89 protein-coding genes and 1 riboswitch (2 of these 90 cut by a window edge) are annotated in these 115,343 nt (G+C 63.5%); of the genes, 48 read left to right on the top strand and 41 right to left on the bottom strand.

All coding sequences use genetic code 11. The annotated features are described in order from the left end of the window. The 15 genes from KI243_RS15310 to KI243_RS15385 form a co-directional block, all read left to right on the top strand. On the top strand, nucleotides 1-547 hold the 3' portion of the coding sequence (locus KI243_RS15310; protein ID WP_017127314.1) for an alkane 1-monooxygenase. It extends 731 nt beyond the left edge of the window; 547 of the gene's 1,278 nt are visible here — the last part of the coding sequence; the start codon falls outside the window, past its left edge; its stop codon occupies nucleotides 545-547. A gap of 147 nt (nucleotides 548-694) precedes the next feature. Then, nucleotides 695-1,186 carry an alkane oxidation protein activator PraA gene (gene praA, locus KI243_RS15315; protein WP_017127313.1) on the top strand — a complete coding sequence of 164 codons (492 nt, stop codon included), beginning with the start codon at nucleotides 695-697 and terminating at the stop codon, nucleotides 1,184-1,186. 143 nt (nucleotides 1,187-1,329) lie between these two features. Beyond that, nucleotides 1,330-1,854, top strand: a complete 525-nt coding sequence (gene praB / locus KI243_RS32885) for an alkane oxidation protein activator PraB (protein ID WP_244861870.1) — start codon at nucleotides 1,330-1,332, stop codon at nucleotides 1,852-1,854. Nucleotides 1,855-1,969: 115 nt separating this feature from the next. Next, a complete protein-coding gene (locus KI243_RS15330) occupies nucleotides 1,970-3,412 on the top strand; it encodes an outer membrane protein transport protein (RefSeq protein WP_177107278.1) in 1,443 nt (480 codons plus the stop codon). 275 nt (nucleotides 3,413-3,687) lie between these two features. After that, nucleotides 3,688-6,237: an acyl-CoA dehydrogenase gene (locus KI243_RS15335; RefSeq protein ID WP_212811100.1), complete on the top strand. Its 2,550-nt coding sequence runs from the start codon at nucleotides 3,688-3,690 to the stop codon at nucleotides 6,235-6,237. A 30-nt stretch (nucleotides 6,238-6,267) separates the two neighbouring features. Further along, nucleotides 6,268-7,620, top strand: a complete 1,353-nt coding sequence (locus tag KI243_RS15340; RefSeq protein WP_177107276.1) for a 3-oxoacyl-ACP reductase — start codon at nucleotides 6,268-6,270, stop codon at nucleotides 7,618-7,620. A gap of 3 nt (nucleotides 7,621-7,623) precedes the next feature. Next, on the top strand, nucleotides 7,624-8,532 hold the full coding sequence (locus tag KI243_RS15345) for a MaoC/PaaZ C-terminal domain-containing protein (protein WP_212811101.1): 909 nt from the start codon (nucleotides 7,624-7,626) through the stop codon (nucleotides 8,530-8,532). Continuing rightward, entirely contained in the window at nucleotides 8,529-9,827 is a 1,299-nt protein-coding gene (locus tag KI243_RS15350; protein WP_212811102.1) for an acetyl-CoA C-acetyltransferase, read from the top strand. The genes KI243_RS15345 and KI243_RS15350 overlap by 4 nt, the downstream gene beginning before the upstream one ends. A gap of 23 nt (nucleotides 9,828-9,850) precedes the next feature. Next, nucleotides 9,851-11,557 (top strand): AMP-binding protein, encoded by a 1,707-nt coding sequence (locus tag KI243_RS15355; protein ID WP_212811103.1) that lies wholly within the window; start codon nucleotides 9,851-9,853, stop codon nucleotides 11,555-11,557. Between the two features lie 227 nt (nucleotides 11,558-11,784). Further along, nucleotides 11,785-11,967, top strand: a complete 183-nt coding sequence (locus KI243_RS15360) for a hypothetical protein (protein WP_017127305.1) — start codon at nucleotides 11,785-11,787, stop codon at nucleotides 11,965-11,967. A 70-nt stretch (nucleotides 11,968-12,037) separates the two neighbouring features. Continuing rightward, the gene (locus KI243_RS15365) at nucleotides 12,038-12,976 is read left to right on the top strand and encodes a sugar ABC transporter substrate-binding protein (RefSeq protein WP_017127304.1); all 939 of its coding nucleotides are present in this window, start codon (nucleotides 12,038-12,040) and stop codon (nucleotides 12,974-12,976) included. A 75-nt stretch (nucleotides 12,977-13,051) separates the two neighbouring features. Beyond that, complete coding sequence (locus tag KI243_RS15370) at nucleotides 13,052-14,623, top strand: sugar ABC transporter ATP-binding protein (RefSeq protein WP_017127303.1); 1,572 nt, start codon at nucleotides 13,052-13,054, stop codon at nucleotides 14,621-14,623. A 60-nt stretch (nucleotides 14,624-14,683) separates the two neighbouring features. Further along, on the top strand, nucleotides 14,684-15,721 hold the full coding sequence (locus tag KI243_RS15375) for an ABC transporter permease (RefSeq protein WP_178990168.1): 1,038 nt from the start codon (nucleotides 14,684-14,686) through the stop codon (nucleotides 15,719-15,721). Between the two features lie 442 nt (nucleotides 15,722-16,163). Then, nucleotides 16,164-16,568, top strand: a complete 405-nt coding sequence (locus tag KI243_RS15380; RefSeq protein ID WP_017127301.1) for a TraR/DksA family transcriptional regulator — start codon at nucleotides 16,164-16,166, stop codon at nucleotides 16,566-16,568. Nucleotides 16,569-16,758: 190 nt separating this feature from the next. Continuing rightward, nucleotides 16,759-18,384 carry a methyl-accepting chemotaxis protein gene (locus KI243_RS15385; protein WP_017127300.1) on the top strand — a complete coding sequence of 542 codons (1,626 nt, stop codon included), beginning with the start codon at nucleotides 16,759-16,761 and terminating at the stop codon, nucleotides 18,382-18,384. A 79-nt stretch (nucleotides 18,385-18,463) separates the two neighbouring features. Here the strand turns inward: KI243_RS15385 and KI243_RS15390 are convergent, their stop codons facing one another. Further along, nucleotides 18,464-18,877 (bottom strand): hypothetical protein, encoded by a 414-nt coding sequence (locus KI243_RS15390; RefSeq protein ID WP_017127299.1) that lies wholly within the window; start codon nucleotides 18,875-18,877, stop codon nucleotides 18,464-18,466. Between the two features lie 79 nt (nucleotides 18,878-18,956). Next, complete coding sequence (locus KI243_RS15395) at nucleotides 18,957-19,187, bottom strand: hypothetical protein (protein ID WP_017127298.1); 231 nt, start codon at nucleotides 19,185-19,187, stop codon at nucleotides 18,957-18,959. A gap of 629 nt (nucleotides 19,188-19,816) precedes the next feature. On the opposite strand from KI243_RS15395, the gene KI243_RS15400 reads away from it, so the two are divergent. Further along, nucleotides 19,817-20,263, top strand: a complete 447-nt coding sequence (locus KI243_RS15400) for a hypothetical protein (RefSeq protein ID WP_042935967.1) — start codon at nucleotides 19,817-19,819, stop codon at nucleotides 20,261-20,263. Nucleotides 20,264-20,429: 166 nt separating this feature from the next. Further along, nucleotides 20,430-21,446, top strand: a complete 1,017-nt coding sequence (locus KI243_RS15405) for an ABC transporter substrate-binding protein (RefSeq protein WP_017127296.1) — start codon at nucleotides 20,430-20,432, stop codon at nucleotides 21,444-21,446. Nucleotides 21,447-21,540: 94 nt separating this feature from the next. Here KI243_RS15405 and KI243_RS15410 read toward each other — a convergent pair whose 3' ends face one another. From KI243_RS15410 to KI243_RS15440, 7 genes are all read right to left on the bottom strand, one after another. Then, nucleotides 21,541-23,673, bottom strand: coding sequence for a TonB-dependent receptor (locus KI243_RS15410; RefSeq protein ID WP_017127295.1), 2,133 nt, complete (start codon nucleotides 23,671-23,673; stop codon nucleotides 21,541-21,543). 95 nt (nucleotides 23,674-23,768) lie between these two features. After that, entirely contained in the window at nucleotides 23,769-24,155 is a 387-nt protein-coding gene (locus KI243_RS15415) for a DUF2946 domain-containing protein (RefSeq protein WP_017127294.1), read from the bottom strand. A 113-nt stretch (nucleotides 24,156-24,268) separates the two neighbouring features. Beyond that, on the bottom strand, nucleotides 24,269-25,384 hold the full coding sequence (locus tag KI243_RS15420) for a Gfo/Idh/MocA family oxidoreductase (protein WP_017127293.1): 1,116 nt from the start codon (nucleotides 25,382-25,384) through the stop codon (nucleotides 24,269-24,271). Nucleotides 25,385-25,568: 184 nt separating this feature from the next. Continuing rightward, nucleotides 25,569-26,336, bottom strand: a complete 768-nt coding sequence (locus KI243_RS15425) for an SDR family oxidoreductase (protein WP_178990164.1) — start codon at nucleotides 26,334-26,336, stop codon at nucleotides 25,569-25,571. Nucleotides 26,337-26,361: 25 nt separating this feature from the next. Continuing rightward, nucleotides 26,362-27,429: a phosphotransferase family protein gene (locus tag KI243_RS15430; RefSeq protein ID WP_017127291.1), complete on the bottom strand. Its 1,068-nt coding sequence runs from the start codon at nucleotides 27,427-27,429 to the stop codon at nucleotides 26,362-26,364. 212 nt (nucleotides 27,430-27,641) lie between these two features. Continuing rightward, complete coding sequence (locus KI243_RS15435; RefSeq protein WP_178990162.1) at nucleotides 27,642-28,541, bottom strand: proline iminopeptidase-family hydrolase; 900 nt, start codon at nucleotides 28,539-28,541, stop codon at nucleotides 27,642-27,644. A gap of 90 nt (nucleotides 28,542-28,631) precedes the next feature. Continuing rightward, nucleotides 28,632-29,396 carry a LuxR family transcriptional regulator gene (locus KI243_RS15440; protein ID WP_017127289.1) on the bottom strand — a complete coding sequence of 255 codons (765 nt, stop codon included), beginning with the start codon at nucleotides 29,394-29,396 and terminating at the stop codon, nucleotides 28,632-28,634. A 170-nt stretch (nucleotides 29,397-29,566) separates the two neighbouring features. Between KI243_RS15440 and KI243_RS15445 the strand changes: the two genes are divergently transcribed. Genes KI243_RS15445 through KI243_RS15470 form a run of 6 tightly spaced genes read left to right on the top strand, consistent with a single transcriptional unit; the run spans nucleotide 29,567 to nucleotide 35,789 of the window. Beyond that, nucleotides 29,567-30,460: a proline iminopeptidase-family hydrolase gene (locus KI243_RS15445; protein ID WP_017127288.1), complete on the top strand. Its 894-nt coding sequence runs from the start codon at nucleotides 29,567-29,569 to the stop codon at nucleotides 30,458-30,460. Then, nucleotides 30,457-31,404: an ABC transporter permease gene (locus KI243_RS15450; RefSeq protein ID WP_017127287.1), complete on the top strand. Its 948-nt coding sequence runs from the start codon at nucleotides 30,457-30,459 to the stop codon at nucleotides 31,402-31,404. Before KI243_RS15445 ends, KI243_RS15450 begins: the two co-directional genes overlap by 4 nt. Then, nucleotides 31,401-32,258: an ABC transporter permease gene (locus KI243_RS15455; RefSeq protein WP_017127286.1), complete on the top strand. Its 858-nt coding sequence runs from the start codon at nucleotides 31,401-31,403 to the stop codon at nucleotides 32,256-32,258. The genes KI243_RS15450 and KI243_RS15455 overlap by 4 nt, the downstream gene beginning before the upstream one ends. Further along, the gene (locus tag KI243_RS15460; protein ID WP_212811104.1) at nucleotides 32,255-33,247 is read left to right on the top strand and encodes an ABC transporter ATP-binding protein; all 993 of its coding nucleotides are present in this window, start codon (nucleotides 32,255-32,257) and stop codon (nucleotides 33,245-33,247) included. The genes KI243_RS15455 and KI243_RS15460 overlap by 4 nt, the downstream gene beginning before the upstream one ends. Then, on the top strand, nucleotides 33,244-34,257 hold the full coding sequence (locus KI243_RS15465; RefSeq protein WP_212811105.1) for an ABC transporter ATP-binding protein: 1,014 nt from the start codon (nucleotides 33,244-33,246) through the stop codon (nucleotides 34,255-34,257). Before KI243_RS15460 ends, KI243_RS15465 begins: the two co-directional genes overlap by 4 nt. Further along, entirely contained in the window at nucleotides 34,254-35,789 is a 1,536-nt protein-coding gene (locus tag KI243_RS15470; RefSeq protein ID WP_042935826.1) for an ABC transporter substrate-binding protein, read from the top strand. Before KI243_RS15465 ends, KI243_RS15470 begins: the two co-directional genes overlap by 4 nt. Nucleotides 35,790-35,910: 121 nt before the next feature. On the opposite strand, the gene KI243_RS15475 is transcribed toward KI243_RS15470, so the two are convergent. Next, nucleotides 35,911-36,225: an SCP2 sterol-binding domain-containing protein gene (locus KI243_RS15475; protein WP_019409572.1), complete on the bottom strand. Its 315-nt coding sequence runs from the start codon at nucleotides 36,223-36,225 to the stop codon at nucleotides 35,911-35,913. A 57-nt stretch (nucleotides 36,226-36,282) separates the two neighbouring features. Beyond that, nucleotides 36,283-36,993 carry a histidine phosphatase family protein gene (locus KI243_RS15480; protein WP_017127281.1) on the bottom strand — a complete coding sequence of 237 codons (711 nt, stop codon included), beginning with the start codon at nucleotides 36,991-36,993 and terminating at the stop codon, nucleotides 36,283-36,285. 206 nt (nucleotides 36,994-37,199) lie between these two features. Between KI243_RS15480 and sohB the strand changes: the two genes are divergently transcribed. Beyond that, on the top strand, nucleotides 37,200-38,222 hold the full coding sequence (gene sohB / locus KI243_RS15485; protein WP_017127280.1) for a protease SohB: 1,023 nt from the start codon (nucleotides 37,200-37,202) through the stop codon (nucleotides 38,220-38,222). Nucleotides 38,223-38,347: 125 nt separating this feature from the next. Then, nucleotides 38,348-43,198, top strand: coding sequence for an NEL-type E3 ubiquitin ligase domain-containing protein (locus tag KI243_RS15490; RefSeq protein WP_244861871.1), 4,851 nt, complete (start codon nucleotides 38,348-38,350; stop codon nucleotides 43,196-43,198). 42 nt (nucleotides 43,199-43,240) lie between these two features. Here the strand turns inward: KI243_RS15490 and KI243_RS15495 are convergent, their stop codons facing one another. After that, entirely contained in the window at nucleotides 43,241-43,735 is a 495-nt protein-coding gene (locus KI243_RS15495) for a DUF934 domain-containing protein (RefSeq protein WP_017127278.1), read from the bottom strand. Continuing rightward, a complete protein-coding gene (locus KI243_RS15500) occupies nucleotides 43,719-45,377 on the bottom strand; it encodes a nitrite/sulfite reductase (RefSeq protein WP_177107858.1) in 1,659 nt (552 codons plus the stop codon). Before KI243_RS15500 ends, KI243_RS15495 begins: the two co-directional genes overlap by 17 nt. A gap of 680 nt (nucleotides 45,378-46,057) precedes the next feature. Here KI243_RS15500 and KI243_RS15505 point away from each other — a divergent pair. Continuing rightward, nucleotides 46,058-47,131 carry an ABC transporter substrate-binding protein gene (locus KI243_RS15505; protein WP_212811107.1) on the top strand — a complete coding sequence of 358 codons (1,074 nt, stop codon included), beginning with the start codon at nucleotides 46,058-46,060 and terminating at the stop codon, nucleotides 47,129-47,131. A gap of 49 nt (nucleotides 47,132-47,180) precedes the next feature. Here the strand turns inward: KI243_RS15505 and KI243_RS15510 are convergent, their stop codons facing one another. Both KI243_RS15510 and metH read right to left on the bottom strand, forming a co-directional pair. Further along, entirely contained in the window at nucleotides 47,181-47,399 is a 219-nt protein-coding gene (locus KI243_RS15510; protein WP_177082342.1) for a DUF2970 domain-containing protein, read from the bottom strand. Between the two features lie 53 nt (nucleotides 47,400-47,452). Then, nucleotides 47,453-51,163 (bottom strand): methionine synthase, encoded by a 3,711-nt coding sequence (gene metH / locus KI243_RS15515; RefSeq protein WP_212811108.1) that lies wholly within the window; start codon nucleotides 51,161-51,163, stop codon nucleotides 47,453-47,455. Nucleotides 51,164-51,315: 152 nt separating this feature from the next. Here metH and KI243_RS15520 point away from each other — a divergent pair, with 152 nt between their 5' ends. Then, nucleotides 51,316-53,607 (top strand): fatty acid cis/trans isomerase, encoded by a 2,292-nt coding sequence (locus KI243_RS15520; protein ID WP_177117882.1) that lies wholly within the window; start codon nucleotides 51,316-51,318, stop codon nucleotides 53,605-53,607. Between the two features lie 133 nt (nucleotides 53,608-53,740). Beyond that, nucleotides 53,741-54,325: a Fe-S biogenesis protein NfuA gene (nfuA, locus tag KI243_RS15525; RefSeq protein WP_017127271.1), complete on the top strand. Its 585-nt coding sequence runs from the start codon at nucleotides 53,741-53,743 to the stop codon at nucleotides 54,323-54,325. Nucleotides 54,326-54,535: 210 nt separating this feature from the next. Here the strand turns inward: nfuA and KI243_RS15530 are convergent, their stop codons facing one another. The 6 genes from KI243_RS15530 to KI243_RS15555 all read right to left on the bottom strand — a co-directional run bounded on the left by KI243_RS15530 (nucleotide 54,536) and on the right by KI243_RS15555 (nucleotide 57,952). Continuing rightward, nucleotides 54,536-54,964: an NUDIX hydrolase gene (locus tag KI243_RS15530; RefSeq protein ID WP_177107863.1), complete on the bottom strand. Its 429-nt coding sequence runs from the start codon at nucleotides 54,962-54,964 to the stop codon at nucleotides 54,536-54,538. A gap of 17 nt (nucleotides 54,965-54,981) precedes the next feature. Continuing rightward, entirely contained in the window at nucleotides 54,982-55,728 is a 747-nt protein-coding gene (gene cobM / locus KI243_RS15535) for a precorrin-4 C(11)-methyltransferase (RefSeq protein ID WP_177107864.1), read from the bottom strand. A 63-nt stretch (nucleotides 55,729-55,791) separates the two neighbouring features. Beyond that, nucleotides 55,792-56,217, bottom strand: coding sequence for a cobalamin biosynthesis protein (locus KI243_RS15540; RefSeq protein ID WP_212811109.1), 426 nt, complete (start codon nucleotides 56,215-56,217; stop codon nucleotides 55,792-55,794). Next, on the bottom strand, nucleotides 56,214-56,915 hold the full coding sequence (locus tag KI243_RS15545; protein WP_177107866.1) for a CbtA family protein: 702 nt from the start codon (nucleotides 56,913-56,915) through the stop codon (nucleotides 56,214-56,216). Before KI243_RS15545 ends, KI243_RS15540 begins: the two co-directional genes overlap by 4 nt. Before the next feature lie 41 nt (nucleotides 56,916-56,956). After that, nucleotides 56,957-57,142, bottom strand: coding sequence for a CbtB-domain containing protein (locus KI243_RS15550; protein ID WP_212811110.1), 186 nt, complete (start codon nucleotides 57,140-57,142; stop codon nucleotides 56,957-56,959). Between the two features lie 97 nt (nucleotides 57,143-57,239). Continuing rightward, nucleotides 57,240-57,465: riboswitch (cobalamin riboswitch) on the bottom strand. A 127-nt stretch (nucleotides 57,466-57,592) separates the two neighbouring features. Next, entirely contained in the window at nucleotides 57,593-57,952 is a 360-nt protein-coding gene (locus tag KI243_RS15555; protein ID WP_177083183.1) for a response regulator, read from the bottom strand. Between the two features lie 257 nt (nucleotides 57,953-58,209). On the opposite strand from KI243_RS15555, the gene KI243_RS15560 reads away from it, so the two are divergent. The 5 genes from KI243_RS15560 to KI243_RS15580 all read left to right on the top strand — a co-directional run bounded on the left by KI243_RS15560 (nucleotide 58,210) and on the right by KI243_RS15580 (nucleotide 64,748). Next, nucleotides 58,210-61,701, top strand: coding sequence for a response regulator (locus KI243_RS15560; RefSeq protein WP_177107867.1), 3,492 nt, complete (start codon nucleotides 58,210-58,212; stop codon nucleotides 61,699-61,701). Continuing rightward, nucleotides 61,701-62,516, top strand: coding sequence for a protein-glutamate O-methyltransferase CheR (locus KI243_RS15565; protein ID WP_017127263.1), 816 nt, complete (start codon nucleotides 61,701-61,703; stop codon nucleotides 62,514-62,516). Before KI243_RS15560 ends, KI243_RS15565 begins: the two co-directional genes overlap by 1 nt. Then, a complete protein-coding gene (locus KI243_RS15570) occupies nucleotides 62,513-63,118 on the top strand; it encodes a chemotaxis protein CheB (protein ID WP_212811111.1) in 606 nt (201 codons plus the stop codon). The genes KI243_RS15565 and KI243_RS15570 overlap by 4 nt, the downstream gene beginning before the upstream one ends. Continuing rightward, nucleotides 63,112-64,305 carry a hybrid sensor histidine kinase/response regulator gene (locus tag KI243_RS15575; protein ID WP_212811112.1) on the top strand — a complete coding sequence of 398 codons (1,194 nt, stop codon included), beginning with the start codon at nucleotides 63,112-63,114 and terminating at the stop codon, nucleotides 64,303-64,305. Before KI243_RS15570 ends, KI243_RS15575 begins: the two co-directional genes overlap by 7 nt. A 65-nt stretch (nucleotides 64,306-64,370) precedes the next feature. Then, nucleotides 64,371-64,748: a response regulator gene (locus KI243_RS15580; protein ID WP_017127260.1), complete on the top strand. Its 378-nt coding sequence runs from the start codon at nucleotides 64,371-64,373 to the stop codon at nucleotides 64,746-64,748. Nucleotides 64,749-64,769: 21 nt separating this feature from the next. Here KI243_RS15580 and KI243_RS15585 read toward each other — a convergent pair whose 3' ends face one another. The 10 genes from KI243_RS15585 to mexE all read right to left on the bottom strand — a co-directional run bounded on the left by KI243_RS15585 (nucleotide 64,770) and on the right by mexE (nucleotide 80,297). Next, a complete protein-coding gene (locus KI243_RS15585; protein WP_177107870.1) occupies nucleotides 64,770-66,443 on the bottom strand; it encodes an ATP-binding protein in 1,674 nt (557 codons plus the stop codon). After that, nucleotides 66,440-67,942 (bottom strand): ATPase domain-containing protein, encoded by a 1,503-nt coding sequence (locus tag KI243_RS15590; protein WP_177107871.1) that lies wholly within the window; start codon nucleotides 67,940-67,942, stop codon nucleotides 66,440-66,442. The genes KI243_RS15585 and KI243_RS15590 overlap by 4 nt, the downstream gene beginning before the upstream one ends. A gap of 112 nt (nucleotides 67,943-68,054) precedes the next feature. Further along, a complete protein-coding gene (locus tag KI243_RS15595) occupies nucleotides 68,055-69,110 on the bottom strand; it encodes a HEAT repeat domain-containing protein (RefSeq protein ID WP_177107872.1) in 1,056 nt (351 codons plus the stop codon). A 76-nt stretch (nucleotides 69,111-69,186) separates the two neighbouring features. Further along, nucleotides 69,187-70,086: a bestrophin family protein gene (locus tag KI243_RS15600; protein WP_212811113.1), complete on the bottom strand. Its 900-nt coding sequence runs from the start codon at nucleotides 70,084-70,086 to the stop codon at nucleotides 69,187-69,189. A gap of 115 nt (nucleotides 70,087-70,201) precedes the next feature. Continuing rightward, nucleotides 70,202-72,307, bottom strand: coding sequence for an EAL domain-containing protein (locus tag KI243_RS15605; protein ID WP_177107874.1), 2,106 nt, complete (start codon nucleotides 72,305-72,307; stop codon nucleotides 70,202-70,204). 186 nt (nucleotides 72,308-72,493) lie between these two features. After that, a complete protein-coding gene (locus KI243_RS15610) occupies nucleotides 72,494-72,862 on the bottom strand; it encodes a hypothetical protein (RefSeq protein WP_177082367.1) in 369 nt (122 codons plus the stop codon). A gap of 59 nt (nucleotides 72,863-72,921) precedes the next feature. Further along, nucleotides 72,922-74,190 carry an HAF family protein gene (locus KI243_RS15615; RefSeq protein ID WP_212811114.1) on the bottom strand — a complete coding sequence of 423 codons (1,269 nt, stop codon included), beginning with the start codon at nucleotides 74,188-74,190 and terminating at the stop codon, nucleotides 72,922-72,924. A 237-nt stretch (nucleotides 74,191-74,427) separates the two neighbouring features. Further along, the gene (locus KI243_RS15620; protein WP_177082371.1) at nucleotides 74,428-75,852 is read right to left on the bottom strand and encodes a TolC family protein; all 1,425 of its coding nucleotides are present in this window, start codon (nucleotides 75,850-75,852) and stop codon (nucleotides 74,428-74,430) included. After that, the gene (locus KI243_RS15625; protein WP_212811115.1) at nucleotides 75,849-79,028 is read right to left on the bottom strand and encodes an efflux RND transporter permease subunit; all 3,180 of its coding nucleotides are present in this window, start codon (nucleotides 79,026-79,028) and stop codon (nucleotides 75,849-75,851) included. The genes KI243_RS15620 and KI243_RS15625 overlap by 4 nt, the downstream gene beginning before the upstream one ends. Nucleotides 79,029-79,040: 12 nt before the next feature. Then, nucleotides 79,041-80,297 carry a multidrug efflux RND transporter periplasmic adaptor subunit MexE gene (gene mexE / locus KI243_RS15630; protein ID WP_177082375.1) on the bottom strand — a complete coding sequence of 419 codons (1,257 nt, stop codon included), beginning with the start codon at nucleotides 80,295-80,297 and terminating at the stop codon, nucleotides 79,041-79,043. A 403-nt stretch (nucleotides 80,298-80,700) separates the two neighbouring features. Between mexE and gltS the strand changes: the two genes are divergently transcribed. Continuing rightward, nucleotides 80,701-81,918 (top strand): sodium/glutamate symporter, encoded by a 1,218-nt coding sequence (gene gltS / locus KI243_RS15635; protein ID WP_212811116.1) that lies wholly within the window; start codon nucleotides 80,701-80,703, stop codon nucleotides 81,916-81,918. Nucleotides 81,919-81,927: 9 nt separating this feature from the next. Here the strand turns inward: gltS and KI243_RS15640 are convergent, their stop codons facing one another. Both KI243_RS15640 and KI243_RS15645 read right to left on the bottom strand, forming a co-directional pair. Further along, on the bottom strand, nucleotides 81,928-82,551 hold the full coding sequence (locus KI243_RS15640) for an HAD family phosphatase (RefSeq protein ID WP_212811117.1): 624 nt from the start codon (nucleotides 82,549-82,551) through the stop codon (nucleotides 81,928-81,930). A 33-nt stretch (nucleotides 82,552-82,584) separates the two neighbouring features. Then, on the bottom strand, nucleotides 82,585-83,499 hold the full coding sequence (locus KI243_RS15645; protein WP_017127249.1) for a LysR family transcriptional regulator: 915 nt from the start codon (nucleotides 83,497-83,499) through the stop codon (nucleotides 82,585-82,587). 312 nt (nucleotides 83,500-83,811) lie between these two features. On the opposite strand from KI243_RS15645, the gene KI243_RS15650 reads away from it, so the two are divergent. From KI243_RS15650 to KI243_RS15670, 5 genes are all read left to right on the top strand, one after another. Beyond that, nucleotides 83,812-84,834 carry a zinc-dependent alcohol dehydrogenase family protein gene (locus tag KI243_RS15650; RefSeq protein ID WP_017127248.1) on the top strand — a complete coding sequence of 341 codons (1,023 nt, stop codon included), beginning with the start codon at nucleotides 83,812-83,814 and terminating at the stop codon, nucleotides 84,832-84,834. 599 nt (nucleotides 84,835-85,433) lie between these two features. Next, a complete protein-coding gene (locus KI243_RS15655) occupies nucleotides 85,434-86,924 on the top strand; it encodes a hypothetical protein (protein WP_212811118.1) in 1,491 nt (496 codons plus the stop codon). A 128-nt stretch (nucleotides 86,925-87,052) separates the two neighbouring features. Next, nucleotides 87,053-88,402, top strand: a complete 1,350-nt coding sequence (locus KI243_RS15660; protein ID WP_244861898.1) for a PLP-dependent aminotransferase family protein — start codon at nucleotides 87,053-87,055, stop codon at nucleotides 88,400-88,402. A gap of 105 nt (nucleotides 88,403-88,507) precedes the next feature. Further along, complete coding sequence (locus tag KI243_RS15665; RefSeq protein WP_212811120.1) at nucleotides 88,508-90,160, top strand: VRR-NUC domain-containing protein; 1,653 nt, start codon at nucleotides 88,508-88,510, stop codon at nucleotides 90,158-90,160. After that, on the top strand, nucleotides 90,157-92,406 hold the full coding sequence (locus KI243_RS15670; RefSeq protein ID WP_212811121.1) for an ATP-dependent DNA helicase: 2,250 nt from the start codon (nucleotides 90,157-90,159) through the stop codon (nucleotides 92,404-92,406). Before KI243_RS15665 ends, KI243_RS15670 begins: the two co-directional genes overlap by 4 nt. Here the strand turns inward: KI243_RS15670 and KI243_RS15675 are convergent. From KI243_RS15675 to KI243_RS33080, 8 genes are all read right to left on the bottom strand, one after another. Beyond that, on the bottom strand, nucleotides 92,383-93,495 hold the full coding sequence (locus KI243_RS15675; RefSeq protein ID WP_244861899.1) for a 1-deoxy-D-xylulose-5-phosphate reductoisomerase: 1,113 nt from the start codon (nucleotides 93,493-93,495) through the stop codon (nucleotides 92,383-92,385). The genes KI243_RS15670 and KI243_RS15675 overlap by 24 nt on opposite strands. Beyond that, nucleotides 93,377-94,525: a hypothetical protein gene (locus KI243_RS32890; protein WP_244861872.1), complete on the bottom strand. Its 1,149-nt coding sequence runs from the start codon at nucleotides 94,523-94,525 to the stop codon at nucleotides 93,377-93,379. The genes KI243_RS15675 and KI243_RS32890 overlap by 119 nt, the downstream gene beginning before the upstream one ends. Before the next feature lie 26 nt (nucleotides 94,526-94,551). Next, nucleotides 94,552-95,835, bottom strand: coding sequence for a flavodoxin-dependent (E)-4-hydroxy-3-methylbut-2-enyl-diphosphate synthase (gene ispG, locus KI243_RS15680; RefSeq protein WP_212811122.1), 1,284 nt, complete (start codon nucleotides 95,833-95,835; stop codon nucleotides 94,552-94,554). Beyond that, nucleotides 95,832-96,821 (bottom strand): hypothetical protein, encoded by a 990-nt coding sequence (locus KI243_RS15685; protein WP_212811123.1) that lies wholly within the window; start codon nucleotides 96,819-96,821, stop codon nucleotides 95,832-95,834. The genes ispG and KI243_RS15685 overlap by 4 nt, the downstream gene beginning before the upstream one ends. A 23-nt stretch (nucleotides 96,822-96,844) precedes the next feature. Then, nucleotides 96,845-97,777: a 4-hydroxy-3-methylbut-2-enyl diphosphate reductase gene (gene ispH, locus KI243_RS15690; RefSeq protein ID WP_212811124.1), complete on the bottom strand. Its 933-nt coding sequence runs from the start codon at nucleotides 97,775-97,777 to the stop codon at nucleotides 96,845-96,847. After that, the gene (gene dxs, locus KI243_RS15695; RefSeq protein WP_177082400.1) at nucleotides 97,774-99,693 is read right to left on the bottom strand and encodes a 1-deoxy-D-xylulose-5-phosphate synthase; all 1,920 of its coding nucleotides are present in this window, start codon (nucleotides 99,691-99,693) and stop codon (nucleotides 97,774-97,776) included. The genes ispH and dxs overlap by 4 nt, the downstream gene beginning before the upstream one ends. Before the next feature lie 106 nt (nucleotides 99,694-99,799). Continuing rightward, the gene (gene idi, locus KI243_RS15700; protein WP_017127237.1) at nucleotides 99,800-100,366 is read right to left on the bottom strand and encodes an isopentenyl-diphosphate Delta-isomerase; all 567 of its coding nucleotides are present in this window, start codon (nucleotides 100,364-100,366) and stop codon (nucleotides 99,800-99,802) included. An 88-nt stretch (nucleotides 100,367-100,454) separates the two neighbouring features. Then, entirely contained in the window at nucleotides 100,455-100,583 is a 129-nt protein-coding gene (locus tag KI243_RS33080) for a hypothetical protein (protein ID WP_256260468.1), read from the bottom strand. Nucleotides 100,584-100,671: 88 nt separating this feature from the next. Here KI243_RS33080 and KI243_RS15705 point away from each other — a divergent pair, with 88 nt between their 5' ends. The 9 genes from KI243_RS15705 to KI243_RS15745 form a co-directional block, all read left to right on the top strand. Beyond that, complete coding sequence (locus KI243_RS15705) at nucleotides 100,672-101,793, top strand: efflux RND transporter periplasmic adaptor subunit (protein WP_244861873.1); 1,122 nt, start codon at nucleotides 100,672-100,674, stop codon at nucleotides 101,791-101,793. Nucleotides 101,794-101,803: 10 nt separating this feature from the next. Then, entirely contained in the window at nucleotides 101,804-104,869 is a 3,066-nt protein-coding gene (locus tag KI243_RS15710; protein WP_212811125.1) for an efflux RND transporter permease subunit, read from the top strand. Nucleotides 104,870-104,874: 5 nt separating this feature from the next. Next, on the top strand, nucleotides 104,875-107,994 hold the full coding sequence (locus tag KI243_RS15715) for an efflux RND transporter permease subunit (protein WP_212811126.1): 3,120 nt from the start codon (nucleotides 104,875-104,877) through the stop codon (nucleotides 107,992-107,994). Between the two features lie 3 nt (nucleotides 107,995-107,997). Then, complete coding sequence (locus KI243_RS15720; RefSeq protein ID WP_244861874.1) at nucleotides 107,998-109,425, top strand: efflux transporter outer membrane subunit; 1,428 nt, start codon at nucleotides 107,998-108,000, stop codon at nucleotides 109,423-109,425. A gap of 74 nt (nucleotides 109,426-109,499) precedes the next feature. Beyond that, nucleotides 109,500-110,702 (top strand): DUF3142 domain-containing protein, encoded by a 1,203-nt coding sequence (locus KI243_RS15725; protein ID WP_177118659.1) that lies wholly within the window; start codon nucleotides 109,500-109,502, stop codon nucleotides 110,700-110,702. Next, nucleotides 110,689-112,836, top strand: a complete 2,148-nt coding sequence (locus KI243_RS15730; RefSeq protein WP_212811127.1) for a hypothetical protein — start codon at nucleotides 110,689-110,691, stop codon at nucleotides 112,834-112,836. The genes KI243_RS15725 and KI243_RS15730 overlap by 14 nt, the downstream gene beginning before the upstream one ends. A gap of 73 nt (nucleotides 112,837-112,909) precedes the next feature. After that, entirely contained in the window at nucleotides 112,910-113,140 is a 231-nt protein-coding gene (locus KI243_RS15735) for a DUF465 domain-containing protein (RefSeq protein WP_017127230.1), read from the top strand. A 459-nt stretch (nucleotides 113,141-113,599) separates the two neighbouring features. Continuing rightward, nucleotides 113,600-114,583: a purine nucleoside permease gene (locus KI243_RS15740; RefSeq protein ID WP_177082410.1), complete on the top strand. Its 984-nt coding sequence runs from the start codon at nucleotides 113,600-113,602 to the stop codon at nucleotides 114,581-114,583. 266 nt (nucleotides 114,584-114,849) lie between these two features. Continuing rightward, on the top strand, nucleotides 114,850-115,343 hold the 5' portion of the coding sequence (locus tag KI243_RS15745; RefSeq protein WP_343054675.1) for a tyrosine-type recombinase/integrase. 352 nt of this gene lie beyond the right edge of the window; only the first 494 of its 846 coding nucleotides appear in the window; its start codon is at nucleotides 114,850-114,852; its stop codon lies off the right edge, out of view.

A 115,343-nucleotide genomic window follows, 5' to 3' on the forward strand; every position in this document is an offset into this window, starting at 1 on the left:
ACGCGAGCGCCTGCACAAGCAGGGCCTGCCGACCCTGCATTGGAAAAACACCGTGCTGACGGCCTGGTTGTTCAGTGTGGTGCTGTGGGGCGGGTTGATTGTCTGGCTGGGTGCGACGGTGATTCCGTTCCTGGTGATCCAGGGCATCTACGGGTTCTCGTTACTTGAAGTGGTGAACTATGTCGAACATTACGGCCTGTTGCGCCAGAAGTTGCCCAACGGTCGTTACGAACGCTGTTCGCCACGGCACTCCTGGAACAGTAACCGTATCGTCACCAACATCTTCCTGTTCCAGTTGCAGCGACACTCCGATCACCATGCTTATCCGACCCGCAGTTATCAGGCGCTGCGCCATTTCGATGAGTCGCCGCAACTGCCTTACGGCTACGCCAGCATGATTGTCTGGGCCTACGTGCCATTCCTGTGGCGGCGGCTGATGGATCATCGGGTGCTGAAGCATTACTCGGGAGATGTTCGCCTGGCCAACCTGCAACCGTCGAAACGCAAGCAGTTGCTCCAGCAGTACGGTAGTCGTCACACCGATTGAGTTGCACCGTTGCACCGCATGCCCACGAATAAAAGTGCGCATGACGGGGACCGGCACGCCGATTTTTACCGATGCCGGTCTTGCCAAGAGCCGTTGAAATGGAAAGTTGACCCATAAAAACAATAAGTAACGAGAAGGACGTCAACCATGCAGAAAGTTCTGTTAACCGTTCGGATAGTTGCCGCGCTCCTGGGGTTGTCCCAGGTGGCGCCGGCGTTTGCCGCGGCGCGTATCGAACCGGCCAATAGCGAGTTCACCGCCAAGGGCCCCATCAGTTTTGCCAAGAGCATCATCAATGCCGATTGCACCATCGAGGTCAGTGGCCGGATCAGCGCCGACGGCAGCTATGTCAGTGTCGAGAAGGTGGGATTCGACGGCGGCCTGAAGTGCGGTCAGGTCGAGGCCACTCATCTGCCCTGGAAGCTGATCGCCAAGGATGAAACCAGCGGGGCGATGTCGGGCATCCAGGTCACGGTGCACGCGCCCCTGGTGGGCGGCGATTGCGGGCCGACCACGGCCGAAGGCACCTGGAGCAACAGCACCGGAAAACTCCAGGCGGCCAATGTCGCGCTGGACGGTGGCTGCACCATCAAGACGGTTTCGATCCAGATGCCGCCGACCTTCCGGGTCGTGCCCTGAGTCGCGGCTGTTCAAGCAGGACAAGGAATCATGAAAGTTTGGCTGGAAAGGGAAGCTCGGTCGCAGTTGAGGTACTCCGTGTCGTCTCAAAAGGCCATTAACCCCGGCGAAATGAATCGCCATACATGTGAGGAAAAACAACAATGAAAGGCATCAAAACTCTCGTGTCTGCAACCGCCATCGCTGTCTGCTTGGGCGCGGCATCCATGGCAAACGCGGCAACTATCGTCAGCAGCAATTCGGATGGTTCGTTCAGCGCCACCGGCTCGATCACGGTGAAATCGCCTTCGTCGTTCCAGGCGCCAGTGACCTGCCCAGTGACCGCCAGCGGTACCGTTTCGGGTGGCGTCGCCACGATCACCTCCTTCAGCACCACGGCTGGCGGTGGTCTGTGCGCACTGCCCAACTTCAAGAATCTCCCATCCCCAGGCTGGGTAATCACCGCTTCCACCACCACTACCGGCACCATCAGCAATGTGGGCTACACCATCACGTCGATTCCTTCGACCAACTGCGGTCCGAGCACCATCAACGTGGCCTGGGCACCTGCGGCAGCACCTGCCACCTCCGGTGGTGTGTTGAGCACCCCTTCGGCCCAGGCTCTGAGCGGCAGTTGCACCGTGACCACGCTGTCGGTCAGCGCACCAGCGATTTCCATTACGCCTTGAGGCGCGCTCTCCGTTAAGGGCTGATCACCCGCTGAAAGACGGGCGCCTTGCAAAAGGCGCCCGTTTAGAACAAACGCCGCGGTGGCGCGTGGTAGATAATAATAAGGAGTGGGGCATGAATAATAAGAAACAACAATTGCAAGTTGCTATCGGGTTGGCGTTGCTGGGTGGATTGATGTCGACCGGATCGGTGCAGGCGGGTGGTTTCCAGACCCCGACTTACGGTGCCCCTGGCTGGGGGCGGGCCTTTGGTGGTGGCTCGCTGTTCAAGAATGATCCGTCGGCAGCCTTCAACAACCCGGCAGCGATGGCGTTTATCGATCAGACGGTTGTGCAGCAGACCGTGGATTACGCTCGCATCAATATCAAATACAAAGGCACGGCCAAGGACTATGCAGGCCAGCCTACCTCCGACACGATTTTCGACCCGAATACCGGGGCACCCACCTCTACTGAAAGAACCGGTAATGGTGGTGAGGCAGGGTTCACTGCCTGGTTACCGACCGGTTTTCTGGTAATGCCGGTCAACGACCGCATCAGTTTCGGCTTGAGCCAGGTTGTACCCCAAGGGATGAAAAGTACCTGGGACCAGGACTGGAAAGGCCGCGATTTCGCGGTTGATACCAAAATCGAAACCGTTGGGTTGACCGGATCTCTCTCGTTCAAAGTCAACGACCAGTTTTCCCTGGGCGGTGGCATCATCGTCCAGCACAGCAGTGGCTTTGTCAGCCAGAACGTCGACCTCCTGGCGGCTGCTGCGCTCTCTCCAAACTTTGGTGGAGCACAACTTCCAGCCGGTGTCGGGACTTCCCTGATACGGGTGAAGGTCGACAATACTTCGGTCGGTTGGTTTACCGGGGTGGTCTGGAAACCGACTGAAATGGACACCGTCGGCCTGAACTATCATGCCAAGATCAAAAACAAGATGGAGGGGAAATACAATATCTATGCGGATGAGGGTTCGAGGGCGCTCATGACCCAGCCCTTCGGTCCCGATGGCCAGACCCTGGTCGAGTTTGCCTATCCGGGGCTTAAGCTGTTTCCCGATGGTGCCAACGCTTCCACCCAGTTGGATATTCCCGCCACCGCGGCACTCGATTGGGTACATCAGTTCACTGATCGCTTCACCCTGGGGGTCAGCGCCAACTGGACGGAGTGGTCATCCTTCAAGAACCTGACGCTGAAGTCCGACGGCAACACCATCGTCGCCATTCCTTACAACTACAAGAATGCCTGGATGCTCTCGCTGGGCGGTGACTACAAGCTCACCGACGATTTCACCGTGCGAGCCGGGGTCGCGCGTGACCAGACGCCAACCCGCAACTCGACCCGTGACCCGCGCATTCCCGATGGCGACCGCTGGTTTGCCTCGCTGGGCTTCGGCTATGACATCAGGGCCATTCCGGGGCTGAGCATTGACGGCGCCTACTCCCGGCAGTTCGTCGAACAGGTCAAGCTCAAGACCGTCAACCAGGACCGCCTTGGCGGTGCGAGCCTGGATGGCAAGGTCGACAGCAAAGGTGAAGTGGTCAGTCTGTCGGCGACCTACCGCTTCTAACGATAGGCTGGCGTGCTTGCACGCCTTGCACCGCGGTGATGTCGGGGGCTTCTGGTTGTCCTTCCGGGCATCGCCGCCGTAGGGCATCAACGTTTTTCTACCCACTTTCCTTTTCCTGAGGCTGACGTTGTTCAGCCTAATTTTTTGCCTTAGATGTAAATAAATATTTAAAAATAAAATTTGAAACGAGTTTCTTTCATTTGTAAGGTGGTCTTCGAGGAGGGGGCAATCCCGCTCTCGTTGGTTGTCTCGCATGCATTAAGGAGAGGTATTCCATGATGGTCTGGTTATTGGCAGGGCTCGTTGTCATCCTCGTACTCGCGTACCGGCAAGCTGCTGCACTGTTCTGGCTGGGTGCAGGGCTGCTCTGGCTGGCGGGCGGTTATCTGTTCAACGTGGTCGGGCCGCTGGGGGCGCTGGTGACTGCGATCCTGGTGCTGTTGCCGGCGTTGCTCCTGGCCATCAAACCCTTGCGCCGATACTTGCTCACTCGCAGGGCCCTGGTGCTGTTCCGTCGGATCATGCCGGCCATGTCCGACACCGAGCGCGCGGCCATCGAGTCGGGTACCGTCTGGTGGGACGCCGAACTGTTCAGCGGCAAGCCGCGCTGGGAGCGGCTGTTGCAGGCCGCTCCGGCCAGCCTGAGCCAGGAGGAACAAGCGTTCCTCGATAACGAAGTCGAAACCCTCTGCGACATGGCCAACGACTGGGAAACCACCCAGGTCTGGCAGGACCTGTCGCCCCAGGCCTGGCAATACACCCGGGAGGCCGGTTTCCTCGGCATGATCATTCCCCGGCAATACGGCGGCAAGGGGTTCTCCCACTATGCCCATTCCCAGGTGGTGATGAAGCTGTCGACCCGCTGCTCGGCCGCGGCGATTTCGGTGATGGTGCCCAACTCCCTGGGGCCGGCCGAACTCTTGCTGCACTACGGCACCGAGGCCCAGCGCGAGCACTACCTGCCGCGCCTGGCGCGGGGCGAGGACATTCCCTGTTTCGCCCTGACCAGCCCTTATGCCGGCTCCGACGCCGGGGCCATTCCCGATGTCGGCGTGGTCTGCAAGGGGCTGTTCGAAGGCGAGGAAGTGCTGGGGTTCCGCGTCACCTGGGACAAGCGCTATATCACCCTGGGCCCGATCGCCACCGTGCTCGGCCTGGCGTTCCGCGCCGAAGACCCCGAGGGCCTGCTGGGCCGCAAGGGCAGCCTGGGCATCACCTGTGCCTTGATTCCCACCCGCCATGAAGGCGTGCAGACCGGACGCCGGCACTGGCCGCTCAACGCGGTGTTCCAGAACGGCCCGACCCAGGGCAAGGATGTGTTCATCCCCCTGGACTGGGTAATCGGCGGGCGCGACCAGGTCGGCAACGGCTGGCGCATGCTGATGGAGTGCCTGGCGGCCGGACGGGCGATCTCGTTGCCATCGGCCAACGTCGGCCTGGCCAAGGTCGCCGTGCGCGGCACCACGGCCTATGCGGCGATGCGCAAGCAGTTCGGCCTGCCCATCGGCAAGTTCGAAGGCGTCCAGGCGCCCCTGGCCCGCATGGCCGGGCACCTCTATGCCTGTGATGCGGTGCGCAAGGTTTCCGTGGCGTCCCTGGACGCCGGGGAAAAGCCCTCGGTGATCTCGGCCATCGCCAAGTACCATGTCACCGAGCGGGCTCGGGCGGTGGTCAACGACGGCATGGATATCGTCGCCGGCAAGGGCATCTGCATGGGTCCGAACAATTTCCTCGCGCGGGCCTATCAGCAAAGCCCGATCGCCATCACCGTGGAAGGGGCGAATATCATGACCCGCTGCCTGATCATCTTCGGGCAGGGACTGATTCGTTGCCATCCCTATGTGTTCCGCGAAATGGAAGCCGCGCGCGAGCCTGGGCGCGCCGGACTGGAAGCCTTCGACAGGGCGATGTTCGGACATATCGGCTTTGTCGTGGCCAACACCGTGCGCGCGGCGGTGCATGGCCTGACCGGCGGACGCCTGCTCAAGGCTCCCGTCGGCACCGACAAGGCCCTGGCGTCCTACTACCGGCAGATCAACCGGCTGTCGGTGGTGCTGGCCCTGGCTTCCGACATTTCCATGGGCGTGCTCGGCGGTGCCCTGAAACGCAAGGAAAGCATCACCGGTCGGCTCGGCGACATCCTCTCGCAACTGTATATCCTGTCCTGCGTGCTCAAGCGTTTCGAAGATGACGGGCGTCCCCAGGCGGATCTGCCGCTGGTGCACTGGGCGGCCCAGGACGCCTTGCTGCGGGCCCATGAAGCTCTCGACGAAGTCCTCGACAACTACCCGTCGAAAGCCGCCGCGCGGGTGATTCGGGGCCTGGGCTTTCCCTTTGGCATCGCGTTGCGCAAGCCGTCCGACCGCCTGCTCGGGGAAGTCGCCGACCTGGTCCAGGTCCCCGGCGCAACCCGCGACCGGCTGCTGGCCGACTCCTATATCCCGCACCCGGACATCGACAAGCTGGCCTATGGCGAGCTGGCGTTCCGGCTGCTGCCGCAAGTGGAGCTGATCGAGGCGCGGCTCAAGCCGGCGATCCGCCAGGGCGAGATCGCGCCGCTGCCGATTTCCCGCGAAGCCTTTGTGGCCTGGCGGGCCAAGGCCCTGGAGCTGCAATTGATCAGCGCGGAAGAGGACCAGTTGCTCGGGCGTTATGTCGAGTACGGCGACCACGCGATCCAGGTCGACGATTTTCCGCAGGACTTCGGCCTGCTGGAAGCCTTGCAGCGGCGCCACGCGCACCTCGACCAAGCCGGCAAGCCCGCGACCAGGCGGCGTCCGCCAGTCAGCGTGGACACCGTTGTCGCCGACGACAGTGCGTATTGATCCTTCTCTGGCCTCTAGCGGAATTCTTTCATGTCTGACGGTTACCTTTCCTTTGTCAATTCATCCTGGGGCCGACGCCTGGCCCAGTCGGTCGGCTTGCCGCAACCACTGCCGCTGCAGCGCTACCGTCAGGGGCAGGCGGGCAACAGCCTCAATCCGCTGGTGCTGGCTGCCGCGCCCCAGGGGCGGCTGCTCGGCGAGTTGCAGCGGATCTTCGCCGCCACCGAGACCGTGGTGGCCGCGGCGGCGAGTATCGATGCGCCGTCCACGGTCAAGGTCCAGGGCCTGGTGTTCGATGCCAGCGGCCTCGCCGATATCGCGCAACTGGACGAGTTGTACCGGTTCTTCCATGCCAACGTACGGCGCCTGAGCCACCACGGGCGGGTGCTGGTGCTGGGGACCGCGCCGGAACACTGCAAGGAGCTGGCCCAGGCCGTGGCCCAGCGGGCGCTGGAGGGCTTTGTGCGCTCCCTCGGCAAGGAACTGCGGCGGGCGATCACGGCCCAGTTGCTGTACGTGGAGCCCGGTGCCGAAACGGAAATGGACAGCAGCCTGCGCTTCTTCCTGTCACGGCGCTCCGCTTATGTCTCCGGGCAGGTGGTGCGGATTGTCGAACCGGTGGATGTGCCCAGGGCCATCGACTGGGATCGGCCGCTGACGGGGCGCCGGGCGCTGGTCACCGGCGCCTGCCGCGGCATCGGCCTGGCCATCGCCCAGGTACTGGCCGCCGACGGGGCCGAGGTGATCTGCCTGGATATCCCCGCGGTGGAGGCCGAGTTGCAGCAAGTCGCCGGTTCGCTCCAGGGCAGTGCGCTGCCGCTGGATATCACCGCACCCCAGGCCGTCGAGCGCTTGCTGGCCTTTGTCGGCGAGCAGGGTGCGTTCGATATCGTCGTGCATAACGCCGGCATCACCCAGGACAAGACCCTGGCCAAGATGACCGAGGCCGCCTGGCGCAAGGTCATGGCGGTCAACCTTGAGGCGCCGTTGCGGCTGAGCACGGCGTTGCTCGAAGGCCAGGGGCTCAAGCCCGGCGGGCGGATCGTCTGCGTCTCGTCGATTTCCGGGATCGCCGGCAACCTGGGACAAAGCAACTATGCGACGTCCAAGGCCGGGGTCATCGGCCTGGTGCAGAGCCTGGCACCGTTGGCGGCGCGCCAGCAGGTAACGGTCAACGGCGTGGCACCGGGGTTTATCGAAACCCAGATGACCGCGAAGATCCCCTTGCTGATTCGCGAGGCGGGCCGGCGGATGAATTCGCTGGCCCAGGGCGGGCAGGCCGAGGACGTGGCACAGACCATCGCCTGGCTGGCCCATCCGGCGTCCGGCGGAATCAACGCCCAGGTGGTCCGTGTCTGCGGGCAAAGTCTGTTGGGGGCCTGAGCGATGAACCCGGATTCGACTATTCGTATCATCGAGCCGCCGCCTTCCACCACCCGGCTTCTGTGGCGTGGGCTGCGCAGCTTGCGCAAACCCAAGGCCGAGGCACTGCCACGCTTGCCGACGGAGCGGCTGGTGCGTCCCGCGGTGGAACTGCGGGCGGCGGACATCGAGCGTTATGCCCGGGCCTGTGGCTTTCGCCGTGAGCACGGGGTGCCGCTGTCGTTCGTGCATACCCTGGCGTTTCCCTTGCACCTGTTGTTGCTGACCAGCCCGGCCTTTCCCTGGCCGGCCAGCGGCATGGTGCACCTGGCCAACCGGATCCGCCAATACCGCCGGCTGGAAGAGGGCCAGGCCCTGCGCCTGCAGGTGCACTGTGAGCGTTGGGTGGCGCATCCCAAGGGCCAGGCGCTGCTGATCGTGACCCAGGCCCATGGTGCCGGCAGCCTGGTCTGGGAAAGCGAGAGCCTGTATCTGCGTCGTGGGGTGGCCGCACCGGTCGGCGAGCCCTGGCAAGGCGCGGCGGAACTGCTCGAACCGGCGCTGCTGCGTACCCAGCGCTGGTCCTTGCCGACGGACCTGGGGCGACGGTTCGCGCGGGTCTCGGGGGATCACAACCCGATCCATACGTCCTGGCCGGGGGCGCGCCTGTTCGGTTTCAAACGACCGATTGCCCATGGCATGTGGACCCTGGGCCGGGCCCTGGCGGCACAGCAGCCACCCTACGCACTGGCGGCGGCGGAGCTCGATTGCGAGTTCAAGCTGCCGATTTTCCTGCCCGGCAGTGCGACCCTGTGGCAGGCGCCAGCCGCGGGTGCCCGCCACACATTCGAAGTGCGCACGGCGGCGGGGGACAAGCCGCATATGCGCGGCGTGCTGATCCACGGCGCTCGAACCGAAGGAACCTGTTCATGAGTGAGTACAGCTTCAATCCGGCCCCGGCACGCCGGGTGGCCATTCTCGGCGGAAACCGCATTCCCTTCGCCCGCTCCAATACGGTCTACGCCCATGACAGCAACCAGGACCTGCTGGTGGCCGCCCTGCAGGGCCTGGTGGACCGCTACGGCCTGCATGACCAGCGCCTGGGGGAGTTCGCCGCCGGTGCGGTGATCAAGCATTCACGCGACTTCAACCTGGTCCGCGAGACCTTGCTGTCCACCACCTTGTCGCCGCAGACGCCTGCCTATGACATCCAGCAGGCCTGTGGCACCGGCCTCGAAGCGGCGCTGCTGGTGGCCAACAAGATTGCCCTGGGGCAGATCGAGGTGGGGATCGCCGGGGGCGCCGACACCACCTCGGACGCGCCCATCGGGATCAACGAGTCGCTGCGTCGGATCCTCCTCGAGGCTAATCGCCACAAGGGTGTCGCGGGCAAGCTGCGCAGCCTGCTCGGCGTGCGTCCTTCCATGTTCTTCAAGCCACTGCTGCCACGCAATGGCGAACCGCGCACGGGCTTGTCCATGGGCGAGCACTGCGAGGAAATGGCCAAGCGCTGGCAGATCAGGCGTCTGGCCCAGGATGAGCTGGCCCTCAACAGTCACCGGTTGTTGCACGCAGCCTACCAGCGCGGTTTTTTCGACGACCTCATCACTCCCTATCGCGGACTCCGGCGCGACAACAACCTGCGGGCCGATGCCAGCCTGGAAAAACTGGCGGGGCTGGGGCCGGCGTATGACCGGCGCAATGGCACCCTGACCGCCGGCAACTCGACACCGTTGACCGATGGCGCCTCGGTGGTGCTGCTGGCCAGCGAGGAATGGGCGGCGGCGCACAATCTGCCGGTGCTGGCCTATCTGCGCACCGGTGAAACGGCGGCGGTGAATTTTGTCGATGGCAGCGAAGGGCTGCTGATGGCGCCGGCCTACGCCGTGCCCAGGATGCTGGCCCGCGAAGGGCTGGGCCTGCAGGACTTCGATTTCTATGAAATCCACGAGGCCTTTGCCGCGCAGGTGCTGTGCACGCTCAAGGCCTGGGAAGACCCGGACTATTGCCGCGAGCGCCTCGGGCTGGACGCGCCGCTGGGGGCCATCGAGCGCAACAGGCTCAATGTCAATGGCGGCTCGCTGGGTTGCGGGCATCCATTCGCCGCCACTGGCGCACGGCTGCTGGCCAGCCTGGCCAAGGCCATCGCCGAAAAGGGCGGGGGCCGTGGGCTGATTTCCGTGTGTGCCGCCGGCGGGTTGGGCGTGACCGCCATTGTCGAAAAATAAAACAACAACAAGGAGAGACTGCCATGAGTGTCGCGAACCTGCCTGCCATCGAACGTGTCTGGTTGAGCGCCTACCATCCCGGCGTGCCGGCGGATGTCGAGGCCGAGATCGACCGCTACCCGTCGCTGCGCGAGGTGTTTCTCGAACACGTGGAGAAGTACCGCCAACGGGTGGCCTACGTCAGTATCGGCACCGAAATGGGCTATGACGAGTGGGAGCGACAGGTCTTTGCCTTTGCCGGCTGGCTGCAATCGCGGGGTGTGCAGAAGGGCGACCGCGTGGCGCTGATGATGCCCAACTGCCTGCAATACCCGATCTGCCTGTTCGGCACCCTGCTGGTCGGCGCGGTGGTGGTCAACGTCAACCCGCTGTACACCGCCCATGAACTCAAGCACCTGCTCAAGGACAGCGGTGCCGAGACCGTGGTCATCTTCGAGAACTTTGCCCATACCCTGGAACAGGCCATGGCGGGCAGCGCGCTGAAGAACATCGTGGTGGCGGCGATCGGCGACCTGGTGGGGACACTCAAGGGCGCGGCGCTGAATTTCGTCCTGCGCCATGTGCAGAAGCAGGTGCCGCGCTTCCACCTGCCGGGCTCGATCCGTTTCCCGGCGATGATGAAACAGGCGAGGAACCTGAAGGCCAGGGATGTCGCGCTGGCCCACGATGATATCGCCTTCCTGCAATACACCGGCGGCACCACAGGCGATGCCAAGGGGGCAATGCTGACCCACCGCAACATCCTCGCCAACCTGATGCAGGCCAAGGCCTGGGTGGGCGACCAGCTGGACGAGAACCAGCAGGAAACCAACGTGACCCTGTTGCCGCTGTACCACGTGCTGTCGCTGACGGTGAACTGCCTGATGTTCATGTGCCTGGGCGGGCGCAATATCCTGATCGCCAACCCGCGGGACGTGAAGCGCGTGCAGATGATCCTGCGCAAGGAGAAGTTCAGCGGGATCGTCGGGGTCAACACCTTGTTCAACGGACTGCTGGAAAACGAGGAGTTCCGTAGACGGGATTTTTCCGACCTGAAGCTGGCGATCGCCGGCGGGATGGCCACCCATACGGCGGTGGCACGGCGCTGGAAGGAAGTGACCGGGGTGCCGATCATCGAGGGCTACGGGCTGACGGAGTGCTCACCGGTGGTGAGCATCAGCCCCATCGATATCAAGCGCATGCGCGAGGGCGATTTCAGCGGGACCATCGGCGTACCGTTGCCTTCGACCTGGGTGCGGTTCGCCCGTGAGGACGGTTCGCTGGCGGCAATCGGCGAGGAGGGCGAGTTGCAGGTGCGCGGGCCGCAGGTCATGAAAGGCTACTGGAAGCGCCCGGAAGAGACCGCGAAGGTGCTGGACGCCGCGGGCTGGTTGTCGACCGGGGATATCGGGGTGATGAACGAGCAGGGATTTATCCGCCTGGTGGATCGCAAGAAGGACATGATCCTGGTGTCCGGTTTCAACGTTTACCCGAACGAGATCGAGGATGTGGTGGCCCTGCATCCCGGCGTAGCGGAAGTGGCGGCGATCGGCGTGCCGGACCAGGTGACCGGGGAGCGGGTGAAGATCTTTGTCGTGCGCAAGGATCCGGGGCTGACGGAGATGCAGCTGCTGGCGCATTGCCGGGAGTACCTGACCGGGTACAAGGTGCCGAGGATTGTCGAGTTCCGCGTCGAGGAACTGCCCAAGACCACCGTGGGCAAGGTATTGCGCCGGGCCTTGCGGGAGTAGGCAGGTTTTCGCACAGCCCCTCGTTCTTGATCAAGGCGCCCTGGACCGGCGCCTTTGTTTTTTCGTTTATCCCTCCCGGTTCTTGCAGAATAAATAATTCTAAAATCTGTTGATATGGAAATTATTTTCCAATAAAGTCGTTTCCAGGTTGCCGACTTACCGTGCCGCGACGATTCTGCTCCTTGAATACAGCGCGCACGGACCAACAAAAACAACAGGTGCCGTCGATGAAAACCTTCACTCCTGCGCTCCGTGTTTCACGTGCATCGCTTCACCCGCAACGCGACCTGCCTCGCGCCCGCATTCCCGTTTTCCTTCTCTCGATCTTCAAGCTGCTGTGCGTTGAACGCAAGGGCGTCGTCGTGTGCTGCATCGGCGGTGCGCCGATCGTGCGCCTGCCGGCGGCCTGATGCCCTGCAATAGAGTGCTCTGAAAGGCTTCGCCCATAAAACCAACAAGAATTGTGGAGACAGAATATTCATGAACACCAAGATCCGTTTCGCTTCGCTGGCGTTTTCGCTGTCACTGCCCCTGATGTTCGCCAGTGGCGCGGCCATGGCCGACCTGAAGATCGGTGTCAGCATGTCGCAGTTCGACGACACCTGGCTGACCTACCTGCGCGAGAACATGGACAAGAAGGCCAAGTCGATGCCCGATGGCGTCAAGTTGCAGTTCGAAGACGCCCGCAGCGACGTGGTCAAGCAGTTGAGCCAGGTGGAAAGCTTCATCAGCCAGAAGGTCGACGCCATTGTCGTCAACCCGGTGGATACCGCCGCCACGAAGAAAATCACCGAGGCCGCGGTCAAGGCCGGTATCCCGCTGGTCTACGTCAACCGCCGTCCCGATGACCTGAACCTGCCCAAGGGCGTGGTCACCGTCGCTTCCAACGACCTCGAGGCCGGCCAGATGCAGATGCAGTACCTGGCCGACAAGCTGGGCGGCAAGGGCGATATCGTGATCCTGCTGGGCGACCTGGCCAACAATTCCACCACCAACCGCACCAAGGGCGTCAAGGAGGTCCTGGCCAAGTACCCGAACATCAAGATCGACCAGGAGCAGACCGGCACCTGGTTGCGCGACAAGGGCATGACCCTGACCAATGACTGGCTGACCCAGGGCCGCAAGTTCGATGCGGTGGTCGCCAACAACGATGAAATGGCCATCGGCGCGTCCATGGCTTTGAACCAGGCCGGGGTGAAGAAGGGCACTGTGCTGATCGCCGGGGTCGATGGCACGCCGGATGGCTTGCGGGCCGTGGAGAAAGGCGATATGACCGTCTCGGTATTCCAGGATGCCAAGGGCCAGGCCGATGGTTCCATCGACACCGCGGTGAAGATGATCAAGAAGGAGCCGGTCGAAGCCGCGGTCTGGGTACCGTACAAGTTGATCACCCCGCAGAACGTCAAGGATTTCAAATAGGCTGCGCTCCAATAACAACAAGCCGGCAGGGTGCCGATGGCGCCTTGCCCACCCCGAGCCGAGGAGTACCCGACCATGCTCGCCAGCGCGACTGCTGCGTCCACGCCACAGGCGTCCCTTGCGTCCTCCGTCGACACGCGCCTTGCCGACTCGCCCTACCTGCTGGAAGTGGTCAACGTCAGCAAGGGCTTTCCCGGTGTGATTGCCCTGTCCAATGTACAACTGCGGGTCCGTCCGGGCTCGGTCCTGGCGCTGATGGGCGAGAACGGCGCCGGCAAATCGACCCTGATGAAGATCATCGCCGGCATCTACCAGCCGGACGCCGGCGAGCTCCGCCTGCGGGGCAAGCCGGTGACCTTCGACAGCCCCCTGGCGGCGTTGCAGTCGGGAATTGCGATGATCCACCAGGAACTCAACCTGATGCCGCACATGAGCATCGCCGAGAACATCTGGATCGGTCGCGAGCAGCTCAACGGTTTCCACATGATCGATCACCGCGAGATGCACCGTTGCACTGCGCGGCTGCTCGAACGCTTGCGAATCAACCTCCACCCCGAGGAACTGGTGGGCAACCTGAGTATCGCCGAACGGCAGATGGTCGAGATCGCCAAGGCGGTGTCCTACGATTCGGATGTGCTGATCATGGATGAGCCCACCTCGGCCATCACCGAGAAGGAGGTCGCGCACCTGTTCTCGATCATCGCCGACCTCAAGGCCCAGGGTAAGGGCATCGTCTATATCACCCACAAGATGAACGAAGTCTTCAGCATCGCCGATGAAGTCGCGGTGTTTCGCGACGGCCAGTACATCGGCCTGCAACGGGCCGACAGCATGGATGGCGACAGCCTGATCTCGATGATGGTCGGGCGTGAGTTGAACCAGCTGTTCCCGGTTCGCGAGAAGCCCATCGGCGACTTGCTGCTGTCGGTGCGGGACCTGCGCCTGGACGGGGTCTTCCAGGGCGTGTCGTTCGACCTGCATGCCGGGGAAATCCTCGGGATCGCCGGGCTCATGGGCTCGGGACGGACCAATGTCGCGGAAACCCTGTTCGGCATCACCCCGGCCAGCGGCGGCGAGATCCGCCTGGACGGCAAGCCGCTGCGGGTCAGCGATCCGCACCTGGCGATCGAGAAGGGCTTTGCGCTGTTGACCGAGGACCGCAAGCTCAGCGGCCTGTTTCCCTGCCTGTCGGTACTGGAGAACATGGAAATGGCCGTGCTGCCGCACTACGTCGGCAACGGTTTCATCCAGCAGAAGGCCCTGCGCGCCCTGTGCGAGGACATGTGCAAGAAGCTGCGGGTCAAGACCCCGTCCCTGGAGCAGTGCATCGATACCCTATCCGGCGGCAACCAGCAGAAGGCCTTGCTCGCCCGCTGGCTGATGACCAACCCGCGGCTGCTGATCCTCGATGAGCCGACCCGTGGCATCGATGTCGGGGCCAAGGCCGAGATCTATCGCCTGATCGCCTACCTCGCCAGCGAAGGCATGGCGGTGATCATGATTTCTTCGGAACTGCCGGAAGTGCTGGGCATGAGCGACCGGGTGATGGTCATGCACGAAGGCGACCTGATGGGCACCCTGGACCGCGGCGAGGCCACGTCGGAGCGCGTGATGCAACTGGCGTCGGGGATCCCGGCGGTTCACTGACTATATCAAGGCGGGCGCCGCGTGCCGGCGCCTGTCGGTGGCAAGAGAGGATAAGCGGTCATGAGTGCAGTCCTGGAAAACAAACCGGCGGACAACAAGCCCGCCCTGGCACCGATCAAGCATCGTCGACGGTTGCCGACCGAATTGAGCATCTTCCTGGTGCTGATCGGTATCGGCCTGGTCTTCGAGCTGTTCGGCTGGATCGTTCGCGACCAGAGCTTCCTGATGAATTCCCAGCGCCTGGTGCTGATGATCCTGCAAGTGTCGGTGATCGGCCTGCTGGCCATCGGCGTGACCCAGGTCATCATCACCACTGGCATCGACCTGTCGTCCGGCTCGGTGCTGGCGTTGTCGGCGATGATTGCCGCCAGCCTGGCGCAGACCTCGGACTTTTCCCGGGCGGTGTTTCCTTCGCTGACCGACCTGCCGGTGTGGATACCGGTGGTGGCCGGGCTGGGGGTCGGGCTGCTGGCGGGGGCGATCAACGGCAGCATCATCGCCGTGACCGGGATCCCGCCCTTTATCGCGACCCTCGGCATGATGGTCTCGGCCCGTGGCCTGGCTCGCTACTACACCGAAGGGCAGCCGGTGAGCATGCTCTCGGACTCCTACACGGCGATCGGTCACGGGGCGATGCCGGTGATCATCTTCCTGGTGGTGGCGGTGATCTTCCATGTCGCCCTGCGCTACACCAAGTACGGCAAGTACACCTACGCCATCGGTGGCAACATGCAGGCGGCCCGCACCTCGGGGATCAACGTCAAGCGTCACTTGGTGATCGTCTACAGCATTGCCGGGCTGCTCGCCGGGCTGGCCGGCGTGGTGGCTTCGGCGCGGGCGGCGACCGGGCAGGCGGGGATGGGCATGTCCTATGAGCTGGACGCGATCGCGGCGGCGGTCATCGGCGGCACCAGCCTGGCCGGCGGGGTCGGGCGCATTACCGGCACGGTGATCGGTGCACTGATCCTCGGGGTCATGGCCAGCGGTTTTACCTTTGTCGGGGTCGATGCCTATATCCAGGACATCATCAAGGGCCTGATCATCGTCATCGCCGTGGTCATCGACCAATACCGCAACAAGCGCAAGCTCAAGCGCTGAGTCCTCAAGGAGAGGTTGGGGGAGAGGGGGCGGGAGAGGCGACCTTGTGGGAGTGGGCTTGCCCACGAAGGGGCCCGAGAGGCCTCCGAAAGCTTCGGGGGCAAGCCCCCTCCCACAAGGCTCAATATGGCGTTGCGGACGGTCCCATTCCCTCCGGTTTTGCCGTTTGTCCCCTGAATGCGGGCACAGAACGGAATTTCTTGTTATAAACACACTCCGATACGCGCCCATGGGAAGGGCGCCAGGGCGCTTGCCCGGGGCTATCGGACGATTTTGCTGTCATTTCAGTTGCTGACTCGATAACTCGGCCTTAGACTGCCGCCCCTCGTAAATTGAGTGCCGGGTGGCGCTTGGAATGGACGGCGCCTTTCTGTGCATCCCCTCAGGTGTGCAGGACGCTCCCTAATTCGCCTTAATGCACGTATTTTCTATAGAGAAATCAATGACAAAGGAAAAGTTGCTGGCCATGCCGGCGGACGACTACATGAACGCCGAGCAACTGGCTTTCTTCACCGAGCTGCTGCAGGCAATGAAAGTCGAAACCCACGAGCGTATCGAGCAGAACCGTATTGCCATCGAAAGCCTCGATACTCCGGCAGACCCGGCCGACGCCGCGTCCGTTGAAGAAGAGCGCACCTGGCTGGTGAATGCGATTGACCGCGACCAGCGCATGCTGCCGCAACTGGAACAGGCCCTGGACCGCATTCGCGAAGACTCCTTCGGCTGGTGTGACGACAGTGGCGATCCGATCGGCCTCAAGCGCCTGTTGATCAGCCCGACCACCAAGTACTGCATCGAAGCCCAAGAGCGCCACGAGCAGATCGACAAGCACCAGCGCCAGGCCTGATCCTGCCCTTGTCGATGGATCGGTCCCACGCCCCGCGTGGGGCCGATCGTTGAACCTCTCCTGATATCCCCCCCGTGTGCCCCCGGCCTTCTCGATCTCCTGCCGATTACAACTAACGGACCATGGCTAATGGCCTTGTAGTGGCGTTTAATGCAGGAAAACAACTAGAAGCTGAAAGTGGGTAACGCACATGTCTGGAGAAGGAATTCTGTCCGGGGTCTCGGCGCAATCGGAAGCGCAGTCGCAGTCCCCCTCGCGTTGGTTGATACCGCTGATACAAAGTGTCGGGCTGGCGTTGCTGCTGGCGGCCATGAGCTATGCCGGCTGGCCCCTGGTCGCCTGCCTGCCGCTGGCGCTGCTGCTGGTCTGGCTGCCACGGTTCAAGGTGCGCCAGGCGCCGGTTGCCGCCGGCCCCGACAACAGCGCGTTGAGCGAGCTGACCCGGGATCTGTCCTACGCGACCAGTCATAACGCCTTGTCCGCCGCCGGGGTGGCCTTTGCGGTCAAGCAACTGGCCGGCAAGCTGCAGTCGCAACTCGGCGCCGCGGCGCAGATCGTCAGCAGCGCCGAAGTGATGATCGACACCGAACAAGCCACTTCGCTGCTCAGCCAGCAAGCGCTCGGCTCTGCCAGCGAAGCGCGCCAGAGCAGTGCCGAAGGTCACGCGGTGCTGTCGGAGTCGATCAGCCGCATGCACCAGCTCAGCCAGCGCGCCAGCGCCAGCCGGGAGCTGATCGAAGCCCTGAGCCTGCGCAGCGAGGAAATCCAGCGAGTGACCCTGGTGATCCAGGCGATCGCCAGCCAGACCAACCTGCTGGCACTCAATGCCGCCATCGAGGCCGCGCGCGCCGGGGAACATGGCCGTGGCTTTGCCGTGGTCGCCGATGAGGTCCGTGGCCTGGCCGGCCGTACCGCGACAGCCACCGACGAGGTCGGGGTGATGGTCGCCGATATCCAGCAACGCACCGCCCAGGTGGTGGAGCAGATCCGGCAACTGTCCATGGACCTCGACGGCGGCGTCGAGCAGGTCGAACATACCGGCCAGCACCTGGAAAATATTGCCCGCCTGGCGGCCGGTGTCGAAAGCCAGGTCAGCGAAATCGCCCGTGGCGCGCAGAACAATCGCGAGCAACTGGGCAGCCTGTTTACCGCGGTGGAGCAGATGCGCAGCGACCTGGCGGTCAGCGACCAGCAGACCCGCAGCCTCGCCGAAGCGGCCGTGCAGATGGAAGGGCAGGCGGAAACCATCAGCGAGCGCCTGGCCGAAGTCGGCCTGGACGACTATCACCAGCGTGTCTATGACCTGGCTCGCGAAGGCGCCGGGCAGATCGCCGCGCGCTTCGAGGCGGATATCGAACAGAACCGGGTCAGTCTCGACGATCTGTTCGACCGCAACTATCAGGCGATCGCCAACACCTCGCCGCCGAAATTCCAGACCCGCTTCGACCGCTACACCGACCAGGTGCTGCCGGCGATCCAGGAGCCGCTGCTGAGCCGTCACGAGGGCCTGGTGTTTGCCATTGCCTGCACGCCCCAGGGGTACGTGCCCACCCACAACCAGGCGTTTTCCCAGCCGTTGACGGGTGATGTGGCGAAGGACACCCTGCAGAACCGCACCAAGCGCAAGTTCGATGACCGCACCGGCATTCGCTGTGGCAGCCACCAGCAACCGGTGCTGTTGCAGACCTATACCCGCGATACCGGCGAACTGATGCATGACCTGTCGGTGCCGATCATGGTCAAGGGCCGGCACTGGGGTGGCCTGCGCCTGGGCTACAAGCCGGAAAGCGCACCCCAGGGCGCACGCCGGCGCTGATGGGCGGCGTCCGGGCATTGGATCAGGCATTGGACCGGGCGCCGGCGTTACGGGCCAGGCGCAGTGCCCCAGGTGGGCTTCAGGCGGTAATGTTGACGATCCCGGAAAGGATTTTTTCCGCCATGAACAGGGCGGTGCTGGTGCTGCTCAATGCGCTGTTGAGGGCCATGACCTCGGCACGGGCCGGCAAGGCTGCCGCATTGCGTGCCGCCTCGCTGCGATAACGACCATTCTTGATCGCGGCCAGGCGGGCATTGGCCATGCGCAGTTTCTGCTGCAATTGCTCGAGTTGTCTCTTGAGCTGCTTGATGCGGTTCTTCGCCGCCAGTTCGTTGCCGGCCATGCTCTGGCCGACCAGCGATGGGCTGGAGTCGCTGTCCGGATCTTCACCCAGCAGGGTGCGGATGGAAAGGGCGCTATCCGAAGCATCGGTCTCATCACTTCGGCTGGTCAGCGCGGGCATTGGCACCGAGAGTGAATTCAGGTTGATCATGGTCGATGGCCTTGAATGAATTCTTGCCAGTGTATCGGCGCCGTTACCTTATCCTTGAGCCGTGTCCCTGGCGCGATGCTCAGTTGTTCAGCGCGCCGCCATCGACAGCGGCCTTCAATGCCCTGGCGGCCTCCCTGGCAGCGCTGGCGGCCAGTTCGGAGGTCTTGAACCAGCGATCCTTTTCGACCTGATGGTGGGTGAGGGTGGTCAGTGGCGGCTTGGCCCGCATGACGATGACTGCCTGGAACTCGCCTTCGATCTCTCTGGCTTCGCCCCGGATGAAAAACTCGCCGATATCAAATTCCGTCACGTATGGCCTTCCCTTGGAGGTGGTTCTGCTGCTAAAAACGTGCGGTGCGCGCGCGTGAACGGAAGTCGTTCGTGTTGTGCGCGCAGTATGGCAGTTGTTGCCGCCGGACGGGCTGTCATCGACAGGTCACGCCGTGAAGGGCCGGCAAGGCCGGGTTTCTTCCCCGCAACTTGAGCGGGTAAAGGCCAAACCCGACAGCGATCAGTACTTTTTGTCTTGTCTGATACCCGATGGCGGTGGTTTGATTAGCCGTGACGGGCCGACGTGTTCTAGAATCGGCCAGTGCCCCGGCATTTGTTTCATTCGGGGTGTTTTTTCAACTTGCACGTCGGAAACTACGCTTTTTCAGGAAGGGGTTCCCCGTAACTTCCCTGTCTCACTTCCTGGAGTCAGTGATACACGGTGTTTTCCTTCACGCTCTGGTGATTGTTCGCAGAAGTCATGGGGTTTTGGATCCTTTAGTCTTCCTGTGTTCCCCCGAGGCGTCTGCGCGAGGCCGGCTTGCAGTCATCAGGGTTTTCAGTGAGTCATCGTCGGCAGTCGCCGAATGTCTTGTGCTGCCCGGTCCCTGGCGGGGCGGCTTCATTTTTGGGTTTGAGGGTTTTTCGTTGGCAGTCAGCAATCTCGATATGCATGCGTTGTTTGTACTGGGCGATCTGCGGGCCAAACTGGTCAAGCAGTTCCAATCACGTTTTGTCTACATCACCGAACAAACCGCCGAAGGCATCTATATCGCCGAAATCGACACCGAAGCCGCATTGGTCGTCGATGACAAGCAGCGTCTTGAACTGAAAGTCGGCGACCACTTCCGGGCGGCGGTATTGCCCAGCCGCGAAGGCGGGAAGTTCGATATCAAGTTTCGTGAAATCAAGCTGACGGTCTATGGCCTGGGCGACTATGCCTATGTCACCACGGAACTGGGGCACGCGATCCTGTTCAAGGAAGGCCATACCGTCGTCATGGTCTTCGCCGCCCACGAACAGTTGCAGGAAGGCCTGACCAAGACCCTCAAGGATGTGACCAAGAAGGCCGCGAAGTGGCGCAAGGGCGAGTTGACCTTCAAGGCCAGCGAGTAAGTCATGAGTGTCGGCAGGGTCCTGCTAGAGTTGCAGTAACTTCATACGCGGGGCGTGGAATAAATCATCACTCGCCGAGCCTGGAACCTCTACTAAAGTCTGTTGACTGATTATTCAGAGACTTTCGGCTCTCCGTCGAAAGGTATCCAGCGACTGAGGTAGACCCATGAAAGGATTTCGCGCGCGGCTGGCCGGCGCCCTGGCTGTATTCTGCGTCACTATCGCGCCGCTGCCGGCCCAGGCCGCGCCGTCGCCGATCCATTTTGCCGACTTGAACTGGGAAAGCGGCAGCCTGATTACCGAACTGCTGCGCTATATCGTCGAGAACGGCTATGGGTTGCCGACGGATATGCTGCCGGGCACCACCGTGACCCTGGAGACCGCCCTGGCGAAAAACGACATCCAGGTGATCGGCGAGGAGTGGGCCGGGCGTAGCCCTGTCTGGGTCAAGGCCGAGGCGGCAGGCGAAGTGATGGCGGTGGGCGATACCGTCAAGGGCGCCACCGAGGGCTGGTGGGTGCCGGAGTATGTGATCAAGGGCGATCCCGCGCGGGGGATCAAGCCCCTGGCGCCGGACCTGCGCAGTGTCGCAGACCTCAAGCGCTACAAGGACGTGTTCCAGGATCCCGAGTCGCCTGACAAGGGGCGTTTCCTCAACAGCCCGATCGGCTGGACCTCCGAGATCGTCAACAAGCAGAAGCTCAAGGCCTATGGCCTGAGCGACAGCTATGTGAACTTTCGCAGCGGTTCCGGCGCGGCGCTGGATGCCGAGATCACCTCGTCGATTCGTCGTGGCAAGCCGATCCTGTTCTATTACTGGTCGCCGACGCCGTTGCTGGGCAAGTTCAAGCTGGTGCAGTTGCAGGAGCCGGCGTTTGACGCCGAGGCCTGGAAGACCCTGACCGATGCCGACAACCCCAATCCCCAGCCGACCCGTTCCCTGGCTTCGAAGCTGAGTATTGGCGTATCGACGCCGTTCAAGGCGCAGCATCCGCAAGTGGTGGCATTCTTTGCCAAGGTCGACCTGCCGATCGATCTCCTCAACCAGGCGCTGGCAAAGATGAGTGACGAGCGCCAACCGCCCGCCCAGGTGGCCCGGACCTTTCTCAAGGAGCATCCGCAGGTCTGGCAGGCCTGGGTGCCCAAGGATGTGGCCGACAAGGTCAGTAGCAGTTTGCAGTAAGCGAGCGTTCCCATGCTCTGCGTAGAAACGCCTCCCGGGACGCTCCGCGTCCACTCTTGTGACGCAGAGCTGGGGAACGATCAGCGTCCGTGATTCAGAACCGCGTCTGCACCGCCAGCTCGAAGGTCCTTGGCGCCCCCAGGTAATACGCCGGGGAGACGTGGGCGAACTCGGCGTAGGTCTGGTTGGTCAGGTTGCGTACCCGGCCGGTCACCGAGGTGTGGCTATCGACCTTGTAGCTCAGGAACGTGCCATACAGGGTGTACGCCGGGACCCACTGGGTGTTGGCGCTGTCGGCATACACCGAGGCGACGTAACGGGCATCGACGCCACCTTGCCAGCGCGGATCGAAATCATAGGTCAGCCACAGGTTGGCGACCCGCGCCGGCACGTTGGTGGGCGTATTGCCCTTGCGTGAGACCACGACCCCGGCGGCGTTCTTCTCGTTGAACTCATCGTATTGCGCATCGACCCAGGCGAAGTTGCCTTCGGCCAGCAGCTTCGACGTGATCTTCAGCGAACTGGCCAACTCGATGCCCTTCGAGGATTGCTGTCCCACTGGCAGGGTGTTGGTCGGATCCAGCGGGTCGGTGATGGCGAAGTCCTTGCGCTCGATCCGGTAGGCGGCGACGGTGGCCGAGCCGCGCCCCTGCAGATAATTGAACTTGCTGCCCACCTCCCATTGCTTGCCAGTGGACACCTCGAAGTTCTGCGTGCCGCTGGGCTGCTCGGCGGCGGTGCTGTACTGCGCGTAGACATTGGCCGAGGGGATGAACTGCCAGGTCAGGCCGGCCCGCCCGGTGATCGGTTCCCAGCTGCGCTTGAGGTGGCGCGGGTTGCTCGCGGTCACCTGGCGATGATTGGTCACGTCCAGGTCGATCGCGTCGTAGCGCAGCCCCGTCAGCAGGGCCAGCTTGTCGGTCAGCATCAGCTGGTTTTCGACGAACAGGGCGCGGGTGGTGACTTCGTTGGTCTTGTCGCTGACAAAGCCCGGGCGGGTACCGGGGATGTCATAGAAATGCCCGGGATCGAAGTTGTCCGGGTCCACCGTGCTCGCTCCCGTGACGTTGAGGGGGTGGTTGGTGGTGCTGTTGACCCGGTACTCGAAGCCGCCGGCCCAGCGGCTGTCCAGGCCCAGCAGGGTGGACTGGTGACGCACCTCGAACTGGTTGCCATCCTGCGTGCCGGAATGGCGCACCAGGTAGGCGGTGGAGCGGTTTACCGCGGTATTGCCGGCGTTGTACTGGTAGGTTTCCAGATCGCGGTAATCGCGCTCGGTATCCAGGTGATAGAGGGTGTTGTGCAGGCTGGTGCTGTCATTGATGCGGTAGTCGATGATCGAGCGCAGCCAGCGTGTGCGTTGCACGTACTGGCCGTCGGCGACGTTGTAATTGTTGAAGCGGTTGTGGTTGTCGATCTTCAGCTCGCCGACCTTGGGATTGAGCACCGGTGTGCCCCAGTACGGGCTGTCGACCACTTCGTCCTGGTACTCCAGGGCCAGGGTATGGGAAAGGTCCGGCGTGAGGTCGCTGAGCAGGGAAAACGCCGCGCTCCAGGCATCGCGCTGGTTGCGGTCGATATAGCCGTTGCTGGCGTTGTGGCTGACATCCAGCCGGGCATAGTGCTGCACGTCCGCGCCCGGAGCGTTCAGGGCATGGTTGAAGCCGAAGGACGTTTCACTCGTATCGTTGCTGCCATAGCTGATCCGCCCCTCGGCGGCCTGTTCCTGGCGGTCGGCCAGCTTGGTGATGTAGTTCAGCGAGCCGCCGACGGAGCCGGCGCCATTGAGCAGCGAAGAGGGGCCGCCGACCAGTTCCACCCGGTCATAGATCCAGGCATCCACCGGCCGCGCCAGGCCGGTCGGGACCACGATGCCGTTGAACATCTGGCTGACCTGGCCGCTGGTAAAACCCCGGTAGGAAACAAAGCCGCCGAAGCCGAGCGGGGCACTGGCGTTGACCCCCGGCAGGCTGTTGGCCGCGTCCTGGAAGTTGCGGGCGCCGTGGCGTTCGATGCTGTCGCGGTTGGCGACGCTGACCGAGGCCGGGGTTTCCCGCAGGCTCAGGCCCAGGCGCGAGCCGGTGCCGAGTGGAGCATCGAGGTCCAGGCCGGGGTCGGCGAGGTGTTCGCCTTCGATGGTGACGGGAGCGAGCTCAAGCGCATCTTGCGCCGAGGCCGTGGCGGACAGGCAGCCGAGCAGGCCCGCGAGCAGGGAGAGATGGTTCATGGTGCAATCCTGAAGTCATGGCGAATATCCAGCGCACGCCGATACGACACGGTTGGGCGTCGGGCGGGTGGGCTGATCGGGACAGGCGGAATGACTCAGGCGAGCGGTGGCGCGCGCGGATTGGCCGAGGGCCAGGTGAAACGGGTGGGAATCTGCTCGTTGGCGACCCGGGTCAGGGGCGGGCTGTGCTGTTCCGGGAGAATCGCCAGGGTCAGGCTGGAGTTGAGCGCCGGTCCCATGCCGCCGCTGGAGCACAGCGGGCAGCCGAAGGCCTTGGCCAGGGTCGGCAACTGCTCATCGGTGGAACTGCCGGAGAGCGGCGCCTGGGTGCGCGGGTCGATGGAGCAGAACTGGCCGCCGATGCCATTGAGCTGCTGGCCGACCATCTGTCCGTGACCGATGCTGCAGGCGAACACATTGAACAGGACGCAGCAATAAAGCATCCAGGCAATGAGTGAGCGATCGGTACGGGCGAGTTTCATGGCGGCGGACTCTATCAGGCCCGACGAACGGTGACAAAGCCACGCCTGCACTTGCCCGTTCCCCTGTTCCCCTTTCGGCAGCCGCTGAAACCCGCCTGGCACAGGCGGGCCGGCTACAATTCGTCGATATTCACCCAGCGCCTTTCATGGGCGGCGAGACGAATTGCCGCAGCCAGCCTTTCCACCTGCCAGGCCTCTTCGAAGTCGGGGCCTTGCTGACCTTGTCCTGCCAGCGCCTGGACCAGGGCATGGACTTCCAGGGTCTTCAGCTCGTTGTAGCCCAACTGATGCCCGGCCGCCGGGCTGAACGCGGCATAGCCCGGCAGGTTCGGTCCGGCCAGCAGGCGCTGGAAACCGCCCTGGCCGGCGCGACACAGGCGCAGTTCGTTCAGGCGTTCCTGATCGAATGCCAGGGTGCCGCGAGTGCCGCTGATCTCGACACTCAGGTGATTCTTGTAGCCGTGCTTGAGCCAGCTGCTGCTGAAGGTGCCGCGGGCGCCATTGGCGAAGCGCAGCAGGGCGTGGGTCTGGTCATCGACGGCGATCAGGCGCTGTTCGCCGCTGCCGGCACTGGCCGGACGCCGGGCGTGGACGGTCTGGCTGTCGGCACAGACGGCAGTGATATCTCCCAACAGATAACGCGACAGCGCCAACAGGTGGCTGCCGAGGTCGGCCAGTGCGCCACCGGCGTGTTGCGGGTCGCAGCGCCAGGACCAGGGCGCGGCAGGATCGGCCATGAAGTCTTCGCTAAACTCGCCCTGGAGGCTGATGATCTCGCCCAGCTCACCGCTGCGGATCATCTCTCGTGCGAGGACAATCATCGGGTTGTGCTGGTAGTTGTAGCCGACCCGCGTCACCACACCGGCATCGCGGGCGGCCTGGCGCATCTGGCTGGCCTGGTCGAGGCTGACCGCCAGGGGCTTTTCGCAATACACCGGCTTGCCCGCGGCCAGCGCGGCCATGGCCATGGGGAAGTGCAGGTGGTTGGGGGTGGTGATCGCCACCAGTTGCACCTCGGGGTCGTCGATCAGGCGCTGCCAGTCGCCGTGACCGCGTTCGAAGCCCCAGGCCCTGGCACAGGACACGGCCCGCTGGGCATCGGCGTCGGCGAGGGTGCTCAGGCGCAGGCGCACCGGCAGTTCGAAGGCCGCGCTGACATTACGAAAGGCCAGCGCGTGGGCGCGTCCCATGAATCCGGTACCGATCAGTCCTACGCCGAGTTCGCGCATTGCCAAGCCCTTTGATGGTTATTGTCTGGAGGGCTATTTATGGAATAAAAATTCACGCGACTCAAACGATAAAACCTCATTTTTACCTCATAAAAACCTCAGTCCCCATGGATCGGCCCGCCAATAAAAAAGGCAGCCCGTGGGCTGCCTCGATGTGCATGTGCCTGATTCAGGACAGGAAGGTTCAGGACAGGAAACCACCGTCCACATTCAGCGAAACGCCAGTGGTGTAGCTCGATGCGTCGCTGGCCAGGTACAGCACCGCACCGGCCATCTCGCTCGGCTCGGCCACGCGCTTGAGCGGGATCTGTTGCAACGCGGTCTTGAGGATCGCGTCGTTCTTGACCAAGGCTGAGGCGAACTTGGTGTCGGTCAGGCCTGGCAGCAGGGCGTTGCAACGAATGCCGAACTGCGCGCATTCCTTGGCGAAGACCTTGGTCATGTTGATCACGGCGGCCTTGGTCACCGAATAGATGCCCTGGAACACCCCGGGGGAAATGCCGTTGATCGAGGCCACGTTGATGATGCTGCCGCCACCGTTGTCACGCATCAGCTTGCCGGCCTCCACCGACATGAAGAAATAACCGCGGATATTCACGTCGACGGTCTTCTGGAAGGCGCTCAGGTCGGTGTCCAGCACGTTGCAGAACTGCGGGTTGGTGGCGGCGTTGTTGACCAGGATGTCCAGGCGTCCGAACTGCTCGCGGATGGCGGCGAAGACCTGGGTGATCTGCTCCATTTCGCCGATATGACAGGCAATGGCGGTGGCCTTGCCCCCGTCGGCGACGATCGCGTCGGCGACGTGCTGGCAGCCGTCGAGCTTGCGGCTCGAGACAATCACATGGGCGCCTTGCTGGGCCAGCAGCCGGGCGATGGCTTCACCGATGCCACGGCTGGCGCCGGAGACAAAGGCAATCTTGCCGTCGAGGTCGAACAACTGAGTCTTGGACATGGTTTTTCCCTTGTTGTGGTCGCGGTCAGAGGCTGGATTTATGGATGACTTGCAGGCTCATCTGCTCCAGCAGCTTGTTCATGTGAATGAACTGCGCAAAGCGTTTGTCCTGGGTCTGGCCGTGGAAGAAACGGTAGTAGATCTGCTGCACGATACCGGCCAGGCGGAACAGGCCGTAGGTGTAGTAGAAGTCGAAGTTGTCGATCGACAGGCCCGAGCGCTCGGCGTAGTAGTCGACGAACTGGCGGCGGCTGAGCATGCCCGGTGCATGGCTGGGCTGACGGCGCATCAGTTGCACCGGTGCCGGGTCGCCGGCCTCGATCCAGTAGGCGAGGGTATTGCCCAGGTCCATCAGCGGGTTGCCGAGGGTGGTCAGTTCCCAGTCGAGCACGCCGATGATCTGCATCGGGTTCTGCGGGTCGAGGATCACGTTGTCGAAACGATAGTCGTTGTGAACGATGCTCGAGGTCGGATGGTCGGCGGGCATCTTGTCGTTCAGCCAGGCCTTGACCGTTTCCCAGCTCGGGGCGTCCGGGGTCAGGGCCTTTTCATAACGTTCGCTCCAGCCGCGGATCTGCCGGGCGACATAACCCTCGGGCTTGCCCAGGTCGGCCAGGCCGCAGGCGTTGTAGTCGACGCGGTGCAGTTCCACCAGGCGATCGATAAAGCTCTTGCACAGGGTCTCGGTCTGGGCGGCATCGAGGCCCAGCTCCGGCGGCAGGTCGGAACGCAGGATGATGCCCTTGACCCGTTCCATCACATAGAACTCGGCGCCGATCACGCTCTCGTCGGTGCAATGGGCATAGGCTTTCGGACAGTACGGAAATCCGTCCTTGAGCTGGTTGAGAATGCGGAATTCGCGTCCCATGTCGTGGGCCGACTTGGCCTTGTGGCCGAACGGCGGACGCCGCAGGACGAACTCCTGCTCGGGGTACTGGATCAGGTAGGTCAGGTTCGAGGCACCGCCAGGGAACTGGCTGATGCTCGGCAGGCCGCTGAGGCCTGGAATATGCGCCTTGAGGTACGGATCGATCAGGCCGGCATCGAGTTCTTCGCCTGCCCGGATACGGGTGGACTGGTCAGTAAGCGCCATGCTTATCCCTTCTGCTTATTCTGGAGGCCAGAGATTATTGGCTAATCTAATGCTCGCCCGGCAGGGTCACAAGCAAGACCCGGCCTTATAGGTCTGCGTGTTGCAGGATAATCAGCGTTCCTGATGCGCGAGCAGAAATCCAGGGTAGCCGAAAAAGCCCGGTCTGGATCAGACCGGGCAGTTCTGTCGGCGGCAGGGCGGGAAGGTACGCTCTAGAGGCTTTCGTCGAGGAATTGTACAACCGTGCCCATGCAGGCCTGGCGCTCTTCGACATGGGGCATGTGGCTGGAGTCTTCGAACAGCGCCCAGCGCGCGCCGGCGATCTTCTCGACATAGGGCCGGACCACCGCTTCGGTGGCTTCGTCATGGCGCCCGGAGATCACCAGGGTCGGGACTTTCACCAGGTGCAGGCGGTCGATGATGGTCCAGTCCTTCAGCGAGCCGATGACGTGGAACTCGGTCGGGCCGCTCATGGTGTGATAGACGGTGGGGTCGGCATCGACCTGGGCGAAGGTGCGGGCCACTTCATCCGGCCAGGGAGTGATGCGGCAGACATGGCGATCATAGAACGCCCGTGACGCTTCGACGTATTTCGGGTCGTTGTAGGTGCCGGCCTGCTCGTGCTTGAGCAGGGCCTGCTGGACGGCCGCGGGCAACTGCTCGCGCAGGCGATTGGCTTCGCTGACCCAGGTGCGCATGCACGACGGCGAGTTGGCGAGGATCATCGCCTTGAGTCCCGCCGGCTGGCGCACCGCGTGTTCGCTGGCGAGCATGCCGCCCCAGGATTGACCGAGCAGTACGTAGTGCTGGCGGATGCCCAGGTGGTCGAGCAGGTTGTCCAGTTCATCGAGGAACAGCTGGACGGTCCAGAAGGACGGATCCTGGTGGGGCAGGTGGGTCGACTTGCCGTTGCCCAGCTGGTCGTAGTGGACCACTGCGTGGCCGCTGGCGGCGATGTCCTTGAAGGCGTCGACATAGTCATGGGTACAGCCCGGGCCGCCGTGGAGGATCACCAGGGGCGTACGACCGTTGGCCAGGTCGCCGGTGACACGGTACCAGGTCTGGTACGGGCCGAAGTGCGCAAAGCCTTCGCGTATTTCGTTGAATTCCATTTCTTCAGACTCCCTGAATGCACGATTCAGGGCACGATAGCGAAACTTTTCCGCCGGCATAACTAGGTGAATTGATAGGTTTTTGCCGGGTCAGCTGTCGAGCAACCGGTAGTGCACCGCCCGCAATACCGCCTGCACGCGGTTTTTTGCCCCCAACTTGTGCATGGCGGAGGCCAGGTGCAGGGTCACCGTAGCCAGGGAACGGTGCAGGTGCTCGGCGATTTCCTTGGCGGTGAGGCCCTCGGCCGCCCATTGCAGGCATTCGCGCTCACGCCGGGTCAGGCGAATATGCGGATATACGCGCATTTCAGGGCTGAATAAAGGGTAGGCGGCTTCCTGTAGTGCGTGGGAAATGACGCTGAAATCCGTAAGGGTTTGTCGCGCATCCTTTAGGACATATTTACCGTTGCCCGTACGCAGCCCGGTCAACGAGGCGAAGCCACCCTTCGGCAGGTGGATCGGCACGCTGACGCCGCAGGTCATCTGCCGGTCGTGCAGGTAGCTGGTCACGGGGGAATGGCGCTGGTCGATGACCTTTTGCAGGGCGGTTTCGGCCTTGGGCTGATAGGACCAGACAAAGGGCGCGACGGTGCCCAGCGCCAGGTATTGCACGGGGTCTATCTGGTAGAAGCCGTGCTCGCACCAAAGCGAGTGCCAGTCCGCCGGGGTGTTGCGGACCTTGAGCACGGATGGGGTGATCATGCTGCCGTCATGGTCCAGCGGCACCGGTGTGTAGTCGTACACCAGGGCATCGAATCCCAGGTGACCCGCGAGTATCAGCGCGTTGTCCATCAGCTCGTCCATGTTGTTCCCGGACAAGCGGCGGGTATCGACCTCAGAGAATTTGACCTGCATCCTTTCCTCTCCTGAATAAATTTCAATCCTGAAATCAAGCAAGTAGAATGCCACGCCGCGGCGAGGGACAGCCAGACCAAACCTATAAGAATTGCTAGCTTATGGGCTCGGAAATTCCCCGCTAGGGTGAAGCCGACAGGCTACAAGAGTCTGCAACAGGGAGAGTGGCAATGTGGTACGAACTGCAACCGGATCAGCGTTACACCCTTGAAGTCGATGGCCACAGCATAGTGGTCTACAGCTACGGCAGTGGCGATGAGGTGCTCTTGTGCCTCAACGGCGGCCCTGGCCTGCCATGCGACTACCTGCGCGATGCCCATGGCTGGCTGAAGGAAAAGGGCTTGCGGGTGGTGGCGTTCGACCAGTTGGGTACCGGCGCGTCCGACCGCCCCAGCGACCCGGCATTGTGGGATATCACCCGTTACGTCGCCGAAGTCGAGCATGTACGCCAGGCCCTGGAACTGGGGCGGGTGCATATGCTCGGCCATTCCTGGGGTGGCTGGCTGGCCATCGAGTACGCGATCCATCATCCGCAGCACCTCAAGACCCTGGTTCTGGAAAACACTGTCGGCGATATCCCGCACCTGACCGGGGAACTCGAGCGTCTGCGTGGGGCCCTGGGCAGCGAGACCGTGGCGATGATGCAGCGCCATGAGGCCATGGGCACCCTGGATCACCCGCAGTACCAGGCGGCGATCACCTTGCTCAACTATCGGCATGTGTGCCGCCTCGACGAATGGCCGGCACCGGTCAGGCGTTCGCTGGACGACTGGAACATGGGGCCGTACGAGGCCATGCAGGGCCCCAACGAGTTCCTCTATGTCGGCAATCTCAAGGACTGGAACCGCATCGAGCAGATGGCCGACTTCACGATGCCGGTGCTGATCACCACCGGCCAGCACGACGAACTGACCCCGGCCTGTGCCTATCGGATGAAACGCGCGCTCCAGGATGTCGAGCTGCATGTGTTCCCCAACAGCAGCCATATGCCGTTCTACGAGGAACCCGAGGCCTACTTCCCGGTGCTGCTCGACTTCCTCCAGCGTCATCGGGGCGCTGCATGAACCTGCAGCGCTACCGCTTTATCCTGACCCGGCCGCTGCAATTGCTGCCGGTGCTGTTCGGCATCAGCCTGGTGACCTTCGTCCTGATCCGCTCGATTCCCGGCGATCCGGCGCGGGCACTGCTGGGCTCGCGCACCACGCCGGAGGCGCTGGCCAATATCCGCGCCCAGTTCGGTCTCGACCAGCCGCTGCCGATGCAGTACTTCTATTTCCTCAAGAACCTGCTGCAAGGCGACCTGGGCCAATCGATCCAGTACCGGGTCGATACCCTGAAGCTGATCGTCACCCGTATCGAGCCGACGCTGACCCTGGTCCTGGGCAGCGTCGTGCTGGCACTGCTGATCGCGATCCCGCTGGCTACCCTGGCCGCCCGGCACAAGGGCGGCTGGATCGACAACCTGGTGCGGGTGTTCACCACCAGTGGCCTCGGCGTCCCGGCATTCTGGCTGGGCATCATGCTGATCCTGGTATTCAGCGTGCAACTGGGCTGGTTTCCGGTGACCGGCTACGGCCGTGACTGGCTGGACAAACTGCACCACCTGGCGCTGCCGTGCCTGACCATAGCCCTGGCGCTGTCCTCGGTGCTGATCCGCAACCTGCGGGCGAGCATGCTGGTGGAGTTGCAGGCCGATCATGTCACCGCCGCCAGGGCGCGGGGCCTGTCCGACGGAGCGATCCTGCGCCGGCATGTGCTGCCCAATTCCCTGGTGCCCACGGTCAACCTGCTGGCCGTGAATATCGGCTGGCTGATCAGCAGCACGGTGGTGATCGAAAGCCTGTTCGCCATTCCGGGCATCGGCCAGTTGCTGGTGCGCGGGATCTTCGGTCGTGACTACATGGTGGTGCAGGGGGTGGCGATGGTCCTGGCCCTGGCGACGGTGGCGGTGAACTTCCTCGCCGACGTGGCCACCGTGGCGATCGATCCGCGGGTGAAAGTCCGATGAGCAGCGCAGGGACCCTGGTGGTGCGGCGCAATGCCCTCAGCCTGCGACTGGGCAACGGCCGGCTGGCGATGTATCTCGGCCTGGCGATTCTCGGCGGCTGGCTGGTGCTGGCGCTCTTCGCCCCGTGGATCGCGCCCTACGATCCGATCCTGCAAAACACCGATGTGCGCTTGCTGGCGCCGAGCGCGGCCCATCCCTTCGGCACCGATCACTTTGGCCGGGACGTGCTGTCGCGGGTGATCTGGGGGGCCCGGGTCGACTTGCAGTTGTCGGTACTGGGGGTGATTTTCCCGTTCCTCATCGGCACCGTGGTCGGTGCCTTGTCCGGTTATATCGGCGGACGTTTCGATACCCTCTGCATGCGCCTGATCGATATTGTGCTGGCCTTTCCGTTCCTGGTGCTGATGCTGGCGATCATGGCGATTCTCGGCCCGGGGCTGACCAGCTTCTATATCGCCATGGCCCTGGTCGGCTGGGTGTCCTACGCGCGGTTGATCCGCTCGCAGATCCTGATCCTCAAGGAAAGCGACTTCGCCCTGGCGGCGAAAAGCCTCGGCTTCGGCCATGGACGCATCCTGTTCCGGCACCTGCTGCCCAACGCGTTGTTCAGCTCGGTGGTCTTCGCCATGTCCGATGCGGTGCTGGTGCTGCTCAATGGCGCCGCCGTGAGCTACCTGGGGCTGGGCGTGCAACCGCCGACGGCGGAATGGGGCACCATGGTCGCCGAAGGGCAGAGCCTGATTACCAGCGCCTGGTGGATCTGCACCTTCCCGGGCATCGCCATCGTCACCCTGGCCATGGGGTTCAGCCTGCTGGCCGACGGTGTCGCCGAAGCCATGGGAGAGCGCACATGAGCTCGCCGGTGTTGCAGGTCCGCGACCTGAGTGTGCTGGCCCATAATGGCCCGACCCCGCTGACCCTGGTCGATCGCCTGTCCTTCGACCTGATGGAAGGGGAAATCCTCGGCCTGGTAGGGGAAAGCGGTTCGGGCAAGACCCTGGCCTGCCGCGGCCTGATGCGCCTGCTGCCGTTCACCGGGCTCAGTGTCGAGGGCGGCGCCGTGCACCTGGCCGGGCAGAACCTGCTGGCGCTGGACGAGACCGGCATGCGGGCGATGCGCGGACGCCAGATCGGCATGGTGTTTCAGAACCCCAGCAGTCACCTTGACCCGCTGATGCGCATCGGCGAGCAGATCGGCGAGGGTATCCGCCAGCATCAGCAGTGCTCGCGCCGCGAGGCGCGCGCACAGGCGATCGAGGTCCTGCGCCAGGTCGGTATTCCCGACCCGCAGCGTCGCGTCGACAACTATCCCCACGAATTCTCCGGTGGCATGCGTCAGCGGGCGATGATCGCCGTGGCCCTGGGCTGCGAGCCCAGGGTGCTGATCGCCGACGAGCCGACCACCGCCCTCGACGTGACGGTACAGGCGCAGATCCTGCGGCTGTTGCTCGACCTGCGGGACCAGCGCGGGCTGTCATTGATCATGATCACCCATGACCTGGGCGTCGTCGCGCAGACCTGCGATTCGATTGCCGTGATGTATGCCGGTCGCCTGTGCGAGCACGGCAGCAAGCGCGATCTGCTGGCGCGGCCGCGCCATCCCTATACCGCCGGCCTGGTGGCGTGCCAGCCGGCTGGCGGCGCCGGCCAGGAGCCGCTGCGGACCATCGGCGGCCAGCCGCCCCTGCTCAACGCCTTGCCGACCGGCTGTCGTTTCAACCCGCGTTGCCAGCACCTGGGCCCGCAGTGCGGCGACGTGTTGCCTGAACTGCGGGCCATCGAGCAGGGACAGGGACAGCGGGTGGCCTGTCATTACCCCTTGGCGCTGGGAGGCCAGTCATGAACCTGCTTGAAGTCAAGGACCTGCAGGTGCGCTTCGCCGCACAAGGCAGCGGTTTCCTGGGGATGAACCGGCAATGGGTGAGGGCGGTCAACGGCGTTTCCCTGAGCCTGGGCGCCGGGGAAACCCTGGGCCTGGTCGGCGAGTCCGGCAGCGGCAAGAGCAGCTTTGGCCGGGCCATCCTGCGGCTCAACGATATCGCCGCCGGCCAGGTCCTGTTCGATGGCGTGGATGTCGCCCAGGGGCACGGGATCGAGCTGGAACGCCTGCGCCGCGAAACCGCGATGATCTTCCAGGATCCCTATGCCGCGCTCAATCCACGCCTGAGCATCGGCGAAACCCTTGCCGAAGTGCTACGGGTGCAACGCAAGGTGAGTGCCGGGATGATTCCGGCACGGGTCGAGGAATTGCTGACCCTGGTCGGGCTGCGCCCGGAACTGGCCGGACGCAAGCCGGGCAGCCTCAGTGGCGGCCAGTGCCAGCGGGTGGGCATCGCCCGGGCTCTGGCGGTGGAACCGCGGCTGATCGTTGCCGACGAATGCGTGGCGGCGCTCGATGTGTCGATCCAGGGCCAGATCATCAACCTGCTGCTGGAACTGCGCCAGCGCCTGAACCTGTCGATCCTGTTCATCGCCCATGACCTGGCCATCGTCCGGCGCCTGTGCGACCGGGTGGCGGTGATGTACCTGGGGCAGATCGTCGAAGAAGGCAGCGTCGAGGCGGTCTTCAGCGCCCCGCGCCATCCCTATACGGCGGCCCTGATCAGTTCGATCCCGGATATCGACCCGGATCGTCGGCTGCCTTCCGAACCCTTGCCCGGCGAACCGCCGAGCCCGCTGAACGCACCGAGCGGCTGCGCCTTTCACCCGCGTTGCCGTCTCGCCCGGCCCGGCTGTGCCGAGACACCGCCGCCGACCCATTACCTCGCGCACCAGCGCTACAGCTGCGTGCTCGAAGAACCGCTGTCGCAAACCCCAAACCCACCATCGATTAACAGGGAGTTATACGCATGAGATCCAGGCATTTGAAACTGTTGAGCGCGGCCGCCCTGGCCGTCTGCTCGTTGGCGGCGGGCGTGGCGCAAGCCGCGGGCGTGCTGACCATTGGTTGCCGGGAAGATAGCACCACCTTCGACCCGATCAAGAGTGCGCAGAACCGCGATACCTGGGTGTTCGCCAATGTCTACGACACCCTGGTGCGCGTCGACAAGGCCGGCACCCAGCTGGAGCCCGGCCTGGCTGAAAGCTGGACGACCTCGCCCGACGGCCTGACCTACACCTTCAAGCTGCGCCCGGCGAAGTTCTCCGACGGTTCGGCGATCACCGCCAGCGACGCGGCCTTCAGTCTGTTGCGCATCCGCGACAACAAGGCGTCGCTGTGGAGCGACTCCTACAAGCTGATCGACAAGGCCGAAGCCAGGGACCCGCAGACCCTGGTGGTGACCCTCAAGACCCCGTCGGTGCCGTTCGTTTCGCAACTGGCCTCGCCGACCGCCTCGGTGCTGTCGCAAAAGGCCATCGAGAAGATGGGCGAGGATGCCTACGCCGAGAAACCGGTGGTGTCCGGAGCCTTTACCGTCAAGGAGTGGATTCGCGGCGATCGCGTGGTCCTGGAGAAGAACCCGGACTTCTGGCAGGCCGGCAGCGTCAGCCTGGATGGCGTGGAGTGGATTTCCATCCCGGATGACAACACGCGGATGCTCAAGGTCCAGGCCGGCGAGCTGGACTCGGCGATCTTCGTGCCGTTCTCGCGGGTCGATACCTTGCAGAAAGACAAGAACCTGGTGGTGCACCTCGACCCTTCGACCCGCGAAGACCACCTGCTGATCAACCACGCCCATGGCGAACTGGCCAAGCCGCAGGTGCGCGAGGCCCTGGACTATGCGATCGACAAGAAGTCGCTGGTGGACACCGTCACCTTCGGCAAGGGCGTCGTGGCCTACTCCTACATTCCCAAGGGCGGCCAGTACCACTACGCGGACAACCTGCAACGCCCCTACGATCCGGAGAAAGCCAAAAAGCTGCTGAGCGAAGCCGGGGCTTCGAACCTCAAGCTGAACTATGTGGTCAATGCCGGTAACGAGGCGGACGAGCAGATCGCCGTGATGGTCCAGCAGCAACTGGCCAAGGTCGGGGTCACCGCCAACCTGCAGAAAGTCGACCCGACGCAGAGCTGGCAGATGCTGATCGACGGCGCCTACGACCTGTCGGTGATGTACTGGACCAACGACATTCTCGACGCCGACCAGAAGACCACCTTCGTCCTCGGTCACGACACCAACAACAACTACATGACCGGCTACCGGAACGAGAAGGTCAAGGAGCTGGTGGCGGCGGCCCGTGTCGAGAGCGATCCGGTCAAGCGCAAGCAGATGTACATCGACCTGCAGAAGATGGCCAAGGCCGATGTCAACTGGATCGACCTGTATTACAGCCCGTACATCAACATCTCGCGCAAGAACATCGAGAACTTCCAGCAGAACCCGCTGGGCCGTTTCTCGTTGGAAGAGACCGTGAAGAAGGATGACAAGGTCGCCAGCAAGTGAGGGCTGGCTGAGTCGAATACCCTGTAGGAGCCGGCTTGCCGGCGATGGCGGTGTTTCAGGCGACGAAGATGTCGGCTGTCAGGTCGCTATCGCTGGCAAGCCCGCTCCTGCAATGGGCCTATCAGGAGGGGAACAGCTCGCTCAGTTTCATGGCCAGCATCATGTCGCCTTCGGCGCGCAGCTTGCCGCCCATGAAGGCCTGCATGCCGTCGGTTTCGCCGCTGACGATGCCTTCGAGGGTCTCGCCGTCCATCACCAGGGTCACTTGTGCGTCCGGGTTTTCGCCTTCCAGCAGTTCGCAGGTGCTGTCCTTGACCACCAGCGAGAAGTTCTTGGTGTCGTCGATACGGAAACCGAACACCAGGTCCAGGCCGGCAGCGGCGGCTGGGTTGAATTTGGCTTTCATTGCTTGTACGGCATCGGCTACAGAAGTCATGGTTCGATCCTTTTATGGGTGATTACAGCGACCCCAAGGGTCACGGTTGGCCGGTTCTCAACGGAAGGTGATGAGTTCCGGCGCCTTCAGCAGTTGCAAGTGGGTTTGACTGTTGAAGGAAGCCAGGGCCACCTCGCGACCACGGAACTTGAGCTGGTTGAGCGAGGTGTTGACGATTTGCCAGTTCAGCTCGAACGCCTGTCGCGCGGGCATCCGGGTGATCAGGTGGAGCAGGGCGGTGATGGTGCCGCCCGAGGTGAATACGGCGATCTTGCGGGTATTGTCGGCGCTGTCGAGGATCCGTTGCAGGCCACCCTGGACACGGTCGACGAACTCCAGCCAGCTTTCCAGGCCGGAAGGGTCGTGGCTGCCGTCGAGCCAGCGCTCGATGATCAGGGCGAAGATACGTTGGAATTCGCCACGGTTCTGCGCCGCGTTGCGCAGGATATGCAGGGCTTCGGGTTCGTCCGGCAGCAGGCCGGGGAGCAGGGCGCGGATCACCGCGTCGGCATCGAATTCGTTGAAGGCCGGGTCGATCTCCAGCGGCGGTACCGGCACGCCGACAGTGGCGAACTGTTCCAGGGCCAGGGTCGCGGTGTCCTGCTGGCGACGCAGGTCGCCGGCCAGGCAGCGGTCGAAGCTCAGGCCCAGTTCAGCCAGGTGCTGGCCGAGGACCTGTGCCTGGCGCACGCCGATCGGCGACAGCACATCGTAGTCGTCGGCACCAAAGGAGGCCTGGCCATGTCGAATCAGGTAGATACTGCCCACGTCCGCGTCGTCCCGGTACGTTGAAGTTCTGGCGAGGTTATGAGGATGCCGGAAGCCTGTCAATGAAAAAACATACGCTCGTTTGAAATGTTTGTTAGAGACTTGTTTCCCGGCATGACGGCGGCTGGCCGCACGGCGGTCCCGACGGTATGCTTGAAGTGTCATGCCCCCAAAGCCGGGGGTCGCCTCGTTTTTAAGGAGTCACCGTGGAGTTTCTTGCAGAGTACGCAAGTTTTCTGGCTAAAACCGTCACCCTGGTCATCGCCATAGTCGTGGTGCTGGTCGTCGCGGCTTCATTGCGCAGCAAGGGGCGGCGCAAGTCCGCCGGCCAGTTGCAGGTCAGCAAGCTCAACGATTTCTACAAGGGCCTGCGCGAGCGCCTGGAGCAGACCCTGCTCGACAAGGACCAGCTCAAGGCACTGCGCAAGCAGCAGGGCAAGGACGACAAGAAACAGAAGAAACAGCCGGAGGCCAGGCCGCGAGTGTTCGTGCTGGACTTCGACGGCGATATCAAGGCTTCGGCGACTGAAAGCCTGCGCCACGAAATCACGGCCCTGCTGACCCTGGCCACGCCACGGGACGAAGTGGTGCTGCGCCTGGAAAGCGGCGGCGGCATGGTTCACAGCTACGGGCTGGCATCCTCGCAACTGGCGCGTATCCGCCAGGCCGGGGTGCCCCTGACGGTATGCATCGACAAGGTCGCGGCCAGCGGCGGCTACATGATGGCCTGCATCGGCGAGAAGATCATCAGCGCGCCCTTTGCCGTGCTGGGCTCCATCGGCGTGGTGGCACAGCTGCCCAACGTCAACAAGCTGCTGAAGAAGCACGATATCGACTTCGAAGTGCTGACCGCCGGTGAATACAAGCGCACCTTGACAGTGTTCGGCGAGAACACCGACAAGGGCCGGGAGAAGTTCCAGGAAGACCTGGATATCACCCACCAGCTGTTCAAGAACTTCGTCTCCCGTTACCGCCCGCAGCTGGCCATCGATGACGTGGCCACCGGTGAGGTCTGGCTGGGTATTGCCGCGCTGGACAAGCAACTGGTCGACGAACTGCGCACCAGCGACGAGTACCTGGCCGAGCGCGCCAAGGCCGCCGAGCTGTTCCACCTGCACTACGCCGAACGCAAGAGCCTGCAGGAGCGTGTCGGGTTGGCCGCCAGCGGCTCGATCGACCGTGTGCTGCTCAACGCCTGGAACCGACTGACCCAGCAGCGTTTCTGGTAGAACCCGGCTTGTCGGCTTCCAGCGGTACGCACCGATGGAAGCCGTCGCACCAGCTATAAGTACCCCCCTTTCCCGCCAGGCGATCAATACGCTGGAGTCTCTAATGGATATCCAGGTTGATTGCCATGGAAGAAACAGATGTCATCGAGCCCGGCCCGGCCCCTGCCGCGGCGGGCATTCATTTCGATATGATCAAGGAGAAGATTCCCCGCTGGCTCTATCAGGCGGCTCCGGAAATACGCCTGTTGTTTCGCGAGCACCTGCTGGCCCTGGAGACGTCGCGGCACGAAATCCAGCGGATCATGGCGCAGTTGCAGAAGATCGACGCGTTCTGCATGCCCCGTCTGGCCCAGGCGCTGGAGCGACAGGTCAACGGCGACCACGACTTGCAGGACGTGCGGTTTGTCAGGGTCGATGCGACCTACCTGTCCAGTATCTTCGAAGACAAGCTCTTCAGCTTTACCCACAGCCAGACCCTGCTGGAGGCGGCCTTGCAGAACTTCGAGGCCGGCGAGGCCGAGCGGGGTGCGCTGGAAGGCAAGGCCATTATCCAGTTCCCGGGGCAGGCTGCTGGCAGGAAACGGTCCCTGGCGCCCGAGGATTTTGCCTGGCTTTGTCGGAACCTGGACCTGGGCGCCTTGTATCAGACGCATATCGACAGTGTGTTCAACCCTCCCGAGTCGTCGGCCAACGGTGCTTCCTCGGTAAAGCAGCATTTTGCCGAGTATGACAAGCAGACACTGGCGGTGACCGCCGATATCGCCTACATGAAGGGAGAGATCACCGCGTCGACCTACGGTTTGCTCGGGGGGCTGGTCAAGGGGCAGAAGGGCCTGAAGCTGGGGGGCGAACTGATTCATTGCAGTCGGATGAAGATGTTCGATATCGAGTTGAGCGGCTGGGTAGTCATCGGCGCGCAGCTGATCGAGGGCTCGACGTTGCCCTGCATTGCCTATATCCCGGATGATCCGCGCGGGCCATTGAAGCGCTACAGCCACTTTGTCCTCTTTGAGCACGATCTGACCCTGAAACTCCGGGATCCGTCCTACCAGCAGTTTTTCGCCCGCTTCATCCCCGAGAAATACCGGCTGCGGTTCTTTGGCACCCTCAAGGCCACGCTGCTTTCCCAGGACCGCCAGTGGCCACCCCTGCCGGCGATTTTCCAATATATCCCGTTAAGCGAAATACCCATCGACGGCGACCTGTTCGCGAGCTTCCAGCAACAGCGCTACCAGCAGATCAAGGCGCACGCCCGACATCTGGCGGTTCCCACGGCCGACGTCGACGCCCGGGTGCGCCAGGCGCGCCTGGACGCATACCGCGAAGCCGGCCTGAGCCTGCTGACCCTGGCCTTGTCGTTCGTGCCGGTGATCGGCGAAATCATCCTGGCGGCGGCCGTGGTGAAGATGGTCGTGGAAGTCTATGACGGCTTTTCAGCCTGGCGGATCGGGGAAAAGCGCGAGGCCCTCGGCTATCTGCTGGGGGTGGTGGAGGACATCGCCGTACTGGCGGCGGGGGCCGCGGTCATGAAGGGCGGCAAGGCCGTGTTCAGGAGCCTGGCCCCGCCCTCGGTCGACTCCCTGATCCCCGTTGAGGCGCCGGAGGGCGGGCGCCGGTTGTGGAAGGCCGACCTTGAGCCCTATGAACGTGATGTCCGTCTTCCGGATGACCTCCAGGCCAATGAGATGGGCCTGTATCCGTACCAGGACAACCTCTATCTGCCGCTGGCGGAAAAGCTCTATGCCGTGCGGTATGACCGCGCTCGCCTGCAATGGCAGATTGAACATCCAGGAGGCGGGCAGTTCCATGCCGTGCCACTGCGCTTCAATCGCACGGGGTCCTGGCGGACGATTTACGAACGGGTGGCGGACTGGCCCGTGGAGCAACTGTTCCGCCGCCTCGGCGAGCCCATGGTCGGCCTCGGCGACCACGTGCGCCTGCAGATCCGGCAGTTGTGTTCCGCCCAGGAGAGCGTGCTGCGCAAGGCCCTGACGGACAATCAGCCGGTGCCCGCGCTGCTGCTCGATACCATCAAGCGCTTCAGGATCGACCAGGCCATCAGCGATTTTATCGGTGAGGTGCCCGATGCCATTTCACGCACGGTGGAGCAGGGTGATCTGCGCCTGCGGGTGCTGACATCGCTGCCCGACTGGCCGGAAAACCGTGTCATCCAGGTGCTCAACGACCTGGGGGGCATCATGGAGGAATACGGTCGGCGGACCTCCGAACAGTTTTCCTCGCTGCAGATCATCGAGTCACAGCTCAAGAATGGTGACCTGCTCAGGTCGACGCTGCACATGCTGAGCGAGTCCGAGCGCTACCAGTTGCTCGGCGCCGAGCTGACGGACAATGGCGCGCGGGTCCGGGTCTTGAACCAGCACCTGCGGCAATGGGCCGGGCAGCGGCGGCAATGGTTGTTCGACGAGCTGTATGCGGCGAGCGAAAAAACCGACGACACACGGGTCAAGCGCATTCTCGGGGTGTTTCCCGGCTTGCCCGGCAGTGCCGCCCGGGAGCTGATCGCCCATGCCAACAGCGCCGAACTCGACCTCTTGAACGAACGCGTGCCGCTGCGGTTCTCGGAGGAAATCCGCTGGTATCTCAAGCAGTTGAAGCTCAACCGTGTGTGCGAGAGCTGGTACCTGCAGGCTCCGCAATACGCCCAGGCGGACCGCCTCGCGCTGCATACGCTCGGGAGATTGCCGGGTTGGCCGGCCAGGGGGCTGCGTATCGATTTGCGCAAACAGCGCTTCACCAGCGAGACCCTCGAAAGGGTGGGGGATCCGGACATCGTCACGCCCCGGGTGATCCTCAAGGTCGGACGGGAATACAACGCCTTCGATCACTCGGGAACGTTCCTGGGGAGTGCGTACAACATCTTCGATGCCATGGTACGGACCTTGGCGGAGCCTGATCGCATTGCCCTGGGCCTCAGCGGCGCGAAGCGGGGGGGCTGGCTCAAGGAGCAGATTGTCGCCCAGATTTACCTGGATCCTTATGCCGCGCAGGAGACGCTGGGGCTGGCACCGTTCAGCCGCTGGTTCAGGCCCCCGATGCGCCTGGCCTCGGGGCGTATCGGCTACCCGATGAGCGATGGCAGCAGGATCCTCGGCTATTCCGAGCGATTGATCGGGCGCGTGCGTGACCTGTATCCGGGGTTTTCCTCGGAAGAAGTGGGGAGTTTTCTCACTTCTCTGCACTTGCCCGAATCGGCCTGCCTGGTGGAGCTCGAACGCCTGCGCGAGGAGTATGAAGCGCTGTTCGCCACGCTGGATAAATGGGTGCAGCGCCAGACCTGGAGGCGTGTCCGGGGCACCTTGCAAGTCGCTCCCGTGGCCCTCGACAACAAACAGCGGGTAGCCGACGCGATCCTCGCCTGCTGGCGGAAACAGTCCAACCGCCACCTGTTGGGCGGGCAGAATTTCTACGAACTGGACCTGTTGGGCATGCGTGTCGGCGACTTGCCGGCGATCACTGCCAACTTCAGTCATGTGGGCTTTCTGTTCATGAACGACATGGCCCTTGCCAGCACTGAGGTGTCGTTCCTGTCGCGCTTCCGGCAGTTGCGCTGGCTGTCCATGGGCTTCAACCATCTGAGCAGCCTGCCGGTGGAACTGGAGAGCATGTCCGAGTTGGCCCACCTGCACCTGCCAGGCAACCAGATCGTGCTGAACGCCCAGGCATCCGCGGTGCTGGCGGGCCTGACCCGGCTGAAGTTCCTCAACCTCTCGGACAACCCGTTGCTCCTGCCGCCCGATATCAGCCGGATGAGCGAGCTGGAGACCCTGTTGCTGCGTCATGCCGAACTGGATCGCTGGCCATCCGGGGGAGCGGCGCTGCGTAACCTGCAACGCCTGGACCTGCGCAACAATCGTATTTCGACGATCCCTGAGGAGGTCTACTCCTGGCCCGCCGCCATCAACCGGGTTACCTATCTGCACGAAAATCCGGCGCTTTCGGCCGAGGGCATGCAGCGATTGCAACGTTACCAGCGTGAAACCGGCATCAACTTCGGCATCGATATCCCGGGCCGACCGCGCCCTCATGCCGTGCGCCGGACGCCGTCGCTGCGCGAGTGCGACCACTGGCTGGAGGCGATATCGGTTGAGCAGAAGAACCTCAAGGAGCAGCAATGGCAATTGCTGCACCGCCAGCAAGGCTCCGAAGACTTCTTCAAGCTGCTGGCGGACCTGAGTGTCACCGCCGAATACCGCGAGGCCCGCGAGGATCTGAGCCTGCGTGTCTGGCAGGTGGTGGATGCGGCCAGTCAATACAGTGAACTGCGCGAAGAGCTGTTTGTCTCGGCCTCCCACCCGCAGACCTGCTCCGATGGCGCGGAGCTGGTGTTCAGCGACATGGAGGTCAGGGTCCTGGTCCATCAGGCGAGGGCAATGGCCGCAGGCACTCCGGCCGTGACCGAGCGGAATCTGCTGAAGCTGGCCCGGGGCTTGTGGCGCCTGGACGAGGTCGAGGCCCTGGCCCAGGCGGATATCGAGGCACGGCTGAAGGTCTCGAACGCGGCCCAGGTCGATCCGGCGGAGGTGAGGCTGGCCTATCGCATTGGCTTGAGGGAGCGACTGGATTTGCCGGGCCAGCCCGGGCACATGACCTTTACCGAATTGGCCCGGGTGACGAAGCAGAACCTGGACGCGGCCTGTTCCAGGGTGCTGGCTCGGGAAGAAAGCCCGGCGTATGCAAAGGCCCTGGCGGATCGCGAGTTCTGGGTCGACTACCTGAAGGAGCATAACCCTGCGCGGTTCAAGGACATCGATGAGCAGTACCAGGCCGTTGTCTCCGCGCTGGACGCCCGGCGTACCAGCCGAAGCAGCCCGCAATGGCATGAGTTCATCGATATCGAACTGGAGGCGCAGATGGGCGATGAGCTCAAGGCCTGGCGAGAGGCGCAGGCCAGCGAGGCGCTGGCGCTGACCCGGGAAACGCTGGAGAGGATTCCAGAAGAGGAACTGGACTCATGAGCACCGGCCCGGGCGCCGGATGGACGCCCGGGTCGAGCGGGTTCAGCGACGACGGAACAGCGGCAGCGGTTCGTCGGTGGCGGCCTGGTAGGTCACCGAGAAGTCCTTGAGGCTTTCGAGGGCTTCGTAGGGGTCCTTGTCGGCTCGCAGGGCATAGGCATCAAAGCCGCAGCGGCGCAGGTAGAACAACTGGTCGCGCAGGACATCGCCAATGGCCCGCAATTCGCCCTTGTAACCGTAGCGGTCACGCAGCAGGCGGGCATTGGAGTAGTTGCGGCCGTCGGTGAAGGCCGGGAAGTTCAGCGCAATCACCTGGAAATGCTGCAGGTCATCGCCGATTTCCTCGGCTTCCTCATCGGCGTCCAGCCACACGCCCAGGCCGCCGTCGCGGGCCTTGAGGGCGTGGGCGTGCTCGCGCCACAGGGCCAGCGGCACGATCAGGTCGTCGCAGTTGGTAATGCCGTCGAGGGTCGCGTCCTTGGGCAGCAGGTGCCAGGTTTCGTCGATGACCTCGTTGTTCTTAATGATTCGCTGCATAGACGCGTTCCTTGAAGAGGTCGATGCCGATACGTTGATAGGTGTCGATGAAGCGCTCGTCTTCGGTACGTTGTTCCACGTACACGTCGATCAGCTTCGAGATCACGTCGGGCATGTCGTCCTGGGCGAAGGACGGGCCGAGGATCTTGCCCAGGCTGGCGTCGCGGCTGGCGCTGCCGCCCAGGGACACCTGGTAGAACTCTTCGCCTTTCTTGTCCACCCCGAGAATGCCGATATGGCCCACGTGGTGGTGGCCGCAGGCGTTCATGCAACCGGAGATGTTCAGGTCCAGCTCGCCGATGTCGAACAGATAGTCCAGGTCGTCGAAACGGCGCTGGATGGCTTCGGCGATCGGAATCGACTTGGCGTTGGCCAGGGAGCAGAAGTCGCCGCCCGGGCAGCAGATGATATCGGTCAGCAGGCCGATGTTCGGCGTGGCGAAACCGTGCTCGCGCAGTTCGCCCCAGAGGGTGAACAGCTGGCTCTGCTCGACATCGGCAAGAATGATGTTCTGCTCGTGGGACGTCCGCAGCTGGCCGAAGCTATAGCGGTCGGCGAGGTCGGAAATGGCCTCGAACTGCTTGTCGGTGACATCGCCCGGAGCGACGCCGGTGGGCTTGAGCGACAGGGTCACGGCGATATAACCGGGCTTCTTGTGGGCCAGGGTATTGCGGGTGCGCCAGCGGGCGAAGCCGGGGTGCTGGCGGTCCAGCTCGGCGAGTTGTGCCGCCTGGTCGTCCAGCGCCTTGTAGTCCGGATCGACGAAGTGCCTGGCGACGCGCTGCACTTCGGCTTCGGTCAGGGTGGTCTGGCCGCCGCGCAGGTGGGCCATCTCGGCCTCGACCTTCTCGGCGAAGACCTCGGGGGTCAGGGCCTTGACCAGGATCTTGATCCGCGCCTTGTACTTGTTGTCACGACGACCGTAGCGGTTGTAGACCCGCAGGATGGCATCGAGATAGCTCAACAGGTCCTGCCACGGCAGGAACTCGTTGATAAAGGCGCCGACCACCGGGGTACGGCCCAGGCCACCGCCGACCAGCACGCGGAAACCCAGCTCGCCGGCGGCGTTGTACAGCGGCTCCAGGCCGATGTCGTGGACTTCGATGGCGGCACGGTCGGAGGTCGAACCGTTGATCGCAATCTTGAACTTGCGCGGCAGGTAGGCGAATTCCGGGTGGAAGGTGGTCCACTGGCGAACGATCTCGCACCACGGGCGCGGATCGACCAGCTCATCGGCGGCGACCCCGGCAAACTGGTCGGTGGTGACGTTGCGCAGGCAGTTACCGCTGGTCTGGATCGCGTGCATCTGCACAGTGGCCAGCTCGGCGAGGATATCGGGGATGTCTTCCAGCGCCGGCCAGTTGAACTGGACGTTCTGCCGGGTGCTGATATGGGCATAGCCCTTGTCATAGTCGCGGGCGATCTTGGCCATCATTCGCGTCTGGCGCGATGTCAGCTGACCGTAGGGCACGGCTACCCGCAGCATCGGGGCGAAACGCTGGATATAAAGGCCATTTTGCAGGCGCAGAGGGCGGAACTCTTCTTCGCTCAGTTCACCTGCCAGATAGCGTCGGGTCTGATCACGGAACTGCTTGACGCGGTCCTCGATGATCCGCTGATCGTACTCGTCGTATACGTACATATTGATCCTGTTTTCAGGCTTTTATAGGTCCCGCGAAGGCACAAGCGCAGTCACGTTACCTGAACAATTCCGCGCGCACGGCCGCGCACTCCTGCAAGGAGCCGGCGCAAGATAGCAGTTTGCATTTATGCGCAAAAGTGATGTTTTTGAATATGAACATAACCAGAATCGATAAGCAGCGTTGTTCGGCAAAGACCTTGGTTGTGATAGGGGCAATTGTCGTCTTAACTATCGATGAGTCTTCGAGCAATCACCGATAAAACCGACAAGAGGCGATGCGATGGGCAATTCAACCAAAGCAAGGAAAAGCGACAGTACGGTCGATGCCTGGGCGATCCTGTTTCTGATCATCCTGGTGGTAGGCACCGCGGTGTTCTGGGTCAGCCACAAATAGCGCGGCATTCCCTGCCGCCGCACTGAAACGCAATCAGCCGTCACTGTGGAAGCGAGCTTGTTTCCGGTGGCGTTCCGGCGATAAACACAAGGGTGCCGTCTGTCTGCTGGGGCCTGGGGTTATCGTTGACGCCTGTCTTGAGCAAGCCCGCTTCCACAGGGGAGGGCATTCGTGTCTGCGCGACCTCCCTTTCTGGCACGAATCGTCGGACAGTTTCGACGATCTGTCTCGGTCTCCAGGTACTTTGCTTGCTATCATGCGCCGCTTATTTCCGGGGCGCGGTGACATGCTGAAGACTCTCTGCAAGGGGCTGTTGATCCTGAGCCTGCCGTTCTGGGCCGTGGCCCAGGCCACCACCGTGGTATTTCTCAACCCCGGCTACTCCTCCGAGCCCTTCTGGCGCAGCTACAGCGACTTCATGCAGGCGGCTGCGCGCAATCTCGGCCTGCAGCTGGAAGTGCGCTATGCCGAGCGCGACCCGCAGACCAGCATCGCCCAGGCCCACGACATCCTGCAAGCCGCGCAGCGGCCCGATTACTTGCTGTTCGTCAACGAACAGTACATCGCGCCGCAGATCATGCGCATGGCCCAGGGCAGTGGGGTGAAGCTGTTCCTGGTCAACAATGCATTGACGCGCGAGCAGAGCCAGCACCTGGGCGCTGCTCCGGAATTGCTGGGCAGCATGGTGCAGAATGATGAAGAGGGCGGTTACCTGATGCTGCAGGAACTGATCCGCCTGCGCACCTTGCAGGCCCCCGGCCAACCCATCGAGCTGCTGGCCTTTGCCGGGATGAAGCTGACCCCGGCCTCGCAACTGCGCGAGAAAGGCATGCGCCGGGCCTTGGCCGAGCATCCCGAGGTCCGTTTGCGGCAACTGGTGTATGGCGAGTGGAGCCGCCAGCGGGCCTTCGATCAGGCCGGGCAGATGATTCGCCGCTATCCGCAGGCCTCGCTGGTCTGGTCCGCCAATGACGAGATGGCCCTGGGTGCCATGGAGGCCTTTGAAAAGGCCGGGCGTCAGCCGGGGCGGGATGTCCTGTTCAGTGCGGTCAACAGTTCGCCGCAGATTCTCCAGGCACGCATCGACGGACGCCTGAGCGTGCTGCTGGCCGGGCATTTCACCCTGGGTGGCTGGGCGATGGTGCTGCTGCGCGACGATGCCGACGGCATCGACTTCGCTCGTCACGGTGGGCGGGAGCGTCAGATACAGGTGTTTGAACTGATCGACAAGGCACAGGCCAAGCGCCTGCTGAACCTTGGCGCCGCGGATGACTACCACGTCAATTTCAGGAAACTGAGCGCCCACGGCCAGGCGGACAACTACCGTTATCCCTTTTCGCTGAAGACCGTGCTGCCCTGAAAATATCCTATGCTGGCTGTAGGTCCGGCGGTTGCCAGGGAGCACGTTGTCAGACGCCGGCGAAGAGCAGCACCAGTTTGACGATGCCGAACAGCGTCAGCGCGAACACAGCGGTGAACAGGATGCCCAGGATGACGAAATGACTCGGCTTGCCGTGGGTGAAATCGCGGGCGCGGTTTCTCCCGCTTTGCACGCCGAAGGCAGCCGCCATCACGCTGTGCAGCATCTGCCAGAAGGTCGGGGGTTTGTTGTCGATCGGGTCGTCCATAAAGCCCTCCACACAGGTCTGTGTGTGGAGAGCATAGACGATCCCCGGTGGACTCAGTTGTCGTAGCCGAGGTTGGGCGCCAACCAGCGCTCACTGACGCTCAGGTCCTGGCCCTTGCGCGCGGTGTAGCTTTCCACCTGGTCCTTGTCGACCTTGCCCACGGCGAAATACTGCGCCTGCGGATGGGCGAAGTACCAGCCGCTGACCGCCGCCGCCGGGAACATCGCATAGTGCTCGGTGAGGAACACGCCGCTCTTGCCGGCCTTGCCTTCGCTGGCGTCCGGGTCCAGCAGGGCGAACAACGTGCTTTTCTCGGTGTGGTCCGGGCAGGCCGGATAGCCGGGAGCCGGGCGGATACCGCTGTACTGCTCCTTGATCAGCGCCTCGTTGTCCAGCGCTTCGTCCCTGGCATAACCCCAGTATTGCTTGCGGACCTGCTGGTGCAGCCATTCGGCGCAGGCCTCGGCCAGGCGGTCGGCCAGGGCCTTGACCATGATCGAGTTGTAGTCGTCGCCCTTGTCCTGGTAGGCCTTGGCGACTTCCTCGGCGCCGATCCCGGCGGTGGTGATGAAGCCCCCCACGTAGTCGGTGATGCCGCTGTCTTTCGGCGCGACGAAGTCGGCCAGGGAGAAGTTCGGCTTGCCGTCGGTCTTGATGATCTGCTGGCGCAGGTGATGCAGCCTGGCAATGGGCTGGCCGTCTTCGCCATAGAGTTCCAGGTCATCGTCCTGCACCTGGTTGGCGGGCCAGAAGCCGAACACCGCGCGGGCACTGATCAGTTTCTCGTTGATCAGCTTGTCGAGCATTTCCCGGGCATCGGCATAGAGCGCGGTGGCGGCTTCGCCGACCACTTCGTCCTCGAGAATGCGCGGGAACTTGCCAGCCAGGTCCCAGGAGATGAAGAACGGTGTCCAGTCGATGTATTCGGCGAGGACCTTGAGGTCGATATTGTCCAGCACCCGGGCGCCGGTGAAGGTCGGTTGCACCGGCTGGTAGCTGCTCCAGTCGAACTGCGGCTTCTTGGCGATCGACGCGGCGTAGCTCAGGCGCTCGGTGCGGGCACTGCGGTTGGCGGTGCGCTCGCGGACCTCGATGTATTCCTCGCGGGTCTTCTGCACGAAGCCGGCCTTGAGTTCCTTGGACAGCAACTGCGTCGCCACGCCCACGGCGCGGGAGGCGTCGGTGACATAGACCACCGCATCGTTGCTGTAGCGCGGTTCGATCTTCACCGCCGTGTGGGCCTTGGAGGTCGTCGCGCCGCCGATCATCAGCGGCAGGTGGAAGTCCTGGCGCTGCATTTCCCGGGCGACGTGGACCATTTCGTCCAGCGACGGGGTGATCAGCCCGGAGAGGCCGATGATGTCGCATTTCTGCTCCTTGGCCACCTGCAGGATCTTCTCCGCCGGCACCATCACGCCGAGGTCGACGATATCGTAGCCGTTGCAGCCCAGCACCACGCCGACGATGTTCTTGCCGATATCGTGGACGTCGCCCTTGACCGTGGCCATGAGGATCTTGCCCTTGGCTTCCGGCTTGTCGCCTTTTTCCAGTTCGATGAACGGAATCAGGTGGGCCACGGCCTGTTTCATCACCCGGGCGGACTTCACCACCTGGGGCAGGAACATTTTCCCGGCGCCGAACAGGTCGCCGACGATGTTCATGCCGGACATCAGCGGACCTTCGATCACTTCGATCGGGCGGGCGAACGACTGGCGCGACTCTTCGGTGTCTTCGACGATATGGGTGGTGATGCCCTTGACCAGCGCGTGTTCCAGGCGCTTGTTGACGGGCCAGCCGCGCCATTCCTCGGTCTCGGCTTCCTTGACGCTGCCGTCGCCCTTGTACTTGTCGGCGATGGCGAGGAGGGCGTCGGTGCCTTCCGGGGTGCGGTTGAGGATCACGTCCTCGACGGCATCACGCAGTTCCGCCGGAATCTGGTCGTAGATCTCCAGCTGGCCGGCGTTGACGATCCCCATGGTCAGGCCGTTGCGGATCGCATACAGCAGGAACACCGAGTGGATCGCCTCGCGCACCGGGTTGTTGCCGCGGAACGAGAAGGACACGTTGGACACGCCGCCGCTGGTCAGCGCATAGGGCAGCTCGTCACGGATATAGGCGCAGGCATTGATGAAATCGACGGCGTAGTTGTTGTGCTCTTCGATACCGGTGGCAACCGCGAAGATGTTCGGGTCGAAGATGATGTCTTCCGGCGGGAAGCCGACTTCGTTGACCAGGATGTCGTAGGAGCGCTTGCAGATTTCCTTCTTGCGCGCCTCGGTATCGGCCTGGCCGGCTTCGTCGAAGGCCATCACCACCACGGCGGCGCCGTAGCGCTTGCACAGCCTGGCATGGTGGATGAACTGCTCGACGCCTTCCTTCATGCTGATGGAGTTGACGATGCCCTTGCCCTGGATGCACTTGAGGCCGGCTTCGATCACTTCCCACTTGGAGGAGTCGATCATGATCGGTACGCGGGAGATATCCGGTTCACCGGCGATCAGATTGAGGAAGGTCACCATGGCCTTCTTCGAATCGAGCATCCCTTCGTCCATGTTGATGTCGATCACCTGGGCGCCGGCTTCCACCTGCTGCAGGGCGACTTCCAGGGCTTCGGTGTAGTTGTCCTCGCGGATCAGCCGGGCGAAGCGCGCGGAACCGGTGATGTTGGTCCGCTCGCCGACGTTGACGAACAACGACTGGCGGTCGATGGTGAACGGTTCCAGGCCGGACAGGCGGCAGGCCTTGGGGATGTCCGGGATGACCCGCGGTGCGTAGCCGGCAACGGCCTTGGCGATGGCCGCGATATGCCCGGGGGTGGTCCCGCAGCAGCCGCCGACGATGTTCAGGAAGCCGCTCTGGGCGAATTCCTCGATGACCTTGGCGGTTTGTTCCGGCAACTCGTCGTACTCGCCGAATTCGTTCGGCAGGCCGGCATTGGGGTGCGCGGAGACGTGGGTGCTGGCCTTGTTCGACAGTTCTTCCAGGTACGGCCGCAATTCGCTGGCACCCAGGGCGCAGTTCAGGCCGACCGAGATCGGCTTGGCATGGGCCACGGAGTTCCAGAAGGCTTCGGTGGTCTGCCCCGACAGGGTACGGCCGGAGGCGTCGGTGATGGTCCCGGAAATCATGATCGGCAGTTCGAAGCCCTGTTCCTCGAAAACGCCTTGCACGGCGAAGATCGCCGCCTTGGCGTTGAGGGTGTCGAAGATGGTCTCGATCAGGATCAGGTCGACGCCGCCTTCGATCAGGCCGCGGGCGGCCTCGGTGTAGTTTTCCACCAGTTCATCGAAGGTCACGTTGCGGTAGCCGGGGTTGTTCACGTCCGGCGACAACGAGCAGGTGCGGCTGGTCGGGCCGAGTACACCGGCGACGAAGCGCGGCTTGGCCGGGTTTTCCAGGGTCTTGGCGTCGGCGATCTTGCGCGCCAGCCGTGCGCCTTCGACGTTCAATTCGTAGGCCAGGTCTTCCATGCCGTAGTCGGCCATGGAAATGCGCGTGGCGTTGAAGGTGTTGGTTTCCAGAATGTCGGCGCCGGCGTCCAGGTAGGCCTTTTCGATGCCGCCGATCACATCCGGACGGGTGATGACCAGCAGGTCGTTGTTGCCCTTGACGTCGCTGGGCCAGTCAGCGAAGCGTTTGCCGCGATAATCCTGCTCTTCGAGCTTGTAGCTCTGGATCATCGTGCCCATGCCGCCGTCAAGAATCAGGATGCGTTCTTTGAGGGCTTGCTGGAGAGCGTGTAGGCGAACACTGCGATCGGACATGGGACTACCTGGAAAGACGGACACAGAAGAGGCGCGATAATAGCAAACCTGTGCGCTTTTAGAGCATGACAGGGTTTTGCATGAATATCGCTCATGTTTAAACGGCGATGACCCTGTAGAATCAGTGCGTTTTTATTTTCAGGATCAGGGCCATGTCGTACCGCTTTATCAGCGCTTTCCTACTGCTGTTGCTCAGCAGTGTCACTCAGGCGCAGAGCCCGGCCCCGGCCCTTTCCTATACTCGCGACATCCAGCCGATCTTTACCGAGAAGTGCGTGGCCTGCCATGCCTGCTACGACGCGGCCTGCCAGCTCAACCTGGGCAGTGCCGAGGGAGCGGCACGCGGCGCGTCGAAGATCCCGGTCTACAACGGCGACCGCAGCAAGGCCTCGCATCCGACCCGCCTGTACATCGACGCCCAGACCCCGCTTGCCTGGCGACAGAAGAAGTTCTATTCGGTGCTGGATGCCCAGGGCAGCCAGGCGGCCCTGATGGCGCGCATGCTCGAGCTGGGCCACCGGACACCGTTGCAACCCAACGCCAGGCTGCCGGAAGATATCGTACTGGGCCTCAATCGCGAGAATATGTGCCCGTTGCCCGCTGAGTTCGACGCGTACGCCGGTGCCCATCCGAAAGAAGGCATGCCCCTGGCCGTGACCGGCCTGACCGACCAGCAGTACCAGACCCTGCAACGCTGGCTGGCCGCCGGTGCGCCGATGGATGCCCAGGCCTTGGCGCCGAGTGCCAGGGAGTCGCTGCAGATCGCCCAATGGGAAAACCTGCTCAATGCGCCGGGTGCCCGGGAAAGCCTGGTGGCGCGCTGGCTCTATGAGCACTGGTTCCTGGCCCATATCTATTTCGAAGGCGGCGAGCCGGGGCACTTTTTCCAGTGGGTGCGTTCACGCACGCCGAGCGGCCAGCCGATCGACCTGATCAATACCCGGCGACCCAACGATGATCCGGGCACCCAGGTGTATTACCGGTTATGGCCGGTGCAGGGGGTGATCGTCTACAAGACCCATATCACCTACGGCCTGAGCGCGGCGAAGATGGCCCGGATCAAGACGCTGTTCTACAGCGGCAACTGGCAGGTCACGGCCTTGCCGGGCTACGGCCCGCAGCGTCGGGCCAACCCGTTCGAGACCTTCGAGGCGATTCCGGCGGCGGCGCGCTACCAGTTCATGCTCGATAACGCCGAGTACTTCGTCGATACCTTTATCCGTGGGCCGGTCTGTCGCGGGCAGATCGCGACCGATGTGATTCGCGACAACTTCTGGGCGTTGTTCCAGGCGCCCGAGCACGACCTCTATATCACCGACCCGAGCTATCGTGGCGCGGCCACGCCACTGCTGGCGATGCCCGGACAGAACGACGATGTCGGCAGCGTGCTGAGCCTGTGGCTGGCCTATCGCGACAAGCGCAACGAATACGAAGCCCTGCGTACCGAGGCCTACGCCGCCGCGCCGGCGCCCAGCTGGTCGAGCCTGTGGGCCGGCAATGACAACGCCTTGCTGAGCATCTTCCGCCACTTCGACAGCGCCACCGTCAGCAAGGGGCTGATCGGCGAGGTGCCGCAGACGATGTGGCTGTTCGACTACCCGTTGCTGGAGCGCACCTATTACCAGCTGGCGGTCAACTTCGACGTGTTCGGCAATGTCTCGCACCAGGCGCAGACCCGGCTGTACTTCGACCTGATCCGCAATGGCGCCGAGCAGAACTTCCTGCGCCTGATGCCGGCGGACTCTCGCGATGCCTATCTCGACGACTGGTACCAGAACAGCGGCAAGCTCAAGATGTGGCTGGACTACGAGAACATCGACGACGACAAACCCAGCGCCCTGAAACTCGATGAAAAGGACCCGAAACTCGATTTCGCCAGGCAGTTGCTGGCCCGCTACGGTGATCTCAATGCCCACCCCGACCCGATCAACCGCTGTGACGGCGCCTATTGTTCGCGGCCCAATATCGCCCCGGCATTGCAGGAGGCCGAACAGTCCCTGAGCCGCCTGACCTCGCGCCCGGCGGCCGGGCTCAAGGTCATCGACCAGTTGCCGGAAGCGACGATGCTGCGTATCGAGACCCGCGACGGCAAGCGCGAGGTCTACAGCCTGCTGCGCAACCGTGCCCACAGCAACGTGGCCTTCATGCTCGGCGAGGCCTACCGCTATCAGCCCGGCCTGGACACCGTGACCCTCTACCCCGGGATCCTCAGCAGTTATCCCAACTTCATGTTCAATATCCCCGCCGAGCAGGTGCCGGCGTTTGTCGCTGCGATGGAGCAGGTCAAGGATGCCGCCGGGTTCGAGCAGATCGTCCAGCGCTGGGGGATTCGCCGCAGCCATCCGCAGTTCTGGCAGTATTTCCATGACCTGACCACCTACCTGCAGGAAACCGACCCGATCAATGCCGGGGTGCTGGACATGAATCGCTACGAGAATCTCTGAGGGGCGGGGATCGCCGCGCACCGCAAGGGCGTGGCTGCGCCCGTGGTGGCGGCTTCTTTCCCGACAAAAATACTAGGACTTTGTCCGGCGGCCCGATTGGCGTAAACTGGCGGCAAGTCTGTGAGGAGATTCCATGAGCGCCATAACCATTACCGATGCCGCCCACGATTATCTGGCTGATCTGCTGTCGAAGCAGAACACCCCGGGGATCGGCATCCGCGTTTTCATTACCCAGCCGGGTACCCAGTACGCCGAAACCTGCATTGCCTACTGCAAGCCGGGTGAGGAAAAGCCTGAAGACACCGCGCTGGGGCTGAAAAGCTTCACCGCCTGGATCGATTCCTTCAGCGAAGCCTTTCTCGACGATGCGGTGGTCGACTATGCCACCGACCGCATGGGCGGCCAGCTGACCATCAAGGCGCCGAACGCCAAGGTGCCGATGGTCAACGCCGACAGCCCGGTCAACGAGCGTATCAACTACTACCTGCAGACCGAGATCAATCCGGGTCTGGCCAGTCATGGCGGCCAGGTCAGCCTGATCGACGTGGTCGAGGACGGTATCGCCGTGCTGCAGTTCGGTGGTGGTTGCCAGGGCTGCGGCCAGGCCGACGTGACCCTGAAGGAAGGCATCGAGCGGACCTTGCTCGAACGTATTCCCGAGCTCAAGGGCGTACGCGACGTGACCGACCATACGCAGAAAGAAAACGCCTACTACTGAGTCCGGTAGCAGGGCGTTCGCTGCGTCCGGTTGAACAGAAAACGGTGCCCGTGAGCACCGTTTTTTTTGCGTGATCGATTGCGACCGCTCCGGCGCCTTCGCGGGCAAGCCCGGCTCCCACAATCAGTGGTCGCTCATCAATCTGCCGTACACCACAGCACTGTGGGAGCGGGCTTGCCCGTGAAGAGGCCCGTCCTGCCGCCAAAACTGTCAAGCCACCACACGGCTCTGCAGATAATGGCGCAGTCGCTCCTGCAGATAAGGCACGCCCAGCGGGTGCTCCAGGTATTCGGCGATCGACATCATCCGCCAGTACTGGCCTTCGTCACCAAAGCGGATCGCCTCGATTTCCGCCCGTTGCAGTTGCCCGACCAGAAACCACGACTGGGTATCGGGCTGGGTGACGCTGGGATAGCGTCGCGCCCATTCGATGCGCTCGGCGCCGATACGCAGGGAAAACTCTTCGTCCAGCTCCCGCAGGGCGCATTCGCTCGGGGTTTCATCGCCTTCGCGACCGCCGCCGGCAAAATCCCAGTGTCCGGGGTAGGGGATGCTGTCCTTCATGTCGCGCAGGTAGGTCAGCAACTGGTCGCCACAGATCAGCGCCAGCTTGGCACCGGAAAACAGCTGTTCGGACATCGGTTTCCTCCTGGTCATCAAGGCCGGTAAAGATGGGCATGACCGGCACGATACAGCGAAGACTCGCTGAAGTGGTCGCTGGCCAGCACGCGCCCCACCAGGATCAGCGCCGTGCGGCGAAAGCCCTTGGCCTCGACCTTGGCCAGGATATCCGTCAGCGTGCCTTGAACCCAGTCCTGGTCGGGCCAGGTGGCGCGATGGATCACCGCTATCGGACAGTCCGCGCCGTAATGCGGGAGTAGTTCCTCGATGATCCTGGCCAGGTGATTGACCCCCAGGTGAATCGCCATGGTTGCCCCATGCCGGGCCAGGCTGCCCAGTTCTTCGCCGGCCGGCATGGCGGTCTTGTCGGCATAACGGGTAAGGATCACGCTCTGGGAAACATCCGGCAGCGTCAGTTCGACACCGAGCAGCGCCGCGCAGGCGGCCGTCGCGGTCACCCCGGGAATGATTTCATAGGCAATGCCCAGCTCGCGCAGGTGACGGATCTGCTCGCCGATGGCGCCATACAGCGAGGGGTCGCCCGAGTGCACCCGGGCGACATCCTGGCCCAGGGCGTCGGCCGCCTTGATCAGGTCGATGATCTGTTCCAGGTGCAGTTCGGCGCTGTTGACCACCTGCGTGGCGCTATGGCCTTCCAGCACGGCTTCGGGCACCAGCGAGCCGGCGTAGATGATCACCGGGCAGCGATGGATCAGGCGTTGGCCCTTGACGGTAATGAGTTCCGGATCGCCGGGGCCGGCACCGATGAAATAGACGGTCATGACACTCTCTGAACGGGGCTGCGCAAGGCTTCACATGAACAGCGTTCATGCAGGAGAAGGGGATTATCGAGGGTTTTGCCCGGTCCAGGCCAGTGCAAAGGTCGCCAGCGGATGTTTCCGGCGGGAAATCAGCAGGCTCGCGGTGGCTTGTCCCAGTTGCTCGGCGAGGGCCAGCGCGGCGCTTTCGGCGACGCCATGGCAGCCGGTCCGTTCGAAGGCCAGGCTGGAGCGATGGCTCAGCCGTGGTTCATAAGGTGCCAGCTCATCGGCGCTGAAGAACAGCAACGGCAGGTTGAGGCGTTGCGCCAGTTCGCGCAGGCCCGGCTCATGCCGCTTGCCATCAATGCTTGCCAACCCCTTGATCGCCTGGAGGTCGATCTGGTGGGCCAGCAGCGATTGTTCGAGCAATGCCAGCAAGGTCGCGGCGCTGCAGCCTTGCCGGCAGCCGAAACCAACCGCGAGGGTTGGCGTCGTCCCGGTTGCACTCATGCCGGGTAATGGTCTTCGGTCTTGCGGCGGAACAACCAGGCGCTGATCAGGCCCAGGGCCAGCCAGAACGCCGCGTTGGTCAGTTGCGAGGCGATCTTGAACTGCGCTTCCAGTTCTTCGGGCGCGAGGCTGGAGTGAACTTCCGGCTGCGGGGCGCCGATCACATGGGGCACCACGACAATCGCCACGCCCAGCAGTTTGAGCGCCCAGTGCTTGCCGAAAACCACCAGGGCAATGGCGACAGCAGTGGAAGCGGCGGTGCCGACCCACCAGATCTGCCGCTGCAGCAGGTCCGCCGCGGCGGTGCCGGGCAGTTCCGGCGGCAGGCCGAGGGTGGGCGCCAGGCAGAAGGTCGCGTAACCGGCCAGGCCCCAGAGCAGGCCCTGGGAAGTGCGGTTCGGTGCGCGCAGGGTATAGAGGCCCGCCAGCATCAGGGCGAAGCCGACGGCGACCACCAGATTGCCGCCAGTGGTGGAGAGCACACGCTGCCAGCCGTCTTCCGGCTCCCAGGCTTCCTCATCATGGGTATGGCCGGCCATGGCGGCGTCGGTATGTTCATGGGCTTCGCTGGCGGGTGCTTTCTCGTAGGTCTCGGCCTGGAGAATCAGCGGGGCGACCCAGAAGCTTTGCAGCAGGGTCAGCAGCAACGCCGCCAGCAAGCCGGTGAAGCCGGCGGTCTGGGCGATACGCTTGATCATGTCGGTACTCTCTTATAGTCGGGCTATGGTCGGGCCAGGGCTCAGTGGCACGGGAAGGCAGAGCTGTGACGGGTATCGTGGGCGGCGTTGTGGACCGCTTCGATATGCGAGAAACCGGCGAAATAGACCAGCAGTGCGCCGAGTATGCTGGCGCCGATGGCGGCGACGATACGTTGGCTCTGGGTGGCTGTGGCAGCGCTCGAGTGGCTGGTGGTGGTGATCGACATGGCCCTTCCCTCTGAAATGTCAGCAGGCGGCCAAGCGCGAAAAAACCTCGGCGAGCGGGTGCCCGGAGGTTTCAACAGCGCCTGCCCACCGCAGGTTTGTTATTCGATATTTCCGGGCCGGTCTCCGGGCTTGCGAGGGATTCGAGCAGGGCTCGGACCTTCAAGCGTCGCCTTCCCATGCCGCTGGCGGCACAGTGGATCTGACGCTTCTCTCGCTTACCGTTGCGGGGGCAGCACCGGATTTGCCAGGCTCGATAAAGATCGGCCGACGCACCGGTTTCCCGTTTCACCCTGTGAAGGGCACCCAGAACAAGGCGGGTAGGAAAGCATGCGATTACCCGGTACGTCAATAAAACCCGATGCGGCCAAGGGGCGCGCCGGTGCAGGCCGAGTGACGTGGAAAACGGAACTTAAAGTGATTTCTAGAATAAAAAATCTAACAAAATCAATTTATTGGATAATATTTTTAATTTTATTTCTCAATTGGTCGATGGAGAACGGCTTGCCGATCAGGTGCATGCCGGCCGGCACCTCGATGCTTTCGGCGTAGCCGCTGGCAAACAGGATGGGCAACCCCGGCCGGACCTCGCGCGCCGCTGCCGCCAGTTCACGGCCATCCATGCCGGGCAGCCCGACATCCGTCATCAGCAGGTCGATCGGCAAGGCGGTGTCGTTGATGATCTGCAGCGCGAGGTCGCTGCTGCTGGCTTCCAGCACCTTGAACTCCAGTTCCTCCAGCACATCGACAATCAGCATGCGGACAATGGTGTCGTCCTCGACAACGAGGATGGTGGAGTTTGCTGCGCACATAGTGGGCTTCCCAAAAAAATGAAGGCGGGCAGGAGGGTGAAAAATGCTCGCCTCTTGCATCAGTAAGCCGCCGATCCGCACAAGTTCCCGCCGTTGTACAAAAAAAGACGGCTGTACAAAGTAGCCAGGATAGCGGTTCTCCTTGGTAGAGGGCAGTGCGAGGTCTGAAATTGCCTTCTACGCTGTGAGAAAAATAGATCTTTTCCGCGGAATTACGGCAAACTCCTTTGTTTTCAACACTTCGTCCGAGGCCCGAAATGAATTCACCGTCTTCGGTTGATGAGCAGAGCTTTCGCAAACTCCTGAGTCGCAACGTCAGCCTGCCGCTGGGTGTCGGTGTACTCAGTGCGGTGTTTTTCATCTCATTGATCACCTATCTGCTCTCGGTGATCCAGTGGGTCGAACACACCGATCGGGTGATCAACACCACCAACGAAGCGATGAAGCTGTCCGTCGACCTGGAAACCGGCATGCGCGGGTTCCTGATCACCGGCGATGAGCATTTCCTCGATCCCTATGAGGTCGCCAAGCCGAAGATCATCGCCGAGCTGCGCGGACTGCAGCAGTTGGTGGCGGACAACCCCCAGCAGGTCGACCGGTTCCGGCGCATCGAGGCGCTGCAAGGGGCCTGGACCGAATACGCGCAGTCGATGATCGACCTGCAGCGTTCCAACGGTGACTATCGGGGCGCGGTACAGGCCGGGCGCGGCAAGCGCCTGAGCGACGAGATTCGCAACGAATATGACAGTGCCGTCGCTACCGAGCAGCAGTTGCGCCTTACGCGCAACGAGGATGTCAGTCGCACCACCCTCTGGACCATTGGCCTCTACCTCGTCTTCGTACTGGGCTTGAGTGCCTTGCTTGCTTATGTCGGTCGAAAAGATTTATTAAGTCTTTCAGATAGTTACAGCAAAAACCTCGCGTCACAACTAAGGAGTGCCGAGCGCCTCGAGAAACAGGCATGGCTGCGCAGCGGCCAGACCGAACTGGCCGAGCAGGTGCTTGGCCAACTGAGCCTCAACCTGCTGGGACGCAATATCCTGCAGTTCTGCGCGCAGTACCTGGGGACCGCTGTGGCCGCGCTCTATGTGCGCGAAGACCATGGTGGCCTGCGGCGCGTGGCCAGTTATGGTTTCTCTCGCGAACAGGAACAACAGGAACAGGAAATCTTCACCGACGAGGGGATTGTCGGCCAGGCCGCGACCCAGGGGCAGTTGATCCGCCTTGACGAAGTGTCGGGCGATTACTTCAAGGTCAGCTCCGGACTCGGCGAGGGCTCGCCGCGCAGCGTACTGGTGGTGCCGACCACCAACGACGAACGGGTCAACGGCGTGATCGAACTGGGTTTCCTGCGGGGGCTCAACGAGCGTGACATCGAGCTGCTAGACCTGATCGCCGACAATATCGGCACCTCCATCGAAGCGGCCCGCTACCGCCAGCGCCTGCAGGAAGTCCTGGCCGAGACCCAGCAGCTCAACGAAGAGTTGCAGGTCCAGCAGGAAGAACTGAAGACCGCCAACGAAGAACTGGAGGAACAGTCACGGGTGCTCAAGGAGTCCCAGGTTCACCTGGAGACCCAGCAGACCGAACTGGAGCAGACCAACGAGCAACTGGCCGAGCAGGCCCTGGCCCTGGCCGAGCAGCGCGACGCCATGGACCGCAAGAACGGCGAGTTGAACCAGGCCCAGGCCCAGCTGGAAGAGCGTGCCGAGGAGTTGCAGCGGTCGAGCAAGTACAAGTCCGAATTCCTCGCCAACATGTCCCATGAGTTGCGTACGCCGCTCAACAGCTCGTTGATCCTGGCCAAGCTGCTGGCGGAGAACCCCCAGGACAATCTCACCGACGAACAGGTCAAGTTCGCCGAGTCGATCTATTCCGCCGGCAACGATCTGTTGAATCTGATCAACGACATTCTCGACATTTCCAAGGTCGAGGCCGGCAAGCTTGAAGTGCGCCCGGAAAACACCAGTGTGGCGCGCCTGGTGGAGGGGCTGCGCGACCTGTTCCAGCCGTTGGCCGGTGAAAAGCAACTGGATTTCACCGTGGAGATCCAGGATGGCGCCCCGGTGATGTTGTTCACCGACCGCCAGCGCCTGGAGCAGGTGCTGAAGAACCTGCTGTCGAATGCGGTGAAGTTCACCGAAAAAGGCCTGGTCAGCCTGAGTGTCTCGCGCCAGCCGGGCGTGGGGGTTGCCTTTACCGTGCGCGACTCCGGAATCGGCATTGCCCCCGAGCAGCATGAAAGCATCTTCGAAGCGTTCCGCCAGGCCGATGGCACCACCAATCGCCGTTATGGCGGCACCGGCCTGGGCTTGTCGATTTCCCGCGACCTGGCCGCCTTGCTCGGCGGTTCCATCAGCGTCGCCAGCGAGCCGGGACAGGGCAGTGTGTTCACCCTGGCACTGCCGGAACGTTATGTCGAAGCCGATGAGGGGACCCCGGTGGTCCAGGCCCCGGTGCATGTGCCGTCGGTCATGGTCGCCAGCGTGCGCAGCGAGCCTCCCGTGGCGATTGAAGCCCCGGTTGCGCGGTTTGCCGACGATCGTGACAAGGCGCCGTTCGGCACGCGCTGCATCCTGGTGATCGAGGATGAGCAGAGCTTTGCCCAGATTCTCTACGACCTGGCCCATGAGCTGGGCTACCAGTGCCTGGTCGCCCATGGCGCCGATGAAGGTTTCTCCCTGGCGGCCCAGTTCATCCCGGACGCGATCCTGCTGGACATGCGCCTGCCCGATCATTCCGGCCTGACCGTGCTGCAACGCCTCAAGGAACAGGCGGCGACCCGGCATATCCCGGTGCACGTGATCTCCGTCGAGGACCGCGTCGAAGCCGCCATGCACATGGGGGCCATGGGGTACGCGGTCAAGCCGACCACCCGCGACGAACTCAAGGAGATTTTCTCCCGGCTCGAAGCCAAGCTGACCCAGAAGGTCAAGCGTGTGCTGCTGGTCGAAGACGATGACCTGCAACGCGACAGCATCGCGCGGCTGATCGGTGACGAGGATATCGAGATCACCGCGGTAGGCCTGGCCCAGGATGCGCTGGAGCTGCTGCGCGAGAACGTCTACGACTGCATGATCATCGACCTCAAGCTGCCGGACATGCTCGGCAACGAGTTGCTCAAGCGCATGTCCACCGAAGACATCCGTTCGTTTCCGCCGGTGATCGTCTATACCGGGCGCAACCTGACCCGCGACGAAGAGGCCGACCTGCGCAAGTATTCGCGTTCGATCATCATCAAGGGCGCCCGTTCGCCCGAGCGCCTGCTCGATGAAGTGACATTGTTTCTGCACAAAGTCGAATCGCAGTTGTCCCATGAACGTCAGCGCATGCTCAAGACCGCCCGCAGCCGCGACAAGGTCTTCGAGGGTCGCAAGATCCTGCTGGTGGACGATGACGTGCGCAATATCTTCGCCCTGACCAGTGCCCTGGAGCACAAGGGCGCGATCGTCGAGATCGGCCGTAACGGCCGCGAGGCGATTGAAAAACTCAACGAAGTCGATGACATCGACCTGGTACTGATGGATGTGATGATGCCGGAAATGGATGGCTACGAAGCGACCGTGGAAATCCGCAAGGAACCGCGCTGGCGCAAGCTGCCGATCATCGCGATCACGGCCAAGGCCATGAAGGACGATCAGGAGCGCTGCCTGCAGGCCGGCTCCAACGATTACCTGGCCAAGCCCATCGACCTGGATCGCCTGTTCTCGCTGATTCGCGTGTGGCTGCCGAAAATGGAAAGGATCTAGTGGAGCAAAACTTCGATATCGAACTGCGTCTGTTGATCGAGGCTATCTACCTCAAATACAGCTATGACTTTCGCGACTATTCCGGCGCGTCGATCAAGCGCCGGGTCAACCATGCCCTGCGCCAATTCGACTGCGCGACCATCTCCGCCCTGCAGGAACGGGTGCTGCACGATCCGACGGCGTTCATGCAACTGCTGCAGTTCCTGACCATACCGGTCAGCGAGATGTTCCGCGATCCCAGCCACTTCCTGGCCATTCGCCAGGAAGTGGTGCCGCTGCTCAAGACCTATCCATCGATCAAGATCTGGATCGCCGGTTGCAGCACGGGCGAGGAGGTCTACTCCATGGCGATCCTGCTGCGGGAAGAGGGCTTGCTGGAGCGCACGATCATCTACGCCACCGATATCAACCCCAGCTCCCTGGAAAAGGCCAAGCAAGGCATCTTTTCCCTGGACAACGTGCGTGCCTATACCCAGAACTACCTGCAGGCCGGCGGCCAGCGGGAGTTTTCCGAGTACTACACGGCAGCCTATGGCTATGCGATTTTCGACAAGACCCTGCGTGAGAACGTGACCTTTGCCGATCACAGCTTGGCCACCGACAGCGTATTCTCTGAAACTCAATTAATTTCATGTCGTAACGTATTGATTTACTTCAATAAAAAGCTTCAGGATCGTGCCTTTGGTTTGTTCCATGAGTCGCTCTGCCATCGTGGTTTCCTGGTGCTTGGCAGCAAGGAAACCCTGGATTTCTCGCCCTTTGGCAAGCAGTTCGAACCCCTGATCAAGCAAGAGCGGATCTATCGCAAGCTATGAACGAACTGGCCCTTGAGTTCACCCAGCGACAGCGTGTCGACGCCATTGCGGTCGGCGCTTCGGCCGGCGGCGTCGAGGCCCTGCTGACCGTGTTCGGTGAGCTGCCGGCCGGTTTCGGCCTGCCGATCATTGTCGTGCTGCATATGCCCGAGCAGCGTCGCAGCCAACTGGCCGAGGTTTTCTCCCGGCGCCTGCGGCTGCCGGTCAAGGAGGCTGACGACAAGGAGCCGGTGAGTCCGGGAACCCTGTATTTCGCCGCGCCCGGTTATCATCTGTCGGTGGAGCGCGACCGCAGTTTTTCCTTCAGTCGCGAGGAGCGCGTGCACCACTCGCGCCCCTCCATCGATTACCTGTTCGAGTCCTGCGCCGATGCCTATGAAGCGCGCCTGATGGCGGTGCTGCTGACCGGCGCCAACCATGACGGCGCCCGCGGGTTGGCCCTGGTCAAGGCTCGGGGTGGCCTGACCGTGGTGCAGGACCCGCACGAAGCGCGGGTGGCGACCATGCCCGAAGCCGCCTTGGCCTTGCACGAACCTGACTATATTCTCCCTTTGCGCGGCATCGGCCGTCTGCTTGTCGAGCTGGAACGAATCGCATGCTAACTACTATCCAGGCCAAACTGCTGATCGTCGACGATCTGCCGGAAAATCTGCTGGCGCTGGAAGCGCTGATCAAGCGCGAGGACCGCATCGTCTACAAGGCCCTGTCGGCCGATGAGGCGCTGTCGCTGCTGTTGCAGCACGAGTTCGCCATGGCCATTCTCGACGTGCAGATGCCGGGCATGAATGGCTTCGAGCTGGCCGAACTGATGCGCGGCACCGAGAAGACCCGGAGCATTCCCATCGTTTTTGTCAGTGCCGCCGGGCGTGAGCTCAACTATGCCTTCAAGGGCTATGAAAGCGGCGCGGTGGATTTTCTCTACAAGCCCCTCGACACCCATGCGGTGAAGAGCAAGGTCAATGTCTTCGTCGAGCTGTATCGCCAGAGCAAGGCCATGAAGCAGCAGGTCGAGGCCCTGGAGCAGAGCCGCCACGAACAGGAGGCGCTGCTCAAGGAGCTGCGGGCGACCCAGGAAGAGCTGCGGCACGCGATCCGCATGCGCGATGACTTCATGTCGATCGTGTCCCATGAGGTGCGCACGCCGCTCAATGGGCTGATCCTCGAAACCCAGTTGCGCAAGATGCACCTGGCCAAGGACAACGCGGCCGCCTTCAGCCTGGACAAGATGCACGCCATGGTCGAGCGCGACGAGCGACAGATCAAGAGCCTGATCCGGCTGATCGAGGACATGCTCGATGTGTCACGCATCCGCACCGGCAAGCTGTCGATCCGTCCCAGCCGCTTCGATCTTTCCCAACTGGTCGCCAAGTTGCTCGAAGGCTTCGCACCCCAGGTGGAGGCCGCCGAGTCGACCCTCAACTTCCAGGCCGCGGAGCCGATAGTAGGCTGCTGGGACGAGTTCCGTATCGAACAGGTGATCTCCAACCTGTTGACCAATGCCTTGCGCTACGGCGCGAAAAGCCCGATCGATGTACGGGTCTACGCACAGGATGGCGAGGCGCGGGTTGAAGTGCGCGACCATGGCATCGGTATCAGCGAGGACAACCAGAAACGCATCTTCCAGCAGTTCGAGCGGGTTTCGGCCAGCCATGTGGCCGCCGGTCTCGGGCTGGGCCTGTTTATTTCCGAACAGATCGTCAACGCCCATGGCGGTACCATCAAGCTGCGGAGCACCCTTGGCGAAGGCGCCACCTTCTGTGTCTGTCTGCCGTTGCAGGAAAACCCGTAGAGCGACGCAACCTCTCGGCGGGGGGATGGTCGTATTGGCAGCAATCTTGAGAATGAAGGCTTTCCATGAGTGAAGATGCACAAGACGTCGTCCTGATCGTCGAGGACGAGCCCTCGATCCTGCTGGTGTTGTCGCACTATCTGGCCGGCGAGGGCTATCGGGTCCTGCAGGCGGCGAACGGCGAGGAAGCGTTCAAGATCCTCGCGACCAAGCCCAACCTGGACCTGATGGTGACGGACTTCCGCCTGCCCGGCGGGGTTTCCGGGGTCGATATCGCGGAGCCGGCGGTCAAGCTGCGCCCGGACCTGAAGGTGATTTTCATCAGCGGCTATCCGGCGGAGATTCTCGAGACGGACAGCCCGATCACCCGGACCGCGCCGATCCTGGCCAAGCCCTTCGACCTCGACAAGCTACAGGAGCAGATCCAGCGCCTGCTGGCCTGAACTCCGCTCCCGCAGAGGCCGTCAGGCATTGATCATCTCCCGCACCCGGGCGGTCAGCAGATCGAAGGTGAAGGGCTTGGTGATCATCTGCATGCCGGGGTCGAGAAAACCGCCCCGCACCGCGGCATGTTCGGCATAACCGGTGATGAACAGCACCTTGAGCCCGGGCCGCAATTGCCGGCCGATCTCCGCCAGTTGCCGGCCGTTCATGCCTGGCAGGCCGACGTCGCTGATCAGCAGGTCGATGCGCTGGCCGGAGTCGAGAATCGGCATGGCGCTGTCGGCACTCGCGGCTTCGACGAAGGCATAGCCCAGTTCGCTCAGCACCTCGCAGACCAATACCCGTACCGCCGGGTCGTCCTCGACGATCAGCACGGTTTCGCCGTCTTCGGCGTGCGCTGCCTGCAACAGGTGCACCGCGTCGTCCTGGGCCGCCGCGCTGCCCTGGTAGCGGGGCAGGTAGAGGTTGACCGAAGTGCCCTGGCCCGGCGTGCTGTCGATGGACACATGGCCGTGGGATTGCTTGCTGAACCCGTAGATCATCGACAGGCCGAGACCGGTCCCCTGGCCGATGGGCTTGGTCGTGAAGAACGGGTCGAATGCCCGGCTGATCACGCTCTCCGGCATGCCGCAGCCGCTGTCGCGGACCTGCAGCACGACATAGTCCCCCGGCGCCAGGTGGCCCTCGGTTTCGGTGAAGACCGGGTCCAGTGTCTGGTTGAAGGTGACCACCTGCAGGTGCCCGCCATCGGGCATGGCGTCGCGGGCATTGAGCACCAGGTTGAGCAGGGCGCTTTCCAGTTGATTGGGGTCCGCTTCGGCGGTCCACAGCGGTTCGCCGAGGACCATCTGCAGGTCGATGCTTTCATTGAGGCTGCGATGCAGCAGCTCGCCCATGGACCTGACCAGTTCGTTCATGTTCACCGGCTTGGAATCCAGTGACTGGCGTCGGGAGAACGCCAGCAAGCGGTGGGTCAGGCCGGCGGCGCGGTTGGCCGAGGTCACGCCGAGGTCGATCAGGCTGTCGAGATCTTCCAGGCGCCCGCGGGCCAGGCGCCGCTTGAGCAGTTCGAGGCTGCCGATGATGCCGGTCAGCATATTGTTGAAGTCGTGGGCGATGCCGCCGGTCAACTGGCCGACCGCCTCCATCTTCTGCGACTGGCGCAACGCTTCTTCGTTATGGCGCAGTTGGGCGGTGCGCTCCTCGACCTGCTGTTCCAGGGTCTCCAGGGTGTCCTTGAGGCGCCGTTCGCTCTGGCTCAGGTCGATCAGCCGGTCACGGGCCTCGTACTGTCGGCGGCGCCCACGAATGGCCGAGGTCACCAGGCTGATCAGCGTCACCGGGTGAAAGGGGCGTTCCAGGAAGCTGACGTTGCCCAGTTGCGCGCCGAGACGGGAAGAGGGCGACCGATCAGGGCCGCCGTGATGGGTCATCAGCACAATGGGCAGGTCCGACCACGCCGGTTGTTCCTGCAGGTGCTGCAACAGTGGCTCCATGTCCGTCTCGTGCAGGGCCTCGGCCGCCACGATCAACAGGCCGGCGCCACGCTCCAGCTCGCCACACAAGGTCGCCAGGCTCGTGGCGATCACGCCGGGGAAGCCGGCCTCGGCGAGAATCATCCGCGCGATCTGGCCGTCGCGACCCCAGGGTGCCAGGATGATCGCTCGTTCGGAAACTGCGTCCGGCAGGGTCACAAGCCTCCGTCCTTGAGCAACGGCAGGCCCTCACCCAGATAGGTGGGCACGCCGCGCAACACGCCCTGGAAGGCTTCCAGGGGCTCGCCGATGGTCATGCCACGGTCACTGATGCGGTACTCGCGGATGGTCGATTCATGGGCTCCGGTGCGCTTCTTGATGATCGAGATGGCCCGGCGAACCTTGCCCAGGGCCTCGAAGTAACGCAGCAGGATCACGGTATCGGCCAGGTAGGTGATATCCACCGGTGCCTGCATGTCGCCGACCAGTCCGTGCTGGGCGACGGTCATGAAGGTCGCGGCGCCCTGGCGGTTGAGGTACAGCAGCAGTTCATGCATGTGCAGGATCAGCGCGTTCTCTTCCGGCATGGCGGCCTGGTAGCCGTTGATACTGTCGATCACCACGGTCTTGATGCCGCGCTCATCCACGCAGCGCCGCACCCGGTGGGAGAACTCGCCGGGAGAGAGCTCGGCGGCATCGACCTGGTCGATCCACAGGTTGCCGGTCTCGCGCAGGGCCTGGAGGTCGATGCCGATATTCTTCATGCGCTCGAACAGCAGGCCCAGTTCCTCGTCGAAAATGAACAGCGCGGCCTTTTCCCCGCGGGCCACCGCCGCGGCGGCGAAGAGCATGGCGATCAGCGACTTGCCGGTACCGGCGGGGCCGAGGATCAGGGTGCTGGAACCGGTTTCGATGCCGCCGCCGAGCAATGCATCCATCTCGGCGATACCGCTGGTGAGTTGCCGGCGCACGTACTGGCCGCGATGTTCGGCCGCCACCAGGCGGGGAAACACATGCACGCCATCGCCGCTGATGGTGAAGTCGTGATAGCCGCCGCGGTACTTCTGGCCCCGGTACTTGACCACCCGGACGCGGCGCCGCTCGGCACCGTAGTTGGGGGTCAGTTCCTCGAGGCGGATAACGCCGTGGGCGACGCTGTGCACGGTCTTGTCGAGAGACTCGGTGGTCAGGTCGTCGAGCAGCAGGACCGTGGCGTCATACCGCACGAAGTAGTGCTTGATCGCCAGGATCTGCCGGCGGTAACGCAGCGAACTCTGCGCCAGCAGGCGGATTTCGGAGAGGCTGTCGAGGACCACGCGGGTCGGCTTGACCCGTTCGACCACTTCGAATATCTGCCGGGTGGCCTCGCCCAGTTCCAGGTCCGAGGAATACAGCAGGCTTTGCTGATGGTCGGCGTTGAGCAGGCTTTCCGGTGGTGTCAGCTCGAAAATCTCGATGTTTTCGTCCAGCGTCCAGCCATGGGAGCGGGCGCCCTGGCGCAGTTCGCGCTCGGTTTCCGACAGGGTGATATACAACGAGCGTTCGTCGGCTCTCGCACCGGCGAGAAGGAAGTGCAGGGCCACGGTAGTCTTGCCGGTGCCGGGTTCGCCTTCGAGCAGGAAGACATGCCCGCGGGACAGGCCGCCGGACAGGATATCATCCAGGCCTTCGACGCCGGTGGCGGCTTTGGTCGTGATCGACGCTACTGATGTAGTCAAGGAATCGCCTCATGTGACTGGGAGGTGGCGGTGTCCAGGCGCGTGACCTTTTGACGCCGTCTGTTCACTTGACCTTCGGATTCACGAGGTGTTCAGTCTTTTTCCTGGCGCTTCACAGTCCCTGTTGCAGGGCGGGATCGTCGGGATTCTGCTGTTCCAGCTGCGCCAGCAGGATCTGCACGTTCTGCAACTGACCGCTTTCCTTCCAGTAGCTGATCAGCAGCACGCGGGCCTTGCGGTTCGCCGGATGGCGCTGGACCAGCTCTTCGAGCTGGCGCTGGGCCGCTTCGAGCTGGTGCAGGTCGTGCAGGGTGGTGGCGAGCTTGTAGCGGTATTCGGTGTTGTCCGGTTCCAGCTCCACGGCCTTGGCCAGGCCCAGCAGGGCATACTCGGTCTGGCCATGGTGCAGCAGCCAGATGCCCAGGGCATGTTGCAGATAGGCCGACTGTGGCTGCACCTCCAGTTGCCGGGCCAGCAGTTGTCGGGCCTGGTCCGGCTGGCCGCGCTTGTCCAGCAGTTCGACGCGCGCGACCACTGCCCTGAGGTTGTTCGGTTCCAGCTGCGACATGCGTTCGAGCGACTGCTGGGCCTCGTCCAGTTGCCCTTCGTGCAGGTACAGGCGGGCCAGTTGGAACTGGGCATCGGCACTCTCCGGCTGGGCCTTGAGGGTGCGTTCATATTCGTCGACCACCTGTTGCAGCGGGCCGAAATACAGGCCCTGGTCGTCCGGTGATAAACCGAGCATGGCGTTGGCCGCGGCAAAGCGTACCTCCTGCTCGCTGTCCTCCAGCACCGGCCCGAGCAACAGGCTGCGCTGCGCCCCCGGCACCAGGCCGACGATGCTCTGGATCGCCGCCTCGCGGACCAGCGCCGAAGGGCTCTGCAAATCCGCGTCGGCCAGTTTCAATGCCTGGGGGCTGGGATAGTTGGGCAATTCGGCATGCAGCGCGGCCCGGCGGATATCCGACAGGTCGGTGCGCGCCAGTTGCTGGTAGAGAACCCGCGCGGCGCCCGGCTGGCCGTTGTGCGCCTGTTCCAGGGCGCGGCCGTAATTGACATGCGGGGTTTTCGCGGGCACCGCGGTCGGACTGCGCATCCAGTGCCAGGCAAGGCCCAGGATCAGGAAGACAAGCAGGCTGATGATCAGGTAACGGCGGGGCTTGGTCATGCAGTGTCCGTGAGCTGGCAGGCTTTTCCCAGAGCCGCCAGCTTCGGCCAGGAGCGCTTCGGAGTCAAACCCGCGATCAGTTGAGCACGTACTCGATGGGTTCCAGGGGCGGTGGCAGCTCGGTTTCGCCGAGGCTGGCGAGAATCTCCCGCTCGACCGTGCGCAGCAGTGCATTGCACGGCAGGTCGTTCTCGTCGAAACCGAACGGGTCCTCGAGGTCGTCGCCGATCTCGTCGAGGCCGAAAAAGGTGTAGCTGACAATCGCGGTAAACACCGGCGTCAACCAGCCCAGGGGTTCGGCCATGGCGAATGGCAGCAGGATGCAGAACAGATAGATGGTGCGGTGCAGCAACAGGGTATAGGGGAAGGGCAGCGGAGTGTGCTTGATCCGCTCGCAACTGGCCTGGACCTGGCTCAGGCTGGCCAGCCGGGCGGCAAAAACCGTATAGCGCCATTCGCCGAGCTGACCCTGTTGCGCCAGGCGCGAGCAGCGCGCACCGATTTGCTGCAAGAGGTGGTCGGTGATATTCGGATGGTTCTGCGGCGGCGGCTGCATGGCCCACTCGCGCACGGCGGCGTGCTCGTCTTCCAGGCGCAGGCGGGCGATCAGACCATGGGCAAAGCCGCAGAGGTCGCGCAGCAGGGCCTGGCGCTCGGCGGTGTCGGTGAACACCTGGCTTTCGCGGATCAGCGAGCGCACCTCGATGATCATCTGCCCCAGTTGCTTGCGGCCTTCCCACCAGCGGTCGTAGCAGGCGTTGTTGCGAAAGCTCATGAAGATCGACAGCGACAGCCCGAGCAGGGTGAATGGCGTGGCGTTGACCTTGGAAAAGTAGGCCGGGTGCCAGGTTTCCACGAGCACGATGACCGAGGCCAGCAATGTCACCAGCAGGCTGCGCAGGGCAATCCGCTTGGCAATCGAGCCTTTCAGGGAAAACAGGATGCCGATCAGGTTCGGCTTGGGACGCACGATCATGGGAAGGGACTGGCAGCAGCGCGGGGGTTACGCCGGGCCAGACTAGAAGCCGCCGGCCTGTTTGTCCAATCGCTCTGCCCGACAACTTGATCGAGGCTGTCTATCATCGAGGCGCTCATGCGTTGTTCGGCAATATCAACAGCCGTTCGCCGGCAGCCAGTTCCTGGCGCTGCAGAACAAATGCCGGCATCTGTGTCGCGCTGATCGCCTTGCTGAAATACCAGCCCTGGATCACCAGTTCGCGGGAGGACTGCAAGGCGTCGTACTGCTCCCGGGTTTCCACGCCTTCGACGATGATGTCGAGGTCGAGGGTTTCGCACAGCCGCAGCATGCCGCTCAGGACCCGTGCGCCATTGGCATGACGGTGGGCGACGACAAAGCTGCGGTCGATCTTGATGCCATCGATCCTGAACTGGTGCAGGTAGCTCAGGGCCGAATAGCCGGTGCCGAAATCGTCGATGTACAGTTTGGCGCCGAAGCCGTGCAGGCCTTCGATCAGGCGGTGGATCAACTGCACGTCGCCGACCAGCGCATCCTCGGTCAACTCGACGGAAATCCGCCCGTGGGCCTGGGCGAGAATCTCCAGCAGGCGTTCGCCGTGCTCGGGCGTGCTCAGGGTCGCGGCCGTGACGTTGATGGTCATCGGCAGTTCGAAGCCGATCTTCTGCCAGCGCCGATATTGCTCCAGCGCCTGGGAGGCGACCCACAGGTCGACATCGGCCATCAGGTTGGCCTGGGCCAGCCATCTGAGAAATTCCCAGGGCTGCTGGGCACGGCCGTCCTTGTCACGGGCACGCATCAAGGCCTCGCAACCGATGCACAGGCCGCTCACCTTGGATATCTGCGGCTGGAATTCCAGGTGGAATTCGTATTCGCTGATGAGCCGGATACGTTCCAGCTCCTCGGTGCGCCGGGCCTCGTTGCGGTGCGCGGCGACCACCGGGTCGAGCTCGAACAGCCGACCCTTTTCCTCGAGGCTGCGAAAGGTAGTGTCGAAGGACCTGATGTAGATGTTCTGCTCTTCGGCCTGTTGGCGATGCAGGGCAATCACATACGGCGCGTACACCAGGCAGCCGACGGCGACGAGTACCAGTTGCAGGACCACGGCCGCCCAGTCGCCGTTGGTGCTCAGGTAGGCATTGAGCAGCACCGGCGAAGTCAGCGGCATGCCGGTCACCACCGGCGCGACCCAGCCGGCCTGCACGGCCGCCACCGCCAGCACGGTATTGAGCATGGGCGCGATGAGAAAGGGCAGGAACAGCCTTGGGTTGAGAATGATCGGCAGCCCGAACAGCAGGATCTCGTTGACATTGAACAGCGACAACGGCGTCGCGGCCAGGGCCAGCAGGCGCAGGGAGCGGTCGCGGGAAAACAGCAGGATGGCAACGATCAGCGACAGCGAGGCGCCGGAGCCGCCGGTGAAGGCGAAGCAACCCAGCAGGCCGCTGTTGAGCGCATAGCGGGCCGGCTCGGCGGCGGCGACGTTGAGCTGGTTGACCGTCACCGCCAGGTCAAGGACGTCGAACAGCGGCTGCATGGCATGGGCGCCGTGGATGCCGAAGAACCACAGCATCGAGTTGGTCGCGCTGATCAGCAGCCCATAGCCATAGGGATGGTCGAGTGCCGTCAGGTCGAAGGGCACCTGCATCTGGGCGACGCTGGGGATCTCCAGCAGCAGCGACAGCACCATCACCAGCATCGCCGCGGTCAACAGACCCGGAATCACCACATTGATGCTGTCGCGCACGTTGTAGCCGACCACGTTTTCCCGTACCAGCCGCAGCCAGGGCTGGCGGTAGAGCCGGGCAATGATCGGCACGTTGACCAGCGGCGAGGCGATGGCGATAAACAGCACCAGCGTCGCGGCGGCGCGGGGATAGTCCTGCAGCAGGTAGATCGCGATCACCACATGGGTCAGGCACAGGAACGCCACCGGCACCTGCGGCAAGCGGTAGCGGATCGCGAGCATGTAGCCGATCGAGGCGGCGACCAGCAGGGGCAGGGTGCCGCTGATCTTCTCGTGCAGCCCGGCGAGGAAGTCCACCAGCTCATCCGGCGCGCCCAGCAGCCGGGCACACACCGACAGCACGAGGAAGGCGGCCGAAACCAGCAGGCACGGCAACAGCCAGAGCAGCCCTTCGCGAATGGCCCGCAACGAGTCGGCGCCGGCCAGCGCCGCCAGGCGATTGGTCAGGAACAACTTGAAGACTGACTGTGACATTGTCCAACCCCTTTAGACTTTCAGTCTTGATGGGGCATATGGCCATCAGGCTGGTCCCCTGGACGCGAGCATATCCCGAGATGCCCCGAAAAGGCCAAGCCGCCGATGGAAAAAGCCCCGAGGCCAAAGGCGCTCGGGGCTGCTCGGTGGGAGTCCGGCAAGGATGTCGCGACCACCTGATCGATTTCAGTAACGCATCTGGCCGTAAGGTGGCGTGTTGGCGTTCTGGCCGCGGTTGTAACCGACGGCGAAGCCGTAGTTGTAGCCCGCCGCGTAGCCGGCGGCATAGGTATTGCGCCCGGCTGCATAGCCGTCCACCTGTCCCGCGGTGTAGCCGGCATGGAAGCCCGCGGAATAACCGGTGGGCCTGACGGCAACGTTGGTGCTACAGGTGTACCGGCAAAGGGGCGCGGCGTGGCTGGAGGTGGCGATCAGCGGGCAGGCTACGCCCATCGCGATCAGCATGGCCACGGCAAATCCCCTTTTGCGGGGCCGGGTACGCAACGCCCTGGCGTGACGGGAACAGTCCGACGGGCAAAGAGCGATAGCAGTCATTTCAGTATTCCTCCGGATCAAGCCGATGCGCTTCGATGGAAGCCAGAACGGCTTTTGTGCTAGTTGTTGAAAATAACCCCATCGTCCTGCTCGCTGACGCTGGCGTCTTCGCTGACGCCGGCGGTATAGGCCCCATTGGGAGAAATGGCGTCGGCACAGTCGTTGCCACCGGCTCCCAGGGGGCTGATTGCCAGGAGGGTGCCGCCGGAGCTGTGGTAAGTGAAGGCTTCGCTGACGCCCGCCACTTCACCGCAACCGACGATGATGCCGTTGTCGGAGATGGCCTTGGCGGTGGCTCTGGCGCTACCGGCCAGGAGTGGGACCGGAATCCCGTTGGTACCGGTGGCGGGGTCCCAGAAGAACCCGGTGGTAAAGCCGCCGGATTTCAGCCGGTTGCCGGCGATCTGCCCTGACGCATTCATGGCGACCCCGGAGTTACGCAGCGAGGTGTTGCCGTTGATGGTCAGCATCACCGTCGGCGCGCTGGCACCGCCGGCCGGCCACTGCACGGTTTTATAGGTATCGGGTACGTAATAACAGGTACCGAGGATTTTTCCGCTCAGATTGATTTCACTGGCGACGCAGTAGCTGGCCCCACTGGGCACAGGCAGCACGGTATAGCCGGAGCTGGCATTGGCCCAGAGCACGGCGCGGTTTTTCCCCGAACCACCTGTACCGGCCGGACAATTGCCGATAATCGCTGGCGTTGCCGCATCACTGATGTCCGCCGGACTGCAGTTGCTGACCGAGCCGAGCAGCGGTGGCAGCAGGCTGTTCGCGGCCCCGGTGGAACTCCACACCACCGGCGTGGCTTCACCGGTGGGGCTGATACTGATGCCCGCCACGACACCCGCGAGGTTGACGGCCGCCGCCTCGGTCTGCACGTCGGGTACCAGGCGCAGGCCGGCGAGCAGGGGCAGCGGTTGCAGTTGCTGAGGGGGCGCGGTGAGATTGTTGACCGACCATTTGACCGCCTGGTTCACTTCGAGACTGTCTTCACAGGTACCGACGATCACGGCCGTGCTTGCTGGGGCATTGCTGATTGCACCGGCGGCACAGGCTCCCGGGTCTCCACTGGCGGAGGTGAACAAGGGCGGGAGAGCCGTTGCCCCGCCAGACAGAGTGTCCACCAGCGCTGACTCGAAAAAACCCACCGACATGGATTTGCCCACAAAATAATGATAATCGTTGCCCGCGGTGAAGCGGCTGCTGAGAACAGTGGAATTGCTGGCGTTATCGTTCCAGGTGGCAGCCTGGACCACTGTCGCGAGGTTGACACTCGCGACCACCAAGCCGAGTGAGGTAACAAGACGAGAGGGGAGTTTCATAACGCTTCTCCTTGCGATGATGAGTGTGCGCGCACGATCTATGCGCGTCCTTACCGTACCCCTCGGTTCATCGCGCCGGTAACTGTCAGAAATGACAGTTCCTTAGAGCATTTCGAAGCTGATGAAATATCTTGTAACACTATCGCCGGGTGTTATTTGTGGACGAAAAAAAGCCCCGCGACCGAAGGGGCGCGGGGCCGAAGCGGTTGGAGGGGCATCCAACCAGGAGAGTTTGAATCAGTTACTGGCGACGGTCTGCGGCGCGTAGCCGCCACCCAGGGCCTTGTAGATCGCGACGATGCCGCGATACAGGTCGGTCTCGGCCTGGGCCTGGCTGTCTTCGGCGGCCAGGCGTTCGCGCTGGGCATCGAGCAGTACCAGGAAGTCCACGGTGCCTTCGCGGTAGCGGATCGCGGCCAGGTCGGCGGCGGTGCGGCTCGACTCGCTCTGGCGGATCAGCGAGATCAGGCGTTGCTGACGCTTGCCGTAGTCACTGAAGGCGTTCTGCGATTCTTCCAGGGCCAGCAGCACTTGCTGCTCGTAGGTAGCCAGGGCGCCTTCGGCTTCGGCATTGGCGCCGCGCAGGCGGGCCCGCACGCTGCCCAGGTTGAACGCCGGCCAGGTGATGCTCGGGCCAAGGGCCCAGGCATTGGCGGCCGAAGAGCCGATCTGCGAACCCCGTCCGGCGGTAAAGCCGAGGAAGCCGCTGAGGCTGACCCGTGGGAACAGGTCGGCCTTGGCCACGCCGATCCGCGCGGTGGCGGCGGCCAGCTTGCGCTCGGCGCTGAGGATATCCGGACGGCGTTGCAGCAGCTCACCCGGATTGCCGATGGCCAGGGCCTTGGAGATCGCCGGCAGGTCCTTCGGACTCAAGTCCACCGACAGCGTATCCGGGCGCTCGCCGAGCAGGGTAGCGATGCGATTGCGCTCGCGGACCTGTTCGGCCTGCAGTTGCGGCACGCTGGCTTCGACCGCCGCGAGGCGGGCATCGGCACGGACCACATCGAGCTGGTCGCCGACCCCTGCGTCACGCAGGCTTTCGGTGATGCCCTTGGATTCCTGCTGGTTCTTCAGGTTGGCCAGGGCGATCTTTTCCCGCAATTGCGCACCGCGCAGTTGCCCGTAGGCATCCACCAGCTCGGCAATCATGGTCACCTGCAACTGGTACAGATCGGCTTCGGCCGACTGCTGGTCGGCGTCGGCGGCTTCCAGGCTGCGCTGGATACGGCCGAACAGGTCGACCTCCCAGGCCATGTCCAGGCCCAGGTCATAGCGTTCGCTATTGACCCGGCTCTCGGTCTGGCCCGGTACCTGGCCCTTGCCCAGATCGGCACTGGCACGGCTGGTGATGGTCGGCATGGCGTCATCGCTGACGTCATCGCGGATCGCCCGCGCCGCTTTCAGGCGGGCGAAGGCGACGCGCAACTCACGGTTGCCGGCCAGGGACTGGGTCACCAGCTTGTTGAGGGTCGGATCGTCGAACTGCTGCCACCAGATACCTTCGAAGCGGGCGCGGTCGAAATTCTTCTGGCCGGCGCTGCCATCGGTGGCGGCGGTGATGTTCGCCGCCGCCGTGTCAGGGGTCTTGTAGTCCGGGCCGACGGCACAGGCGCTCAGCGCCAGTACCAGCAGGCTCGGGAGAAAGGCCTTCATACTGCTCATTGTTGCGCCTCCAGCTTGAGGGCCCGGGCTGCCTTGCGAGCTTCACTACGCTCGACAGAGCGGCGGATCAATACATAGAACACAGGGGTCAGCAGCAGACCGAAGAAGGTCACGCCGAGCATCCCGGAGAACACCGCCACACCCATGGCATGACGCATCTCGGCACCGGCACCGCTGGAGAACACCAGGGGTACCACACCCATGATGAACGCGACGGAGGTCATCAGGATCGGCCGCAGACGCAGGCGGCAGGCTTCCAGTACCGCGCTCAGCGGATCGAGGCCTTCTTCCTGCTTGTCCTTGGCGAACTCGACGATCAGGATCGCGTTCTTGCACGCCAGGCCCACCAGTACGATCAAGCCGATCTGGGTGAAGATGTTGTTGTCGCCACCGGAGGCAATCACCCCGGCAATCGCCGACAGCAGGGTCATCGGTACGATCAGGATCACCGCCAGCGGCAGGCTCCAGCTTTCATACAGTGCCGCCAGTACCAGGAACGCCAGCAGTACGCAGAGCGGGAACACCAGCAGTGCGGTATTGCCCGAGAGGATCTGCTGGTAGGTCAGGTCGGTCCACTCGTAGGTCATGCCGTTGGGCAGTTCGTCCTTCAGCAGTTTCTCGATGGCCGCCTGGGCCTGGCCGGAGCTGTAGCCCGGTGCCGCGGCGCCGTTGATTTCGGCGGTGATGAAGCCGTTGTAGTGCATCACGCGGTCCGGCCCGGAGGTGTCGCTGACCTTGATGAAGGTCGCCAGCGGGATCATCTCGCCCTTGTTGTTGCGTACTTTCAGCTGGCCGATCTGGTCGGACTCGAGGCGGAACTGCTGTTCGGCCTGGACGTTGACCTGATAGGTACGACCGAAGCGGTTGAAGTCGTTGGCATACAGCGAACCCAGGTAGACCTGCAGGGTGTCGAAGATGTCACTGACGGCCACGCCGTGGGTCTTGGCCTTTTCGCGGTCGATGGCGGCATCCACCTGCGGCACGTTGACGGTGTAGCTGGTGAACAACCCGGCCAGCTCCGGCACGCTGCGGCTCTTGGTGATGATGTTCATCGTTTCCTTGTACAGCTCTTCATAGCCCAGGTTGCCCCGGTCTTCGATCTGCAGTCGGAACCCGCCGATGGTGCCCAGGCCTTGTACCGGCGGTGGCGGGAAGATCGCCATGTAGGCTTCCTGGATCCCGGCGAACTTGCCGTTCAAGGCACCGGCGATGGCGCCGGCCGATTCACTCGGGTCCTTGCGCTCGTCGAACGGCTTGAGGGTGACGAACACGATGCCGGCGTTCGGGCTGTTGGTGAAACCGTTGATCGACAAGCCGGGGAAGGCCACCGCGCTTTCCACGCCAGGCTGTTTCAGGGCCAGGTCGGACATGCGCTTGATCACGTCTTCGGTACGGTCCAGGCTGGCCGCGTCCGGCAGTTGGGCGAAGGCCACCAGGTACTGCTTGTCCTGGCCTGGCACGAAGCCGGTCGGGGTGCTGGAGAAGCCGAGCCAGGTCAGGACCATCAGGCCCGCATACAGCACCAGGGCGACGCCGCTGACCCGGATGACACGGGTCACGGCGCCGACATAACCATGGCTGGCCTTGTCGAAGAAGCGGTTGAACGGACGGAACAACCAGCCACCCAGCAGCGCGTCGAGAACCTTCGAGAAGCGATCTTTCGGGGCGTGGTGGTCCTTGAGCAATACCGCGGCCAGGGCCGGCGACAGGGTCAGGGAGTTGAACGCCGAGATCACGGTCGAGATGGCGATGGTCAGGGCGAACTGCTTGTAGAACTGGCCGGTCAGGCCGGAGATGAAGGCCGCCGGGATAAACACCGCACAGAGCACCAGTGCCGTGGCGATGATGGGGCCGGTCACTTCACGCATGGCACGCTTGGTGGCTTCGATCGGGCTGAGGCCCAGGCCGATGTTCCGCTCGACGTTTTCCACCACCACGATGGCGTCGTCCACCACGATACCGATCGCCAGTACCAGGCCGAACAGCGACAGCGCGTTAAGCGAGAAGCCGAACATGTGCATGATGGCGAAGGTACCGATCAGCGATACCGGTACGGCGACCAGCGGAATGATCGAGGCACGCCAGGTCTGCAGGAACAGGATCACCACCAGGACCACGAGGATCAGGGCTTCGAACAGGGTGTGCACCACCGCTTCGATGGAGCCGCGCACGAAGATGGTCGGGTCGTAGACGATGCTGAAGTCCATGCCTTCGGGGAAGTCCTTCTTCAGCTCGGCCATCTTGGCGCGCACTTCGTTGGAAATCTCGATGGCGTTGGAGCCTGGACGCTGGAAGATCGGGATCGCCACCGCCGGCTGGTTGTTCAGCAGCGAGCGCAGGGCGTACTGGCTGGAGCCGAGCTCGACCCGGGCGATGTCCTTGAGACGGGTGATTTCGCCGTCGTCGCCGACACGGATCACGATGTTCTCGAACTCTTCCTCGGAGACCAGGCGGCCCTGGGCGTTGATCGACATCTGGAAGCTGGTGGCGGTAGGCGCCGGAGGCGCGCCCAGTTGACCGGCCGCGACCTGGCGGTTCTGCTCGCGAATGGCGTTGACCACATCGGTGGCGGTCAGGTTGCGCGAGGCGGTCTTGTTCGGATCGAGCCATACCCGCAGGGAGTAGTCGCCCATGCCGAACAGCTGCACGTCACCGACACCGCCCAGGCGGGCCAGCTCATCCTTGATATTGAGCAAGGCGTAGTTGGACAGGTAGAGCATGTCGTAGCGCTTGTCCGGCGAGGTCAAGTGCACAACCATGGTCAGGTCGGGCGAGGCCTTGTCGACGGTGATACCGATACGGGTCACTTCGACCGGCAGTTTCGGCTCGGTCCGGGTCACGCGGTTCTGCACCTGCACCTGCGCGTTGTCCAGGTCGGTGCCCAGGGCGAAGGTGATGGTCAGGGTCAGCTTGCCGTCGGCGGTGGACTGCGAGGACATGTAGAGCATGTTCTCGACGCCGGTGATGGCCTGTTCCAGGGGCGCGGCCACGGTTTCACCGATGACCTTGGGGTTGGCGCCGGGGAAGTTGGCGCGTACCACCACGGTCGGCGGAACCACTTCCGGGTATTCGCTGATCGGCAACTGGAACAGCGAGATCGCACCGGCGATCAGGATCAGCAGCGAGAGTACCGCTGCGAAGATCGGTCTTGATATGAAGAACTGGGAAAAATTCATCGTGTGTATCCCTTAACCGCGTGGAGTCGCTGCGGCCAGCTTGTTAGCCTGGGCCGGAGCGCCTTTGGCCGGCGCAACCTGCTGCAGGTTGCTGGCTTCCAGGGCTTGTCGTTGTTCTGCCAGAGCGGCGAGGGTTTCCTTGCTGGCCATCGGGATCACTTCAGGATCCACCGGCGAGCCCGGACGCACGCGTTGCAGGCCTTTGACGATGACGGTGTCATCCTTGTTCAGGCCGCTGCGCACGATCCGCAGACCTTCGATTTTCGGGCCCAGCTCGACCGAGCGGTAGGCGGTCTTCTTGTCGGCGTCCATCACCAGCACGAACTTCTTGCCCAGGTCGGTACCGACCGCTTCGTCGTTGATCAGCACGGCGGCGTAGGTGCCGCTGCCGACCAGCTTCAGGCGGGCGTACAGGCCGGGGGTGAAGCTGCCGTCGGTGTTGTCGAACACGGCGCGACCGCGGATGGTGCCGGTGCGCGGGTTGACCTGGTTGTCGACGAAGTTCATCTGGCCCAGGTGCGGGTTGCCGGTTTCGTTGGACAGACCGAGGTAGACCGGGGTGGTGGCGCCGCGCTTGCCCTGGCGAGCGAGCTGGGTGTACTTGAGGTAGACCCGCTCGTCGGCGTCGAAGTAGGCGTAGACCTTGTCGGTGGAAACCACGCTGGTCAACGGCGTGACATCGGCGGTGACGATGTTGCCGGCGGTTATTTCGGCACGGCTGACACGGCCGCTGATGGGCGCGGTGACGCGGGTGAAGCTCAGGTTCAGGCGAGCCAGGTCCAGTTGCGCCTGGGTCGCATCGACCGCGGCCTTGGATTCCTGGGCGGTGCTGGTGCGGGTGTCGGCCAGTTCGGCGGAAATCGCGTTGCTGGTCAGCAGGCGCTTGCCACGCTCGGCCTCGTTGGCGGTACGGCTGGCAGTGGCGCGGGTCTGCTGCAGTTGGGCTTCCAGGCGATGGACTTCAGCCTGGTAGGGGCGGGGGTCGATCTGGAACAGCAGGTCGCCTTTCTTGACCAGCGCACCTTCGGTGAAGGCCACCTGATCGATCTGGCCGGAAACCCGCGGGCGGATTTCCACGGTTTCCGGGGCTTCGAGGCGCCCGGTGAACTCGTCCCATTCATTGACGGGCTGTTCGATGACCTTGGCCACGCTGACCTTGGTTGCCGGCATCGCACCACCTGCCGCCACGGGCGCTTTGCCGCAGGCACTCATCACGACGACTGCCAGGGCAGCCAGGGGGAAGCGCAAAAGTTTAAGTGACTGTTCCATGGGGGGAGTCCGCCAATCTATTGAGATGGGCGGATCATGCTGTGGGCGTTGATCGCACACGAATCGAATGAAGCGAAGGTAACTATCATCCGGAATGATATCAAACCGAATCCAGCCCACTAGCATGCGCCTTCCGTTAGCAGCCTATCCATTACAGAAAGCGCAAATCACTGTTGCCGGGAATGCAACAGCGCGTCACGGCGCTGATCCTACGCCGGCCGATCCGAATATTCAGAATTATCCGATGATGGATGGGAACACGGCCTACATCGCTGGCAATACGGCTCAGTACAATTCAGCCACACGGAAATGCTGATTCAGACCCCGACACGCGAGTTGTCGGGAGGGCCCGACTTTGCCCGCGGCAGGGGCAGACAAAAATAATTACCGAGGATTCTCCATAATGGTTCAACTCGACTTCTACGGCACGCTGGTGGCCGCTTCCCTGGTGTTGCTGCTGGGCCGTGGACTCTGTAGCCGCGTCGGTTTTCTGCGCACCTACAACATTCCCGAACCCGTTGCCGGCGGCCTGGTGGTGGCGCTGTTGCTGTTGCTCCTGCGGGTAGCGTTCGACTTCAAGGTAGGCTTCGAGACCTCGATGCAGGCTCCGTTGATGCTGGCTTTCTTCGCTACTATCGGGTTGAACGCCGACTTCACCAGCCTGAAGAAAGGCGGGCGGGTGCTCGGGACTTTCCTGTTGGTGGTCGTCGGCTTGCTGGTGGTGCAGAACGCCCTGGGCGTGTCACTGGCCGCCGCGCTCGGCCTGGATCCGCTGATGGGCTTGCTGGCCGGTTCCATCACCTTGTCGGGTGGTCACGGCACCGGCGCGGCCTGGAGCTCGGTGTTCGCCGAGCAATACCGCGTGATGTCCGCCGCGGAGCTGGCCATGGCCTCGGCGACCTTCGGCCTGGTCTTGGGTGGCCTGATCGGGGGACCGGTGGCCAGGTTGCTGCTCAAGCGCGTAAAGACCCAGGGGGTGGCCCAGGAAAACGTGGTCCTGGGCGTGCCGAAGGGCTTCGAGCAGCCCGAGCGCGAGCGGATGATCACGCCGGGCTCCTTTATAGAGACACTGGCGTTGATTGCCATCAGCCTGTTGGCCGGCACCTTCCTCAGCGATCTGATCAAGGGCACGGCCCTGGAGTTGCCGACGTTCGTCTGTGTGCTGTTTGTCGGCGTGGTCTTGCGCAACGGTCTGTCGGCGCTGGGCTGGCATGAGGTCTTCGAGCGCGAGGTATCGGTGCTGGGCAATGTCAGCCTGTCGCTGTTCCTGGCCATTGCGCTGATGTCGCTGAAACTCTGGGACCTGGCGGCGCTGGCCTTGCCGATCTTTATCCTGCTGACGGCCCAGGCGGTACTGATGGCGCTGTTCGCCATCTTCGTCACCTTCCGCGTGATGGGCCGCAACTACGATGCCGTGGCCCTGGCCGCCGGGCACTGCGGCTTCGGCCTGGGGGCAACGCCCACGGCGATCGCCAACATGCAGGCGGTGACCCAGCGCTACGGCCCGTCGCGGATCGCCTTCCTGGTGGTGCCCATGGTCGGGGCGTTTTTTATCGATATCGCCAATGCCATCGTGATCAAGCTGTATCTGGCATTGCCGTTTATCGGCAGTGTCTCCTGACGGATCGCTTCAGAACTGCACGCCCAGTTCACGCAGGCGCTGTTGCGTGGCGTCTGCGGACACGTGATGAATACCTTGCCAACCGAGGGCGATGGCGGCCTCGACGTTGGTCGCGACATCGTCGATAAACACCAGCTCTCGCGGCTGGATATCCGGCAGATGCGCGCGAACCTGGCCCAGGCTCAGCTGGTAGATCCGCGCGTCGGGCTTGATCTGCTTCACTTCGCCCGACACCACGATGTCACGGAAGCACTGCAGGAAGGGATAGTTGGCGCGGGCATAGGGAAAGGTTTCCGCCGACCAGTTGGTCAGGCCGAACAACGGCATGCGCGCTTCATGCAACGCTTCCAGGATAGCCACGCCGCCGGGCAGCGGCCCGCGCAACATCTCGTGCCAGCGGTCGTAATAGGCCCGGATCAGGGGTTCGTGTCGCGGGTGTCGGGCAATCAGGGTGCGGGTGGCTTCGGCCAGCGTGCGGCCGGCGTCTTGCTCGGTATTCCATTCCTGGGTGCAGATATTGTCCAGGAACCACTGCCTTTCCTGTTCATCGGCGATCAGCTGGCGATACAGGTGCTGCGGACTCCAGTCGAACAAGACACCGCCGAAATCGAAAACCACTGCGCGAATCGTCATGCGTATCCTCCATGGGGGGCGAGCACCTTATCGTCAGAGACTGTCCGGATCCCCGCAGAACATCTGGATCCGCGAGCGCAACCAGCGTTCGCCCGGGTCGTTGTCCTGGGAGCCGCGCCAGGCCATGTGCAGTTCGAAACTCTGCACCGGCAACGGCGGGTCCTCGGCGCGCACCCCGCCAGCGGCGGTCAGGGCGTCGGCAGTGTAGTCCGGCACGGTGGCGACGATATCGGTGCCGCTGATCAGGGTGCTCAGGCCGTTGAATTGCGGGACCGCGAGCACCACATGCCGCTTGCGCCCGAGTTTTTCCAGTTCGGTATCGATAAAGCCGCTCAGGTCGCCGGCAAAGGATACCAGCGCATGGGGCCGCGCACAGAAGTCGTCCAGCGACAGCGGGCCGGGCATGCTGTCGGCGCGCAGCAGTTTCGGCGAGCTGCGCCGCAGCACCTTGCGCTTGGCGTTGGCCGGCAGGTCGGTGGTGTAGCAGACCCCGATGGAGATCTCGCCGGAACCCAGCTTGGCCGGGATCAGCAGGTAGTTGACGCGACGGATCACCAGCACGATGCCCGGGGCCTCGGCCCGCAGGCGCTTGAGCAACTGCGGCAGCAGGGCGAACTCGACGTCGTCGGACAGGCCGATGCGAAACACCGAGGTACTGGTCGCCGGGTCGAACTCGGAGGCGCGGCTTACCGCGGTGGAAATCGAATCCAGTGCCGGCGAGAGCAGGGCGAAGATCTCCACGGCGCGGGCCGAAGGCTCCATGCTGCGGCCGGTGCGCACGAACAGCGGGTCATCGAACAGGCTGCGCAGGCGCGACAAGGCCGCACTGATGGCCGGCTGACCGAGGAACAGCTTTTCCGCCGCCCGGGTTACGCTCCGTTCGTGCATCAGGGTTTCGAAGACAATCAGCAGGTTCAGATCGACGCGGCGCAGGTCGTTACGGTTCATCGGGCTCGCTTCACAGGTCGGTCAATAACGAATGAGGTGAATCTTACGGGCAAAGGCGCCTGATTCGCACTGGAAAAATGAACTTTCCTTTTATGAGTCAGGGCCATGGCAGCCGCGGAAACCCGGGGTCCGGTTTTTTTCCTGCGGGAAAAAACCGCCTTTCCTGCCGTCTTCAGCCCCGCTTGCCGACATTGTGTACAATGCCCCCCCAATCAATGACAGGCATGTCGACTATTAATGGGCACGGATAGTCTTCAGGGGAAAGCCCGGATAGAGTTCGTGTCATTAGAGGTTCATTTGGCGAGGTTTGCGATGTCACGCACGATCCGTTTTCACAAGTTTGGTCCGGCCGAGGTGCTCAAATGCGAAGAGCATACGGCCACTCTGCCTGCACCGGGCGAAGTGCAGGTGCGTGTCGAAGCGATTGGCATCAGCTGGTATGACGTCCTCTGGCGGCAGAACCTGGCGTCGTCCCATGCCCGCCTGCCGGCCGGTATCGGTCATGAAATGGCCGGTGTGGTCACGGCCGTCGGTGATGGCGTGGACGATCTGTCGATCGGTGACAAGGTCGCCAGCTTCCCGGCACAGAGCCCCAACGACTACCCGGTATACGGTGAACTGATCGTCCTGCCGCGTTCGGCTCTGACCCGCTACCCGGATGTCCTGACGCCGGTCCAGGCCAGTGTCCACTACACGCCGTTGCTGATCGCCTATTTTGCCTATGTCGACCTGGCGCGGGTCAAGCCGGGGCAGTTTGCCCTGATCACCGACGCCAGCCATTGCGCCGGGCCGTCCTTCGTGCAACTGGGCAAGGCCCTGGGCGTGAAAGTGATCGCCGCGACCAAGACTGCCGAAGAGCGTGATTTCCTGATTGCCCTGGGTGCCGAGAAAGTCATCGTCACCGAAGAGCAGGACCTGCTCATGCAGATCAACAAGTACACCGACGGTCGTGGCGTCGACATGGTCTTCGACGGCCTCGGCGGGCCGCAGATGTCGATGCTCGGCGATGTCCTGGCGCCGCGTGGCAGCCTGGTGCTCTATGGCCTGCAGGGTGGCAACCAGACGCCATTCCCGGCTTGTGCGGCGTTCCAGAAGAACATCCAGTTCTTCGTGCACTGCATCGGCAACTTCACCGGCAAGCCGGAACTGGGCATTGTCCAGGACGAGGCAGCGGTGCAACGGGCACTGCGGGACATCAACCAATTGACGGCGGACCGTGTCCTGCCGCCGCTGGAAATCCGCGCTTTTCCTTTCGACGAGTTTGTCGAGGCGCATCGTTACATGGACGCTTGTCCATGCCGTGGACGGGTGGCATTGCAGGTCGATCCCGCCTGATTCAACCCGCGCAATCATCAAGCCCCGTATCAGTCGACTGATACGGGGCTTTTTATTTTGTCCAACAAATTATTGAACTTTTTGTACGAAAGTTGCCGGTGGAAATTGAGTCTTTCACCAACTGAACCGGTTTTTTTCCAAATTCTGTATCTGTTAATCGCCCTGTAAGCACTGATAATTAACGGGTAACTTTCAGCTCAAGGAATGAGTCATGGTCGAGTTTCAGTTGTTGTACCGGTGCGATGCAGTTGCACAAGCTTCAGTCAGGGCGTTCGCGGGGAGTTGGCGCAAACAAGGGGGCTCACGGTGAGGGGCTCTTTCTCATTGAATTTGTTTGTGTGATCAATAGTTGTAGGTAAGTGTAAGAACATTCCTAGGAAGTTCTTATCGCCGCAAGGATCTCCCAAAGTTGACCGGCAATCAGTGACTCAGGTCACACTCACCTATCCTTGCTGTGGATGTTACAGGTCTGGGGTAATACTCTTGTTGTGGTTCGACCTGTTCGATAGCGGACGGCGAATACGCTCCTGAACATAGCACGCGTTGATAATGACGAGCGCCGGTTGCCCGACACTGAACCCAATCCAGGTGTAAAGGCTATGAGCTCTATTCACGAGCAGGCAATGAACTATGTATATCAACAGGTTCTACAGCGGTTGATGAGTTACTTCAGCCGTGCCGAACGTATCGCACTGCAGTTGTTGATCCAGCGCTTGATCGTGGCCGCGGGCGGCATCGAGCGTATCGGTGAGTTCAAGGTCATGGTGCCCCATGGTGGCGGCAAGGACAGCAGTTATACGCTGGCTTTCCTGCGTGCCGCCCAGTTGAGCATCGCCGGGCGTTCGCCGGCCACGTTCAACCTGCGTATCGCCACCCTGCGTCACGCCGGCGTGACCGCCACCGTCATGAACAATATCCATCGCGGCTACTGCGCGCTGTTCGTCTATGACGACCCGCGCGTGGAACTGCTGATGGTGGACAATAAACATGTCCGCCCGTTTCACCATCGCACGCCGATGTCCGATCTCAACTGCGACCTCAACCGGCGCAACCTGCTGATGAACGGTCACCTGACGGCAGGGGATGGCCGGGCGACGTTCTGCAACAGCTGCTACCTGTCGATGGCCGATTTCCATGAGCGTGCCAGTGCCTGGGACAAGGGCATCAGTGCGCTGGTCATCGGCGACCCGCCCCGGGAGCAGAAGCAGTACCTGACCTGGCTGCTGCGCTCGACCGAACGTCCCGACCGCAACCGCCAGGGCGCGGGGCCACTGGAGTTCGACGAGGCCGTGCGGACCTGCAACGAGCTGAGCCTGGAATATTATCGCGAGCTTTACGGCGATACCCCGGCGCAACCGCCGGGACCGGCCATCGGCCACGCCAGCACGCCGATGCTGCTGAGCGTCTATGACCTGGTGGGCAGCAACATCGAGCAACGCTGGCCGTTGCTGACCGAATTCCTCGGTTTCCGCTTCGACGACCTGGCCTTCCACTTCAGCGAGTCGGATTGCGCCAACCCCTTGCTCATGGCGCATATGCGCGGCTTGCAGGCGCAATACGTCCGGGGCCTGAGCTACCAGGCGGGCATCACCGAGTACCTGCAACTGGCCGTGGTGATGATGCGCAAGAAACTCATGTCGGCGCGCCTGATCGAGCAGGCCATGGCCGCCTACGACACCCCGGAAAAACTCCTCAACCGCAGGGCCCTGGCCGGGGTGTACGCCCAGGAAGCCTATGGCCTGCGCGAAGAACAACTGATCTGCCTGCTGTTCGCGCCGTTCGTCAACCAGGGGCGTGGCCTGGAGCTTTTCCTGCGCCACTGCCATCCGGGCATGCTGGTGGCTTTGCCCGACCTGCACCGGGTCTTGTCGGCGCAACCGGGCAACGAACAGATCGAGCAGTGGCTGACCGACGTCAGCGGCCTGACACTCGAACTGCTGCAGGACCTCTATCAGAAGCCCCGGGTCGATTTCAGCACCGCTGTCTCGCTGATTGCCCGGGTGCGGGCCAGCGATCCGGATAAACACCGGGTTGACATCATCAATCCCGACAACGGTGAAGTCTGCAAAGAAGTCCTGTCGGGACGTTAAAAGGATTGGTATTGATAGCTTCAGAAACTTCCGAACCCGGTTCGACCCCCACCGAGCCCGGCGCGGTTCCACGAACGGTCAGAGGACGCAAGCACTCGGACTTCGCCTATCAGTCGGTCTACCGCTACCTGGTCAGCCTGATCAACGAGGTGGAAACCGATGCCCGGGTCAAGCTGCCCTCGTTGCGGCACCTGGCCGAACGGCTGAACGTGTCGATTTCGACCATCCAGTACGCCTACTCCTTGCTGGAGAAGGAGGGCCGGGTCTATTCCCAGGCCAAGTCGGGCTATTACGCGCTGCCGGTTTCCAGCAACGCGTTCGTCAGCGGCGGTGCCGACCTGCTGGAGCAGATGTATGTGCATTCGCGTCGCCCCGGCACGCTGGTGCTGGGCAGCGATGAACCGGCCTTGCTGTTGTCGCTGGACAATCCGCTGTTGCTGCTGGAACGGGAACTGGTGCGCCAGTATCCCCGACAGCAGCAGCCGCAGTTCCAGCCGTTTGGCGAGCTGGAACTGCGCACGGCACTGGCGGTGCGCTACACCACCTCGGCGCAGCGCTACTGGCATGCCGACGACGTCTATATCGGCGCCGACCTGCGCAGTGTGCTGGAAACCCTGATGGCGGCGCTGTCCCTGAAGCAGGCGACGGTACTGGTGGAATCGCCTTGCGACTGGGTGATCCTGCGGTTGTTGCAGGCCGGCGGGGTGAATGTGATCGAATTGCCCCTGGATGGGCAGGGCGCCTTTGACCTGGCGGGACTTGAACACCTGCTGCGCACGCAGTCGGTCAAGCTGCTGCTGATGTCTTCGCGGATCAATATGCCCCACGGCAGCCTGATGCCCCTGGAGCAGCGCCAGCAGATCGCCCGGTTGCTGGAGCATTTCGGTGTCTGGCTGCTGGAGAACGACAGCCATGGCGAACTGGCCTTCCAGGCCGGGGGCGTGTGCATGCGTGATCTGGTCGACCCGGATCGCCTGCTGGTGTTCGCCAGTTTCGAGCGCTTCATGGGGTGCGAAGCGCCATTCGGCTACCTGTTGTCCCGGCATCTCGGCGTTGAGTTGCAGCGGCATTTCCTGCTGCGCTCGTTCCGCATGTCGCCGACGCGGCAGAAGGCGATTGCCCGCTTGTACAGCAGCGGGCGTATCGACCAGCACCTGGCCACGCTGCGGCGGTTGCTCAACGAACGCATGCTGCAGGTCAGCCAGCTGTTGCGCGAGCGCCTGGCCGACAGCCTGGACTTCATCCCGCCCCAGGGCGGTGCGACCGTCTGGGCCCGGGCCACGCGCTCGACGGACATGCGCAAGGTGTTCGAGCGCTTGCTGGAGCAGAAGATCGTCATGGCCCCCGGCGAATTGTTCAGCCTGCACGGGCTGCACCGCGATTGCCTGCGCCTGAGCACCACTTCCAACGGTCATCGCCATCTGGAGCAGGCCCTGGGGACGTTGGCCGATGCCTTGCGCCTGGAGTCGAGCTCCTGACCTAGACGCCCGACAGGCCTTTTGTCCAATTGTGTTTGCCAGGCGCGGGGAGGGCTGTTATCTGTATGCATAACCAGCATTCGATAACCGTGGTCCTTCCCGCCCGTGACAACTCAGCCCCTCGACGATCCGTTTTATTACCTGAACAACTTCCAGCGTGTGCTCGACTGGCTGGCCCAGCGTTATGCCGACCTGCTGAGCGAGCAGGAGCAGGCGTTCATCGACGAGTTCTCGCGCTTGCCCAAGGCTTCCCGGGCCCTGTTGGTGCGCATGGTGATGCGCAAGGGCGAGCACTTTCGCGCCAGCAAGCTGAACTATGGGGAAATCGGCGGCAGCGACGCGGCGGTGTTGCCCCTGCTGGCCCTGGGTTGGGTCCGCGACGATAGCCCGTTGACGCTGGACGCCTTGTTCGCGGTACTGCAGAAGGCCGAGGTCGTGCAGGCCTTCGCGACCGTCATCACGCAACCCAAGGCCAGGAAGGGTGACCTGCGGGAGGCCCTTGCCGCGCGGTTCGCCGACGAGCAACGGTCGTTCGCCCAATGGTGCCCGCAACTCCCCGACCGGCTCTACAGCCTGCAGGTCATGGCGCTGTGCGACCGCCTGCGGCTGATGTTCTTCGGCAATCTCTATCAGGACTGGTCGGAATTCGTGCTGGCCGACCTGGGCATCTTCAGCTATGAAAAGGTCGAGTTCTGCGCCGAGTCCCGTGGCTTGCGCAGCCGTGCCGACGTGGACGGCTACCTGCACCTGCATACGGCCCGCGAGGCCCTGGAGGCGGGAGTGGAGATTCCCCGGGTGCTGGCGCATATCCGGCAGTTGCAGACCGACAACCCCTGGCTGGAGCGGCGGCGGGGCAAGCTGCTGTTTCAGCTGGGACAATACAGCGAGCGCCTGGAGGATCTGTCCGGCGCCCTGGCGATCTACGGCGGGTGCCAGTACCCCGGCGCGCGCCTGCGCAGCATCCGGGTGCTGGAACGCCTCGGCGAGCATGAGCAGGCCATGGCGCTGGCCGGCGCGGCCGAGGCGGCGCCGGAAAGTGCCGAGGAACAACAGCACCTGCAACGGATCCTGCCACGGCTGCGACGCCGGCTCGGGCTGCCGGCGCTGGCGCGCCAGGCGCCGACGCCGGTGACACGGCTGGATTTCAGCCTGGTCCATGAACCGGATGAATCGGTCGAGCAGCGGGTGGCCCGGCACCTGCACGAAGCGCAGGCACCGGTGTACTTCGTGGAAAATACCCTGATCAACTCATTGTTCGGCCTGCTGTGCTGGCCGGCGATCTTCGCGCCGCTGCCGGGCGCGTTTTTCCATCCGTTCCAGAGCGGGCCGGCCGACCTGCACAGCGAAGATTTCCACCAGCGCCGGGCCGAGCTGTTTGCCCAATGCCTGGAGCAACTGACGGACCAGCGCTACAAACAGACCATTCGCAGCACCTTTGTCGCCAAATGGGGGCTGCAATCGCCCTTTGTCTTCTGGAACGTGCTGACCGGGGAGTTGCTGGAGCAGGCCCTGGAATGCCTGCCGGCGATTCACCTGAAACACTGGTTCGAACGCCTGCTGCTGGATATCAGGGCCAACCGTGCCGGCATGCCCGACCTGATCCAGTTCTGGCCGGCGCAGAAGACCTATCGGATGATCGAGGTGAAAGGGCCGGGCGATCGCCTGCAGGACAACCAGCTGCGCTGGCTGGAATTCTGCCACCAGCACCAGATGCCGGTCGCCGTGTGCCATGTGCAATGGTCGGAGCCGGTCACTTGAGCTACAGCGTTGCCGTGCGCGCCCTGTGCGAATTCACCGCCAAGACCGGCGACCTGGACCTGCGCTTCACCCCGTCGCCGACCGCCCTGGAGGGCATCGTCGGGCATCGCACCGTGGCTGCGCGCCGCAGCGAGGGCTATCGGGCCGAACTGGCGCTGGAAGGGCATTACCTGGGTCTGCGGGTCAGGGGTCGGGCCGATGGCTATGAGCCGACGCAAAACCAGCTGGAGGAAATCAAGACCTATCGCGGCGATCTCGCCAGCCAGCCGGCCAACCATCGCCAGTTGCACTGGGCACAGGCGCGGATCTACGGCTGGCTGGCCTGCGAGCACCTGCAGTTGGCCGAAATCAACCTGGCGCTGGTGTATTTCGACATTCTCAGCGAAAAGGAGACCCTGCTGCGCGAAACCTGGACGGCGGCTGACCTCAAGGTCTTTTTCGAGCGACAGTGCTCGCTGTTCCTGCACTGGGCCGACCAGGAAACGGCCCATCGCAGTGCCCGTGACCAGGCGGCGCAGGCGCTGGTGTTCCCCCATGGCGATTTCCGCCCCGGCCAGCGCAGCCTGGCGGAAACGGTGTACAAGGCGGTGAGCACCGGTCGCTGCCTGATGGCCCAGGCCCCGACCGGTATCGGCAAGACCATCGGCACGCTGTTTCCCATGCTCAAGGCCCTGGCGCCACAGCAACTGGACAAGGTGTTTTTCCTGACGGCCAAGACCCCGGGGCGCCAGCTTGCCCTCGATGCGGCGCGGGTCCTGCACGACAGCAGTCCCGGCCTGCCGCTGCGGGTGCTGGAACTGGTGGCCCGGGACAAGGCCTGCGAACATCCGGACAAGGCCTGTCATGGTGATGCCTGCCCACTGGCGCGGGGTTTCTACGATCGTTTGCCGGCCGCGCGCCAGGCCGCGGCCGCCGTGGCGCTGCTCGATCGCCAGGCCCTGCGGGAGATCGCCCTGGCCCACGGCATCTGCCCGTATTACCTGAGCCAGGAAATGGCGCGCTGGGCCGACTGGGTGGTCGCCGACTACAACTACTACTTCGACTTCAGCGCACTGCTGTTCGGCCTGGCCCAGGCCAACCAGTGGCGGGTGGCGACGCTGGTGGACGAGGCGCACAACCTGGTGGAGCGCGGGCGTCAGATGTACAGCGCCAGCCTGGACCAGTACCACCTCGGCCAGTTGCGTCAGAACGCGCCGGAGCCCCTGAAGAAATCGCTGCAACGGCTCAACCGCGAGTGGAATGCCCTGCACAAGGAGCAGGTCGCGACCTACCAGGCCAGTGCCCAGGCTCCGACCCGGCTGCTGCAGGCGATGTCCCTGTGTATCTCGGCCATGGGCGACTACCTCAACGAACACCCGCAAGGGGTGGATGCCGAACTCCAGGCGTTCTACTTCGACCTCCTGCAATTCACCCGGGTCGGGGAGCTGTTCGACGAGCATTTCATTTTCGATATCAGCCTGCGTGAGCACGGCCGGCGACGCCTGTCGCAGCTGTGCCTGCGCAATGTCGTGCCGGCCGCCTTCATCCGCCCACGGCTGACTGCCGCCCGCAGCAGCGTGCTGTTTTCCGCGACCCTGAGCCCCAGGCATTATTACGCCGACCTGCTGGGGCTGCCGGCCGATACCGCATGGATCGATGTCGAGTCACCGTTCCGGCGCGACCAGCTTGAACTGCGGGTCGTCAGCGAGATATCCACGCGCTTCGTCCATCGCCAGGCCTCCCTGGCGCCCATCGTCGAGTTGCTGGCCGGGCAGTTCGCGCAGCGCCCCGGTAACTACCTGGCGTTCTTCAGCAGCTTCGACTACCTGCAGCAGGTGGTGCAGTTGCTGGCCGAGCGGCACCCGCGAATTCCGCTCTGGCAACAGGAACGGCGCATGGAGGAGGGCCAGCGCCAGGCCTTTCTCGAACAATTCACCGAGCACAGCCAGGGCATCGGCTTCGCGGTACTGGGCGGGGCCTTCGGCGAGGGCATCGACTTGCCCGGACAGCGCCTGATCGGCGCCTTTATCGCGACCCTGGGCCTGCCGCAACTGAATCCGGTCAATGAACAGATCAAGCAGCGCATGGCGGCGCTGTTCGGCTCCGGGTATGACTACACCTACCTGTACCCCGGGCTGCAGAAAGTCGTGCAGGCGGCGGGGCGGGTTATCCGCAGCCAGCAGGATCGCGGCGTGGTGATGCTGATCGACGACCGTTTCGCCGAGGCCGGGGTCCGCCAGTTGTTACCGCGCTGGTGGCAGGCCTGACAGCTGCGTCGCGCGGGCACGTGCCTGACGGTCGGTGTCCTCGATGGCCTCGAGGCTGTCGCAGGCCACCGAGGCGGTCTGTTCCAGGGTTTGCGAGACCACGCGGGTGATATCGTTGAAGGTCAGCGCACCCGCGAGAAAAGCCGCCACCGCCACTTCATTGGCGGCATTGAGCACCACGCTGAGTGCACAACCGTCCCGCGCCACCTCCAGGGCCAGGCGCAGGCAGGGGAATCGCACCAGGTCCGGGCGGGCAAAGACCAGCGGCTCGCAACGCGTCAGGTCCAGCGGGTCGACGCCGGAGTCGATACGCCGTGGATAGGCCAGGGCCTGGGCGATAGGCGTGCGCATATCGGGATTGCCCAGTTGCGCCAGTACCGACTGGTCGGCATACACCACCATCGAGTGCACGATGCTTTGCGGATGAATCAGCACCTCGATCCGCTCGGCGGGCATAGCGAACAGCCAGCGTGCCTCGATCACCTCCAGCCCCTTGTTCATCATGGTCGCGCAGTCCACCGAGATCTTGCGCCCCATGCGCCACTTCGGATGGGCGCAGGCCTGGTCGGGGGTGACGCTGTCCAGGGTTTCCAGCGGCCGGGTCAGGAAAGGCCCGCCGGAAGCGGTGAGGATCAGGCGTTCGGGACGGACTTCGGGGTGGCTCGACAGGCATTGGAAGATGGCATTGTGTTCGCTGTCGACCGGCAGCAGTTGCGCTGTCGACGCGGCGACACTCGCCATCAACAGCGCGCCGGACATCACCAGTGCTTCCTTGTTGGCCAGGAGGATGCGCTTGCCGGCCTTGGCGGCGGCCAGCGTCGGGGCCAACCCGGCGCCACCGACAATGGCTGCGACCACGGTGTCGCATTGGCTGGCCCGGGCCACGTCGACCAGCGCCTGCGGCCCATGCAGCACCTCGGTGTCCTGCCCCAGCGCCAGCAGCCACGCCGACAGGCGCGCGGCCGCGGCTTCATCGGCAACGACGGCGACCTCGGGCCTGAAGGCCAGGCACAGCCGGCACAGCTTGTCGATATTGTGATGCGCGGTCAGGGCGAACACGGAAAAGTGCTCGGGATGCCGCGCCACCAGGTCCAGGGTACTGTCGCCGATGGAGCCGGTGGCTCCCAGGAGTGCAAGACGTTGCGGCATGATCAGGACTCCTGATGGCCTTGGGATAGTAACGGCCGGATAGGCGGGTCCAGGCGGTATTGCCATGCACCCAGTCGATGGTGCCTTGGACCAGGGTCTTTTCCTGCGGGGTGCAATGAGGCGAAGCCTGGATGCTCCGAGCCAGGTCGGACATGGTCGCCAGGCCTTGTCGATACAGATCGACCGCGGCGAGGAACGCATCCTCCAGGAGCAGCTGCCGTTCCTGCTGGAGCACCGCCACCAGATTCAGCGGGTCGTGACTGGCGGTCTCCTTGGTGTACGAGTGCAGATCGTTGACCCAAGCGGTCAGTTGTGCGCAGTGTTCGCGGAACGCGATCAGCGGCGCGCGAAGCGGCAAGGGCAGAGGGTTCATTTCCAGCAGGATCAGATCAAACACCGGGAGTGCGCCGATGGACCAGGTGCGTAGTCGGATATAAGCGTCCAGGGTCGGGCAGAGCCCCGATTGGCGGTAGGGCAGTTCAAACAGGCAACCGCTGAAATAGGCCCCCATGCTCTGCGCGAACAGCCTTTGCCAAAGAGGTTGGCCCAGTGCTGAAAAACGTGCGTTCAGGTCCGCCAATGCGCCGTGGAATGGCAAAGGCTCAAGGAGAGGCGGTTGCCCGGTCCTGAGGGTTTCCATGCAACTGTCGAAAACCCGTGCCATCGTGATGGCCTCCTGGCCCTCGCCATATTGGTCGTCGAAGAGAAATAACCAGCCGATCAATTCCGCACCCAGGATTACCTTTTCTGGCGGAGCGTGGGGATAGGTATGCCCGGCGAATGCGCCGCACTTGATCCGCTTGAAGCGCTCGAGTGCTTCATCCCCCCTGGCCAGGCGGAAACGCTGCACCCAGCGCAGGGCCTCGACCTCAGCCAAAGGCGCATGGGGATTGACCCGCACTTCGTCGTGGGGAAGGGTCTCGATCACCTGCTGCAGGTGTCGCGGTAATGTCGAGCGTGAGCCTGGCATGGTGAGGGTCCCGGTCGTGCGGTGATTCACAGCACACGTACTCTGCCCAGATGCGCCAGGAGTTCGTCCAGCTGTCGCCGTGCAGACTCCTGCCGGCCATAGCGAGCAGCGACATAGGCCTCAAGCAGTTGGATGAAGTCCTGGGCGATACCTGGCCCCTTGAGTGTCAACACGCGTTCGCCGTCAATGTAGACGGGAGCCGAAGGGTGTTCTCCGGCACCGGGCAGCGAGACGCCGATATCCGCCAGGCGGCTTTCGCCCGGACCGTTCACTACGCAGCCCATGACGGCGACATGCATCTGCTCGACCCCGTGGAATCGGGATTTCCAGAGGGGCATCTGCGTTACCAGATGATGTTCGATCTGTTGAGCCAGCCGCTGGAAGAAATCACTGGTGGTGCGCCCACAGCCGGGACAGGCGACTACGGTCGGGGTGAACGCCCGTAAGCCCATGGTCTGCAGGATCTGCTGGGCGACCTGCACCTCGCGGGTGCGGTCCCCGCCGGGTTCGGGGGTGAGGGAAATCCGCAGCGTGTCGCCGATGCCTTCCTGGAGCAGCACCGCCAGGGCGGTGGAGGAGGCGACGATCCCCTTCGAGCCCATGCCGGCTTCGGTCAGGCCCAGGTGCAGGGGGAAGTCGCAACGGGCGGCGAGGTCGCGGTACACGGCAATCAGGTCCTGGACATGGCTGACCTTGGCCGACAGCACGATCCGCTCCGCCGGCAGGCCGACGGCAATGGCCCGTTGCGCATTCTCCAGCGCCGACACCACCAGCGCTTCGCGCATCACCGCGTCGGCGGCCAGCGGTTCGGCCAGTGCCGCATTGCTGTCCATCATGCGCGCCAGCAGGTCCGGATCGAGACTGCCCCAGTTGACCCCGATGCGCACCGGTTTGTCGTAGCGGCAGGCGATTTCGATCATCTCGCAGAACTGCTCGTCGCGACGGGCGCCCTTGCCGACATTGCCGGGGTTGATCCGGTACTTGTCCAGGGCTTGCGCGCACTCGGGATAGGTTGCCAGCAGGCGGTGGCCGTTGAAATGAAAGTCACCCACCAGCGGCACCCCGATCTGCCGGGCATCGAGCAAATCGCGGATCTTCGCCACCTGGGACGCCGCTTCATGGCCGTTCACTGTGATGCGCACGAGTTCGGCGCCGGCCAGGGCCAACTGTTCGACCTGGGCGGCGGTGGCCCGGGCATCGGCGGTATCGGTATTGGTCATGGCCTGGACCACGATCGGGCTGGCGCTGCCCAGGCTGACCGGTCCGATGACGACCTGGCGGGTCTGGCGGCGGGTGATCAGGGGATTCATCGACGAGCCTCCTCGGTGAAGCACGGGGCGTTGTAGCGGGGAACTTCCAGTGACCAGTCGAGATTGCCGCTCATCCAGCTTTCCAGCGTATCGGCATAACACTCGATCGCCTGGCGTTCGAGATCGGTATGGCGCTGCTGATCGAGAAACGCTGGCAGCCGTTCCCGCGCCTGCTCGAACGTCCGGACACGGGAAGTCACCAGGCCATTGACGAACGCCATGGCCTCGCGGACCGACAGGCCCAGGTGATGCCGGCAGACCACCACATAATTGTTGATTTCATCGAAACGGCTTTCCTTGGCATAGGAAAAAATATCATTGACCAGGACCAGCACGTCGCTGGTGCTCTGTTGCAAGGCTTGGAAAGGCCGGGTACGGCAGAAGGCCTCGGGCAATTCGGCATGGTTGGCATATTCGCCGGCGCTGAACATCAACTGGCTGGCGCCGGTATAGCGCCGGACCAGGGCGAAGGCCAGCAGGTCTGGCACCTCGCCAGCGGCGCGGATCTCGACTTCTTTCAGGACCGCATCGAAGTAGGCCCGGATCTCGCCGAGGAAACGTCGCTGCCCGGCGGTACTCAGGCCGCGCCGGATCGAGCCGATCAGGGCGCACCCGGCCAGCTCCAGGCCCGGTTTGGCGGCGGGCGCCAGCGGGTCTTGCGCCAGCTGCGAAAACAGGCGTTCCAGCAGGGCCTCGGTCGCGATCACATGATGGTTCAGTTCCCCCTGGTCGAGGGCATCGTCGAGCAGGAAAAGCCAGCTCATCAGACTGATCATGTGTTCCAGCCCGGTGGCATCCACATCAGGGAAAACCCTGGCGTTCAGTTCGCCGAAGCGCCCGCTGTCCAGTACCTGGCGTGTCGCGGGGTCGATCAGGCCCATCGACTCCAGCCAGGTATCGGAGGCTCGGCTGGCAGGGTCCAGATGCGGGTTGATCCGCGAGGCAAAGGGCAGGTGAATCGGTGGTCGATCGAATGCAGGGATCATGTCGGCTCCTATGCCCCGATGGTTTAGCGGCTGCGGGCGATCAGCCCGTCCGGCAGATTGAATTGCACCCGTTCCTCGCGGCCGGGCAGGGTAGCGATCGTCAGCGGTGCCAGCTTGCCGAGGGCGGCAATCACGTCCTCGACCAGCGCCTCGGGCGTCGAGGCCCCTGCGGTGATCCCGACGGTCTCGATTTCGCGAAACCACTGCCGGTCCAGTTCGCTGCCATCGGCCACCCGGTAGGCCGGCACGCCGGTCTCACCGGCAAGCGTGTGCAAGGTCACGGTATTGGCGCTGTTCGCCGCGCCCACCACCAGCACCAGGTCGACACCCTGGCTGAGACTGCGCAAGGCGCTCTGGCGGTTCTGCACGGCGTAGCAGATATCGCGGGTATCCGGGCCGACGATGCCCGGGTAGCGCCGTTGCAGGGCCTGGACCACGGCGCGGGTGTCATCGACGCTGAGGGTGGTCTGGGTGATATAGGCCATTGGCGTCTGTGCCGGAAAGTCCAGGTCCCGCACCTGCGCCACATCACGCACGACCACCACCGGCGCGGGAATCTGCCCGAGAATGCCGACCACCTCGGGATGCCCGGCTTCACCGACCAGGATCACCTGATAGCCTCTGGCGGCATACTGGCGGCCCTGGTGATGCACCTTGGTGACCAGCGGGCAGGTGGCGTCGAGGACCCGCAACTGACGCTGGCGCGCGGCATCTTCGACGACCCTGGCCACGCCATGGGCGCTGAACACGGTGATGGCGTCGACCGGTATTTCATCCAGCTCGTCGACGAAGATCGCTCCCCTGGCCTTGAGGTTGTCGACCACATGACGGTTGTGGACGATCTCATGTCGCACATAGACCGGGGCGCCATACTGTTCCAGCGCCAGCTCGACGATCTCGATCGCCCGTACCACGCCGGCGCAAAAGCCCCGGGGTTGGGCCAGGATGACGTTCACCGGCGACCTCCTGTCATCAGCTGTCGACGGGACTCGCCGCGCACCAGGGCCACCTGCCCGGAGAAAACCCGGATAGCCGCGACAATTCCTCCCGCATCCAGGCCGCAGGCACTCAGCAGTTGCTCCGGTGCGCCATGCTCGATGAACTGATCGTCGAACCCCAGTTGCAGGACCTGGTTGGAAAACATCGAAACGGCCAGATGTTCCAGGCACGCGGCACCGGCGCCGCCCTTCACACAGCCTTCTTCAACCGTCACCAGCACATCGTGGTTGCAGGCCAGGGCTTCTATCAGGTCGACATCCAGGGGTTTGACGTAACGCATGTTCGCCACCGTCGCATCCAGGACCTCGGCGGCCTCGAGACTGGGCAGCAGCATGGAGCCGAAGGCGAGGATGGCGATTCGCAGACCCTGGGTTTGCGCAGACTGGCGACGGATTTCACCGCGACCCAGGGGCAGCGTGTGCAACTCGACCTGCGGTGGAGTGCCGTTGCCGGCGCCGCGAGGATAACGCACTGCCACCGGGCCGTTCTGCAGCAGGGCGGTGTGCAGCATCTGCCGGCATTCGTTTTCGTCCGCCGGCGCCATGATGACCAGGTTGGGCACGCAGCGCAGGTAGGCGATATCGAACGCCCCGGTGTGGGTGGCACCGTCCGCCCCGACAATGCCGGCACGGTCGATGGCGAGCAGCACCGGCAGGTTCTGGATGGCGATATCGTGGATCAACTGGTCATAGGCGCGCTGGAGGAAGGTCGAGTAGATGGCGACCACCGGCTTCAGGCCCTCGGTGGCAAGGCCCGCGGCAAAGGTCAGGGCGTGCTGCTCGGCGATCCCGACATCGAAGTAGCGGTCGGGGAAACGCCGTTCGAACTCCACCAGGCCCGAACCTTCACGCATGGCCGGGGTAATCGCGACGACGCGCGGGTCGAGCGCGGCCTCATCGCACAGCCAGTTGCCAAAGACCTGGGTGTAGCTCTGCCGGCCGGCTGCCACGGGCTGGATACCCTGTTCCGGATTGAATTTCCCGGGCCCGTGATACAGCACCGGATCGAGGGCCGCCGGGCTGTAGCCATGGCCCTTCTCGGTGACGATATGCAGCAACTGCGGGCCGCGCCGGCTTTTCAGGGCCTGCAACGCCGGAATCAGCTCGCCCAGATCATGCCCGTCGACGGGACCGGTGTAATGGAAGCCCAGGGCTTCGAACAGCGTCGCCGACAATTTCTGCCCGGTGAGCTGTGCTGCGAATGCGGGGACGGAGCCTTCGCCTGCCGCCGTTTCCTCGCGCAGGATGCGCTTGATGGCGGCCCTGGCCGAAGGCGTGCAGCGATGGGCGGTGAGTCTTCCCAGGTAGTGGCGCAACGCGCCGACGGCGGGGGAGATCGACATATCGTTGTCGTTGAGGATCACCAGGAACGGCAGGTCCTGATGCAGGCCGGCGTTGTTCATGGCCTCGTAGGCCATGCCGCCGCTCAGGGCGCCGTCGCCGATGACCGCGATGCCATGCCGGTGCTCGCCTTTGTTGCGCGCCCCCAGGACCATGCCCAGGGCCGCGGAAATCGAAGTGCTGGAGTGAGCGGTGCCGAAGGTGTCGTACTCGGACTCCTGGCGTCGGGGAAAACCGGATATCCCGCCCAGTTGGCGAATGCCAGCCATGGCCTCGCGGCGCCCGGTGAGGATCTTGTGCGGGTAGGACTGGTGCCCGACATCCCAGACGATCCGGTCATGGGGGGTATCGAACACATAGTGCAGGGCAATGGCCAGTTCCACGGTGCCCAGGTTGGCCGACAGATGCCCGCCGGTTCGTGAAACGCTGTGCAGGATAAAGGCTCGCAGCTCATCGGCGACTGTCGACAGCGCCCTGGGATGCAGTGCCCGCAAATCGTCCGGGCTGTCGATGGTGTTCAGTAGCTCGAACATGTCGTGTTCCTCCGTCCCTGGGGCGCCCCGGCAATACCCGGGGTGGGCGCGATCGGCAACAAGGTCGCCCACGCGTCGTGCGCGTAACGTTTCATGAACGGGATCTCTAGAGTGCCAGATGACTGGTCGAGGGGAGCGTGACCGCCAGCTTTTGCCAGGTGCGCAGACTCGCGAGGGTGTAGGTGTCGAAGATCCTGCGGAACCAGACCGTGTACCGCTCCGGGGCGGCGGCAATGCAATGCGGAATCTCGGAGAGGGTCATCCACTCCCAGGACAGGGCTTCATCGGGATTGGCTACGGGCAGGGCATCGCTGATGCCGACGAACAGATGGTCGAATTCATGTTCGATCAGATCGTTCGAGACCTGTTCCCGATAGAGCAGGGACGCCACTTTCTTCAGTGGGCAGGCCAGGCCCATTTCCTCGAACAGACGTCGCTGCGCGGCGGCATGGGTCTGTTCGCCGACGCGCGGATGGCCGCAGCAGGTGTTGGTCCACAGGCCTTGCGAATGGTATTTGCCGAGGGCCCGTTGCTGCAGCAACAAGCGGTCGTAGCCGTCGAAGATGAAGATCGAGAAGGCCCGATGTCGCAAGCCTTGTTGGTGGATGAACAGCTTGTGCGCACTGCCGGTTTCGCAATCATCCTCATCGACCAGAATGAGGGTTTCTTCCATGACGCGGACTCCATGATGTCTTTGTCACTGGACGGAACTGCAGACCAGAATACGTGGGGGGAATTTGGGTTGTCTTGTAACCGTACCCTTAGACAGTAGATCGCGCCTGCCCAAGCGCAAGGGGAGACGGACATTCGGCCTGGCCGTTCGTCACTTCCTTGACTGACAAGAGTTTCACGATCCCCATCGCCGGCAGAAAGCTGCCGTTCAGGTTCATGGGTGCAACCTCGATAGCAGACTAACCTTCAGTGCATCGGGGCGGTGTCCGCTGCGCACGCGCCAGCGAGGCCCCCGGGGAGACAAGAGTGAAGAGCAGCAAGGGAACCTGGATTTTGCTGGTCGTCGTGGCGCTCGCGCTCCTGGCTGGCGGTTGGGCGCTTTATCACGGTTTGCACACGCCCAGGGGCAAACCTCCGTCGCTGGGCGATCCGGTGACGGCCGTCGCCGTCAAGCTGATGGACGTCCCGGTGTATATCGACGCCCTGGGCACGGTGACGCCGACGCGCAGTGTGACGGTGGTCAGCCAGGTATCCGGCATCCTCGCCTCGGCGGACTTCAAGGAGGGCCAGCGGGTGACCAGGGGCCAGGTCGTGGCCCGCATCGACGATCGCGCGCTCAAGGCCCAGTTGGCGCAGGCCAGGGGTGTCCTGGACCACGATCAGGCGGTACTGGTCAACGCCCAGCGTGACCTGGCGCGTTTTCGCGAACTGATCAAGGTCGGCTCGGTCAGCCAGCAGACCCTCGATACCCAGGTCGCCACGGTCCGGGAGCAGCAGGGCACGGTGGCCGCGGATGACGGCGCGGTGCAGAACCTGCAAGTGCAACTGGGCTACTGCACCATCACCTCGCCGGTCGACGGCATCGTCGGCCTGCGCCTGGTGGACCCCGGCAACTTCGTCACCGCCGGCAGCACCACGGGTATTGCCGTGATCACCCAGATGAACCCGGCGACGGTGGTCTTCGCGGTGCCCGAGGACGATCTTGGCGCCATCGACCAGGCCATGGCCAAGGGCACGGTCCAGGTACTGGCCTACGACCGCAACAAGCACGACCTGCTGGCCAGCGGCACCTTGCTGGCCCTGGACAACCAGGTCGATACCAGCACCGGTACCGTCAGGGTCAAGGCGCAGTTCGACGATGCGGGGCACGCGCTGTTTCCCAACCAGTTCGTCAATGCCCGGCTCAAGGCCGACACCCTGCGACAGGTGGCGGTGGTGCCGACCCTGGCGATCCAGCACGGCAGCAAGGGCGATTTCGTCTTTGTGGTGCAGGGCAACAAGGCCAGCCTGCGCACGATCAAGAGCGGGCCGATCAGTGGCGACCTCACGGCGGTCCTGGAAAACGGCGTGAAAGCCGGCGAGCAGGTGATTACCGAAGGCGCGGACAAACTGGACAACGGCTCCACGGTGAAGGTGATCGGCCAGTGAGGGTTTGCCCATGAACATCTCACGTCCCTTTATCGAACGCCCCATCGCGACCACGCTGCTGATGGTCGCCGTTTTCCTCATCGGGCTGCTCGGCTACCACTTCCTGTCGGTCTCGGCGCTGCCGGAAGTCGACTACCCGACCATCCAGGTCTTCACCCAGTACCCGGGCGCCAGCCCGGACGTGATCAGTTCCTCGATCACCGCACCGCTGGAGCGCCAGTTCGGCGAAATGCCCGGCCTCAAGTCGATGAGCTCCACCAGCTCCGACGGGGCTTCGGTGATTACCCTGCAATTCGACCTGGCGCTGTCGCTGGATATCGCCGAGCAGGAAGTGCAGGCCTCGATCAACGCCGCCGGCACCTTCCTGCCGGCCAACCTGCCGTATCCACCGGTGTACAGCAAGGTCAATCCGGCCGATGCCCCGGTCCTGACACTGTCGCTGACCTCCGACGTGCTGCCGCTGACCAGGATCGAGGACCTGGCCGATACCCGCCTGGCCCAGAAGATTTCGCAGATCTCCGGCGTCGGCCTGGTCACCATCAGCGGCGGCCAGCGCCCGGCGGTGCGGATCGAGGCCAATACCTCGGCGCTCAATAGCCTCGGCCTGTCGCTGGAGGACCTGCGCAGTTCACTCGGCACGGCCAACGTCAACCAGGCCAAGGGCAATATCGACGGCAAGTTCCAGGCGTACTCCATCGGTGCCAACGACCAGTTGCAGTCAGCCGACGAGTACCGCGACCTGGTGATCGGCTACAAGAACGGCGCGCCGATCCGCCTGGCACAGATCGCCCGTTCGGTCCAGGGCGCGGAAAATCCCCGGCAGGCGGCCTGGACCGACGCCACACCGTCGATCGTGCTGAACATCCAGCGCCAGCCGGGGGCCAACGTGATCCAGGTGGTCGACCGGGTCCAGCAACTGCTGCCCAAGCTGCGTGCCAGCCTGCCAGGCACGTTGAAAGTCAGCGTGCTGACCGACCGTACCCAGACCATTCGCGCCTCGGTCACCGATGTCCAGTACGAGCTGGCGGTCGCGGTGGTCCTGGTGGTGCTGGTGATCTTCCTGTTCCTGCGCAATGTCCCGGCCACGGTGATTCCCGCCGTCACCGTGCCCCTGACCCTGGTCGGCACCCTGGCGGTGGCCTACGCGCTGGGCTTTTCCCTGAACAATCTGACGCTGATGGCGCTGACCATCGCCATCGGCTTCGTGGTCGACGACGCCATCGTCATGATCGAGAACATCACCCGTTACCTGGAGGCGGGCGACACGCCGTTGCAGGCGGCGCTCAAGGGCTCGGCGCAGATCGGCTTCACCATCGTCTCGCTGTCGGTGGCGCTGATCGCGGTGATGATCCCGCTGCTGTTCATGGGCGATGTGGTCGGCCGGCTGTTTCGCGAATTTGCCATGACGGTGGCGGTGACCATCGTGATCTCCGCGGTGATTTCCCTGACCCTGACGCCAATGATGTGTTCGCGCATGCTGCGCAACCACCCGGGAGAACGCCGCCCGGACTTTTTCGACCGGATCAATGGCTATTACGTCCGCGGCCTGGACTGGGTATTGCTGCACCGCACCCTGACCCTGCTGTCCATCGTGTTTACCGCGTTGCTGACCTTGCTGATCATCGTGATCATGCCCAAGGGCTTTTTCCCCGAGCAGGACACCGGGCTGATCCAGGGGATTTCCCAGGGTTCGCCGACCGTGTCGTTCCAGCAGATGCAGGCGCAGCAGCAGAAGCTGGCCGCGCGCATCCTCAAGGACCCGGCGGTGGCGAGCCTGTCGTCCTTTGTCGGCATCGACCAGACCAACCCGACCATCAACCAGGGCAACCTGCTGATCAATCTCAAGGACCGCGACCAGCGCGACAGCGCGGCGGCGGTGATCCGCCGACTGTCCGACGCCAATGCCGACGATTCCGGGGTACGCCTGTACCTGCACAGCGTGCAGGATCTGACCCTCGATGCGACGGTATCGACCACCAGCTATCGCCTTGGCCTGCAGGCCACCGACCCGCAGGTGCTGGAGGAGTGGACCGCCAGGCTGCTGGCGGCCATCGGCAAGGACCCGCTGTTCAGCGATGTGCAAAGCCAGGCGCTGCAGTTCGGCAACCAGATCCAGATCAGCATCGACCGCGCCACGGCCTCGCGGCTGGGGGTGACACCGCAGGCCATCGACGATGTGCTGTATGACGCCTTCGGCCAACGCCAGGTCTCGACCATCTACACCCAGCTCAACCAGTACCATGTGGTGATGGCCAGCGACCGGCCGCCGCGCAATCTCGCCGACCTGCTGACCGGGCTGTATGTCACCACCAGCAGTGGCGCGGTCGCGCCCCTGGCGAGCATGGCCACCCAGCAGGTGATCCGCACGCCGATCACCATCAACCGGCTGGGCCAGTTCCCCTATGCCGACATTTCGTTCAACCTGGCTCCCGGACAGACCCTGGGCGCGGCGGTGACGCGCCTGGCGCGGATCGAACAGGATGTCGGCCTGCCCGTAACGGTCCAGGCCAATCTCGAAGGCGCGGCGGCGACCTTCCAGTCCTCGCTGTCGAACCAGGTGTTCCTGGTGCTGGCGGCGATTGTCGTGGTCTACCTGATGCTGGGCATACTCTACGAAAGCTTCGTGCACCCTGTGACGATCCTCTCGACCCTGCTTTCGGCGGCCCTGGGTGCCTTGCTGGCCCTGCTGGTGACGGGCACCCAGTTCGACATCATCGGCCTGATCGGCATCGTCCTGCTGATCGGTATCGTCATGAAGAACGGCATCATGATGGTCGACTTCGCCCTGGAGTTGCAGCGCAAGGACGGACTGGACCCGGTGGCGGCGATTCGCCAGGCGGCGGAACTGCGCTTCCGGCCGATCCTGATGACCTCCATGGCATCGCTGTTCGGCGCGGTGCCGCTGGCCCTGGGTAGCGGCATCGGTTCGGAACTGCGCCATCCGCTGGGCATCGCGATCATCGGCGGGCTGCTGCTCAGCCAGTTGCTGACGCTGTTTTCGACGCCGGTGATTTTCCTGGCGATGAACCAGCTGGAACGGCGTTTCGGCAAGCGCCAGCCTGTAGTCGAGGGCTGACCGCCATGAATATCAGCGCGCCCTTTATCCAGCGACCGATTGCCACCACCTTGCTGGCGGTCGGCCTGGCGTTGTTCGGCGGGCTGGCCTTCCTGTCGCTGCCGGTGGCGCCGTTGCCGGAAGTCGACTTCCCGACCATCAGCGTCCGTGCCTCGCTGCCCGGGGCCGATCCGAATACGGTGGCCACTTCGGTGGCGACCCCGCTGGAACGGCAGTTCGGGCAGATCGCCGGGGTGACCCAGATGACCTCGTCGAGCAACCTCGGCTCGACCCGCATCAACCTGCAATTCGACCTGAGCCGCGATATCGACGGGGCCGCCCGCGACGTCCAGGCCGCCATCAATGCCGCGCGCAGCAGCCTGCCCAGCGATCTGTCGGGGAATCCGACCTATCGCAAGGTCAATCCGGCCGACTCGCCGATCATGATCGTCAGCCTGACCTCCGACAGTGCGACCCCGGGCCAGATGTATGACGTGGCCTCGACCCTGCTGGAGCAGAAACTGCTGCAGACCAGCGGCGTCGGCGACGTCACCGTCGGTGGCGGGGCGCTGCCGGCGGTGCGCATCGAACTCAACCCGGACCGCCTCAACCATTACGGCGTCAGCCTGGAGCAGGTGCGCGGGGCGATCACGGCGTCAAACTCGAACCTGCCCAAGGGCGCGCTGGACATCGGCAACCAGTCCTATGGCATCGGCGCCAACGACATGCTGTTCAAGCCCGAGGACTACGCGCCGCTGGTGGTCAGGCAGAACAACGGCGACGTGGTGCATATCGCCGACCTCGGTTATGTCCACGAGGACGTCGAGGACCTGCGCAACTTCGGCCTGTCCAACGGCCGGCCGGCGGTATTGCTGGTGGTGTTCAAGCAGCCGGGGGCCAACGTCATCGAGACGGTGGATGCGGTCAAGGCCGCGCTGCCGTTCCTGCAGGACTCGATCCCGGCCTCGATCCGGCTGAACATCCTGCTGGATCGGACCACCACCATCCGCGCTTCATTGCACGATGTGGAAATCAGCCTGCTGGCCTCGATCTTCCTGGTGACTTTGGTGACCTTCGGTTTCTTTCGCGACTGGCGCAGCACCCTGGTGCCGGCCATTGTCGTGCCGCTGTCGTTGCTCGGCACCTTCGCCGCCATGTATTTCCTCGGCTACAGCCTGAACAACCTGTCGCTGATGGCGCTGACCATTTCCACCGGTTTCGTGGTCGACGATGCGATCGTCATCGTGGAAAACATCATGCGCCACCTGGAACGCGGTGAAAGCCGCCTGCAGGCGGCGCTGACCGGCGCCCGGGAGGTCAGTTTCACGGTGCTGAGCATCAGCGTCTCGCTGATCGCGGTGTTCATCCCGTTGCTGATGATGGGCGGGATTGTCGGCCGCCTGTTCCGCGAGTTTTCCATCACGCTGTCGGTGGCGATCCTGATTTCCATGCTGATCTCCCTGACCGTGACGCCGATGCTGTCCAGTGTGCTGCTGCGACCGAAACAGGCCTCGGACGCCCGACATGACTACCCGGATTCGGGTTTCCACCGCTTCTACAGCCGGACCCTGGGCTGGGTGGTCGGGCATTCGGCCCTGATGGGCGCGCTGACGGTGCTGGTGATCGTCCTCGCGGGCGTGCTCTACGTGCTGGTGCCCAAGGGCTTCTTTCCCCAGGAAGACACCGGACGCCTGCAAGGCAGCATCATTGCTCCCCAGAGCATTTCCTACGATGCGATGCAGGCGGCCTTCAGCAAGATCAACCAGACCGCCTCGCACAACCCGAACGTGCAGACCGTCGGCGGTTTTATCGGTGGCGGTGGCGGCGGTGGCGGGGCGATCAACAGCGGCCAGCTGTTTATCGCGCTCAAGCCGGTCGGCGAGCGCCAGGACCGCGCCGACCAGGTCATCGCGCAGATTCGCAAGGCCCTCGGCGACCTGCCGGGCACCCGCCTGTACCTGCAATCGGCCCAGGACATCACCGTCGGTGGCCGGCAGAGCGGGGCGCAGTACCAGTACACCCTGACCGCCGATGACCAGGAAAGCCTCGACGAGTGGGTGCCCAAGGTCGTCGCGGTGCTGCACACCTTGCCGCAACTGACCGATATCAACACCGACCAGCAGGACAACAGCCTGCTGGCGAATATCCATATCAACCGCGATACCGCGGCGCGGCTGGGGGTCAATATCAGCAATATCGACCAGACCCTCTACGACGCCTTCGGCCAGCGCCAGGTCTCGACCATCTACAAGGCAGCCAACCAGTATCATGTGGTGATGGAAGTGGCGCCGCCATACTGGACCGATCCACAGGCACTCAAGTCGATCTATGTACCGACCGGGCCGGCGAGCAGCGGCAAGAGCGTCACGGCGACACCGCTGGCCAGCGTCAGCCCGACCCTGGTGCCGCTGTCGGCGCTGGCGGATACCGGTATCCAGCGCACGGCGATTTCCATTGCCCACCAGGGCACTTTCCCGGCGGTGACGGCCTCGTTCAACCTGGCTCCCGGCGTTTCCATCGGCGAGGCCACCGCCCTGGTGGAGAACGCCGTGGCGCAACTGCGCATGCCCGCCAGCGTGGTCGGCCAGTTCGCCGGCACGGCCCAGGTGTTCCAGTCGTCGGTGGCCAGCGAGCCGTTGCTGATCGTCGCGGCGTTGCTGTCGGTGTACATCGTGCTGGGCATCCTCTACGAGAACCTGATGCATCCGCTGACCATTCTCTCGACCCTGCCTTCGGCCGGCGTCGGTGCGCTGATCGCCTTGCTGCTGACCGGCACCGAGCTGTCGATCATCGCCCTGGTGGGGGTGATCCTGCTGATCGGCATCGTCAAGAAGAACGCGATCATGATGATCGACTTCGCCATTACCGAGCGGGTCCGGCACGGCCTCAGTGCCCGCGAGGCGATTCACCGGGCATGCCTGATCCGTTTCCGGCCGATCATGATGACCACCCTGGCGGCCATCCTCGGCGCCTTGCCCCTGGTGCTGGGCAGCGGCTACGGCTCGGAACTGCGCCGGCCCCTGGGGATTTCCATTATCGGCGGGTTGCTGCTCAGCCAGTTGCTGACGCTGTACACCACGCCGGTCATCTACCTGTGGCTGGACAACGCTTCCGAGCGGCTGCGCCGGCGCGGCAAGGAGTCTTGAATCATGATGACGGGTCAACGCGCGCCCTGGCTGGTCCTGTTGCTCACCCTGGGCCTGGGAGGTTGCATGGTCGGGCCGGATTACCGGCAACCGCCGATCGAACTGCCGCAGGCTTTCAAGGAAGGCACGCAATGGCAGCGGGCGGCGGCCAATCCCCAGGGTGCGCTGGACAGCCAGTGGTGGCTGGACTATCACGACCCGATGCTCAATGACCTGATGACTCGCGCGGCCAAGGCCAACCAGTCGATTGTCGCCGCCGAGGCGGCCTATCGCCTGGCCCAGGCCCAGGTCGCTTCCAGCCGGGCGGGATTGTGGCCGACCCTCAGTGCCGGGTTGTCCGGTTCCCGTGGGGTGGGCGGCAGTTCAGGCAGCGGAGGTACGTCGGGCGTTTCCAGTGGTGCCGTCGAGCAGAGTGTCAGCGCCACCCTCGGTGCCAGCTGGGAGCCGGACCTGTGGGGCCAGGTACGACGCGGCATCGAATCGAGCCAGGCTTCGGCCCAGGCGTCCGATGCGCAACTGGCCGGGGTGCGCCTGTCCATCGGCGGCAGTGTCGCCAGCAACTACTTCGGTATCCGCCAACTGGATATCGATATCGGCTTGCTGGAACAGCAGCAACGGATCAACCAGCAGTTGCTGGCGATGATCCAGACCGAATACACCCAGGGCACCGCCTCCAACGACCAGTTGCTGGTGGCCCAGGACCAGCTGACCAGCGTGGTGGCCGCCTTGCAGACCGCGCAGCGCTCCCGCGAACAGTTCGAACACGCCCTGGCGGTGCTGGTGGGCGTGGCGCCGGCGCAGTTCAGCCTGGCGCCGCTTGACCGCTTTGCCTTTGCACTGCCGGCAACGCCCCTGAGCCTGCCCTCCGGGCTGTTGCAGCGGCGCCCGGATGTGGTGGCCGCCGAGCGCGCGGCGGCCGCGGCCAACGCGAAGATCGGTGTCGCCGAGGCGGCGTTCTATCCCAATCTCGACCTGACGGCCCAGGTCGGCTTCCGCGGCAGCGCCCTGGGCGGTCTGTTTTCCGTGCCGAACCGGATCTGGAGCGTCGGCCCGGCCCTGGCCGAAACCCTGTTCGACGGCGGTGCGCGCCAGGCCGCCGTGAGCGAGGCCGAGGCCGGCTACGACCAGGAAGTCGCCAACTATCGCGGCACGGTGCTGGGTGCCCTGCAGAATGTCGAGGACAACCTCTCGACGCTCAACCACCTGCAGACCCAGGCCGAGGCCTACCAGCAGATCTACCAGCGCAACCGGCAACTGTTCGGCAGCCAGCAGGCGCAACAGAAGGCCGGCACCGTCAGCCTGCAAGGCGTGCTGACCCAGCAGTTGATCCTGTTGCAGACCGAACAGACCTGGCGCGATACCCAGGGCCAGTTGACCCAGGGCAGCGTCGCGCTGATCCAGAGCCTGGGCGGTGGCTGGCAGGAGAAATGAGCGGCCGGGGTGGGCGGCGTTGAGGTAATATCGCGCCTCGAAACGGCGCCCGAATGCGCCCGACAAAGGACTGTATGCCTGTCACGTCGTATTTTCGCTGGCTGATTGTCTGCCTGGTGCCGGGACTGCTGGTCGGCTGCCAGCCCGAGCCGCCAGCGCCCCTCGACCAGCAACTGTATGTCTGGCAACGCCAGTGGCGGCCTGCCCACGAGCAAGCCCTGGCCCAGAGCCGGGCGGACTTCTCGACCCTGCGGGTGCTGGCGTTGCAGGCCCAGCCCCAGGCCGGGTGGAGCAGGGCACGGGTCAACCTCGCGCAGCTCAAGGCCGATGGCCGTCCGGTGATCGCGGTGGTGCGCCTTGACGGCCAGTTACCGAGCCTCGATGCGGACATGGCGCGCACGCAGATCGCGCAACTGCTGGCTGACTGGCAGGCCGCCGGCGTGCTGCCGGCGGGTCTGGAAATCGACCACGACAGCGGCAGTGCGCGCCTGCCGGGATATACCGACTTCCTGCTGAAGCTGCGCGGCCAGCTGCCGCCTTCGTTGAAACTGAGCATCACCGCCTTGCCGGCCTGGCTCGACAGTCCGCAACTGCCGGCCTTGTTGCAGGCGGTCGACAGCAGTGTGTTGCAGGTTCACGCCGTCAGTAACCCACGCCTGGGCCTGTTCAATGCCGGGCAGGCCAGGGACTGGGCCGAGCGTTGGGGGCGGATCAGCGACAAACCCTTCTACCTGGCGCTGCCGGCCTATGGCGTGGCCCTGTTGCCGGATACCGGAGGCGCGCCCGTGGTGGAAAGCGAAGCGCCGCTGAACCGTGGCGGCGAGCGCCGCGAGCTGTTGGCCGATCCACGGCAACTGGCGACCCTGGCCGGGCAATTGCGGGAAAAGCCACCCGCGCACCTGGCCGGGCTGATCTGGTTTCGCCTGCCGCTGCCCGGCGATCGTCGCGCCTGGAGCCTCGGCACCTTGCGGGCGGTGGCGCGCGGTGAGGCCCTGGAAAGTCAGTGGCGGGTTGAACTGTCCGCCCGTGACGGCCTCTACGACATACGCCTGGACAACGTCGGCAATCTCGACCGGGCGCTACCCGAGCGCGTCGAACTGACGGCCGAGCAATGTGATGGCGCCGACGGGCTCAACGGCTATACCTTGCAGCAAACGCCACGACATCTGGTTTTTACCCGCCGGTCCAGCGCGCGCATTGCCGCTGGCGGCCAACGCGTGCTCGGTTGGGCGCGCTGTACCCGAATCGATCAAGGAGCTTGGAATGTCTACCCGTAACTGGCCCCGGCACCTGCTGTGCCTGTCCCTCAGCCTGCCGCTCGGATCGGCGCTGGCCTGCGGTCCGGACTTCCCGTTGCGTCTGCTCGACGACCGCGCGCAATCCCTGGCGGAACTGCCGGAAACCAACTTCGCCTTTGAAGTGAACCGCCTCGGCCAGGCCATTGCCGGCCTCAAGACCGTCACCGATGCCACGCTGAGTCCCTACTGGGACAGTGACGACAACACCCGGCCCTATCGCGAGCAGCGCGACAAGGTCGAGGCCGGCGAGCTGCCGGAGAACCTGCGGGCCAAGGTGGCGCAACTGCGCACCTTGCCGGATCCGCAGCAGGTGGAGGCCCAGGGGGCGGACCTGCCTGACGAGTTGCGCCTGTACATCGCCGGCGCGGTGGCCTTCGACGCCGGCAACCAGGCCCTGGCGGCGGAGTATTTCCGCAAGGTCCTCGCGCTGCCGGCCGAACAGCGCAAACTGCGCAGCACCTGGGCGGCCTATTCCCTGGGCCGCGCCCTGGTGGCCCTCGGCACCGAGGCCAGTGCCGACCCCGAGGCGAGCGCTTCCGTGTTGCAGGCCCAGGCGCGGCTGGCCTTCCAGCAGGCGCGGCAATTGAGTGCCGGGGATTTCAGCGATCCCCTGGAACTGGGTGTCGCCAGCCTCGGCGAGGAAGCCCGGCTGGCCAAGCTCAACGGTGACTGGGACAGCGCCGTGCAGCTGTACGCCAGCCAGAGCCGCCTGGGTTCCGGTTCGGGCTATACCTCGCTCAAGCAGGTGGCCGCGGAACTGGTCGCGCTGCCGGACGAGCAGTTGCAGGCGCAATTGAAGCATCCGACGGTGCAGAAGCTGTTCACCGCCTATTTGTTGAGTCGCGTCGGCTGGTTCTTCGACGAGCAGCCGGCGCAGGAGCAACGCCTGACCCAGTTGCTGCTGGCGAGTGTCGGCGACAGTTTCGACAATGCCGATCGCCTGGCGGCCCTGAGTTACCAGAAAGGCGACTTCGTCGCCGCCAAGGCCTACCTGGAGCATGCCGGTGATGGCGGCCTGGCCTGGTGGGTAAGGGCCAAGCTGGCCTTGCGCGAGGGTGACAAGGTCCAGGCAGCGGCCGCCTATGCCAAGGCCGCGGCGGCCTTTCCCAAGGACGAGGTCTGGGGGCCACGACGCAACGCCGACTGGTCCTTCGAAAGCGTCCAGCCCGGCTGCCGGGTTGAGGGCGAAAGCGCGATCCTGGCCCTGGATCGCGGTGACTACCTGCAGGCCTTCGACCAGCTCTACCGTAGCCAGGACATCTACTGGCCCGATGCGGCCACGGTGGCCGAGCGGGTCTTGACCCTCGATGAGCTCAAGGGTTATGTCGATGCCCATGTACCGGCACCGCCGCCGGCCAAGGCCGAAGACAAGGACAATTATGTCCGTCGCCCGGTGGCGGCGCAGTTGCGTGAACTGCTGGGACGACGGTTGTTGCGTGAAGGTCGCTACGCCGAGGCGCCGGCCTATTTCGACAGCCCGGAACTGCAGGCCGCTGCCCAGGCCTATGGCAAGGACCGCCAGGACGCCGCATCGCGCTGGACCGCCACCGGGAGGGCCGAATCGCTGTTCGCCGCGGCGAGCCTGGCGCGCAAGTCGGGGATGGAAATCCTCGGTTACGAGATGTCGCCGGACTATCGCTGGCTGGGTGGTGGCTACAGCCTGGGCACCGTGGAGGTGAAGCCGGGACCGTTCCTGGAAGCGGCCGAGGTGCAGCGCCAGCAGGGCAGTGAGGCCAGGCCCAACCAGCGTTATCACTATCGCTGGATCGCAGCCGACCTGGCGAACCAGGCCGCCGACCAGTTGCCCCGCAGCAGCCAGGCCTTTGCCGCGGTGCTCTGCAAGGCCGCCGGCTGGGTCGCCGGTAGCGACGAGGAAATCCGCTACTACCAGCGTTATGTCGAGCAGGGAGCGTATGTCAGCTGGGCGGCGAATTTCGGCCAACAGTGCCAGGAACCGAAGTTCGACAAGGCCAACAAGCGCTACCTGACCCAGCCATTGAACAGCGTGCGTTCGGCCCTGCGCCCCTACAAGGCGGTGTTGCTGGTGGCCGCCCTGGTGGCGCTGGGCGGTGTGGCGTGGCTGTGGATTCGTCGCCGCAAGGCCGCGCGGTGAGGCAATCGGCTCCGGGGCGTGCTATTGCTTAAAGGTAACGCCCCGAACAGCCATCAGCCGCAGAGGTGACGATATGCCGGTTAAGCACGATTTGTTCGCAGACCTGAAATTGACCCGGGAGCAGGTCAAGGAGCGCAGGGCGCAGGACAACAAGCTCAATCAGCTACTCAACGACTATGAAGACATCGACAAACGGGTACTGGCAGCCGAATCGGCCCTGGCGGCGGATGATGAACTGAAGAAACTCAAGGAGAAGCGCCTGCTGGTGAAGGACAAGATCGTGCGGCAACTAGCCCCTCAATAACCCCCGAATGATCGTTCCCACGCTCCCGCGTGGGAACGCCTCACTGGACGCTCCGCGTCCGCTCTACAAGTGACGCGGAGCGTCACGGGCTGCATTCCCACGCTGAGCGTGGGAACGATCAAATAACCCTCAAATGATCGTTCCCATGCTCCCGCGTGGGAACGCCTCACTGGACGCTCCGCGTCCGCTCTACAAGTGACGTGGAGCGTCACGGGCTGCATTCCCACGCTGAGCGTGGGAACGATCAAATAACCCTCAAATGATCGTTCCCATGCTCCCGCGTGGGAACGCCTCACTGGACGCTCCGCGTCCGCTCTACAAGTGACGTGGAGCGTCACGGGCTGCATTCCCACGTGGTGCGTGGGAACGATCAAAACCTTCGACATCAGTTATCGGCGCCGACGGTGTGGCAGGTATCATGTTGCGCATGAAACTCGTAATCCTTTCAACGGAGGCTCAATGCGCTCGATGATGTCGTCCACCGCCGAGGCGCCGATCAAGCCCAAGGTCATGCTGATCACCATGTTCGCGCCCGAGGCCCAGACCTGGATCGAGCGCCTGGCGCTGGATCGTGAAATCCCGGTACCGGGGCTCAGCGCGCAATACCCGAACATCCTCTGCAACGACCGGGATACCTGCCTGCTGGTGACCGGCATGGGCCAGACGAATGCCGCGGCGTCGGTGCTGGCCCTGGCGCTGTCGACACAGTTCGACCTGCGCCAGACCTATTTCCTGGTCGCCGGCATCGCCGGGATCAATCCGCACCGCGGCACCCTCGGCACAGCCGCCTGGGCGCGCTACCTGGTGGAGTTCGGCACCCAGTGGGGGCTAGACTCGCGGGATGCGCCGGAGCATTGGCCGACCGGCTATATCGGCATCAACACCCAGGGGCCGGACGAGAAACCGCCGCTGGACTACCAGACCGAAGTCTTCGAACTCAATCCGGCGTTGCAGGCCAGGGCGTTCGCCTTGTCCCGGCATGTGGTGCTGAGCGAGAGCGAGGAGTCGGCGGCATGGCGGGCGAAGTACCCATGGGCGCCGGCCAACCAGCCACCGGTGGTGACCCGTGGCGATACCGCGTCGAGCAGCACCTGGTTCTCCGGGACACGCCTGGGCGAGCGGGCGGAAACCTGGACCCGGTTGCTGACCGACAACCAGGGCAGCTACTTCACCACCCAGCAGGAAGACAACTCCACCTACGAAGCCCTGCTGCGGGCGTCCCGGGCCGGACGGGTGGATATCAACCGCCTGGCGGTGGTGCGGGCGGGGTCGAACTTCGACCGGGGCTACCCGGGTTACAGCGACGTCGACAACCTGCTCAAGTACGCCGAGCAGGGTGGTTTTGCCCCGGCCCTGGAAAACCTCTACCGCGCGGGCAACCCGCTGGTGCAGGCGATCCTCGGCAACTGGCCGGAGTGGGAGAAGGGTGTTCCCGAATCCTGAATTACCTTTTGTTGCGTTTGGAAGGCCCTCTTCGCGGGCAAGCCCGCTCCCACCCTGTAGGAGCGGGCTTGCCCGCGAAGGCGTCGCCTACATCGATATAGGTTTCCTGTATAACCATACAGTGCGTTATAGTGATGACTTCCTGTTCCGCCTGAGCGAAGGTCTTGTCTTCTCCACCACCGATTGCGCCCGCCAGCCCACTGGCCGAGGTCAACCCTCCGGTCACGCTGTACCTGGCACGGCTGGCGCCTTCCAGTCGGCAGACCATGCGTTATGTGCTGCAGGATGCGGCGGATCGCCTGGGCCTGGACGATACGCCGATCGACGAGATTCCCTGGCATCAACTGCAACCGGCGCATATCACCGCGCTGGTGGCGGCCTTGCGCGAAGACGGCTTTGCTCCCAATACCTCGTCGCTGTACGTCAACGCCATCCGCGGGGTGATGAACCAGGCCTGGCAGCAGGACCTGATCACCCCCGAGCAACTGATGAAAATCCGTGCGGTCAAGGCGGCTGGTGGTTCGCGCCTGAGCCCGGGGCGTAATCTGCGACGCACACTGATCCGCGACCTGATGGAGGTCTGCGCCGCCGATCCACGACCCCAGGGCCTGCGCGACGCGGCGATCATCGCGATCCTCTATGGCACCGGCATGCGCAAATCCGAATCGGTGAATATCGAACTGCACCAGGTCGATATGGCCGAGCGCAGCCTGCGGGTCATGGGCAAGGGCAACCGGGAACTGATCAAGTTCGCCCCGGC

The organism is Pseudomonas sp. Ost2 (assembly GCF_018326065.1).
Lineage (GTDB): Bacteria > Pseudomonadota > Gammaproteobacteria > Pseudomonadales > Pseudomonadaceae > Aquipseudomonas > Aquipseudomonas gingeri.

Bases quoted from the DNA above. Each gene is read 5' to 3' on its own strand.
- cobM (WP_177107864.1), bottom strand. From the start codon at position 55,728: ATGACCGTCTATTTCATCGGTGCCGGCCCCGGCGATCCGGAACTCATT.
- KI243_RS15460 (WP_212811104.1), top strand. From the start codon at position 32,255: ATGAGCTCGCCGGTGTTGCAGGTCCGCGACCTGAGTGTGCTGGCCCAT.
- idi (WP_017127237.1), bottom strand. From the start codon at position 100,366: ATGGAAGAAACCCTCATTCTGGTCGATGAGGATGATTGCGAAACCGGC.
- KI243_RS15645 (WP_017127249.1), bottom strand. From the start codon at position 83,499: ATGAACCGTAACGACCTGCGCCGCGTCGATCTGAACCTGCTGATTGTC.
- KI243_RS15540 (WP_212811109.1), bottom strand. From the start codon at position 56,217: ATGAGTGCAACCGGGACGACGCCAACCCTCGCGGTTGGTTTCGGCTGC.
- praB (WP_244861870.1), top strand. From the start codon at position 1,330: ATGAAAGGCATCAAAACTCTCGTGTCTGCAACCGCCATCGCTGTCTGC.
- KI243_RS15355 (WP_212811103.1), top strand. From the start codon at position 9,851: ATGAGTGTCGCGAACCTGCCTGCCATCGAACGTGTCTGGTTGAGCGCC.
- dxs (WP_177082400.1), bottom strand. From the start codon at position 99,693: ATGTTCGAGCTACTGAACACCATCGACAGCCCGGACGATTTGCGGGCA.
- KI243_RS15575 (WP_212811112.1), top strand. From the start codon at position 63,112: ATGCTAACTACTATCCAGGCCAAACTGCTGATCGTCGACGATCTGCCG.
- KI243_RS15725 (WP_177118659.1), top strand. From the start codon at position 109,500: ATGCCTGTCACGTCGTATTTTCGCTGGCTGATTGTCTGCCTGGTGCCG.
- KI243_RS15715 (WP_212811126.1), top strand. From the start codon at position 104,875: ATGAATATCAGCGCGCCCTTTATCCAGCGACCGATTGCCACCACCTTG.
- KI243_RS15435 (WP_178990162.1), bottom strand. From the start codon at position 28,541: ATGGAATTCAACGAAATACGCGAAGGCTTTGCGCACTTCGGCCCGTAC.
- KI243_RS15570 (WP_212811111.1), top strand. From the start codon at position 62,513: ATGAACGAACTGGCCCTTGAGTTCACCCAGCGACAGCGTGTCGACGCC.
- KI243_RS15470 (WP_042935826.1), top strand. From the start codon at position 34,254: ATGAGATCCAGGCATTTGAAACTGTTGAGCGCGGCCGCCCTGGCCGTC.
- KI243_RS15345 (WP_212811101.1), top strand. From the start codon at position 7,624: ATGAACCCGGATTCGACTATTCGTATCATCGAGCCGCCGCCTTCCACC.
- KI243_RS15595 (WP_177107872.1), bottom strand. From the start codon at position 69,110: ATGACCAAGCCCCGCCGTTACCTGATCATCAGCCTGCTTGTCTTCCTG.
- KI243_RS15530 (WP_177107863.1), bottom strand. From the start codon at position 54,964: ATGTCCGAACAGCTGTTTTCCGGTGCCAAGCTGGCGCTGATCTGTGGC.
- KI243_RS15600 (WP_212811113.1), bottom strand. From the start codon at position 70,086: ATGATCGTGCGTCCCAAGCCGAACCTGATCGGCATCCTGTTTTCCCTG.
- ispG (WP_212811122.1), bottom strand. From the start codon at position 95,835: ATGAATCCCCTGATCACCCGCCGCCAGACCCGCCAGGTCGTCATCGGA.
- KI243_RS15620 (WP_177082371.1), bottom strand. From the start codon at position 75,852: ATGAGCAGTATGAAGGCCTTTCTCCCGAGCCTGCTGGTACTGGCGCTG.
- KI243_RS15520 (WP_177117882.1), top strand. From the start codon at position 51,316: ATGTCGTACCGCTTTATCAGCGCTTTCCTACTGCTGTTGCTCAGCAGT.
- KI243_RS15735 (WP_017127230.1), top strand. From the start codon at position 112,910: ATGCCGGTTAAGCACGATTTGTTCGCAGACCTGAAATTGACCCGGGAG.
- KI243_RS15550 (WP_212811110.1), bottom strand. From the start codon at position 57,142: ATGTCGATCACCACCACCAGCCACTCGAGCGCTGCCACAGCCACCCAG.
- KI243_RS15560 (WP_177107867.1), top strand. From the start codon at position 58,210: ATGAATTCACCGTCTTCGGTTGATGAGCAGAGCTTTCGCAAACTCCTG.
- metH (WP_212811108.1), bottom strand. From the start codon at position 51,163: ATGTCCGATCGCAGTGTTCGCCTACACGCTCTCCAGCAAGCCCTCAAA.
- KI243_RS15490 (WP_244861871.1), top strand. From the start codon at position 38,348: ATGGAAGAAACAGATGTCATCGAGCCCGGCCCGGCCCCTGCCGCGGCG.
- mexE (WP_177082375.1), bottom strand. From the start codon at position 80,297: ATGGAACAGTCACTTAAACTTTTGCGCTTCCCCCTGGCTGCCCTGGCA.
- KI243_RS15720 (WP_244861874.1), top strand. From the start codon at position 107,998: ATGATGACGGGTCAACGCGCGCCCTGGCTGGTCCTGTTGCTCACCCTG.
- KI243_RS15555 (WP_177083183.1), bottom strand. From the start codon at position 57,952: ATGTGCGCAGCAAACTCCACCATCCTCGTTGTCGAGGACGACACCATT.
- KI243_RS15425 (WP_178990164.1), bottom strand. From the start codon at position 26,336: ATGTCCAAGACTCAGTTGTTCGACCTCGACGGCAAGATTGCCTTTGTC.
- KI243_RS15385 (WP_017127300.1), top strand. From the start codon at position 16,759: ATGTCTGGAGAAGGAATTCTGTCCGGGGTCTCGGCGCAATCGGAAGCG.
- KI243_RS15445 (WP_017127288.1), top strand. From the start codon at position 29,567: ATGTGGTACGAACTGCAACCGGATCAGCGTTACACCCTTGAAGTCGAT.
- KI243_RS15465 (WP_212811105.1), top strand. From the start codon at position 33,244: ATGAACCTGCTTGAAGTCAAGGACCTGCAGGTGCGCTTCGCCGCACAA.
- KI243_RS15580 (WP_017127260.1), top strand. From the start codon at position 64,371: ATGAGTGAAGATGCACAAGACGTCGTCCTGATCGTCGAGGACGAGCCC.
- KI243_RS15505 (WP_212811107.1), top strand. From the start codon at position 46,058: ATGCTGAAGACTCTCTGCAAGGGGCTGTTGATCCTGAGCCTGCCGTTC.
- KI243_RS15495 (WP_017127278.1), bottom strand. From the start codon at position 43,735: ATGCAGCGAATCATTAAGAACAACGAGGTCATCGACGAAACCTGGCAC.
- nfuA (WP_017127271.1), top strand. From the start codon at position 53,741: ATGAGCGCCATAACCATTACCGATGCCGCCCACGATTATCTGGCTGAT.
- KI243_RS15475 (WP_019409572.1), bottom strand. From the start codon at position 36,225: ATGACTTCTGTAGCCGATGCCGTACAAGCAATGAAAGCCAAATTCAAC.
- KI243_RS15405 (WP_017127296.1), top strand. From the start codon at position 20,430: ATGAAAGGATTTCGCGCGCGGCTGGCCGGCGCCCTGGCTGTATTCTGC.
- KI243_RS15615 (WP_212811114.1), bottom strand. From the start codon at position 74,190: ATGAAACTCCCCTCTCGTCTTGTTACCTCACTCGGCTTGGTGGTCGCG.
- KI243_RS15335 (WP_212811100.1), top strand. From the start codon at position 3,688: ATGATGGTCTGGTTATTGGCAGGGCTCGTTGTCATCCTCGTACTCGCG.
- KI243_RS33080 (WP_256260468.1), bottom strand. From the start codon at position 100,583: ATGAACCTGAACGGCAGCTTTCTGCCGGCGATGGGGATCGTGAAACTC.
- KI243_RS15365 (WP_017127304.1), top strand. From the start codon at position 12,038: ATGAACACCAAGATCCGTTTCGCTTCGCTGGCGTTTTCGCTGTCACTG.
- KI243_RS15740 (WP_177082410.1), top strand. From the start codon at position 113,600: ATGCGCTCGATGATGTCGTCCACCGCCGAGGCGCCGATCAAGCCCAAG.
- KI243_RS32890 (WP_244861872.1), bottom strand. From the start codon at position 94,525: ATGCCAGGCTCACGCTCGACATTACCGCGACACCTGCAGCAGGTGATC.
- KI243_RS15730 (WP_212811127.1), top strand. From the start codon at position 110,689: ATGTCTACCCGTAACTGGCCCCGGCACCTGCTGTGCCTGTCCCTCAGC.
- KI243_RS15625 (WP_212811115.1), bottom strand. From the start codon at position 79,028: ATGAATTTTTCCCAGTTCTTCATATCAAGACCGATCTTCGCAGCGGTA.
- KI243_RS15430 (WP_017127291.1), bottom strand. From the start codon at position 27,429: ATGGCGCTTACTGACCAGTCCACCCGTATCCGGGCAGGCGAAGAACTC.
- praA (WP_017127313.1), top strand. From the start codon at position 695: ATGCAGAAAGTTCTGTTAACCGTTCGGATAGTTGCCGCGCTCCTGGGG.
- KI243_RS15610 (WP_177082367.1), bottom strand. From the start codon at position 72,862: ATGACTGCTATCGCTCTTTGCCCGTCGGACTGTTCCCGTCACGCCAGG.
- KI243_RS15330 (WP_177107278.1), top strand. From the start codon at position 1,970: ATGAATAATAAGAAACAACAATTGCAAGTTGCTATCGGGTTGGCGTTG.
- KI243_RS15605 (WP_177107874.1), bottom strand. From the start codon at position 72,307: ATGTCACAGTCAGTCTTCAAGTTGTTCCTGACCAATCGCCTGGCGGCG.
- KI243_RS15415 (WP_017127294.1), bottom strand. From the start codon at position 24,155: ATGAAACTCGCCCGTACCGATCGCTCACTCATTGCCTGGATGCTTTAT.
- KI243_RS15500 (WP_177107858.1), bottom strand. From the start codon at position 45,377: ATGTACGTATACGACGAGTACGATCAGCGGATCATCGAGGACCGCGTC.
- KI243_RS15380 (WP_017127301.1), top strand. From the start codon at position 16,164: ATGACAAAGGAAAAGTTGCTGGCCATGCCGGCGGACGACTACATGAAC.
- KI243_RS15450 (WP_017127287.1), top strand. From the start codon at position 30,457: ATGAACCTGCAGCGCTACCGCTTTATCCTGACCCGGCCGCTGCAATTG.
- KI243_RS15400 (WP_042935967.1), top strand. From the start codon at position 19,817: ATGCATGCGTTGTTTGTACTGGGCGATCTGCGGGCCAAACTGGTCAAG.
- gltS (WP_212811116.1), top strand. From the start codon at position 80,701: ATGGTTCAACTCGACTTCTACGGCACGCTGGTGGCCGCTTCCCTGGTG.
- KI243_RS15640 (WP_212811117.1), bottom strand. From the start codon at position 82,551: ATGACGATTCGCGCAGTGGTTTTCGATTTCGGCGGTGTCTTGTTCGAC.
- KI243_RS15440 (WP_017127289.1), bottom strand. From the start codon at position 29,396: ATGCAGGTCAAATTCTCTGAGGTCGATACCCGCCGCTTGTCCGGGAAC.
- KI243_RS15510 (WP_177082342.1), bottom strand. From the start codon at position 47,399: ATGGACGACCCGATCGACAACAAACCCCCGACCTTCTGGCAGATGCTG.
- KI243_RS15655 (WP_212811118.1), top strand. From the start codon at position 85,434: ATGAGCTCTATTCACGAGCAGGCAATGAACTATGTATATCAACAGGTT.
- KI243_RS15390 (WP_017127299.1), bottom strand. From the start codon at position 18,877: ATGATCAACCTGAATTCACTCTCGGTGCCAATGCCCGCGCTGACCAGC.
- KI243_RS15710 (WP_212811125.1), top strand. From the start codon at position 101,804: ATGAACATCTCACGTCCCTTTATCGAACGCCCCATCGCGACCACGCTG.
- KI243_RS15420 (WP_017127293.1), bottom strand. From the start codon at position 25,384: ATGCGCGAACTCGGCGTAGGACTGATCGGTACCGGATTCATGGGACGC.
- KI243_RS15370 (WP_017127303.1), top strand. From the start codon at position 13,052: ATGCTCGCCAGCGCGACTGCTGCGTCCACGCCACAGGCGTCCCTTGCG.
- KI243_RS15455 (WP_017127286.1), top strand. From the start codon at position 31,401: ATGAGCAGCGCAGGGACCCTGGTGGTGCGGCGCAATGCCCTCAGCCTG.
- KI243_RS15360 (WP_017127305.1), top strand. From the start codon at position 11,785: ATGAAAACCTTCACTCCTGCGCTCCGTGTTTCACGTGCATCGCTTCAC.
- KI243_RS15375 (WP_178990168.1), top strand. From the start codon at position 14,684: ATGAGTGCAGTCCTGGAAAACAAACCGGCGGACAACAAGCCCGCCCTG.
- KI243_RS15350 (WP_212811102.1), top strand. From the start codon at position 8,529: ATGAGTGAGTACAGCTTCAATCCGGCCCCGGCACGCCGGGTGGCCATT.
- KI243_RS15650 (WP_017127248.1), top strand. From the start codon at position 83,812: ATGTCACGCACGATCCGTTTTCACAAGTTTGGTCCGGCCGAGGTGCTC.
- KI243_RS15340 (WP_177107276.1), top strand. From the start codon at position 6,268: ATGTCTGACGGTTACCTTTCCTTTGTCAATTCATCCTGGGGCCGACGC.
- KI243_RS15410 (WP_017127295.1), bottom strand. From the start codon at position 23,673: ATGAACCATCTCTCCCTGCTCGCGGGCCTGCTCGGCTGCCTGTCCGCC.
- KI243_RS15545 (WP_177107866.1), bottom strand. From the start codon at position 56,915: ATGATCAAGCGTATCGCCCAGACCGCCGGCTTCACCGGCTTGCTGGCG.
- KI243_RS15685 (WP_212811123.1), bottom strand. From the start codon at position 96,821: ATGATCCCTGCATTCGATCGACCACCGATTCACCTGCCCTTTGCCTCG.